A 112,310-nucleotide genomic window follows, 5' to 3' on the forward strand; every position below is an offset into this window, starting at 1 on the left:
GGAGTAGCTCATGATAAAACCTCCGTGTAAGGGTTGTGTGGTAACTTCATTTTACACGAAGTATCATGGGCTTTTTTGTGTTTATTTTTAGGTGTCGCACTTAATATTACAATTCGTCATATGATAAATGATTAAATATCAAAAAGGAAGATCTTATAGAACAACCTTGTAGCCCCTTTTCCACTTTCTCATTTAGAGCATCAATGCGAAGATAAAGCTAATGATCAGCATTAAGAGCGAGCCCACTAAAAGCGGACTTAGGGAAAGAAGCTTACTTCCACTTTTGGGCACGTGGTTTCCAAGTGTCTTCATAGCAAGATGTGCTTCTGTTGCGGTTCCGCCGGTTGAAATTAACAAAGAAATAGCTCCTATTATGAAAGCTATGTTTACCCACTTTATATTCATATACCATCCAATTCCATAACTAATAATACTAAGTACAATAACAATAAGGAATGTAGTCCCAAGGAAATGTTTAATCTTGCTCACCTCTCTCTAAGGACTTATTTTATTAACATTCCTTCCGTATGTAAAGTCTTATCATTGCTATATACTTAAAAACATTAGAAAAGTTTACGGATGGATTAATACTACGCTACCACTTAAATATCCGCTACAAAGAAAGCAAATTAACTCTTTCAGTTTTTATACAACAAAGAAGAGGTATCCACTTCTGTGATTGAACACCTCCTTCTAAACATGTGTTCTATCTACTCTACTACAAACTCAAAATTTGCACTTAATTTACCATCTTTACCGATTAAGACACCGCCTGTTTCCAATGCTGCATTCCATGTTAATCCATAATCTTCACGACTAATCTTACCTTCTACGTCAAATCCAGCAACCTTGCTGCCGTCCATTGGATTTTTTGAAATTCCGTTAAATTCGACTTGAAACGTTTCCGTATTCGTTACATCCTCAATCGTAACAAGCGCTGTTCATTCATCGTCTTCTTCAGAAACCTTTTTAATTGATTGACTTTGGATTTTAATGTTTGGACATTTTTCAAATCGAAGAAATCTGCTGAATGCAAGTGTCCATCACAGTCTTCATTGTTTTATGAATGGATGCGACATCAACTGTGAGATTCACCCCTTCAAGGATTAGCAATATCTCCTTGGATACCTGCATCAAAATTCTTAAATTCACCTTTACCTTTAGTTTGCTTCACTTGAAAGGCTACACCACTGTGTGCTTTGTCTAATTTAAATGTTGTCATAATAAGAAACTTCCACCATATTTAATAAATACATTACCATTGAGCTAGGTCCATTAACTTTCACTCGTTTATTTATTCACTTTATGTTATTAACTATATTTCGGTGTAATCATTTCATGAATAGTTATTTTCAAAAAAGTTAAAAACAAAAAGCTATGCGCAAGCCGAGCTTTTTCACAAAGTTTATTCTTTAATTTTTAATAACCTCAAACTATTAAGAGTTACAAGTAAAGTAGCTCCAATATCAGCAAAGATAGCTAACCAGAGTGTTAACCAACCTGGTATAATTAATAAGAGTGCAGCTACCTTTAACACGAGGGAAAAAGTAATATTTTGTTTAATAATATTTAATGTTGTTCTACTTAATTTGATTGTATAAGGGAGCTTATTTAATTGATCAGACATTAAAGCGATATCGGCTGTTTCAAGAGCTGTATCAGTCCCCGCTCCCCCCATTGCGACACCCACATTAGCAGCTGCAAGTGCCGGAGCATCATTCACCCCGTCCCCTACCATCGCTACATGTTGATACTGGTTTCGCAATTCCTTAATATAGACTAACTTTTCCTCTGGCATTAAGTTCGCTTTTGTTTCTGAAACTCCCATTTTTATTGCAATGCTATTAGCCGTTTTCTCATTATCTCCTGTTAACATAATGGTTTTTTGAATACCCAAATCCTGTAGTTTTTTCATCATATTTAATGAAGATTCTCTGATTTCATCCGCAACAGCAAATATAGCAAGAAGCTGTGTGTTCGTCCCTAGTAAGATAACGGTCTTTCCTTGTTCTTGAAGAACATTAATTTCAGACCTCGTTTTCTCTGTAAGAGGAATGTCCATTTCATCAAATAAAACTGGACTACCTGCAACATACAAGATGCCTTCAATATTTCCTTTTATCCCTTTGCCTGTTACTGAATGAAACTCTTCAATCTGAACATCCTCTATGAAAATTCTTTCTTCGTTAGCTTTTCTAAGGAAGGCAGATGCTAATGGATGTTGGGACCCTTTTTCAAGAGCAGCAATCATTTTCAAAGATTCGGAGTCTTTATTTTGTAGAGAGATCATATCAGTAACTACTGGTTTTCCTCTCGTTAACGTGCCTGTTTTATCAAAGGCGACCACTTTGAGTGAACCAGCCTCTTCTAGATGAATACCACCTTTAATTAAGACACCATTTCTAGCAGCATTACCAATAGCCGTGACAATCGCAACAGGAGTGGAAATGACTAACGCACATGGACAGCCTACTACCAATACTGCAAGACCTCTGTAAATCCACTCACTCCACACTCCTCCAAAGAAAAGCGGTGGAATTAATACTAATAACAAAGAGAATACAATAATTCCTGGAGTGTAGTACTTAGCAAACCGGTCAACAAATTGTTGAGATGGGGATTTTTCTGCTTGAGCCTCTTCAACCAAATGAATAATTTTTGATAAGGTCGTATCTTCTACTTTTTTCGTCACCTTAACTTCAAGTAACCCTTCCTCATTTAGCGTTCCGGCATATACTTCATCTTTTGGCTCTTTAAAAACAGGTAAAGACTCCCCAGTGATTGATGCTTGATTAAGCGTAGAGGAACCTTTTACAACGACTCCATCCATCGCTAATTTTTGTCCTGGTTTAACAATCATTATGTCATTTATCTTAATGTCGTCTACATGAACTAAGCTTTCTATCTGATTACGACGAATCCAAGCTTCTTTCGGAGCAAGATCCATTAATGAATGAATGGACTGACGGGCTTTATCCATCGAATAACGTTCTAATGCTTCGCTTACCGCAAACAAAATAACTACAGTTGCGCCTTCTCCCCATTCTCCTATAGCGGCTGCTCCAAAAATCGCGACGGTCATTAATGTAGCCATATCAAATCTCAAACGAATTAAATTTCTTAATCCGTTCATAAAAAGGGAATAGCCTCCAATCACAATCGTTAAAGCGTAGCCAATGGTTGGGATTATATGACCTTCACCAAACTGTAATCGAAGAAATAAACTTACCATTAGAATGATCGCTGCAACGTAGACTTTAAGGTTTTGCTTTTGTTTCCAGAAAGATTCTACGACTGCTCTTTGCTCACGCTCATCTCGTAGTTTCAAATTTTCAAAGGCCCCCGCTTTTTCAAGTTGATCAATCGTCACCTTTCCATTAACCATAATTTTAGAAGCACCGAAATTTACCTTCGCTTCTGTTACCCCATCAATTTCTTGCACATTTTTTTCGAATTTCGCAGCACAGTTCGCACATGTAAAGCCTTGTACACGATATGAGTTCATTTCTTGATTAGACATCTGTCTTCACCTCTTCACTATGTGACAAAGCAATTTTAATCAGCTGATAAATGTGACTATCATCTAATGAATAAAAAGCTAACTTACCTTCTTTTCTAAACTTCACAATTCCTTGCTTATGCAGTGTTCGTAAATGATGGGAGGCCGTCGCCACAGATGAACCAATAATTGTCGCAATATCACATACACACAACTCCGGATCTTCGGATAATGCATAGACAATTTTCGTTCTATTTTCATCCGCAAGTGCCTTAAACATTTTTGCAACACTGCCTAAGTCCTTGTTGGCCATTTTTTCATGTAAATGATGTACTTTTTTTTCGTCATAGCTATAAATATCGCATTGATCTTTTGAAGTCATCTTGTCACCTCTTTATTCAAATGTCCATTTGAATATATTATAATCCTATATCCTTTTATATTCAAATGTATATCTGAATGTGATTCGTGCAAAATTCAATTTATGAAAACTTACGCACCAACTCCCGACAAAAGCGCGAAAAAAGCTAATGATAATCATTAGCTTTAAAAACTACTTTTTTGTAAGTCTAATAGTAAAGTGAATCTACATAGAGTTAAAATTCATCACACTCTCGAAGAGTTCTACCTTTGATTTGACTTAGAATATTATTTTCGTATGCTTTATTGATTATCTCTCAAGATGAAGGAAAATAAATTTTAAGCTTCCTCCAACTTGATTTCCAATCTTTTTTTGTTACTCGGCTTTCATAGATTCGTCATCTCTTCTTTATTCAAGTATGGAGGTGTGGGCTTCACATCTAAATGAATGGCATCATGAAGTCCCCATGGAGTTGTTAGCTTCAATAAACCATCCTCCCCTAACTTGACACCTAGAGCTGTTGCCGTTTCTGGGAAGTGTGCTATCCCATCAGTTGAAGATGAATATGGTGGCAGCTTATTTATTACATGCATTCTAGCCTGATTTTTTACTGACCATGGAATAGTAGGCATGAGGGAATGAAGCTTTTTTTCAAATTCTTTTTCTGTCTTTTCTTTCTGATCGCTTAGGTCAAAATATATAACGTCGATATCTTTAATAGGTGTTCTTTTCCTATAGTCGTGTAGAACATCCCATATTTTTGAACGTACAAACCCTGCACATATCCACCAATCAGGTAAATCCAAGGTTTTTACCGCTCTCAAAATATTCATCATCCATTCATCTTCAGCAATGGTCTGCATGAGATCTTCTTCATTTTCAATCCGCATCTTTATCACAACTTTCTTTAGTAATTATTAGTAAATAGAAACATAGACCCACCGTTATAATTTCGATTACATTTAAGATTGATGTGATCACCTAATATCACATATTAAAACACAATTCCTAAATATCTGTATCGAATAATGGCCTAATTAAAATAGGACCAACATATTTATTACAACCAAACCTTTTTAATTAGGAGGCCATTATGACTGATTCTCAAAATCCGCTTTCTAAGCCACACTTAACAACACGTCGTGTGCATCCAGAAAATCAAGAAACTCCCATTCACTTTATAGAAACTGACGAAATCAGCCATCACTTATTTTTTAAACGAAATCATTTCTCTTATCCCACTCTACCTCATTCTGACTACCGTTTAGCTATACAGGGTTTTGTAGAAACACCCAGACTTCTTTCACTGCAAGACCTCGCCCGGTTACCACCTCAGACTGCTAAAGTAGTTCTTGAATGCGCTGGAGATAAACGTAGTTTATTTGAACCTAAAGTCTTTGGCGAACAATGGGATAAAGGCGCGATTAGCCAAGGGCATTGGAAAGGTGTTTCGTTACGAACAATCCTTGAATTCGCCGGAATAAGAAAAGGAGCAAAAGAAGTTGTAGTGGAAGGATATGATTATGGAGAAAGGCCTGATTCAGAACATTTCTATAGTTACATGAGGAGTTTACCAATTGAGAAAGCCCTTCATCCAGACACCCTTATTGCATATGAGTATAATAATCAACCCCTTCCATTTAAACACGGTTATCCACTAAGATTAATCGTTCCCCAGTGGTATGCGATGGCTTCCGTGAAATGGATTAAACAAATTACCGTAATAGATTCTACCTTTATAGGACCCTATCAATCGAATGACTATGTTTATTTTCCACATAAAGAACATAACGAAGGCGCTAAACCCGTCACAAATATAAATGTTAATTCCACCATACAAACACCCTTAAATTTAGATATATTAAGCACCGGAACTCATGTCATTAAAGGGATTGCATGGACAGGTAAAGGGCATATCACCAATATAGAAATCAGTACAGATCATGGGCAAACATGGTCAAAAGCGATATTTAAAAAACAAGAAAAACCTGATTATGGTTGGGTTTCTTGGTCATTTATATGGACTATATTAGAAGAAGGCGAATTTACCATTATGTCAAAAGCAACAGATTCATATTATCAAGTTCAGCCAGTAACGCCCTTTTGGAATAGAAAAGGGTATGGATATAATGCAGTAGATCAAATCAAGGTTAAGATCGAATAGATAAATATATCACTTTTAGGCAAACGGTTTTATTAATCGAAAAAAGAGAACAAACCCCTAACAAAAATGACAACCAGGCGTCAATGTTCTCTCATTATAGGTCAAAGAAACTGAGAATCTAATAAAAGGGGTCTTTACATTAGATTAAAAATTGTTAAGTCTACTTTTTATATGAAATATTGGACGCCTGTCAAAAAAATGTACGAAAAACCTTACATGTACACTTTGCCTAACACTCGCTATCAGCATATTAAAATGATTAAAGGTTAAGGTTATTTCGAATTAAAAAGGCAAAAATAATTCTCGTAAATACAGTGTATTTACGAGAATTATTTCTATTCCAGCATCGTATAATGACCCCATTTTATAAGTTCACGACGAAGAACCTGTACGACTAAAAGTTCATTTGAACATACTATCAAATACTTTTGTTAGCCTTCCACTGCTATTTCAACACCTTAACAAACACCAAACATATATCATCGTCATGATCAGTTTGCGCGTGAATAAGCTCTTAAAATAAGCAATCGTTGGCTGCATTCGATTTTGACTCTTATGATATTCTTCTATCAATGTTTCAATTGATTATTGTCAGTAAGCCCATCTGTATATAATAAAAATTCATTTAGCTCTTCAAAACGGATCACCCCTGACGTGTTTTTGAGTTTCTTAAAAATTCCTAATGGAATGAAACACTATACCAGGAGAATGTCCCGCGTTCATATAGTCGATTATTTTCGTTCAGGTCAATTAATGGATAAATTCTAGTTACAAACGCCCTTATTCAGATTTATCAATTGAATAAAATAGCATAAAAAACGTTTGCGTATCATACACAAACGTTTATCTATTATATAGTTTCATACTACTTATTAGATTTGTTCTTCAATAAGCTTACTACCCGTTTAGACATTTCCTCATCATTTTCCGATAGTTTATTGACCTCAAGTGGCGAAATATCTCTTACCTCATCATCAGATTGGACGGAAAGAATTTGCAGATAGAATGGCTTTGTTCTTCGATCTCCCCTAAGATACCCTTTAAGAATATTCATTTTACTTATCGTACCAGTAACTTTACCGTCATATTCCCACTTAATCTTATTCTCATAAATCAGGTCCATTTTTTCCTTCAATGCTAACATCTCTGATACGACTTCTTGAGGAGTGTTAAACCAATGGTCCGTTCTTTTTAACATTTTCTTTTTAAAGCCATCTCCTGCTTTTGCTTGATAAGATAATCCTGTCATTTGGTCATCCTTCCTAGGTTGGTCTCCCACCTTTTGCAAAAAATTCTGCAATATTAGACCAAGGGAATTGATACCCTTCTTTTAATAGTATACCCCTATTCACCAATAAATACCATCGACTAGACTTTTCATTTAACTATTAAAACCGTTTTTCCCTTAAAGTATTAAGGATTTCATGAAAGATTCAAAAAAAAAAGGATAACTTCCCCTCATGTATGAGATAATGAAAAATAGAATACACAAAGGTGGGGAAACACATGAAAAATAAAAACAAATTTGTTTCTAATCAGAAAGTACGTTTAAAATCGACTGGAGAAACAATTACCATTAATAAGTTTAGTTATGTACCCAATATGAAGAGATACTCCTATACATGTATTGAACATCCTAGTACATTTTATTTCGAAGAAGAAATCGAACATTTAGATTCTTAAAAATGTTTCCTTTTCAAACATTTTTTACTAAATCTCTTGCTATTATGTTCGCAGGCTGTTATCATTAAGTTAATTATTTTTGTTCGGTAAAACTGATAGAGTAAAGACTTTCTTAAACAAGTGGTTTTGTCTTGATGGATTACAAATCGACAAGGATAGTAATAATTTTGTGGATAATCCACGTTGGAGGCAATATCATGACTGAAGGTAAAGTAAAATGGTTTAATGCAGAAAAAGGTTTCGGTTTCATTGAAGTAGAAGGTAGCGACGATGTATTCGTTCACTTCTCTGCAATTCAAGGTGAAGGTTTCAAATCACTTGAAGAAGGACAAACTGTAACGTTCGAAATCGAACAAGGTGCTCGTGGACCACAAGCTGCTAACGTTCAAAAGTAATATTGAGAACTTGTTTCTCATGTGAAAAGGACTCCTCTAAGGAGTCCTTTTTTATTTGTTCTTCTTTTGTTTTTTCGTTGCGCGGTTATCCGATGCTTCCATCCGAGCCATCGCTTCTTTATCTTCTGCATCTGCTAGTTCTTCTGAGTATTCTACTTCGTCAAATTTCCCTTTTTGAACATTCTTCTTACCCATCAAGTACATCCCCCTAAAATACAGATCAATTACGATAAAGTAAGTGCCCTTATCTAAACGTAGTTTGATCTTTACACTAGCAAATATGTGTTGAAAAATTTGGGGCGACTTCTTTAATGAAAAAAGGAATAGGATCCTTGCCTTTGATTAAAATAAGACCATCCTCTTAAAAGGGACGAGATTACTTTATTGGCTATAATAGTCTGATCTTTCATTTAGCCATTCAGTAAGCACACTAGGTACCTTTCCTGTCATAGCTACAGACACATGACCACCCTTTATTCGTTCATACGTTTTATCATCTATTGATAACGCTGGCATAATTGGCTTAATTAAGGTTTCAGGCACAACTTGATCTTCACTTGTTGCGAGAACTAATACATTTGCTTGTATGTTACTTAAATGGACTTTTTCTCCATTGATCTTTAATTGGTCCTTAATTAATTTATTCTTTTTTCCTAACTCATTTACCAACTGTTTAAATATAGCACCTGAAAAAGAAATTTTTCATCATTGGCTTTCTGTAATAATGAAAAACAAGAACTATATGCAAGAGGCGAGATCGCGATCCTCAATGCTAATTAAACTACTTTTGCAGGGATCACACCATACTGATCAATGAGATCATCTGCAAATAATTCATTTCTCCGTAACGATTTTACCCAACTTTTTAATACAGGTGAATGTTCAAAGTCTATTGGAGCAGCTATTAAAACTAGATTTTTAACTTCTTTCGTTGCAACAGCTGTATAAATCGTTGCCAAAGTCCCTCCTAAACAAAATCCGATCATCGTTAAATTGCATACACCTGAATGATCAAGCGCTCTTACCACTTCCCTACGTATATATTTCATAATATAATCATCTAACGTTAAATCCTTATCTTCATAGCCTGGTTTTCCAAAATCAAGCAAGTAAACGTCATACCCCTCTTTTAAAAAGGCTTCGATCATGCTCATACCAGGATATAAATCAAGGATATATGCTTCATTAATTAGAGAGTAAACAAGAAATAAAGGGGTTTTATACTTTTTCTGAGTTGTTGGATAGTACCATAAGACTGCTTTTTTTTTTCTCCATACCAACTCTTTAGGTGTTTGTCCGACTTTTAGCTCCGTACGATGATCTAAAGAACAATTGCTTACTTCCTTTCCCTTTAGCGTATCTATTCTACGCACGTTATTTCCTCCGCTCTATTAAACGTTCAAGTAGCGTTTCCATTCCTAGAGAAGAATCTTCTAATTGATTTGCCATTATCCTTTCAATTAAAACCTTTCTAATTCTTTCTTTCTCCCTTTTTCATTACTCTTCTTCACTTGATTACAAATTGGCCACTTAGCCTTACGTGATAATAGTGATAATACTTTGTCTTCTAGACCATCTGGATCCAGACTTGTTTATCCCAGAACGATTTGAAGGTGATTTCTTTAAAAAAATCCCGACCTACGCATACTTTCCTTTTGGCGGTGGTCCCCGCGTTTGCATCGGAAACCACTTTGCCCATATGGAAGTAGTTCTTGTGTTAGCTTGTATTTGCCAGCGCTATCGCTTTCAACTGATTGAGAATCATCATGAAATTAGGCCTCAGCCGCTCATCACTCTCAGACCAAGGAGAGGAATACAAATGAAAGTTGTAGAAAGAAATGGACAGTAGAAAAAAGGATCATACTTGTGAGTGGAGTTGCTTACAATATGATCTTTTAATCATCTGTTACCGTTTAACCATCGCTCAGCAAAATCAACGGCCTGTTTCAAAGTAAATAACCTTGATTCGGCTGAGCCAATTTTTCCTTTTAATATAGCATGTTCTTTTTCAAAATCTTTTCCTATTCCCTCAAAACACTCTTCATTAAAATCTATTTCATCATATTCTTTCCAGACTTTCTCCCCATTTATCGAGATAGGAGCCCCTTTTTTAGTAAACGTCGGATTCTTTCTCCGGTATTCAGCAAGATGAAAACTGGTATTACTATCGTAGCCAACACCAATCATTAAGACAAAAGCTTCTGCTTGATACAATCTAGCTAACGGTGATTGTTCACCTAATCCAAAATCGATAAAGTGAGATTCAGTTAATTCTACTTTGTCTTTCCCCCATGCGACAAACGAATACGCTGGATGACCACTTCTTAATACATCTGGGGATGTTCTAAAAACCTCCACGATGTTCCCCATCCCCCTTGTTGGAGTCATATGGGGATCATAAGCAGGCATCGTCTCTCTAATCTCACTCCACCATTCTTTCGGAACGGGTGGATAAAGCCATTCCGATGGATCACTCAAGTCAGTTGATTGAGAAGGCATGACGATGGTTCCTTTTTCTGTGATTACGTCTTGAAGTGCTTGTATGACCGCAACAGCTCCTCCATTTACCCAACCGATCGATGATAAAGATGAATGAACAAGCACGGTCATTCCCTTACGAATTCCTAGTTGATATAGATCATTGCTAATCGACTGCCTTGTTCGCGGCAATACTGTTTGATGTATGATTTTTTCCATGTTTTTTCACCTATTCCGTTAAATCTTTTATAAACATAATCATATCTTGAGCTTTAATTCCGTTTTCGTAAATCTCATTTGGATATTGATGAAAGAAATCCTTTTTAATGTAATCCATTCTAAATCCTACTTTTTGGTAAAAGGCAATGTTGTCAATGCTAGAATTAGCTGTGCCCACTACCATTTTCTGATATTGCTTTTTTTTATAAAGATTTAGCCCTTCTTCAATTGTTGCTTTTCCTAAACCTCTTCCTCTATACGCTTTCTCTAGTGCGATGTTTTTCAATTCGACTGTTTCCTTAGATAAAAATGTAAACAAAACCGTTCCCACTAGCTTCTCTTTAAAAAAAATAGCAAACATATCCCCTTCGTTCATATAATCCTTGATGACTTCAGTACTGTCATCAGCTAGTAGTAAATAATGTATATATACTTCCCGCTCATCCTTATTCATTTCCTTAAGTTTAATTTCTCCTTGCAAGTCCCATCCCTCTTCTCTATGACAATTGCTCTCTCTACAGTGTTGTAATGTAATATATGACAACGCGGAACATTTAACAATAGAAACATTTATTGGTAGATCCGAATTAAATATTTCAAATAGTGGAATATCTTTACATGAACAACGGAGCATTCCCGAGGTTATGCGAGCATCTAACTGATAAATCAATAAACAACGTCTTCTTTTCAATGAAAACAAGCAAATACCTTTACATATCTACATATATTAGCATATTTGCAGATTGAATATTCATGCAAGATTCTATAGAGTGAATCTCGTTAAAAGTTTTGATACACAAGGAGGTAATTGAAGGTGGCCAAAAAATTAATGATTCTCGTCTTCGTACTTTCCATTATTTCTGCGATGTTCTTTGTTGAAAATAGAAAACTCACTCACACAATTGAAGAAACACAAAAGATAAATGAGATACAAAGAATCAATCAAGAAATGCAGGAAATGCGTATAAAGTTAGCTAGTAAGTCCCTTGCTTCTGATTTGGCATTAAATTATGAAACATGGTTAGTCTCAAATGTTATTGCAGAGGAATTATATGTAGATAGTGATGGGAAATTTAAAAAAGAATGGGGATTGTTTCTTGGAGAATTAGCCCAACAGCATAACATTGATCCTTATATTGTTTATGAATTGTTAAAAACAGAAACAGGTGGAACATTCGACCCTGATTTAGTAGGTCCAAAAACACAATATGGACATGCATATGGAATAGCGCAATTTATGAAAAATACAGCACCTTGGATTGCAGAGATGGCTGAACTGCCATATAGTGATGAATTGTTACATGATCCTCTTTACTCCATTGAACTCTCTGTACACTATTTAAATTTTCTTTATACTCGATATGAAGATTGGGATCATGCCTTAACAGCTTACCACCGAGGTATGGGCGGTCTTGAAGCATATATTACTCGGAATGGACATGCAATGAGTGAGTACGCTGTCGAGATTCAAGAGAGAGCAACTGAATTTGACAAGGTTGCGTATGTAGAATAAGAATACTTGTATGAATCATTGACTTTTCATAATCTGAGGAGTATGTTTTATAAATGTACACTTGTGCTGTTATTTAACCAAGGAAAGACAAATAACAAAAGTTATCCACATAAGAAAGAAATGATTATTTCTTTTTTTACAGGTGAACCTATAGAACGTAAATGGAGGAATTGTACAATGAGTGATCAAGTTAACCAAACAGGTACATCTAAAAAGAAAATTAGTTTGCAGGAAGCTATTAAGCAACAGCTAGCAAGAAAAAAGAATGAAGCATCTACTAGTAATAATAAACGCAATCCAATTCAACAAACAAAAATGCAAAGTCAACAAACGAAGAAAACGAACAACCAACGAAAAAGACAAGTTGGCGGACAATAACCTTCGATTTCAAGAGCTCGTTCAATCAATGAACGAGCTCTTATTTATAAGTCTTAGTTCCGCAATTTAAAACTTCTTAAATTTTTTAAAAAAACGACGAAAAAGTGTTTAACCAATACTTTCGTATTGGTTACTATTTTATAATCCTTCCCTCTGCATGACTCCAGGAAGAGGCACGGAAGGTCCACCATGAAGAAATAAGAGAATGGGATTTTGTAAGCTGTTAAGAGCCTCACGATCATCTATGCTAATAGCTTCTTCATAAAGTCTCCTTATCTCAATCTTTATTTAGTGTAATCGTAAAAACCGTCCCTTCTCCTAAACGACTTTTCACGCTAATCTCTCCATTGTGGAGCTCGATCAGTTGTCTAATAATCGATAGTCCAAGACCACTTCCGCCTGTTTTGGAAGAGCGTGATTTATCTACTCGGTAGAATCGATCCCAAATAAAAGGAAGGTCTTCTTCTGGAATTCCCTGACCGCTATCTTTTATTTGAAGGATGACTTTAGTTGAATTTTGTTTTAGAATGGCTTCTATATTTCCACCCGGTTTCGTTGATCTAAGAGAATTCGTTACCAGGTTTAATATAACTTGCTCCATTCTTTCTCCATCAACATTAGCTATTATTTTATCAGTAGCAATAAATATTAATTCGACCTTTTTTTCCTCCGCATTTACCTTAACCTTTTGGAGAGTGTTCGCTACTAGTGAGGAAAAATCGATTTCTTGCTTAACAATTGTGAAATTTCCTTCGTCCAATTTCATTAACTGAAATAAGTCATTAACTAATCGTTCCATTCTAATCGCTTCACTGTGAATAATAGTGGAGTGTTCTTTAATGTCTTTTTCAGTAGAACTCTTTTCTTCTTTTAATAGCGCCGCATAAGCTTTAATATACGTTAACGGGGTACGAAGGTCATGAGACACATTTGATAGAAATTGTTGACGAGAATCCCTATACTCTTTGAGCTGCTCAGCCATTGAGGAAATGTGATTCATTAAATCAGCTATTTCATCATTTCCCCTAGGTGATAAGTCAACATCAAATTCTCCTTTGGCTATTTTTCTAGTTGAATTTCTTACCTTTATTAATGGACTAGTTAATTTCTTTGATAAATAAACCGTTATAACGGCTGATAAAAGGAGCGTAAATACTCCCATGATGACTGATATTGCCAGTAATTTTGTTTTCGCTAATTCAAATTCACCAGTATCTTGATCAATAAATAAATAACCAACTACACGGCCATCTTCTTCTAGAGGAGTTAATGACCAAATATGAGGAAGATGATGAGCAATCGTTTCAACAAATTCCGTTCTCTCCGCTTTTGAATTTTTTTCTAACCACTCCTTATAGAGAGCTAATTGCTCTGTTGGAATAGGATAATTACTTTCAAGGAATTGAAAACCTGAATCAAAAATAATGAATGACGTATTAGGTCCTCTTTTTTCCATTAGTACGACATGGTGAAGAGTGTGTTCTGACATATCCTCTTCTATTACTTCTCGATGTGCTTTCATCCGGTATTCAATATCATTTTGCAGTTGAGTTTTATAAAAAGATTTCGACACCTGGTAAAACGAAACACTCATAAGGATAATTCCAATCATAGAAGAAATGAACACAAACAACGATAACTTAACAGCTAGCTTCATTTACTTAACCTCTGGATATGAAAGTTTATACCCTACTCCCCATACCGTTTCTATTAAAGGTACATTAATTCCAGCTTCTCTTAATTTCTCACGTATATTCTTTATATGAGTGTCAATATTTCTGTCATATCGTTCTTCTAAACCTGTCCACTCTAATTCTAATAATTGTTCCCTCGTGTAAACCTGTTCAGGATTTGAAAAAAGTCTAAGAAATATTTGATATTCTTTTTTAGTGAAATCAATTTTCTCATCTCTGAACGAAAACTGTCTGCTATTTTGTTCGAGTGTTATTCCGTACATATTTGTTATAGCTTTTTCAGTATTCGAATGATTGCTCCTTCTTAGCAAAGAATGTATCCTTGCAATTAATTCACTTGGTTCAAATGGTTTTGTTACATAATCGTCAGCTCCTAAATTTAATCCTCTGACAACTTCCTCTGTTTCACCAAGTGCCGTTAGTATAATGACAGGGACCTTAATCGAACAGTACCTAAGTCTTTTTAGTACTTCAAAACCATCTATGCCTGCCATCATGATATCGAGCAAAATTAAATCATATTTCTTCTCTTTCAGTATATGCAAAGCTTCCTCACCAGAAGAAACAGCCTCAACAGCAAATTCTTCAGACTGTAAACATAGCATTAGGAGCTTTTGCATTTGAATTTCATCATCTACTATTAAAATCCCCTTCAAATTTCTCACCACCTTAAGACAAACATTATATCGTAAACGGATTAGTGATGTGCCTGGTCATTTCCTTCACTTGAACGATCACTAGTTTTTCATCAATATTACCCTGTGTAATAAAGGAGATACTATCCATAGAAGCGATGACATACCCATGATTATAAGGTTCTTCTGTTGGGTCATTGACATAGGTTCGTTATAGTTTTGCCAAGTAGTCAAACAGCGAATCTGTTACCTCTCCATGGCTTTTTCATTAATTGAGCTTGGTCGATTTTGCGCTTCGCTTGTACTTTTTCTCTATTTTCGGAATCAGCTACCTGATCAGGTGAATAACCCCTTAATGAAGCCGCTCCTATTATTAATCCTCCTGCTAATACTATCACTTTTGTCACATTCATTTTTAACGACTCTTTTAAAAAAATAGTTCAAGTACAAACAGGATACTCAATAAATATGTGAAAAGAGTGAAGTTATTTAAGTGTAATAAAATGTTCACAAGTTATTTTCAAAGGACTGCATCTTTATTTTGCTTTAACTATCCTCTATTTCCATATTTCCTTGCTCGTTTATCTGCTTTTCGATCCGCAACAATAAAACAAGCATGTATTGCGCCTGGCAACCAAAAAAACATGGTCAAGATTAAATTCAGCAATGCTTGAAATGGTCTACCGACTAAAAGAACAGCTAATGGCGGCAATAAAACTGCAATTAAATACATCATCTACATGTACCTCGTTTCATTTTCTTATTTATTTTAACAAACCAGTTTTCTATTATCTCACTCTAAAGGATTAAATTCATCATTTTTGGTTACCTCATCCTCACTTTGGGAAAACTTTATCTATAATAAATAAAGGAGGACGAATTTCTTGACCGATGTACCTGTTTCTCTTTTGTTTTTATTGCTATTCTTACTCCTTTTATCCGCTTTTTTTCTTCTGCAGAAACTGCCTTTTCAAGTGTAAATAGAATAAGGTTAAAAAATTACAGTGACGAAGGACGAAAAGGAGCAAAAAAAGCACTTGAGATTTCTACCAATTTTGATGAAGCTTTATCAACCATATTAGTTGGAAATAACCTAGTAAACATTGCAGCGGCAACACTTTCGTCGCAAATTGCCATTCAAATCTTCGGGCCAAATATAGGAATATTTGTTAGTACCTTTGTTGTTACAATATTAGTTTTAATTTTCGGTGAGATTTTACCCAAATCTCTAGTTAAAGAGTTTGCAGATACTTATTCTTTAAAAATCTCTGGTATTTTAACATTCTTGATGAAAATATTCAGTCCATTCACCTGGGCTTTTATAAAAATACGAAAAGCCGTTTCAAAATTAATTAGTCCCAAAGTGAACTATCCGTCTATGACCGAAGAAGAACTTAAAGTCATGATTGATATTAGCGAGGAAGAAGGTGTAATTGAAAAGCATGAAAAGGAGCTTGTCCACCGTTCTCTCGAGTTCAACGATATTATTGTTGCTGAAATATTGAAGCCAAGAACTGATATCATTGCTATCAATATGAATAGTATAGTCGAGGAAGTAAAGAAAGTTTTTTTTACCGAACGATATTCCCGTATTCCTGTATATGAGGGAAATATCGATAATATTGTCGGAGTTTTATCCGAGAGGGATTTTCTAACATCCTTAATAAAAGAAGAACAATCTCATATAAAAACACTCGTTCGTGACCCTTTATATGTTGTAGAATCGATGAGGGTTTCAAAACTCTTACCCCAACTCCAGAAACAAAAAACACATATGGCTATTGTAATAGACGAATATGGTGGCACTGCTGGACTTATTACATTAGAAGATATTCTTGAAGAAATTGTCGGAGAAATTTGGGATGAACATGATGAAAAAATTAAGCTTTTAAAAGAAGTTGATTCTTCTACTTATATCGTTTCAGCTGATTATCCACTTGATGATTTTGCAAGATTAACAAATATTGAATTACCAGACTCCACGTATCACACATTAGGTGGTTGGTTAACCGAACTTTTTCAGAGGTTACCAATTAAAGGTGAACAAATAACTTATGAACATCTAACTATTTCAGTGGAAGAAACGGATGAAAAAAGATTGCGTCAAATTAAAGTATCAATTTAATATGTTCATTTGCAGCTAACTCTCCGTTAGCTGCGTTTATTATTGCACCATATCTAATTTGCCTAGCGCATACGAAAAAGGATTCTTAAATGAGTGAGAGCTTACTTTTAATTCCTTTCGTACATTTTTTATATTTCGTCATTAAATCTCACAAGGTTTTTTGTGAAAACGTTAACAATTTCAATTAAACCTGCAGACAATTCTTTACACTTAATGTAGGATAGAAGTGAGCTAAAAAACGACTGTACGTAAAACGTTTTTGATATATCTAATTGAATGAATAACTTGTATGATAGGAGTGAAAAATATGCATCTAACTAGTTATACGGATTATGCACTGAGAACTCTCGTTTATTTAGGAACACGAAAGGATCTTCCATTAGCAAGAATTAAAGACATATCAAACATTTATAATATTTCTAATAACCATATGAGTAAAGTAGTCTATGAATTAGGTCAACTCGGCTTAATTAAAACAGTTAGAGGGAAAAATGGCGGAATAAAACTAGCGCATGATCCTGAGGAAATTAATATTGGTACAGTTGTAAGAAAAACGGAGAACCTTAACATAGTTGAGTGTTTTGACCCTAGCAATAATATGTGTATTATTAGTTCAGCTTGCAAGTTAAAGTTTACACTAAATGAGGCTCTACAAGCCTATTTGTCCGTTCTTGATCAGTATACTCTAGCTGATGTTGTGTCTAATAGTGATGAACTTCTTGAAGTTTTCTCTTCGCATCAGCAAAAAGCATGACAACAAAAAGATGAGAGGTTGATTAAAAGGTTATAAGTCAGAAGCTCTGACACAACCTTTTAATCAACCTCCTAGGATTTCATTTTAGAGTCTATTTTACTTTGTTTCACTTTAAAAAAGTCTCCTCCTGTACTTTGAACTTTTTTACTTTTATCCTTTTTTTCTAGTAAGGGGATATGCTTTGAACAATGAATAAAAGCCTCTTCTACCTCGATCACAACCCACCGCTCTGCTCTCTTGCCTTCCTTGATCTCAATATCCAGAATGTCTTCTTTTGGAAGATTCAGCGTATCTAATTCTTTATTTTCACAAATATATGCTTTTCCATTAACGTGTAATCCTACTCTACTTTCGAAAAAATCAATAAACATAAGGCCGATATGTGGGTTTTCGGTTATATTCCCCATACTCGCCATCACACCGTTTCCACGGTATTCAGGATACATCACTGTGGAATTATTAACCACTCTAACAAAACCGGGTGAACCAGCACGAAAAGAAGAGTCGCAATGACCATGCCGATCGGAAGTAGAGATAAAAACCATTTCCTGATTGCTAATAAATTCTTTCATAGTTGGATTCAAGCAATCTAACATCTGATTGTTATAAAAGGCTGCTGCTCTTTTGGAAGTGTTATACTTTTCCTGAAGCATTTGTTCTCCTGAATGTTTAGGCATGGTATTCACCCCCTTTTCATTACCTAAATAACTGAAACAAATTAGTCCCCCTTATTTTAACTGAAAATTCGCTCTTATAATTGCTATCTGTTAGTTTTTCTCACATTGTATGTTTAATCATTCATTTCTTATCTTTAAAAGACATGTTTAATAAAGGAATTACTCCCTTCAGAGTAAATAACCTTTTAGGCTTATAATCATCAACGGTTAGCGTGGCATTTCCACTTAAAATAAACATGCAATTCTAAATGACCCTTCTGATTCATGCTCTCGTTACATACTGGACGAAAAGAGGCTACCACTTGTAGTGTTAGCCTCCTCCATTGATACAAAGCACTTAAACCGTTTGCTTCAATATTCGTTTGTGCAATTTATAATATAGATCTTCACTCGATTCACTTTTAACGACTTTTCCATCAACTAATGAAAAGGGACACGCTTTACATGTTTTACATTTCCCTAGGCATCCTTTACGCTTAATTTTTAAATCCGGATAAGATGATTTAAGGGATTTATATGCTTTTTTTGTTTTAAATTCGTTTTCTTTACAAAAATAAATCTTATCCATTTATTTGCACCTCATACCAATTGATAATTATAATCATTTTCATTACAATCATACCAAATTTATAGGTGCTCGTATACTAGAAAGTTCAATAATCTGAAAGTTCATGAGAATTACATTTACTTTTTCTCTTTTTTAGAACTTGACGGTATTGATTATAAAGTATTTTTCGATTTTTCTTAGCCTGTACATTTATTACAAAGAACGTCTGTCTTTTTTTCTGATCTAATAACCAAGCAGAGCCCTGAGAAGATGTTTTCTTTTCCTTAACATACTTATAATTAATTATTTTCACCCAATCACTTGAACGCATACCCATTTGGTATTTGGACATAGGTTTTTTGACTACAATACCTTCTAACCCATATTCTTTTACAATATCGAAATACATTTGCGAGTTGCCTTCAACCCACTGAGAAGTCACAACTGTAATGTCATCCGTTGGAATCGTTTGATCTAACAATGTCTTGCGCTTTAAGAGTGGTAATTGAGTAACTCGTTTACCCTTATAGTACAAAATATCAAAAGCTACATACTGAATAGCTACATCTGTTAGTACTTGTTTAGACTTTAATCTATTCATTAATAGATCGTAGTTCGGTTTACACTCTCGGTCTGGTGCAATTAATTCCCCGTCTAAAACAATCCCTTTAGGTAGCTGAACCTCTAATATTTCTGGGAATAAATGAGTTACATCTTGGTTGTGCTTCGTGAATAATTTAATTTCCCCATTAAGGTTGCTGTAGATTAATCGAATTCCGTCTAACTTCAATTCAGTAATCACATTCGCATAATCTTCTGGTGGGGAAATCACCTCTTTTACTAACATTGGGGAAATAAGCATGAAATCACCTCACCCCTCATCATACACGGGACTGCTAAAATGATCATTAGTGTTTTATTGGCAGTAAATCATTGATCGAACCTGTCATTTTGTTTAGCTCTTCTATTATCTTAATGAATAATCGTATGAATCTACATCCATCCTAATACTACTTAACTTAAGGGGGATACGCTTTTGAAATTTATAGACGATTTATATCATCTATATAAAGATCATTTAACGGGTGACGAAGAAGATGCACTCATTATTATTGATGGAATTGTTCGCGATTTCAGTGATGAGGATATTAAAAAATTAATATCTGAGCTTCCAACTAAAGAACAGTTTGAAATGCTCTCCCTTTATTTATACGAGAAATTCCGTCTAAAAATAGCCAATGAAGGAATTGGACAAACTCTTAATCGAGATGATCAAGATGATGGTAAACTCTTTCACTAGTAGTCCAGTTATCAAAAGACCACTAGTGGCTACACAACATAACACCGAAATGGCGATAGGGGCAATTGCCCCACCTCCTTAGTTTTGGAAGGTTAAATCCCCAAAGTAAATCTTTTACTGGTTCTCTAAAAACACATCTTCACAATCTATATACCTTACATCCATTAAAACAGTATACATATACACTGTTTATCTCTACTTTTTTGAGTTAATCTCTTTTTTATTTTATTTGTAAATTCTCCCCACTTGCATTGAACGTTACTTGATCTTTTGTTACTCTTACATTATTAACATACATAATTAAATAGGGTGGGAAAATATGGGCAGTCTTTTTCAATCGAAATTAAAGTTATTACTAGAAATTTTTCTCGTTTCAACGAGACTAGGATTCACTTCTTTTGGTGGCCCAGTTGCACATTTAGGGTATTTTCATGAGGAGTACATTCGTAAACGTAAATGGATGGACGAAAAAGGTTACGCTGATTTAGTGGCCTTATGTCAGTTCTTACCTGGTCCGGCAAGCAGTCAAGTTGGGATCGGTATCGGAGTTATGAGAGCGGGAGTTTTAGGAGGAATCATTTCATTTCTTGGTTTTACTTTTCCATCCGTCGTTGTCCTTATCATCTTTGCATTGCTCTTACAAACCTTTGGTTTCTCTGATGCCGGTTGGATACATGGATTAAAATTAGTAGCAGTCGCTGTTGTCGCTCATGCGATTTTAGGAATGGCTAAAAATTTAACGCCTGATGTTCAAAGGAAAACAATTGCCTTATTAGCTGTTGTGGTTACTTTACTTTGGCAGACAGCCTTTTCACAAGTCATTGTTATTTTAGTAGCTGGATTAGGGGGGTTTTTCCTTTATCGACAATTGACAACCAATGATCCAGTCGATACAACCACCTTTCCCCTATCACGACGCTTCGCTATTGTATGTTTATTCTTATTTTTTGGTTTACTTTTTGCTTTACCTTTAATAAGAGAAGCTACGACTTCAAACTGGGTAGCTCTGTTTGACAGTTTCTATCGTGCTGGTTCTCTCGTTTTTGGCGGCGGTCATGTTGTTTTACCTTTACTTGAACGAGAATTTGTTCCTACTGGCTTGTTAAGTGAAGAACAGTTCCTTGCTGGTTATGGAGCTACTCAAGCAGTACCGGGCCCTTTATTTACCTTTGCAGCTTACATTGGCGCTATCATGTACGGCTGGCAAGGTGGCCTTATCGCAACCATTTCCATCTTCTTACCTGCGTTTCTTCTCATACTAGGGACCTTGCCTTTTTGGAATTCCTTACGACAAAATGATCAAATTCGAGCAGCATTAATGGGTGTGAATGCTGCTGTAGTGGGAATTTTAATCTCGGCCCTTTATTACCCTATTTGGACTAGTGCTGTTTTAACAACTCTTGATTTTGCTTTTGTAGCTATTTTGTTTAGTTTACTAGTATTCTGGAAATTCCCCTCTTGGTTAATTGTATTATTTGGAGCTATCGGTGGACTTTTACTTTCATTTCTCTAATACCATATGTATAAGCACGAACACTACGGATTCTCCGTAGTGTTTTTTAACATTTTGAATCTTAATGATTTTTACGTTGTTACTTTTTTAAAAAAACCTGCGTTAAATAGAAAACAGATTAGGAGGGTTCACATGAAGGAAGAATTCATTCATTTCTTTGAAAAAGCTCTAAACAGAGAACTAAGTGAGCTTGAACTAAAAGTGATAATAAATATGGTGAACCAGCAAGAAGCATTGAATTCTCCTGTTTCTAATAGTACGTGACAACATTTGCTCTTAGTGATTAGATCACTAAGAGCTTTTATTAATACCACGCGCTTCACCTCTTATGCCACACGGTTAACCTAATAAATCTATTAACCTCCGTTCGTTAAGTAGAATTTAAAGCAGCTTCTGCCCCTTTCATTCACGCATGTTTGTCCCGTTACGTATGATGAGTCGAGAATGTTTTGAGGTGGTGAATAAATGAATAAGAAAAATCTATCATTATGGTTGCTTGGTTTTGTCTCCCTCCTGTTTATCTTCACTCTCACTTTCTGTAGTCAATCCAATACGTCAGAACCTTCTACAGCTTTAGCTGATTCTACTGAAGAAACTAGCAATGAAGACAGCACAAACGACAATCATGATTCGAGGAAAAATAAAAACAGTCTTATAAACAATAACATTGATAACACCATAAAAAGTTCCTCTGATGAAGCTGATATTCATAATAATATAGAGAATCACATTGAATCGAATCAAGCAGATGTCAATAATTCTGTTGATAATACTATGAATAGTCATGGTGGTCAAATCAATAATTCAATTGGCAATTTGATCGAAGTTGAAGATGGAAATGTAAAGAATTTCATAAACAATCATGTAAATAGTGGAGAAAATAATACCATTGATAATAGTGTTACAAATCACATTGACGTCAATATCGGGTTAAATGTGACTAATAATATTACCAATGATATTACAGCTACGAGCAATGGAACAGCCAATGAAGAGAATAACAATGGTGAAAATGGAAGCAGTGACGAAGAAACACCTGAAACCGTATGGGGAGTTGATTCTGCTAGCTTAACAACAAACGAACTGCTCGCTTGTGTTCGTGCCAATTTCGGAGACCCAGAAGTATGGGGACGATATCTAGGTACAAATGAAGGAGTTTCCTATGGTTTAACGGAAAACGAAACTGATTTACTACATTCAAACGATATTCAAATTCTTGTTATTTGGAATCACTTTACAGATGGAACAGGGTATGAAAATGGTGAAAATGAAGCTACGGCAGCTGTTGAGACGGCTAGAGAGTTAGGAATACCTGAAGGAGTCGCTTTGTTTGCCAATGTCGAACCAATTTACCCAATCGATTCTGCTTTTATTCAGGCATGGCACGATGTGATGTCTGAATCTGAGTTTAGTTCTGGTATCTATGGAATATTTGACCCTAGCGAAGAATTGTATGTAGCCTTTGAAGAGGCTGCAATTGAAGATCCAAGTATTTTGGATGAGATGTACGTTTGGACAGCAGCTCCTAATGAAGGAATTACAACAGAAGCAAACGCCCCAGAAAACAATCCTGAATACCCAGACGGAGCATTACTTGCTGGCTGGCAGTATGGAATAGATGCGGAGACTTGTAACTTTGATACAAATCTTTTTGATGGTCAAGTGCTTGACGTCCTGTGGTAAAACGTGAGGTGAAAGTAAGGATTCCTTTTCTTATTTTCACCTTTTCCACTTACTTGTAATGTATACTTATTTAAAGTTATTATAATTAAGTATTGATTTTTCTTTGATAAGTGTTATCATTATCCATAAGTAAAACAAGTTGGCGTGTTCGTTTGAAAGTTATTATACAGTCTATTTTCGTACATGCTGCTTTTTTTTACTACACCATCTTTTCTCATCTTGATTTTATTTTATTCTCAACTCTCAATTCTCAATGATTAGGTATCAGTTAATAATCTGATACCTAATACAAATTATTAAAAGAGGGTCTTTGTATGCAGGATCAAGCAATAGTAGAACTCACCCCTTATTTAAAGGAACGTGGATTAAGAATTACCCCACAACGAATTAGCATTTTAAAAGTAATCATTGCTTTAAAAACACATGTAACGGTGGATGAAATACATAAAAAACTACCAAATATGAGTTTAGCAACTATTTATAGTAACGTTAAACTTTTTGTTAATTTGCGTATCTTAAGTGAACTTCCATACGGAAATGGGCTAAGCAAGTATGAATTATTTCAGACTACTCATTACCATGTGATTTGTTCTAAGTGTGGAAAAATTAAAGATTTTAACTATCCCATACTTAAAGAAGTCGAGTATCTTGGCTCTAATCTCACACAATATAAAATTCATAGTCATCAATTAGAATTCTATGGATTATGCAAAATTTGTCAATAACAGCAGAGGTGAAGACAGACTTCAGTATAGAAGTATACAATCGACGTGCCCAAAAAGTTGCTGAAGAATTAGGTGGATTAGAGATTCATTCAATCCATGATTGGTATCAAGAAAAGGGATTTATTCAATATTGGTCAGACCAAATTTCTAAGATACTGCTTGAACTTAATAAAGAGGAACTAGAGAGTACTGTGGTGATTTGCTCAGCTCATAGTCTTCCTGAAAAAATCCTTGAGTATTCTGATCCCTATCCAGATCAATGTACCTTTAGGATTTGTTTCCGATCATTTAGAGGTGCTCTATGACAATGACTATGAATGTAAAATAGTTACAGATGAACTAAAGGCGAACTACTACCGCCCCTCTATGCCTAACATTGACTCTAAATTTATAAATACTCTTGCCAATGTGGTATTGCGAGAAGTTATGACTATTAAACATAAGAGGAGTTAATCAATTTGAAAAAACATTTAATTTGTTCTCAATGCCAATCAGAAATCAAACATTTAAAGCACAGTACCATTTGTAACTGTGGGATTAAATTTAAAACAATCAAATCACTTGCCAGTTAAACTTCAACAAATGAAAACTTATTCGTTTTCATTTGTTTTTTTGTCCGACATACCTTCCAACTGCCTTACAAGACCAATTGTTGCTCTCACTAACCAAAATGTTAAGGATACGGAAATGAACGTATACGCATCCTTCCATTTTCTATATTTAATTAATTTGGTGTATCTCTCTGCAAAATGCTCTAATAAGGTCATCGGAACACTGAAGAGAAACACCTTAAAGAAGATTCCAACTAGGGTCGAGCGATATGTAATCTGATTATAAAGAACACAAATCATTGGAAAAAGTAAGCAATCAAATAATATATGTGCTTTGAAATAGTTGGGCAACAACCGAATTGGGTAGTTAATTCTTTTTTTAGATACAACTATAGAATCAAGAAACAATGAGTAAAACGCTTTTAAAAAGAAAACTAGCACCCAATCCTTCACAGGTCTTTTATACATAAATGGCAACAAAAGAAAACCAACTACCGTTAACATTTTCAATATTAATCGTTCAGTCATAACAAACACCCCTCTTATATTTAAAGTGTTTGTTTTTTTTATTTTTTTATTAACACTCAATTTTATTTGTATGCCTTAGAAGACTTAATCCCTACTACATCTTAAGTTCTAGTTGATTTCCATTTGTAGCATGAAGATTATTCCAACGATTCATAATATCCTTTTACTATAAGAGTTTGGAGGCATTCAAATGACAATTCATTTTGTGTTTTTTACTATCACAGTAAAAAAAAGAATTTACAAAACTGAGCAACTACAGGCGATATTCACAGACGAACATAAAAGGAAGTATTGGTCTTAAAAATTCTTCTATTTAATAGAAGAGTTTTTTTATGTTCGTCTCACTTGTGCAGAGCCTATAACTATATTACACATCTGACGGGTCCAGTTGTTTGATAAGCTCCGTCTCGCTTTCCATAGACTTAAGCCACATATCAACAAGTTCTATTCCGCTTATTATCTCTACCCCTAACCCCTCGGCATATTGCATGGCTTTATCCGTAAAACCTGCTGTTGTAATCACAAGTCCCCCTACAGCTCCCCATTTTTCCATATTAGAATGGACAAGCGCGATCGACTCAAAGCTCAAATCATCTTTGACACATTTGACCTGCCCTAGGTATAACCCGTCTTCTCGACGATTTTCAAAATCCACACCAAAATCGCCACTTGCCTTACTTACAAACATCTCGCCACCATAAATCGACTTAATAATATCTGCGACAAAATGCTCAAATGCTAACGGATCTTCTTTTATAAAGGTTGCACTGTACGAAGTCTCATCTTTGTTTTCTTTCTTAAAACGTAAATATAACCCCATCGCTAATGTTTGGCGTAATTCAATATCACTCTCAACCTTATCAAGTAGTAAGTCTGAGTATTCTTCTCTTTTGTGCTTCAATCGGATTCCGTTAATAAGCGTTAGGATCGTGATAAAAATAGCTGCTATCGTTATGATCGTTTGTAATTCCACTCTTTAACACCTCCATTAGTAAGTGTGTACAAAAGGAGGCACTGTCAAACAAGACGGTGGTAAATCCATAGGCACTGATAAAGGTACGGTTTTCACCTTTTTCAATAGCCTTTAAGCAATGAGTGGCACCGTTGCTTTGTCCTAAGCCTAGGGATTTTAGATGCGTGGCTTCGTTGGTAAAATTAGGTGATTTAGGTGTTAGCAAAATTGATTCCACCACATGGTCGAAGGCAATTGAAGCGATTCATCACCGTGGTCCTGATTCAACAGGGCCATATGGCCACTCTTCCTTCTGTGACTTCATCAACCATCTTAATAAGATCATGATCAAATGAAGCACTAATATTCGGACTTCAAGGTTAAACTATTGAATTAACTTCCAAAACTTTCTAACTATTATTAGGATTAATTCTGTAGCATTTGTATCTTTTATTTCAATCACCATTTTCATACTGAAAAAGCGGAAAAAATTTCGTTAACTGTTAGAGTTCCCTTTGCCTTTAAAGGGACATTCTCCATTTAAGTCTTGAAAATAAAATCCTGCATCAAGTTGTTTCACTTCTTCAAGCAACAATTCATCAACTCTTCCTTCTCCTTCTGTTGTTCGGTCAACCATCGGATCATGAATAGCCAGTAAATACTCATCTTTTGTTATATGTATATTAAACTCCAATGCATCGACACCTAACTCTACCGCTTATTCGAAAGCAGCCAATGTGCTTGATGGAGCGAGATGCTCTCCACCTTGATAAGCTATAATCAAAGGGTCCTCTCCATGAGAAAATGGTTTTACTTCTCTTCTTAAAAAATTCAATGTTATCCAAATAACGAACAGAACTCCTAGCACGATCAGTACTGTTTTTTTCTTCGATTTCTTTCTCATAAGATTTCTTCCCTTCGATTTTCATCTCTAGTCGTATACGCTTCTTTTCAATCATTCGCCTGCTCGTTAAAAAACCACTGATCCCTTGCAAAAAGGATCAGCGGTACGAATATTACTCTTTATTTATGACCTTCTCAATTTCCTCTAAAATCTCCATTTTAATTTGATCTATTTTCGTAAAGTCCATTGCCTCAATATAAAAAGATTCCAGCTTATCGCGCAGTTGCTTGGCTTCTGCTAAATAAGACACTCCTTCTTTCATCTTATCCTTATAAGGTTTCGTTGTCCTTGCGATGTCTTCTGCAAATTTTTCATCTGTTTCTGGGGCGATACACCTTGTATACATATCCACAACTTCATCCGTTTCTCTTTCTGGAAAATACTCATGCGGTGCGGTACTATCAAAAATAGCAATCCCTTGTTCTCTGAGGATAACCATATCTAAACTGTGCGGATCAAAGCCACAATGATACACCTCAACATCAAACCCTTTGGCTTCTCCCGCTGCTGCAATTTTTTTAAGCATCGTTGATTTACCAGAGCCAGCTCTTCCTTTTATAAAATAACGTTTCTCTACATCCTCTGTTAGATTTTGAATAAAGTCAACAGCACCTTTCGGGGTTGCTGCACCTAAAAAACGATGCTTCACTGTAGATTTTTTGTTTGACGTATCGTCATCAAAAAACAGTGTAATTAATTCATTGGTTAATTGATTCGCTTCCTCAAAATCCATATTATTAATATATATTTCCTCAATATCATCATGAGCCTTCAAAGCGGCTGCGAATGTATCGTATGCGGTTTGAAATTTCCGAGAAATTTCTTTGTTCAATTTAAGTATTTCTTCCTTATGAACAGCCAGTTTCTCTGAATCCCACGCTACTCCTAAATTCACATATTCATCTATAATTCCAGGGGCTTTCGGTTCAATAACATGAGGTGCAGTTCCATCCACTATTCCAATTTTGAATTTAGGGATAATGACGCCATCAATCGAGTTATTGTCGGAAGAACAATGTAAATATTCGATATCCAACCCTTTACTGACCATTTGCTCGCCAACAGCCTTCATAAGTGAGGACTTTCCTGTTCCAGGACCTCCCTTTAAAATAAATAAACGGTTTAATTGATTTAATGCATCTTCATAAAGGCTATAAAATCCTTTTGCTGTGTTTCCCCCTGCATAATAGTTACGAATTTTACCACTCATCTAATCACCCTTTCTTTCCTTTTACCTCAACATATGTAGATATTCTCACAAGGGTGAATGCCTAACTTTGTTATATTTACTCTTTTTCATTATCAATGTTAGATTTGGATCTACAGCAAAAAAAGCCTAACATCTACATGTTGGGCTTTCTTCTGGCAATTTCCATCTAGCCAATTTTCTCTTCGTTAGCGCCATCATTCAATAACGCACGCTTATTAAGTGTTAACTCATTTCTATTTACTAAATAGTTCATGTGTTCCGAGGGCATTGAACCGTGACCTTTTCCATTTCCGAGAGTAAATTGAATGGTTTTTTCACTTTGCCGAATAATAGTTAGCAATTCAGCTGAGTTAAAATGTCCTTTCGCTGTTTGAGCAATTTTATATTCCGTTCCCTTTTCAAATGTCATCAAGGACCCCCCTTTTGAAGTTTTGCTGTTAGTATCTCTCATATGATTCGTTTCATACATAAATATTCCATTCCTTCCAAACCTATACTTGTATAAGAACAACTTACTTATGCTAATAAGTCACTGAAGTTGTTCTTGAAAAAGGGGAATATGACCTCGTTTTTTCAAAAAAACTTATTTTGAATTATATTGAGGTGAAATGGTGAGTATCCAAGTTACTTTACCTTTGTCTCTTTTTTAATGATTCTTGTATGCTGATTACCTACTATGTAGGAAAAAGAGTAGAAAACAGTTTTTTAAATATATTCCGTCATGTTAAGGAATGAGACAATAGAAGTAACCTCGCTTTATAAATCCCACATAAAAACCTGTAGAGCAGTTTTTTACAGGAATATTTTTAGTTTTACTGATTAGTTTCATTATACCTAGTGAAGAACGCCCTTACCTTTTAAAATACCTTATTACTTCTGTTGCCGCTCTCTCCCCTGATTGAACTGCGCCTTCCATATACATTCTCCACTCTGTAGCGGTTTCTGTTCCCGCCCAATGTAAGGGACCTATAGGAGGTAAGATCGTTTGGCCGAATTGGCTGATTATACCTGCTGAAAAATGGGTTCCATATCCTCCACGAGTCCACTCCTCAGCTGACCAATCTTTTTCATGAATTTCCCTTGTTTGTAGGGCCTCTTTTCCAAAAAAGCGGACGAGATTCTCTCTTTCTTCTTTCTTTCGCATTTCAGACGACTTTTCGCTCAATTTTCTGGCAGAGTCACCCGTAACGAGTGCAGTCAAAACACCGTTTTTGCTTTTTGGTGAAGAACTATCTATTGTTAGTTTTACTAGCCCTTGATTAGAATAAACCATACCGCTTAACCCTTGCTCTCTCCAAAAAGGTCGCTCATAAACAAAAATAATTTTGATGACGGATGGTAATCCTGCTCGCTCATTGAGTTGAGCTCGATTCGCCGGTAGTGGAGGATCAAAATGGATTCGTGTTAATAGGTTCGGAGGCATGGCTACAATCACTTTTTTCGCTTTCCACGTTTGTTGATCTGTAAAAACTACAGCTTGATTATCCTCATACGTTATAGTCTTTACTGGACTATCATATCGAATTTGTTCGTTTAATGACTCGGATATTTTTCTAACAAGGCATTCTGCTCCCTCTTCTATCCAAAGATCTTCAGCTGTTAGCAAGCGCTCAATTGACCCAGCTCCCCTTATACACCACAGCAAGTCTAGTGTCGATACTTCATATAATTTGCTGCATAAGGCTTCTTCTAGTAAAAGACGATAAAAGGATTTTGCTAAAGGGGTGTATGTATGTAATTCAAGGAATTCTTCTACCGTTTTTTTATCCAGCTCCCTAGCAAGTTGGGACTCCCAAGGTTGAGTAGAATTTATTTTCTTACTTCGTTTGTTTAACTCTCTCTTAAAATGACAGATATCTACTTGTTCGAAGAGTGACATCGATGGCCACGCCTTTTCCGTTTTTTCGATTACTCCATCGATATCATAAATCGTTTTCCCCTCTCGGTAAGTTGAAACTAGCCTAAGTCCATAATCACGTACTAACTTCTTCACTCTTTCATGGTAAGGACTTATCCATTGTGCACCTAAATCAACCGGTACACCCTCCCCTGATTCGATTGTATGAATTCGTCCACCCGCGCGACTACGCGCTTCTAATAGAACAAACGGAATTTTGTGTTTCTTTAATTCAAGCGCAGAGACCAAGCCGCTTAAACCAGCCCCTATTATCACAACATCTATTTCTTTGACTCCCACACATCATTCCTACTTTCATTAAATGAGCTTTTTTAGTTCAGTATTTGGTTGAATGGTGCGGTTTTATGCATGTCTATTACATACAAAAGAGAGTGACCTTCAGCCACTCTCTCTTGTATGTACGAGGATTGGATGTTGCAAACCTCATAAGCCTTATTATTTCGAGAATCCTTCTGTTAATTGTGGTACCACTTGCTTCTTACGTGATACAACACCCTCGAGCGTAGCTGTGTGGTTCTCTAATTTAACATTAAATCCTTTTTCAACAGCTTCCGTTTCTTTTCCTAAAGCCAATACAACAGAATCGTTATTTAAAATATCTGTTACAACTAATACAAACAAGCTTAATTCTTTCTCCGCAATCACTTGAGTAATTGCTTCTTCTAACTCAGCTTGTCGTGATAGAACATCATTTGTATCGACTGCATTTACTTGAGCAATTTCAACTTTGTTGCCCGCCATATCAAACTCTTTCGCGTCTAGAGTGATTAATTGGCTAATCGTTTTATCACTTAAATCCGCTCCAGCTTTTAGCATCTCTAAACCGTACGCCGCACTATCTACTTCAGCAATTTTTGCTAGTTCTGCTGCTGCATCAACATCTTCTTGCGTGCACGTTGGCGATTTAAATAAAAGAGAATCAGAGATAATCGCCGATAGCATTAACCCAGCGATTTCTTTAGTAATGGAAACATTTTTCTCTTTATATAATTTTAATAAAATTGTTGCTGTACAACCGACTGGCTCAGCACGGTAGTATAGCGGATCTGTTGTTTCGAAATTGGCAATGCGATGATGATCAATAACCTCTAATACACGAACGTCATTAATATCACTCGCACTTTGTTGACGCTCATTGTGATCCACCAAGATGACGTTATCCACTTCATTCGCAACTGTTTCAACTAAACGCGGTGCTTCTGCTTTAAAGTAATCCAACGCATATTGAGTCTCTCCATTAACTTCACCTAAACGAACAGGTTCTACATTTAAACCTAGCTTACTTTTTAAATCAGCATAGGCAATTGCTGAACAAATTGTATCAGTGTCTGGATTTTTATGACCAAAAATAAGTACTTTTTCCATTTGTTCCACTCCTTATGTATATGATTAGGGTTTTGATTCCTCAATTGCTAATTTTACCATTACCTCATGCGGACAACAATATTTAATAGAATCTTTTTCCTAGTTTTATGATCTGTTTTCCCTCTTTAATCTTCAATAATAGATCGCAATTGATTCATTTTTCCCTTTAGATACTTTAGGTCTTTCTGATGCAGAACGTTTTTATTAAAGCTTTCACTAATATATTGGCTAAAGTGCCAAATTTCTTTTTGAACGGATTTATCATTTTCTTCTGCAATTAGGATAAATGCATCATATGCAGCCAGTAAAACTGAAATATCTTCTCGACCATAATGACAGATTTGATAGAAAGTCGCATAAAGCACATCTTCAATTGGTTTTTGTGGAGCAATTACTTTTACACCACTTTCGTCTGAGTAGATCGTGTAACAGCCATCCTGTTTGCATACATCAGCTAAAAGTCTTCCTAAATGTAAAAGGCCATCAATCGCTGTATTCGGATCATTGATTCCCGGTGATATCGCTCGAAGTGTTACTTCTACCACTTTGCGAATGCCAAACTCTACATCTTGAAGAATGGTCCGCTCTACACCGACCTCTACAAATTTATGCATATTTACATGAGGGAATTTCTTTTGATAATAGACGGTAATTAGCGGTTTATTTTCTGTTATAAATGCGCCAATTAATTGATTGACCTCGATCACGAGATTATGCTTTCGCGCTAGGTTATATAAATGATGATATTCAATTAACTGAATATAGCCAAAGGATTCACTTTTGAACTCCTTCTTTGAATATAAATGAAGGGGAATCTCAGGTTTTGTCTTTGCAATCGTTATCCTTTCATTTCGCTTCTTTGTCTTTTTCCGGTCTTTTACCGTTTCCAACGTTTGCCTTGTTAAATCACTTATTAGCTTGTTCACTTGGATTGACGTTGCTACAAAGTGAATAAAGTAAGCAAAGAAAGCGAGGCATACAATTGAGAATAGGACAGCAATAGTAGCACCCAACACTTCATATTCTAAATCTTCCCTCATGAATAACAAGGATAGGATGCTATACATGAATCCTCCCATGTAAACCCCTAGAACCCTCATCGTGACTTTATTCGTAATGAAATCAGATAAAGTTCTCGGTGAAAACTGCGAAGAATATGTCGTTAGTACAACCATAATGGTTGAAAAAGTTATGGTGATCATCGTTAATAATGCAGCCGAAATGGTGGCGAATATCGTCTGTGCTAAACTTACACTAATCAATAAGTTAGCCGGAACTACGGCCTCCACTTTATCGCCATGAGCCGTATCAATCCAAATAATGAAACCCGCTAGAAAGGAAGAAACGATACAATAAGCACTCGGTATTAACCAAATATTTTTTCTGACTTTTAACACCCATTCGATCACACCGGACACCCTTTCCTCATTAGATGTCTATATGGTTTCCAAAGACAAGCAGATTATCAGAATCACCGAGGACCGCTAAAAAAGTTGGTTATATCTTTTGGATGGCCTCGAAGCCATTTAAATATTTTAAAAGCCAGCTATGAGTGGTACTCATTGCTGGCTTTTAACGTGCGGATTCATTGCTCCTTGTCAGTGGATTCACGTCTCTTTTAACGTTGAGAAATGACATCCTTTTTCTTTTAATTTTCTAATGAGTGTAGGCAAGATTTGGATGGTCTGTTCAAGCTCATGAAGTAAAAGAATAGATCCACTAGCGACTCTTGACTAATAAGTTCACCGCTTCTTGTATAAATACTTCCGTATCTTCGCCTTTATTAATTTGTTCCCTTACACATTGTTCTAGATTCGTGCTCACAACTAGACCGATCGTACGGTCAAGTGCATTTCTTGCAGCTGACATTTGTGCTACGAGGTCTTTACAATCTTTTTCCTCCTCCATCATTCTTAACAATGCCCGAACTTGTCCTTCTACTCGTTTCACTCTATTTTTCATTTGATCATTGTATTTCATTTGGTTCACCCCTTTATTCCATTTCTTTCTCTTATCATATTTTATACACGCTAGGGTATGTCGTCAAGCGTTGTTCCGTTAACTCAATTCCTTTGGTAGAAAATGTTTGTTGAATACCGAACGTATTTTCGCATATAATAAATTACAAACATCTGTTCTTATTCGGAGTGTGAGCTTTCATGAAAACAATCTTTCTTGTCGATATGCAATCTTTTTATGCTTCAGTCGAAAAAGCGAGATACCCTCACTTGCAGCATAGACCACTCGTCGTCTCTGGAGATCCCAAACGACGATCTGGTGTGATATTAGCCGCTTGTCCTCTAGCCAAAAAAAGCGGGATTAAAAATGGAGAGCGATTATGGGAAGCACAGCAAAAGTGCTTAGATTTAGTCGTTGTTCCCCCAAAAATGCAAGACTATATTACAACATCGGTTGAAATTACAGCTATTTTGGAAAAATACACAGACTTAGTCGAACCCTTTTCGATTGATGAGCAGTTCATGGATGTAACAGGAAGCGAGCAGTTATTTGGCACTCCTTTTGAAATTGCGGAAAAAATTCAAAAAGAAATATGGGAATCTACAAAAGTACGAGCCCGAATTGGCATTGGTGAAAACAAAATTCTCGCGAAGATGGCTTGTGACAACTTTTCTAAAAAAAATAAATCAGGCATCTTTTGGCTAAAGAAAGATGAACTCTCCAAGACACTATGGCCTTTACCGGTTGAAAAGATGTTTGGGGTGGGAGGAAGAATGGCTACTCATTTACGGAACATGGGTGTTCGAACGATCGGACAACTAGCCGCTGTCCCTCTCAAACGTCTAAAAGACCAATGGGGGATCAATGGTCAAGTTCTTTGGATGACCGCACACGGGGAAGATTACTCGCCTGTAACAACGGCATCACACGATGGTCAAAAAGCAATTGGACATGGAATGACGTTACCTCGTGATTACATAAGCCTTGCTGAAATTCGTGTCGTTTTGCTTGAGCTTTGTGAAGAAGTTTGTATGAGAGCACGGAAATCAGGTGTGATGGGACAAACCGTGACCATTAGCGTTAGCGGCGCTAGCTATGAAATTCGAACAGGCTTTCATCGACAAACAACCTTATATGAGCCGACTAATTACACGATGGATGTGTTCCAAGCAGTTGAAAGGCTCTTCTTGAAGTTTTGGGATCAGAATCCCGTAAGGCGTCTCGGTGTGAGTTTGACGAAGCTTTGCTCTGATCATGAATTACAACTAAATTTATTTGATACAGGTCGGGACAAAAAATTAGATATTGGCTACGTTATGGACGGAATTCGAGAGAAGTACGGCACAACCTCCCTTATTCGGGCTTCTTCTTTAACGAAGGCTGGGCAAGCATTTGAACGTGCCAAAAAGATAGGAGGACATTATAAATGAATGAGCAGCATCTACAACGTGGAAATTTACTTTGGGAAAGCAGTCGCATGTTTTTACCAGAGCACAAACAAGCATTGCTTCTTCGAAAGGAAGAACTAAAAAAAGTCGAAAAACCTAAGTTAGATGAACAGGAATTACAAGAGATTGGCCTCATTGTACTCGATTCACTTAAACACGAGCTCTATGTTAAAATCACGTACTGGAGCGAAGGCTTTTTTCGTGAACTGATTGGTATCATTGATAAAGTCGATTTACAGTTAAAACGAATTAAAATAAGAATGGATGAAGAAATGGATTTCATTGCGATTGATTGTTTAAAATCAGTCGATAGAATGGAATAAATTCCCGGTTCTTTTTTTGAATAGTAAACAAAGAATCCCACATACTAGAACTACATTAACGAAAGAGGTGATACATCATGGCAAGCAACAACAATAGTTCAAATCAATTACTAGTTCCTGGAGTACAACAAGCTTTAGATCAAATGAAGTATGAGATTGCACAAGAATTTGGAGTTCAACTTGGCGCTGATACAACCTCTCGTGCTAACGGTTCTGTTGGTGGCGAAATTACAAAACGTCTTGTTCAAATGGCCGAGCAGCAAATGGGCGGCTCTCAATTCTAAGATTCATTCATAGTTATTCTATAGTAGCAGTTTGAACCTACTTCTAGGTTCAAACTGCTTTTTACAAGCTATGATTATCCCTTTTGCTTCACCTCAAAAAAATGACAACATTCGCCAGTTTTTCAGATGTATCTTTACAGCATGACGATCCACCGTTACCCTTCAAGAAAATACTCAATCTCATATTCTTCAAATTTTTCATTCAACCAGGCCGTATATTCCACTTCTAACATTTGATCAAACAATGTGGATTCAATTTCATCTCTCACATCTTCCAAAGTGGCTGCCGGTTCTTCCAATCTTTCCTCAACTTTAATAAGATGATATCCAAACTCAGTTTGAACAGGATCACTAAATTGACCCAATTCAAGAGAAAAGGCAACCTCTTCGAATTCTTGAACCATTTGTCCTCTTCCAAAAAAACCAAGATCTCCCCCTAAGTCACTATTGGAGTCATCGATGGAATGCTCGATTGCTAAAGCACTGAAATCTTCTCCAGCTTCGAGCTTATCTTTGATTTCAATGGCTGTAGATTCATCCTCAACCAAGATATGGCTAGCATGAACTTGCTCTTCTTCGCCAAAATAGTCTTTATTTTCTTCAAAGTAGGAAATAATCTCTTCCTCTGTAATGGTAATTCGCGTTTGGAATAGTTTCTCCAAGGCTAGAAACGTTTCAATGTCTCCTTCAATCGTCGACACCTCAACCCCACTCGCTTCAAGTAATTGAGTAAACGATTCTTCTCCACCGTATGACTCCATATAAATGGTCATTTCTTCCTCAATTTCTTCTTGAGTAATCTGAATGTTTGCCTTTTTTAACTCTTGTTTAATAATCATGTCTGCTACTAATGAGTCCAACACTTCTGCTCCATATTGAGCGACAAGCACGTCGAATAATTCATCTTTGTGAATGGATTGACCATTAACGGTAGCAACTCGGTCTCCTTGAATGGTGAAAAGTGTGAACGCAATACCAATAACTAAAATGAACCCTAAAGATACATACAAAAGCATTTTTTTCTGTTTCATAATGACTCCTCTTATGATTGATTGCTTCCTAGTGTAATTTCAACTGACATTAACTCTCCATGACGGTAATATTCAATTTCCACTTCATCACCGATTGAAAATTCTGTATATAAATACTTCCTAAGATCACCAGAATTTGTGATGGCATGTCCTTCAACGCTAATAAGAATATCTTCTACCTCAAGTCCTACAATAGCAGCATCAGAATTCGGGTCAATCGTTGTCACAATTGCCCCTTCTGTAACGTCAACAGGAAGACTTTGCAAATAAAATTGCGGGATCTCATTAAGGCTAGCTAATCCAACACCAACATAAGGCCTTACCACTTGTCCACTTTCCATAATTTCATTAATTACGGGTATGATTTCATTACTTGGGATCGCAAACCCTAACCCCTCTATACCACTTTCAGAAATCTTCAAACTGTTAATACCAATCACTTCACCTAGCGTATTAATCAAAGCCCCACCACTATTTCCTGGATTAATCGCAGCGTCTGTTTGAATGACATCTAAGTCCCATTCCCCAGCAGATGTCGTAACAGCTATTGTTCGTTCCACCCCACTGACAATCCCTTGAGTGACAGTTCTTGATAAGTCGAGTCCTAAAGGATTTCCAATAGCTAAAACTTGATCACCTGCACGGAGCAATGAGGAATCCCCGAACTCTAAAAAAGCTGTGACATAGACTGGATTCATTTTCAAAACAGCGATATCTGTTAACGGATCTGTCCCAACTAATTCCGCTGTCACCTTTTGTCCGTCATGAAGAGACACTTCGAGCGCACTAGCTCCTTCGATGACATGATTATTTGTCACAATATAAGCAGCCTCTTCCGTTTTTTTGAAAATAACTCCAGATCCTGTACCACTCTCAACTGATTCCGTTAATTGTCTAAAAGGATTTTGTTGCTGTTGAATATTGACAATTCCAACAATCGCTTCTGATGCATGTTCAATCGTATCCGCGATAGAAGACGCTGCAGTAGATACGGGTTGGACGTTTAAAGAAGCATTAGTCACCTCTTGTGGGAATGCTGTATTCTCAGAAATGGCCGAAGTTGGTTGAGTATAGTAGTCAAGATATGGCGTAATCGAAAGGGTTAAAACCGATCCAATGACCCCAGCAGAGAGGGTCATTAGAAAGCCTTTCATCTTTGATTGTTTTATCTGTTTTCGTTCAAGTCGAACATCGCTATCATTATGTTCATCCATCATGGCTATTTCTCCTTCTTTTCATTAAAGACTGTTCTTGGCAATTTTAGTGGGAAATGAAAAACCTAGTGCAGGAACAGCGATACTAACAGATCCAATTGTGATAACCCCAGCCACTACATAACCAATTAATTTTTTTTGCATTGTGAATCCCTCCAAAAGTAATTTTGCTTGTCTTACACTTGTACTTTAACCTTTCAATGTGTCAGGAAAATGTCAAAACAAAAAGAGCATAAAAAAACTACTGAGAGTATCAGTAGCTTTCAAAATCGTCTTCTATTTTAGGTAAGGTTATTCTAAAGGTTGTACCAGAAGAAGAGCTTTCTACTAAGTACAAGTCCCCCCCAAGCGACTGCGCCATCATTTTACTAAAAGGCAATCCTAAACCAAGCCCTCTCACTTTTAATTTTTTATTTTCTCCTCTGAAAAAACGTTCAAAGACTAGTCCTTGTTCTTCTTTAGGTATCCCATGACCCCAGTCAACCACATCGATTTGGACTTGTTCTCCGGATACAGTTAAATCTAATTTAATCGTTCCACCATGTACCATGGATTGCTTCGCATTATTAAGAAGATTTGTAAAGATTTGCTGCAATCGAATCGAGTCCACATCCACAAGGCATTCTTCCTCTAAGAAAACCACATCAACTTCCACATTCTTTTCTTCTTGAACAAGTTGCCATTGCCGAGCAAAATCAGCCACGAGCTCATTCAAACTATGGACTTGATTCACAACCGGTATCGCATTCGTGGCAAAAGAATTAAAAGCTAGCAAGTCTTCAACCATCTTTTTCATTTTTGTCGTCTCGTTCAATGAGATGGCTATAAATTCTTTTGCCTCTGCTCCGGTGACCACATCATCATTAACGGCTTGTAATAACCCACTAATCGAAGTAACAGGTGTCTTTAATTCATGGGTTACACCAGCCAAAAGCTCAGTGCGAAGTGACTCTAATTGCTGAAGGCGATTGGACATTTCCTTAAAGGAGTGAACCAATTCATAAACTTCCTGCTCTTTAATATCATTTTCAGGAAGAATAATATTATAATCTCCATCTTGAACCTGCCTTGCTGCTCGCGCAACATTTGTAATGGGATTAGACAATCTTCTTGATAAAAAGTAGATGGCTGCCCAGCCAAGCAAAGCTAGGCCACTAATCATGATCGCCAGCTGACGATATTCTTGGTTCACTTGAACTAAATTTTCTTCGTATTCAAGCATGACCACCCACCCCAACAATACACCCTCAGATTCAATTGGAGTTTTTACAACGTAAAAGTTACTGTTCTCACTTTCTACCCTTATTTTTTGAACCGACTCTTCCTCATTTAGAATTTCTTGTGGGAATGTCCTTACGAAGAATCGTTCCCTTCGTCTGTTACTCGAAAGAATCAGGCCATTTGCATCAATAATATAAATAGATGGATCGCTTTCCATATTCATAAACCGACCACGATCTAACAGAAATCCAGGAACATCCCCTCTAGGAGTCGGTCTCCCTTCGCTGATGTCAACAAAACGATCTGCGATTTCCTCAGCCATTAGTTTAGTCATATTTAAGCGGTGCTCAAGGGTTGTATGGCGAATCCATAAAGCAGAAATAATGGCGATTACGACTAAACCGATACAAAGAGTGCTTAAATATCGGCTTGTCCAATAACGAAGCAATGAAATTCTTTTCTTATTTTTTATAGACACAAAGTTGATACCCCAATCCTCGAAGTGTTTTGATTTCTCCTTCTGATTCAGGCCAATTGGATAACGCCTTCCTCAACCTTTTAATAGCAAGATCCACCGCTCGATCACTTCCATCATACTCCCAACCCCAAACATGCTCAATCAATTGATCTCTAGTAAACGTCTGATTCGGGTGCCTTGCAAAAAACAGTAACAATGATAGATCTCGCGGTGTTAAAACGACCTTTACGTTATCAATCGTGACTCGATGAGATTTACAGTCAAATTCCAATTTCCCAAACCGTAAAACAGTCTCTTCCTTTTCTAAAGAATTCCTTGAACGTCTTAAAACAGCTTGAACACGAGCAACCACTTCATCTGCAATAAAAGGCTTAGAAATATAGTCATCGGCTCCACCATTCAACCCAGTCAGCCGATAATTAACATCACCAAGTGCCGTCAACATAATTACAGGACACGAACTACTCTGGCGAATGTCTTTTAAGATCTCCCAACCGTCTTTACCTGGTAACATCACATCTAATAGAACTAAATCAGGTTTTGAGCTTTCAAGCTTACCAAGCACTTCGCCCCCATCAAAAACCTGCTCGATTTTGAAATTAGCTTTTTGTAAATAAACCTTTAGTACCTGACTGATCGGAATCTCATCTTCTACAATTAAAATCGTCTGCACGATTGTCTCTCCTTATATGCAAATTCAACTATACTATTTATACCATTTTAGTTGGAAGGATTCTAACATATAAATGAGTCAGACAGATGTCAAAGCATTATCTTACTGAGTGAACTCCCATGGATAAAATGAACCCAATATTGATTCTTTTCCCTCCTTCTGTTTAACTGAATAAGGAATGTATTACTTACATAGGACGTGAAAGGAGCTTTTTACATTGAACCAAAACGAAGCAGAATATTGGATTACCCATTTAGGTCTTGAGCCTCATCCAGAAGGAGGGTTCTTTAAACGATCTTTTGAATCAAAGGAAGAAATCTCAGAGAAAGCTAGAAAACTTTATACGAGCATTTATTTTTTATTACGTGCAGGCGACGTTTCTCATTTCCACCGCTTACAATCAGATGAATTATGGTATTTCCACGCAGGGAGCTCGATGTCCGTTCATATTATTCATGAGAACGGACACTATGAAGAGGCTAAGCTCGGTTTGAATGCAGAAAAAGGAGAAGTACCGCAAGTATTAGTTCCAAAGCATTCGGTATTTGGATCCTCTCTCTCAGAAGATAAGTCCTTTTCATTAGTCGGTTGCATGGTAGCACCTGGTTTTGAATATGAGGATTTTGAGTTGTTTACACAGAAAGAATTACTTACAGATTATCCACAGCATGAGGCTGTCATAAAAAAAATAGCTTACGAGACCATTCCACACTTTAAATAAAAGGAACTTAAACAGGATTTTGAGGGAGTTTCTAGCCGACACATTAGTTGCTAAAAGTGATGGGATTTGACGCAAATAATTTGAATACAAAACATAAGTTCTCAAAAGTCGTGCTTAAATTGGAAGCTTGAGATTCATACTTGATAAAAGAGAGACAGGAATTCTATTCATAATTGCTTTTTTCATTTAAATGTAGAAACCTGTTTTACTTTTCAAAGAGCTATATTTAGAAACAGCACATCATTTTCAATTTTTTCATCAATTTACGTGCATTTACCGCAATCAGATAACTAGAAAGAGGAGATACAGATCTATACGACTTGTATCTCCTTCTTTTATATGCCTATTTATTCATCTAGATAATTCAGTGCTTCTGCTGCTCCAAATGAAAGCTCATCATCTAATTTCCCGCCAAAGACTTGCTGATTTAAATCACTCACAATATGATGAGCTTCCTCTATATGTAATGACTCAGGAGACTTTTCAGTTGGTATCTACATTCTTTTTAATGCTAACCCACGGACGTTTATCTTCCCACTTCACTGCAATAGGTAACTGAAACGTTTTTTCTAAATTCGATTCAGTAAGTATAGACTGTTTATCCCCTTGAGCTACAATTTTCCCATGATTAATTAACAGTGCATGACTAATAACTGGAACAACTTCTTCTATATGATGTGTCACATAAAGAAGCGTCGGTCCGCCTTCAACTCTTGCCAAACGTTCAATCGTCTCTAATAGCTGCTCTCTAGAGTATAGATCTAGCCCGTTACACGGTTCATCCAAAATCAAAATTTTAGGCTGCCCCATCAAAGCTCTAGCAATAATTACTCTTCGTTTTTCACCTTGCGAGAGTTTCATAAATGGTTGTTTTCCTAGATGTTCGATTCTTAATTCAGCTAACAAAGCATTCGCTCTGTTGACGTCTTCTTTCGTCACTTCTTCATACAGACCAATGGAAGCATGCTTTCCGCTAATCACGACTTCTAATGCATTGTCACTTCCGCGCCCAGCATAGCGTTCATCCACAGATACACTCACCCAACCAATTGACTTTCTGAGTTCTGGAATATTCGTTTGACCAAATGTCTCACCTAGCACATGGACCTCTCCTTTGGACGCCCATTGATATCCTGTAAGCAAGTTGAGGATCGATGTTTTTCCTGAACCATTTAAACCAAGAATTACCCAATGCTCTCCCGGTGCAACATTCCAGGAAATTTGATCTAATATGGTCTTCCCTTCTCGTTTCCACATCACATTTTGTAAAGACACTACTTTTCCTAATTGCATGGTTCCCCTCCTACTTTTCAATACACTACTCATAACATTCGACCTCATCCGTTCAATCTTCCTCTAATACCGGTAAAAAAACTAGTAGACAAAACCATAATTTACAAATTATAAACTTTCAATTATTCTAAAGTATAGACTTTAGAATAGGTGGGATTTTGTGATGTTACATAACATATGTGTATTTTGTGGATCAAGCTTCGGACGTAATACAAGCTATGTTGATGCGATACAGGCTTTTGGTCAATCTCTAGTTCAATATAATATTAACCTAGTCTATGGGGGCGGCAATGCAGGGTTAATGGGTGAGCTTGCTCGCTATGTGTTAGAAAGGCATGGGGAAGTGGTAGGGGTCATCCCTCAAAAGATTTATGAAAATGTGGAACACGTAACATTAACTGACCTTATTATCGTTGAAGACATGCATCAAAGAAAAGCCAAAATGTACGAATTAGCCGATGGTTTCGTAGCACTACCGGGAGGAATTGGCACCATTGAAGAACTAGCCGAGGCCCTCACTTGGCAACAAATTGGCTATCATCAAAAACCGATTGGAATCTTAAATACGAATCACTTTTATGATAAATTATTAACGCTGTTAGAGCACATGAAAACAGAAGGGTTTATTAAGCAAGAATTTTTAGATAACCTCATCATATCGGATAATCCGGATGATTTGTTAACCAAAATGAAAGCATTTAAGCCAGTCTATCTTAACAAATGGGCAAAGTAGCACTAAAGCAGAAGGGGAGCTATAAAAAATAGCTCCCCTTCTTTCGTCTCTATCCATTTATATCATCAAGCAAAGGTTGCTCTACTTTAGTAGGTCCCTTTCGACCTTCTTTCATTTCAAAATAACTATCGAGTGCTTTTTTAGAAATTTTCTGCGCAATACCCTGTGCCCCGCCGTTACGTTCTAATTTAACGTTTGGAACCACAACAGCAAATGCAATCTCCGGATTATTATATGGAGCATATCCAACTAACGTTTGCGTGTTTCCATCGACAATACGCCTGTTATCGCCTTGACCAACCGCTACTTTAACCTGAGCAGTACCTGTCTTACCCGCAGGTTGGTATGAAGCCCCAGCAAATCGCGATTGCGCAGTTCCTCTTGTCATAACACCACGAAGTCCTTCTTGAACTCTTCTAATATGTGAATCACTCATATCAATTCGATTTAAAATAGTAGGTTCAAATTTTTGAATGACCGCCCCTTGCTCCCCTTGATTAATGGCTGGTTCACGAATTTCTCGTACAAGACGAGGTTCCATTCGATACCCATCATTTGCAATAGTAGCGATATACTGAGCTAATTGCAAAGTCGTATACGTATCATATTGACCAATCATTAAGTCAAGTAGGTTACCACCGGTTGTGGCTCCACCTGTTAGTCCTGAAGAATAGGCTGGCAAATCAATACCTGTCTCTGATCCTAAACCAAATTGTTGGAAGCTATTTCGAACCTCATTGTACGCATTTCCGATTGAATCTGTAGTCCAACCACATCTCGTATTCGGGGCTGTATACGTACAATTAGCCATCCTCATTCCAATTTCAAACATATACACGTTTGATGACTGTTCAAGGGCACGACGATCATCAATCCAGCCAAAACCACTTGTATTCCAAGAACGCTTAGGTGGTGTACCTGGTAAATACAAAGGACGATCGTTAAAACGAGTCCCAGGTGCCGCAACACCTGTATGAAAGCCTGTTAAGACAGAAGCTGCCTTGACAGAGGATCCCATTTCAAACGCTTTATTCACATTCCCAATGTGATCCGCATAACTATCACGTTCTTGATTCGCAGGATCCCAAAAACCAGCCATCGCTAAAATATCCCCAGTCCTTGGATCCATCAACACCCCATAGGCAGTACGATCTAAAATAAACGAGTGTTTCCCTGCTGCCCGCATTTCTTCATCAATAATTTCTTCAAGACGTTGTTGAAGTTCCATATCTAGAGATAATACAAGGTCATTTCCTCTTTGACCCAGTTTTTCATTTACAGACCTATCAACGGTTTGACTTCCCTGCCTAGTCATAGTGCTTTCTACAACTGCCTTTTGCCCTCGTAGAACATTTTCATATTGAAGTTCGAGGAAGCTCGTTCCAACAATGTCAGAACGATCATAACCACGTGATAAATAATAATCGATCCTTTCGCTTGGAATCGCGCTTGTTGAACCGAATAAGCTCCTAAAAGAATCACCATAAGCATACGAGCGACTAGAATCTCGCAAGAAATCCACTCCTGGCAAGCGATCCAGATTCTCGCTAATGACATGCGCTTCCTCATCGGTTATTCTTTGCTTAATTCGCTGTGGCGAATTAGCGTATCCTCTCGCCATCTCTCGATAGATTGCTAGAATTTGTAAATCCTTATTAGACAATGCTTCAATTTGTTCATCCGTAATTCGCTCAATCTCCAAGCGATATTCATCCGAAACACTATCCAATCCTCTTCTCTCTTCTTTCGTAACAAGATCAAATCGCTCATCTTGAGTCATATTAATTAATATGTAATCGCGTCTGTCCCTAGGTGTAATACGAGGAATGGCCTCTTCCATGTCAAGCATTGTCTCAAGTTCGCGCGCAATTTCAAGCATTGTTTCAGGCCTTGTTGATTGTGCAGGATTCGTATAATAAACCGATAATTCAACCTGGTTATCAACAACGACATTCCCATATCTGTCATACATGATTCCTCTATGAGCTTCAACGCGCGAAGTTGAAAAAACTGTATTTTCTAGCTGATTTATAAATTCTTGCCCTTGAACAATTTGGACGAATCCCAAACGCAGAATTAAACCAGAAAATAAAAGAAAGACCATGAAAAATAATATATTTAAACGAAATGACAGATGATTTTTTTTCTTTTGTTTCTTTTTCATACCCCCACCCCTTTCATCCTTTATTAAGCGTATTAACTATTCTTTACAAGCTCTTTTACAGGTTTTGCCCATTCTAGTGATCTACCATCATTCATTTTAACATAATTACCCATATTAATTCAGGAATATTCACATCTATCCCCTAAAATTTCCAAAAAAACATTTGATTGACAATCAGTGTAGTGTGCGATCTCCTGAAACTCTAAATGGTTACGAGGTTATAAAACACGAAAAAAGTTGATGAGCCTACTTACTCAACAACTTTTCTTTCATAACTACGAAGATGAAGATTCATGTTGCAATATAGGTTTTCTCTCTTCGATACCTGATTTAATCTCTAGAGTTAATCGGTCTCTGCTCCTCAATGCATTGTTTAAAAATGGACAAAACATAAATGATCAAATATGGATGAACATCATCGTCAATTGATTCTTGTTAAGAATGTTTGTTTTTCTAGCCACAAAGTCTAAACTTAATGCGAACAAAAATACCTTAACTTTAGAACACCAATATTCGATAGGAGGTTAATAAATAAAGTACGATTATCTTTCTTCTTATTAAACGTCCAAACTATTAACCCTGTATGAATAAGACTTAATAAACCAAAAGCTACCCTGTTTCGTTTATTATTGTTCATAGATCACAACTATGGTTATGACTAATATGTGTGTCTCTAGAAAATATATGTTCTCTATCACTATTTAGAGTTCCACTCAAAATCTCGAATTCGCTTAAATATATACAAAGGCCTTAAAAACAATCGATATAATGGAGGTTTAAAATGAACAACAAAACAACTTGTAACGATAAAAGAAATGAGAAGGATGATACATTTTTTAAACGTAAACAAATAACTAAGAATGAACATCTTAATATAAATCAAAACTGAACAAAAAAGGTTCCACCCATTTTGAAAGGTAATGGTCCTAGTTTTATAAAACACATATTCTGTAAAGGAAGATACAATAACCCATTTACTAATATAGATGATTTTTTTAGTGTTTGTCTTTGGGATCCCACTTAAATATAGAAGAATTAATTGAGGCATAATAACTAGTACATAGAATAACCGTAACGTCGTCACCTTAAAGATTTTCGATTTCATTTCCCAAAGTGTTTTTTTACTAAATAACTCAACTTTCGCACCAATAAAAGTTCAATAAGCTCAACCAACAGTAGTTGCTGACGTCATTGAAATACTTTCATTGACACGAAAAATTTGCATAAAAAAACACCCATCCGTTTGGTATAGTTGATTTGTCGAGAATCAAACATTCCATACAGAAGAGGTGTCCTCTATATGATAGCGAATAATGACCAAACTAAGCAACTACCAAATGAAATAAAATCTACCTTTAAAGAACTAAAAGTATTAAAACATCTTAGAAAAGCTGGAATTACCAAGTCTTTTGGCTTTACCTGTGCTTATTTATTTCAGCTCATTTTCTGTTTGATCTTTGAAAACAGAAACTGGTTTCGAACACTCGAAAGTAAGAAATCTACGGATATTCCAGCTAAAGACGCGGTCTATCGTTTCTTAAACCGTTCCACTTATTCATGGAGAAGGTTTCTACTTTTATTAAGCACACACTCGATTGAAAAAGTAAGTAAGCTTACGAATCATGAGCGTATCAAAGTGCTGATTGTTGACGATTCTTCTTATGATAAAAATCGAAGTAAATCGGTTGAACTTCTTGCGCGTTGTTTTGACCACGCTTCTCAAAAAATGCGCTTTTACAAAGGCTTTCGTATGCTTACATTGGGTTGGTCTGACGGTACAACGTTTATGCCTGTAGACTTTTCTTTATTGAGCTCTAAAAACAGTGTCATCAATGGAATATCAGATAAAATTGATAAACGCAGTTCTGGTTATAAGCGACGTGTCGAAGCATTACAATCTGCACCTGAACAAATTCCATCGATGGTTCAGCGTGCCATGAACTCAGGAATTGAAGCCTCTTATGTGCTGATGGATACTTGGTTTACACATCAGCCGCTTATTAAAGAGATCAAGGATCAAGGTCTTGATGTCATTGGCATGGTGAAAAACTTAAAGCAACGTTATCTTATCCAAGAAAAGAAGTTCGGTCTAAAAGAACTGTATCACTTAGCCACTCCTATCCAGGGTAAGAAAGGAATTCTTCGTTCGATTCATACCACACAAGCGAATGGGGTTCCTGTCAAAATTGTCTTTGTCCGCAATCGTAATAAAAAGAGCGAATGGTTGGCTATTTTAAGTACAGATTGTTGTTTAAGTGAACAAGAAATCATTCGTATCTATGGAATTCGCTGGGACATTGAAGTCTTTTTCAAAACAACAAAGTCATTATTAAAGCTACAAAAGGAGTTTCAAGGTCGTTCGTATGACTCCTTGATTTGTCATACCACGATTGTGTTTACTAGATACATTGTACTCTCTTGGCAGAACCGTTGTAGCACAGACCAAAGAACATTAGGCGGTCTATTCTATGAATTATGTGATGAAATCAGTGATCTTGATTGGGCTGTTGCACTTGGGCAGCTAATCGAGCTTCTTCAAGATGTCCTAAAAGAAAGTAACAAAAAGATTCAAAAGTTAATTCAATGTCAACTACAACACTGGATTGCAGGCTTACCTAACTACATCAAGGTCTACCTGCCTATTTCAGTGTGCGAAAGTTGAGTAAATAAGAAATAATATAAACAATTAAAGACCATGACATAGATTATATTTGGATAAAATTCATCTAACTTTCGATATGTTTTATTTCTAAAGTTTAGATAAAACAAACCCAACGCTACCGCTATATGCATTTTCTAACCTCACTAATTAAGTTATTACCTGTAGGATTAGCGGGACCAAGTAAAAAAATGTAAAAAATATTCCTTTTGGTTTAAACTTAATTGTTTTATTCTAAAAAACGACTTCTGAAGTCAATTGAAGGTCGTTCACAAACTTCTTTTTTTCCAAACCATTTATAACGATTTTTCGCAAATACATCATAGAACCAGTCTCTACATGGTCTCGGAACAATCATAAAAATTTGAAGGAGTTTCCATCCGCCTCTTAGAAACATGCAAATACGCAGTGCAGCAGTTGATTTTACATAATAACGGTCACCCTCGATTAAAACTAAGCTTTCAACCTGAGGAGGAACATTCCTCTGCCTTAATATCTCTTTCCCTTTTTCTCCTTGTAAAGAAGCAAATACAAATAAACCGTCCGGATCTCTCTTAATAATAAATTGCACACTATCATTACAGAAGTTGCATATCCCATCAAATAATATAATTTTAGCCATAAGTCCTACTCCTTTTTAAAAAGAATACACTAGTTCTCATTTTACCAAAGGAATGTTACTTCGCCTATTGAATAAAAAAAGAAGATACCAGCCTTTATTTCAGTATGATCTATATTAACAAGATATGTACCAAGTCTTTTAGGTTTGCATCTTATAAAGAACTAGAGCACCAACTTCCATCACAACCTGAAAGACTGACCTGATTGCAAACCTATTAAATTTGCGAATAAATGTTATAGTAAAGGTATAATAACTTCGCTCAGAATAGGTGAATGTTCATGGCTAATATAAAAGATATCGCTAAAATGGCGAATGTTTCCGTTACAACGGTTTCGCGAGTGTTAAATAATCATCCATATGTAAGTCAAGAAAAACGAAACGCTGTCTTACAAGCTATTGAAAAAAGCAATTATCAAAAAAATTACAATGCCGTTCATTTAAGTACAGGAAAAACCTTCTTAATTGGTGTCGTTCTCCCTTATTCAAATCATCCTTATTTCGGTTTATTAGTAGAGGGTATCGCAAATGAGGCGTTAACGTTGAATTACAACATTGTATTAATTCAAACAAATTATGATAAGAACAGAGAATTAGAAGCGTTAGACATGTTAAAACATAAACAAATAGATGCTCTAATTATCTGTTCACGGATCTGTGATTGGGATACACTTAAGCACTATAGCTCATATGGCTCCATCACTCTGTGCGAGGATACAAGAGGAAGAAATTTATCTTCAACATTCATTGATCATTACGAGAGTTTTTTTACAGCATTAGAATTTTTGGCAAGTAAAGGACACTCCAAAATCGGCTATTGTATAGGTAGAACTTCTGGTACGAATAGCACTCAAAGGGAGTCTGCCTATCGTGATTTTTTACAAAAATACAACCACCCCTATGAAGTACACTATATTTTTAACAACTGTTTATTTTTAGAGGATGGAGAACAAGTCATTAAAGAAATTAAAAAAATGACAGACCCTCCAACAGCGATACTAGTGACAAGTGATCAAGTTGCTGCTGGGATGGTTACTTGCTGTCATAAAGAAAATATCTCAATTCCGAACAAGCTTGCTCTTATTGGATTTGACAACCAACCTATTGCGAAATTAATGGCCATTACGACTATGGAAATTCCTTTGGTACAGATGGGTAGAAATCTTGTAATTCAAGCAACTAACAGCAAAGACACAACTTACGACCAATTCAAAAGCCGCCTTATTGAAAGAGAGACGGTATAAATCAATGACATACAAGAGGTGCACCTGTATCAGAACATTTGATCCAGACTGCACTTCTCTTTATTTTTTCACTAGGGAAAATAGCTCGCTCTCATATTCTAACTTTCTTGAACCTTCCTTCCACTTGATAAACATTAACAATTCATCGTCATGATCGTAATACCCACAACCTTCACATTGATAAACATATTCCTCGTTACGAGTCGTCTCAGACAACCACCCTACTCCAAAATGAGGGTGAACATCAAAAATAAGATGATCTAACTCTTCATTCCCTTTAAAGAAAAAAAGGATTTCATAACTCCCTTCGGTTCCCGCTAATTTCGCATTTAATTCCACTCTCCCATTTTCTGTTTCACCATAATAAGTAACAAAAGGAAACCGTAGAAACAACATATATAAACATATAAGCATGGTCACCATGGCCATAATCAAATAGACATTTTTCCTCATGTTGTCCACCTCCTACTTCATTAAATGAACAACCTGATTGATTTATACATGATACTTTGAGAAGTGCTTGTTTTAGCTAAGTAACTTTATTGGTATCTAATAGGGTATGTGAAATTAATTTAGAACCACTCGTCTCTCCATGAGACGAGTGGTTCCAATCAAATAATTTAAGATAGTAGCCCGATTTTCTCTCTTATTTCTTTTAAGAAAGGGACACTAATGGCTCTTGCTTTTTCAGCCCCTTCTAACAAAATCTCATTGAGTTTTTTGGGAGCATTGATTAATTCTAAATAGGTTTCACGCGGTTCCTCTAATACGTCATTCATTACTTTCCCTAGCTCCTGCTTAGCTTCACCCCAACTAATCCCATTTTCATATCGCTCTCGCATTATTAATACTTCATTAGCACTTGCGAATTCTTGATACAAAGAAAAGATAATTGAAGTATAAGGGTCTTTACAAGCTCCTGGTGGAGATGAATCTGTTTTAATTTTATTAATTAGTTTCTGTCGTTTTTTCGATTCCTCAAATAACGGGATCGTATTTTTATAACTTTTACTCATCTTCCGACCATCTAACCCAAGTAAGACGGCCGTATTCTCTTCAACCTGATATTGAGGCAACGAGAATGTATCCCCATATGTTTTATTAAACGTGTCCGCTAAGTCTCGGGCAATTTCAATATGCTGTATTTGATCTTTCCCTACTGGTACAATATCCGTTTTTAACAATAAAATATCAGCAGCCATGAGAACCGGATACGTGAACAACCCCATGTTCACTCCAAAATCTCGGTCTCTCCCTCTGTCTAGATTGCTATCAGCTAAGGCTTTATAGGCATGGGCTCGGTTCATAAGTCCTTTAGAAGCAAGACAAGATAAGATCCATGTTAGCTCAAAAATTTCCGGAACATCTGATTGTCGATAAAAGATCGTTTTAGTTGGATCAAGACCGAGAGCTAACCATGTTGCTGCAACTTTACATGAATGATCTTTATATTCCTCACGACCAGGAACGTTCGTCAATGCATGATAATCAGCTACAAAATAAGCAGATTGATAATGTTCATTTTTGGATAAGGCGATTGCTGGTTTAATCGCGCCAATATAATTACCAAGATGGATATCTCCAGTCGGTTTGATCCCTGTTAATACATTCTTTTTCATTAATAATCCTCCTCGTTTTAACAACACAAAAAGGGCTTCTCCTCCTATAAAAAGGACGAGAAACCCGTGGTGCCACCTTCATTCGCTCATATTCATAAGCGCACTTGATCGTACGGAAACAGAAACCTTTAACTAAAAGTAATTTTACCTTTTAGTCGTTTCATTTCGATACGTTGTCTCTTTTATCGGTAAGACTCTCCGACAAAGCCTACTATCCTTTCAGCTCTGCAGCTCAGAAGTCCATTCAATGGGGTTTCTACACTGATTCACACCACCCATCAGCTCTCTGTTCGTATGAATCCCATCTACTTCTCTTCATCATAGCTCTACATTTTCATTTGTTTCATTCTAAAATATGGAAAACAAAACGTCAACCTTTTTTAAAAAGTCGACATCCACTCCATTCTTGATAACGGTATCATATTTTCTTTAGCCAATCTAATTTAGAATCCTTCTCTATAACAGACATACTCACTCCTCCTCGGGTAAATCGGATATTATAACATATTATAAAAACAGAAAAGTAGATCGTTTAACCATGTGAACCAAACGAGCCACAAGGTGAAATGTTTATAGAAGTGATTTTTTCCAAGCTACAGACAACTCATTTAAGTTGAGCAATACGTGCTTATCTCTTTCGTTGTTTTGATCTTGATAGGTAGTGTGATTAACTACTTTAATGCTTACATCTGATTTCCGCTCCGTAAGTACACATCGATCCTTCACTGATACGTAACCTTCTTTTAACACTCTTAGATAATAACCCGAATATCCTGTTTGCTGGATGAGTAAGGGAAGTTTTGGTTCTTGATGCCGTTTCGCCACTTTATAGCAAGGTCTTCGTGGTTGACTTACTTGGACGACCGCCTCTCCCCACTGCCAGATGTCTCCAATATGTGTATCCTTCTCCACCATACCAGCTAAGGTCATATTCTCTCCAAAAGAGCCAATAGGAAAGGTCTTTTCTAATTCTTTTTCCCAGTAGGCGTAATGTTCAATCGGATATATGCAAACGGCTTTATCTATTCCTCCATGATTCACAAGATCTGCTTGTTGGTCTCCCTCAAGTCCCGTTTTTGACAAAAATAAACTTTTTTCAGAAACTGAATTTTTATAGATTGCTGAAATGATCTTCTTATCACCATCCCCACCAATATTTTGACTTACACCAATATTGAGCGAGAGAATCGTTCCCATCTGCTGCATAAAATGACCTCCAGTAATGAACTATTCCTATTATTCGACACACTTTAATGATCTTCCTTTAAAATCTTTCTTATCTACGTAGGGTATAAATATTCCCTCAAAGGTAAATATTGTAATAAGTCTGAAAAGGAGGTTACCATATGGATGTCGATATGACAGCTGAACAAGTACTGATGACCATTCAACAATTAAATGCTGCAGGTGAGAGTTTAAACAAAAAGAAAGTAAAAAAATCACATCCGCAATTAATGAGAAGTGCGCTACACTATTTTCCTGATTGGGATCATGCCATCGAACGTAGCGTGATGTAACGGTTGTTAGTGGTAATTACAACCATATGAGTAACCAGCGAGTAGCAAGCAAATCCTTTTGCTTGCTTTTTGTTTTTCTTAATAAGCCTTTTACAAAAACAAACAGACTAGTCGGTCAGCTATTTTTCCTTTATAGTAAAGATATCTTTATTTATAGAAGGGAATTTTTGATATGACATACAAAATGATTGTGCTTGATTTAGATGACACACTTCTACGTGATGACCATACGATTTCTGACCGAACGAAAAATGCTTTAATGGCGGCACAAGAACAAGGAGTAAAAGTGGTATTAGCTTCGGGCAGACCTACTTTTGGAATGAATAATATTGCAGAAGAACTTAAGCTACATGAATATGGAAGTTATATTTTATCTTTTAACGGTGCAAAGATTATTGATGCAAAAACAAGTGAGGAACATTTCAGTAGTACTCTTTCTCCGGAAATGGTCCATCGTTTGTATGAACTTAGCCAGGCTGAGGGAGTTGGCATTCATACCTATGTTAATGATTGGATCATCACAGAAAATGAGCATCCTTTTACATTGAAGGAAGGAGAAATTACGGGACTTCCAATAAAAAAAGTAACAAGCTTTGTTGACTCTGTTATTGCTCCCGTTGTAAAAGTGCTGATGGTAGAAGACCCTGAAAAACTCATTAAAGTCGAAGAGAAACTAAAACAAGAATTTAAGGGCACCCTTAGTATCATGCGCTCAAAGCCTTATTTTTTAGAGTTTCTTGAAGAAGGTGTTACAAAAGGTTCTAGTTTAAATGCTCTTATCCAAACTCTTGGCATCAAGCGTGAGGAAGTCATTGCAATGGGCGATAGTTATAACGATCTAGCTATGATTGAGTTTGCTGGCCTTGGGGTCGCCATGGGGAATGCACCTGAGGACATTAAAGAAGCTGCTGATTATGTGACTGATTCAAATATGAATGACGGTGTCGCTATGGTAGTCGAGGAATTTATTTTAGCAAAAGTTGCTAAATAATGTGTATAGGGTCATCTATGATGGATGACCCTATTATTTTCAGTTTAAATAAAAATCCAAATAAGAGCTATTACAACCGCTACCAATGGAATTAATGCGATATAAATAAAAGATAATTTGGCAATGTTTTTATTTTTTTCGTAATCTGGATCCACTGCTTGAGTCAGCATTAATGTGACAACCAGAGCAACCATGCACACAACAATAGCTAAAACAATCATAAAATTCATAGAGTCACCCCTTAAAATCTCCTTACTCTTACATTGACAATTCTAAAGCAATCGGACAATGGTCACTACCTAAAACCGTAGAATGAATGTCTGCATTCACTAAGTTATCTCTTAATCGATTGGAAACAATAAAATAATCAATTCTCCACCCGATATTTCTTTCTCTTACTTTATTCATATAGGACCACCAAGTATAAGAAAGTTCTTGCGTCGGATAAAAATACCGAAATGTATCCACAAAACCTGATTCAAGTAATTTGGTCATTTTTTCTCTTTCTTCTTCTGTGAATCCTGAGTTTTTCTTATTTGATTTAGGATTTTTTAAATCGATCTCTGTGTGAGCCACGTTAAGGTCGCCACATAGAACAACTGGTTTAACTGCATCTAATTCAATAAGATACTGACGGAACCTATCTTCCCATTCCAAACGATAATCAAGCCTAGCTAAATCCCGTTTTGCATTAGGCGTATATACATTGACGAGATAGAAATCAGTATATTCTAACGTGATTACTCTACCTTCTTTTTCTTCAAATTCTTCACCTAGCCCGTATTGCACCTTAAGTGGCTTTATTTTTGAAAAAACAGCCGTTCCCGAATACCCTTTTTTCTCCGCGTCATTCCAAAATTGATGGTAGCCTTCTAACTCAAGAGTAATTTGTTCTTGCTGACACTTTGTTTCTTGTATGCAAATAATATCAGCATTCACATCCTTAAAGTAATCTAAAAAACCTTTCGTTATACAAGCACGAATACCATTTACATTCCAAGATATGAGTTTCATAGTTTGTCCCTACTCCTTATATAATACAGAAATTCAACATTATCCTTTATGTGAGAATTTATCAATATCTACTATTATAGTTTAATCGTTCAGCAAAACAAAATAATACGAACAAAAGGCTACTGAAAAAGGTTATTCAGTAGCCTTAAAACAAAAAGTGCAATGTGTGGAAACATTGCTCCACCTTCATTCCCTCCAAATTTAGTTCGTTCTTTTTTTCAATACATCATTTATGCTCCAACAATTGATTCATCTGCTCACTTGCCTCATTCTCATTATTAAAAAATTGTCCTAAATAAAAATCAGTTAAAAGAGGTATCATTTTCTCCTGCAGGAACTCTGAGCCTGTCTTTAACGAGTCAACTCCTGTTTCCGCAAGGTCCTCAGGGGCAATATTAAATAAAAAAACAGCTGCCATACTAACAACGATTAACACTACTGTAAATTTAAACAAGATTTTCAGAAGGGAAACAAGGAGGAATACAGCAATGATACTTCCAATAATTATAAGCCAATTTGATTGTGTATGAAATAATTCAGCTAAATGTTCCACAGCTCCTCCTTTAATGTTTATCCGAGCGAATTCTTAGTAACACAGTGTTCACAAGTTCATCTAGCCTTAAACATTAGATGATCAATCGTTCTTTTGCCTATTTTCATCATCATACCGACCTCCTCTAGAGATGTAAATCCTAAATGGTCAAATAGCCACCTACGAAAGAGAGTTAACCTTCTACACCTTCGCTATCTGAAACGCAAATATTTTCACGCATAAAAAATTGCCCAAATCCCTCTTATAAATCTTTCTTTATTAGGGACAATAAGAAAATATTGATCATAATAATGGAGGAATTACAAATGGCCTTTTTCACTAAATCACCTGAAAAACCGTTTGCCAGAAGTGAATATGACGTCTTACGTCAAGTTATCTTATGTAAGCCTGAATTTATGACGATTCGTGACGTAATTAACGAAACTCAAAAAAAATTCAAAGATGAAGGCATTCACATTGAATTGGCGATGGCACAACACAAAAAATTTGTACAAACATTAGAGGATCATGATGTAGATGTCATCATTTTGCCTTCTTTAAAAATGTTCCCTGAACAAGTGTTCACTCGTGACATCGGTTTTACATTTGGTCATATCCTTTTTGTTGCTGAAATGGCAAATAAATTGCGCCAAGGTGAAGAAGAGGTATTAAAGGGATGGTTAGAGAAAGAAGATATTTCTTATTTTAATTTAAGAGGAGATAAAATTGAGGGTGGCGATGTGATTGTTAATGGCGAAACCATTTATGTCGGCCTCAGTGACCGCACAAACCAACAAGCGATTGACCATCTTCAAAGCATTTTACCTCATTATGAAGTGGTAACTGTTCCGTTTACAGAGAAATACTTGCACTTAGATTGTGTATTCAACATTATTTCACCAACAGAGGCCCTTTATTACCCAGGTGCCTTCACACAAAAAGAAATCAAAATTTTATCAAGCCGTTTTGAATTAATTGAGGTATCAGAGGAAGAACAATTTACTTTAGGAACAAATGTGCTCTCCATAGGAAATAAGAAAATATTTAGTTTACCGGTCAATACGAATGTTAACCAAGAATTAAGAAACCGAGGCTTTGAAGTCATTGAAGTCGATATTACGGAAATCATAAAATCTGGTGGCTCTTTCAGATGTTGTACTCTTCCCATTTTACGAGACGGTGACAAATAATAATACAGGTGTAGTCACTACTACACCTGCTTGGTTGTAACTAAGAAGGGACGCCTATTAACCTTTAATCTTGTTCTAAGGAGCAGAAATTTTGAGAAGACGCTACCGAAACCTTGATCATATAGAAAATCGTGTTAACCCATTCAAACTCGTTTCTTATTTTTATAATCGGAATAAAGGAAAAGATCTAAAAGAAAGAATTGAAGTTAATCAAACTAAACGCTCCATCAAAGCTAGTAAGAGAATGCACTATACATGGATTGGTCACTCCACCTTTTTCATTCAGATGAATGGATTAAATATATTAACGGATCCTGTTTTCTCAAACAGGATGGGACTGGAAAAACGATTAGTTCCACCTGGTATTTCAGTACATGAACTACCAGATATAGATGCCGTCCTTATCTCACATGCTCACTATGATCATTTAGAATTTTCCTCATTGAAAAAATTAACAGGCAATCCATTCTTCTTTGTCCCTATTGGATTAAAAAACATGTTTAAGAAACGAGGTTATCTCCGTGTTTGGGAAGCGAACTGGTGGGAGCATCTACATTTTAAAGGTTTAGATTTTCATTTCGTTCCAGCTCAGCACTGGAGTAGACGGAGATTGTTTGATAAAAACAAGGCACATTGGGGCGGTTGGGTTATAAGAGATAGACAAAAAGAAATCGCCCATTACTTCGTAGGTGATTCAGCTTACTTCCGTGGATTTGAAGAGATTGGAAAAATGTTTGATATTGATGTAGTCTTCATGCCTATTGGTGATTACGAACCAGATTGGTTATCTGGTCTTACACATATTAGTCCTGAAAAAGCAGTACAAGCTTTTAAAGACTTAAATGCACAAAGGTTTGTCCCTATGCATTACGGCACTTATCGCCTTTCGATGGATACAGGACCGGAAGCATTAAGACAATTATATAAGGAATGGGAAAAACAACAGCTTTCTAAGGAGAAGTTAAATGTTCTTAAGATAGGAGAAATGAACACTTACTAGTAGCTAGAATGCTTGGATTTAAATTCTCTCCAAAAAGATAGACAGTTTATTTTAATAAAACCTCTTTGTCCAGTAATCAATATATGATATACCAAAATAAAAAGGAGAAGTTGATTGCTCAACTTCTCCTTTTTATATTAAATTTTCTGCCTTTTAACCCCACCACTATGACTATAAAAATAAATTCGAATCAATCGAGAATGTAAGGTTTTCGCGCTCACGTTTTAATGCTAACTAATAATCATTTGTTAAGACTGAAAATGATTTACCTGTTGGCTTCCATAAATAAAACGATAAAGACCCAGCATACTATAGCAAATCTTTTCTTGTATTCCTTTTTTATTGATGACATTCAGCCTAGAAATATTTATACATATCTTGCATAGAATATATAGGTTACCTAAAGAAGGGAGAGGCAAGATGGATTTAACGGAAAAACAATTCTCACGATTAAGTCGAAAATCACTTTATACTCTAGAAAAATTACAGCAACAATATACACAAGAATTTGGAGAATTTATTACAAAGGAAGAGTTAATGGCACTAATCGTTCGATATTCCCGTGAAAAAATGACTAATAATGAAAAAAATTGACCAAAAAAGGCTATTGAAAAGTCGTTTAACACCTTTTCAGTAGCCTTTTTTCTTGGTCCACTTGCCTTTTACGTAATAGTCTTCATTGATTTTTATTGGAATTCAATGTATTCAAATAAAAATGATTCGCCATTCCTATAAAAGCGTGGATCAAAAATCCCCAACTTTTGATCCGTTTCCACCACCACAACAAAAGGAGACCATTGTTTTAAAACTTCCGCTTTTGGATTTTCTTGAAAAAGTAATTCTAAATCCGCATCCTCATGAGAGTAAAGGGTCTCTCTTGAGTCTTTTCCCCGCCATATCGTTGCATCATAAATCGTAACCGTTTCATTCTCTTTCCCTATTAATGAAAATTGGCCTGGCGCAAATCCAGCAGAAAGGGCAACCTCCTGATATTGACCTTTAGCTTCATTGAGTAAAAGATACCCTTGGATACTTTGGAGACTGACATGAAAAACAATAACAAGCCAAACGATTTTCCAGATTCGATGCCTTGGAAAATTTTTTTTCATTCGTATGACTAAAAACCCGGCAAACATGACAAACCAGATAAAGAAATCCACAATCGATATAACGCCAAAGCTAACTCTAATGTCAGAAAAAGGTTCGAATGCCCCTGTCCCCCACGCATTTAACGAATCCGATGCATTATGTATGAACACATTTAATAGCGCTAAATAATAAATCATCCGGTCTTTGCGCTTCCAGATTAGATAAGAGACTACATAAATAAGCAAAGCCCATATAGGAGCTAAAAAGAAAGAATGAGTTAAGCCCCTATGCCACATCTGCTCCATAATTCTTCCCGTTTCTGTGACACTTGCTACTACATCTATATCTGGAATTTGACTTGCTGCAATCGCTGAGAATAACAAAGCTTTTTTCGTTTGACGATCCATTTCACCTTTGTTCACTGCTCCATATGATGTTAGCCCAAAAAGAGCGTGAGTAATTGTATCCATATCCATCTACCTTATCCATTATTTGATTCCCGTAATTTTGCTTTTACCTAAGCGCGTATGAACCTTTAGAATAGAGAAGCTTTTTAAAATAATCCTTACTACTTATCATATCTCTCCTACCCTTATTTTCCAAATGAAGGGCTCTAACTTCTTACATAAACGAATGTCTTTCATCGAACAATAATGTAAGAATGAGGAGTGATTATGATGAAAACAAAAGCTGGTGAACAATCAGAAAAAAAGTTGCGATGGTGGGAATTATCCTTATTAGGCGTAGCTGGGACGATCGGAACAGGTTTTTTTCTCGGTTCAAGTATTGCTATTGATATGGCCGGTCCCTCTGTTCTTTTAGCTTTTGCATTAGCCGCAGTTGGGACTTATTTCGTTTTTGAAGCATTGGCAAAAATGACAATAGCAGATCCTCAAAAAGGCTCTTTCCGATCATATGCTAAAAACGCTTATGGGCGCTGGGCTGGTTTTAGTAGCGGTTGGGTTTATTGGCTTTCTGAAATGCTCATTATGGGTAGTCAAATGACGGCTCTATCGATCTTTACTCGGTTTTGGTTCCCAAACATTCCGTTGTGGGTATTTGCGTGCGTATACGCCGCTCTGGGCATCCTTGTTATACTAGTTGGAACTAAGAGCTTTGACCGAGTAGAAAACCTTCTAGCAGTACTTAAAATTGCTGCTATTTTAATGTTTATCATTTTAGCTGCACTTGCTTTATTTGGTATATTGGGCGAAGGAACAGCTAATGTTACGACTCCTCGAACATATGGATCCATTTTTCCAAATGGGATAACTGGCTTATTACCTGCTTTCATATATGGGTTCTATGGATTTGCCGGAATTGAAATAATGGGGTTACTCGCCGTAAGACTAAAAAATATGAAAGACGCTCCCAAATCAGGGAAAGTCATGCTTTTTGTCTTAGCTATTATTTATATTGCTTCCGTGGGACTAGCCTTACTCATGGTATCATGGAATGATTTCACAATTGAGCAAAGTCCGTTTGTTACAGCACTTAATGCGTTCAACATTCCGTATGTAAATCACTTTTTCAATGGAGTATTCATCATAGCCGGTTTTTCAACAATGGTCGCTTCATTATTTGCGGTTATTCGTATACTTGTCACACTGGCTGAAGACCATGATGCGCCGACTGTGTTTTCTAAGAGAGTAGGTAAAAGCATTGCTCTACCTGCTATTGGGTTAACAGCCGCAGGAATGGTGGTATCCATTATTTTGGCTATTGTCATCCCTGGACGACTGTATGAATATGTCACAACCGCAGCAGGAATTATGTTGTTATACAACTGGTTATTTATACTCGGGTCATTTGGTCGCTTACTTGATCTGACAACAAAAGATAAGATCAAACAGATGTTAGGTTTCATTTTAGTACTTCTAGGTGTCATAGGAACAGTATTCCACACAACGAGCCGACCAGGTTTTTTTATCAGCTTAGCTTTTATCGTTGTTGTTGCCATCGTAACACTAATCATGCGTCATTTTTGGAAAAAATCTCAAGATGATCAGCCACCTGACCAACCATCTTTATTTTCTAAAGTAAAATAAGTAATGCTTGAATTCCAAAATAAACACCGAAGCCAATTAGAGAGAAGCCAGAAACAATTGAAATGACGGTTAAAAGACGATCGGTTAAAAACTTTCGTAATGTACTCGCTAGTGCAGCCATCGTAATGTCCCATACAGTTATCCCTATAAAAATGGCTGCACAATAAATGATTAACTGACTTGTTCCATATGTAGTAACGGTTTTTGCCAAAATCGATCCGAAAATGCCTAACCAAAAAAGAATCGTTAATGGATTAAATAAAGACATAAAGAAACCTGAAAAGAATGATTTCATTTTAGAATCATGAGAACTCCTAAGATTCTCTGTAGAAATTCGACCAGCGCCAGAAATACTTTCTATCCCCGTATATACCAAAACGAAAAAACCAAAGATCCACAAAAAGGTTTGAATGATTGGTACTTCAATAAATTGAACGACCCCTATGAAGACTAAGAGCATATAAATTCCATCTGCAACCGTTGCCCCGAGCCCTACTAGCCAGGCATGAAAAAAACCACTTTTAATTCCCCTATCAAGCTGTGCTGCATTAACAGGTCCAATAGGAGCTGCTAAACTCAAGCCTAGGAATATATATCCTAAAAACGCACTCATATAACCATCCTCCAAATAAAAGTAAGTAAATCGGACAACCAACCTGCTTGTACAGTCTATGAAGGATGGTAAGCTCTTACGACAGAAAATTCCATATAAAAACTCAAAAAGCTGACTCCAGTATAGGAGTCAGCTTTTTTCCACTTATATTTTAGTATCCGTATCCACCTGACCAGCTAGCACCGATAATTACTAGTAAAATAAATAGAACTACTAGTAAAGCAAAGCCGCCACCGTATCCTGTTGTTCCATGTGTCATGAAAAATCATCTCCTTTTGTTTTCTGTTGATCTTACATTTTTATCCTATGTCTTTTTTAAAAATTCGTTTGGGCTCTTAGCGTTTTTCTCAAAAAAATTTCTGCACTCAGACTAGCCCTAACATAAATAAATGTTCAGTAAATATAATGAAATAAGGACAAGTGTAAACGGACATGGATAAAATAATTTTAGGAGCTAAAATGACAAATTCCATTAGAACCTACATCTTAATTACTTGTGGCGGATTAATCCAAGGAATGGGGATGTCTCTTTTTTTATTCCCTCATTCTATTCCTTCTGGTGGCGCTGGAGGCTTAGCTGTTTTGCTGAACTACTGGGTGAATATCCCGTTAAGTTTTGCTCTTTGGATTGTAAACTTCTCATTATTAGTTGCGGCCATCAATTGGTTAGGTAATGCCAGTGCAATTGGAACGATGTATGGGATTACCATCACGTCTTTAAGTGTTCATTTATTTAATTTTTCGTTGTACAGGCCATATGACAGTGTATGGATTGACTTGTTAATCGGTTCTATTCTATTAGGAATCGGCGTTGGGATCTTGCTTAGTCAAGGAGTCTCAAACGGTGGAATGGGTGTTCTTGCTCTCATTATTTCCAAGGTGAAAGATATCTCTCCAGGAAAACCCCTTTTTCTTTTAAATGGTTCCATTTTCATCTTTACTGCATCCATTATTGCTTGGCCCATCGTTATCCAAGCTTTATTATCGCAGTGGATATCAACTCGAATGGTTGATCTCATCTTCCAACTAAAAGCGCAAGTTATTGATACTCCGCTACTTGCTTTGCGAAGAAGAAAAAAGTAATTCCCTTTTTAAGTAGACAACATTTTATTTAACCTCTGCTTGCATATTCTTCATAGTACGACATATTAGAGGGGTTGGGGTAAGATGATAAAAAAGTGGATGGTCTTTTTTCTTTGTTTTAGCTTTGTATCTTTAGTGAGTTGCTCGAATGAACCTTCTTCAGATGATTTTCCGGATAAGAGTATTCAACTTATTGTTGCGTTTTCCCCAGGAGCTGCTACAGACACACAAGCCAGAATCATCTCTAAATATGCAAATGACTATCTAGGACAAGAGCTAGTCATTGTCAACAAGCCAGGAGGCGGTGGTCAAGTAGGGTGGAATTCTTTTTCAACCGTTGAGCCTAATGGATATACGCTCGCGGCTTATAATCTCCCCCATATTATTACTCAACCCTTAGTTGGCCAGACGAGTTTTGAAGTTGATACATTTGAACCCCTTGTTAACTGGGGGGGAGATCCAACTGTTTTTGCGGTCCGGAGTGATAGTGAGATCCAATCACTTGAGGATTTAATTGCTCAGGCAAAAAAATCACCTGGCAGCATAACCGTAGGGAATGCAGGTTTGTATGTAGGACAGCATTTAGCAACGCTCTTATTAGAAGATGCAGCCGATATTGATTTGGAAGATGTACCGTTCCAAGGAGCTGCAGATGCCATTGCTTCTCTTCTTGGAGGTCATACCGATGTCGTTGCAGGAAATTTATCCGATATTTATCGCCTAGGCTCCGATGTTTTACCATTAGCAATTGCGACGGAGGAACGTCACTCTTTTTCCCCAGACATTCCTACATTCGTTGAACTTGGTTATCCAGAAGTGATCATGAGTACAGATCGGGGAATTGCTGCAAGGAAAGATACACCACCTGAAATCATTGATAAATTAGAAAAAGCGTTTATGCAAATACTAGAGGATGAAGATTTTTTAGCAGAAATGGAGCAAGCTGGGGCTGATATGCTCATTTTAAATCGTGCAGAAGTAATTGCCGATATGGAGTTAAGAACAGGTACGTATCAAGAATTGTTAAAGAACATTGGTGTAATTGACTAAAGGAACAACACTTCTAAACTGCCGAGGAATTGGGCAGTTTAGAAGTTTAAGCATATAGAGGGAGGGTCAAAAGAAGCACATTCCTAGAATGTGCTTCTTTCAGAATTTCAACTGGATCCATCAACTAGAACAAACTAGGTAATGGTACCCTTAATAAAACAGTAAAGACCAAATATAAAACGAATGTAAAAGAAAAACTTACGACTAGAATTTTCTTGATCGAAACTTCTTTTTTATTAGTAGTATACACATACAACGGAACAATGAGCATGAGTATCAGGACTTGACTATAAAAGCCAATAAATGTGGTTAACAAGCTAATCATAGAAACCAGTCCTATTAAGACTATGAACGAGAAATAAACAGTCGGTCTACTCTTAGTAGTCACTTTATGCATCAAACAAGTTTTTATAAACTCAATAATCGCTAAGATCAATAAGAACATAAATATAACTTGAGGAAAGAGTCTTTGTTGTAAAGGCATTTCCATCATCAAATAGATACATAGTGCAACAAATCCGCTAAATCCCAACCAACATAAAGATCTAAGCGATGTTACTTTCTCCCAAGTAGAAAAGCGATTTGTTTTTTTACTTCCATTTCTGTTTTTAACACTTTTTATGATGGCGATAAGAATGGTGATCACCACTAATCCATACAAAATGATATTCCATCCACCCGTAAAAAAGTACGTGAAAGCTGAACCTCTGGCTCCTCCAAGCTGTAAACCATGCATAAGCCCTTGTTCTGCTATCGTTCCTAGAATGAAACCTAATGCAATAGGCGCAGGAGAAAAATCAAATTTCTGGAGTAGATACATAAAAAGTCCAATGATCACGACCGTATAAATATCAAATACATTGTTCTGTGTTGTATATGCCACAATAATAGAAAAAGAGATTATAACCGGGGCCATAAAATAGGCAGGAATATGAGTTAGTCTCGTCATATACTTAATCATCGCCAGTCCAACTACTAACAATAGAATTTGTGCTGCAATCATACTGTATAAAAAGGTATATGCTACATCAGCATGGTCAACAAAGAGATTTTTCCCAGGCCATATTCCATGAATTAAAAGTCCCCCTAAAAAAATAGCTGCTGTCGGTGAACCAGGGATGCCAAGAGTAAGCAACGGTATCAGTGACCCACCAACCATGGCATTATTGGCACTCTCAGACGCAATCACACCATTTTTTTCACCTTTGCCAAAACGTTCCTTATTCTTCGAAAATCTTTTCGCTTCATTATAAGCTAACAAACTGGCGATATTCCCACCTGCTCCTGGTACCATGCCTATGAAAGCACCGATCCCACTTCCTAGAGTCACTGCCTTCGGACGTTTTAACACATCGCCAAAGGATTCTTTAATCGTTGATTTTGATGGTTTGTAGGGGACATTTGTTACATGATCCTTCTTTCGTAACGTTTCAAGTAATCGAAGAGCTTGAGGAAAAGCAAATAGTCCTATTAAAACCGCAACCATATGCAGTCCGCCAATTAAACTTTCGAATCCAAAGGTAAAGCGAGCCGTTCCTGTAATCGTGCTAATTCCGATAAAGGACAAGGCAATCCCTAAACACCCACCAATAAGATTTTTAGTAACAGACCCATCTGAGATAGCCGCTATTACCGTAATTCCAAAGATGGCGATCCAAAAACTTTCAGTCGGACCAAACCTCAATGAAAATTCCGTAAATAGCGGTGCAAAATAAAGTAACAAAATCATTCCAAACAGTCCGCCAACGACTGAAGATATCGTTGCTAGTTCTAATGCTTTTCGTGGCTTTCCTTGCTTTGTCATCTCATAACCGTCAAACGTCGTCGCTACATTGGCTGGTGCACCCGGGACATTGAATAAAATCGCTGGAATGGAACCGCCGAACACACTACCGCAATAAATACCACCTAGCAAGATCAACCCTTCTGTGGGTCCGAGTGAAAACGTAAATGGGATCATTAGAGCTACACCCATGGTCGGCGTTAATCCTGGTAGCGCACCGATCACAATGCCTAGGACTAATCCGATAACAAGTACGAGTATATGGTGTATTTCAAACATTTGCCAAAAAAAAATCCATATCCTAGCCCTCCTGATTTAGCTAGGATATGGTATTCAGCTAAATGCCTATTAGTGCGTGTTCCACCAAGGCATTGGTATCTCAATCAATTATAAATAATGTAAGTGAACATATAAAACAACGAGCAATGGTTTTAATTCACGGCTTTAAAATACCTCAAAATCCTAATACACTCTTTAGGTAACTCGAATTTTATTAAATCAAGATTTCAAGTACATAATACGCTCTTTACATACCTCAAATTTTATTAAATCAAGATTTCAGGTCCCTAATACGCTCTTTACGTACCTCAAATTTTATTACATCAGGATTTCAGGTCCCTAATACGCTCTTTACGTACCTCAAATTTTATTACATCAGGATTTCAGGCCCCTAATACGCTCTTTAGGTAACTCAAATTTCATAAAGAACAAAATTCAGAACCAAATTCGCTCATTAGGTAGCCCTTAACCAATCAAATTGAGGTTCTTTTATTTAAGAACGTCGAAGCGACATATAGATATGCTATTTCAACTCCCAATTATGGTACTACTCCCTATTCTTCTTTCTCGCTTTCTGATCCAACCTCTACTTTTTTCCCACCTACAGATAAATATGAATACACTTCTAAGTCTGGCTTTAATTTCGTTAGCCCATCTAAGTATGGTTTCACTAAATCTTTAAAATCTTCACAAACTCCTTCTTCCTGTAACATCCCATAGACGTACATCTTTTTCTTTTCTGGTTCCATAAGAAAAGCCAAATATCCTACAGGCTTATTATCATCTGTCACAATGTTTAAAACTTGGGCATCTTCTTTTATAAATTCGGGAGAAAAATAAATTTGCAAGTTGGTTCCTCCTAAGTTATTCTGTCGTTAATTGAAATTTTCTAAATAATGTATGAGCTTCACTATCTTCTTCCTTTGATCCCGTTTTATTTTTCACATGAATCAACAGCAAACAGAGAAGTCCTACTAAAAGAGTTAATCCTGCGGTTGCTAAAAACATCCCCGTTCTTGACCAATTCATAAGTGCCTCAAAAATGGGTGGTCCTGCTGCAACTCCTAAGAAACGAACTGAGCCATATAAGGATGTGACAAACCCCCTTCTTTCTGCCCCAACAGAGCCAGTAATCAAACTATTTAAACATGGCAGAACCATGCCTGTGCCGATACTAGAGACAACTAGAACTGCGATAAATGGCCACAGTTTTTCGAAAAAGATCAATGTTGCAAACGAAGCTGTCATTAATAAAAATCCAAATACAATTAGTTTTTTCATCCTTTGTAAATCTTTACCAATTTTACTCCCAGTTGTAAATGATGTGATCATCATGAACAACAATGGAATGGCTAAGATTAAACCTTTTCTGACTCCATCAATATTGTACTGTGTTTCTAACGTATCCGATAAATAAAACAAAATCCCAAAAATCGTAAATAAACATGTTGCCCCTGCTAAGTAAGCAGTAAACAACCACCTGCCTTCATGTTTAAATACTGATAATAACCCTTTCGCATATTTCCCAATTGGAGGAGCTTCTTTCTTTTTCTTTTTTTCTTTCACAAAGAAAACTGTGAGTAAAAGTGAAATAAGAACAAATACTGGAAATCCCCAAAACGGTCCATACCAAACCAATAATGCTAAAAGGGAACCGACAATTGGTGAGAGTACTTTCCCAAAGCCATTTGAGGCTTCTACAATCCCAAGCACCTTACTTTGTGTTCCTCCTTTAAACAAATCACCGGTAAGTGCCATCGCAATGGGTGTTGTTCCCGCTGCCCCAAGGCCTTGTAAAGCCCTTCCTACCATAATCCAGATATAAGGACTATTAAACCATGCAGCCGCAACACCTGCTAACAAACCACCTATGCCATACAGTGTAAGTGCTGGTACGATAATCGATTTTCGCGAGAAACGGTCAGACATATAACCCAAAATGGGAATGGCGATAGCAGCCGTTATCGAGAAGACCGTGATCGTTAAACTAGCTTGAAACGTTGTGATACCCAGTTCTGTTTCCATTCTTGGCAAGATTGGGATTAGCATTGAATTTCCCAAAGTCATAATTAGAGGAATCGACCCTATTGCTAAAATGACTAAACCTTTGGCCTTCTTCTCCGTCATATACAATCTCCTTCTACCACATTATTTTTCCTTAAATGTGATACAACTATCTATTAAGATGCGATTAGAACATAAAAAAATACATAAAAAAAGACCTACACATTTAATTGTAGGTCTCAATAAAGTTTTATAAAGATGAAAACTCATCAACTAAGTCGCCAAATATGGCAAGGGCATTCTGTATAGGTTCTGGCTTTGTTAAATCAACACCAGTAGCTTTAAGTAATTCTAATGGATAGTCTGAACTTCCACTCTTTAAGAAAGTTAAATAGTTCTCAAGTGTCTCCGGTTTTCCTTCAAGAAGTTGATCAGCAATATGAATAGCAGAAGCATATCCTGTTGCGTACTTGTATACGTAAAATGGACGATAAAAATGTGGGATACGAGACCAACCATATTTGACCTCTTCATCAAATACAATCTCATCGCCATTGTATTCTCTAAAGATATTTTCATAAATCTCATTAAAGACTTCAGCGTTTAATGGTTCTCCATTTTCAACTTTTTCATGTGTAACCTTTTCAAATTCAGAAAACATCACTTGAGTAAATAAGGTCCCTCTAAAACTGTCAATGAAATGGTTAAGTAAGTGCTTTTTCATTTTCTCATCTTGTGTATTTTTTAGTAAATAACGAATGAGTAACACTTCATTCACGGTTGAAGCAACCTCAGCAACAAAAATCGAATACCCTGCTGAGATCTGTGGTTGATGATTAGATGAATACCAAGAGTGCATGGCATGCCCACATTCATGAACAAGCGTAAATAAACTATCTAAATCATCCTGATGATTTAATAAAACAAATGGATGAACCCCATAAAGTCCCAGATTGTAAGCACCTGATCTTTTACCTGGCGTTTCTCTTACATCGTAATAGCGTTTTTCTTTAAAGCTTTGTAATGCTTCCACATATTCTTCCCCAAGCGGTGCTAAGCTTTTTAACATCGTATCATATGCTTCATCAAACGAGATTTCTTCTTTCACGTCTTGAACTAGTGGCACATTCAGATCATACTGGCGTAATTCTTCTAGCCCTAAGGTCTTTTTACGAATGTTCGTATAGCGATGCAACGGCTCAATATTCGCTTTTGTTGCATGGATCAAATTGTCATACACTTCTTTAGGGACCATATCAGAAAATAGCGATTTCTCTAATGCTGATGGATACTGACGCATTTTTGATAAGGTAACATTGTTTTTTATAGCAGCAGATAACGTCGAGGCGATTGTATTATTAAGCTGAACATAAGGCTTATAGTAAGCTTTGTACGCTTCTTTTCGAACCTCACGATTGTCATCCTCGATTAATTTAGAGTACATCCCTCTGGTCAGTTCTACTTTTTCGCCTTCTTTATTCGTTACCTCACCAAATTTAATATCGGCATTATTAATCATTCCAAACGTATTACTAGGAGCAGAGAGGGATTCTCCTAATTGAGAAAGGACTTCTTCTTTCTCTTTTGTTAATACATGTTTTTTGTAACGAAATGATTCAAATAGGTCTTCTTCGAAATATTTCAAACCTTCAACTTCTTGGATATAATCCTTTAACGTTTTTTCTTCGAGACTTAGTAAGAATGGCATGAAGAAAGAAGTGGCTGAACTAAGCTTTACTCCAAGAGCCTTTGCCCGGTCTTGTAGTGATTGCGCTTTCGTATCTCTCGTATCGATATCCACTTGAAACATCGTGTAAACAAAAAGCTTTTTATACGTGTAGCCAGTTTCTTCACTTAGTGTTAAATACTCATATAGAGACTTGGCATCTTGAATCTTCCCATCAAATTCTTTTAACTTGACCGTTCGTTCCTCAACAGATTTCAGGTCCTTCTCCCATTCGGATAGGTCTGGGTAAATATCCTCTAAATTCCACTTTTCACTTAACGGGACTTCTTCTCTTGATTTATAAGTCGTCATCTCATCAAACTCCCTTCAACACACTAGTATGTATTCCCCTTATATGGTATATGTTACTACATTCTAGATGAAGAACAAAGAAAAGAGGCTGACTGAAATAGCCGCCTCTACTATTCTAATTATAGATCCAACTAAATTCGTTGTAGATCACATTAACATTTCTGCCAAACCCTCCTGAGAACTCAATAAAATCAGAATCCGGTGCAAATAAACTTGTCTTAAAGAAGTAAACGTTTTCCCCATGCTCAGCTGGAATCACATGTGCGTAAATTCCATCTTTTTCAAATAGAAGTTCTTCAATTCCTTGTGCTGGTATATTAATACCCTTCATATAGTTCTCTGAAGAAGCCTCCCTATACCCCATCTCACTCATCATTGACTTATAAGCTTCAATTTGTTCCTTTTGATCACCAGGATTATTCAATTGGAAAATTTCAAGAACAACTGGCTCAACTCGGCCATTGTCATTATGAAAAAACCATTGAATCGCTCTGCCTTCATCATAAGCCACTTCCTCAACAACCAAACGTTCATCATACCTTGTCGTAAAACCAAAAATATCATCCTGAAAAGGTTTCACTTGAATGACCTCTTGCATACCTTCTTCATTGGTAATTTCAAGCGGTATCGAATCCTCGTCATCCGTAAGCTCTGCTGGAATTTGTCTAGTCTCGGCTTGTTCCGCATTAAACACCTCTACCTGGTCTTCTGCTTCCTCAACAGCCGCAATACTCATGCTCTCCTCTGGCAATCCTTTGTCTGCAGTTAGTTCAGTTTGGTGTGCCGTATCACGTTGACCAGATAGTTGACTGACCCCTAGTACATAGCCGATCCCAATCATGAGAACAATTAGTGCGGCGACTTGCCAACGCTGATAATGCCTTGCCCAATTTCGTTTCTTCTTTTTCTTAATATTAGCCATAATATTCGCAGAGGAAGATTGTGTTGGCATTTGATCATAGTATTGATTAAGTCGTTCCATTGTTTTGTCAAAATTATTATTCTGACTCATAGCTGCTCACCTACTTTTTCATACTCTGCTTTTAGCTTTTGTTTCGCTCTTAAAATTCTCGTTTTAATAGCTCCTTCAGTTACACCTAAAACATTAGCAATTTCTTGATAATTTTGTCCATGAAAGAAATGGAGCACAATCGGCACTTTATACTTCTCTTCTAATCGATGAATCATCTGATGTAACTCTCGTGCCTCTTCATCAAAATGGTCACTTATATACGTTTGTTGCGTCGCGTATTTTTGAAGTTCAACGGTTTTGCGTTTCATCTGTTTTTCTTTACGGTAAAAATCTCTGATCACATTCAACGTGATCGAATAAAGCCATGTTGTAAACTTACCACGATTATGTTTATGAATAAAACGATAGACTTTCAAGAAAACTTCTTGGGTCACGTCTTCGATATGACTTGGGGACACCCCAATTTGAAAAGCAAACTTTTCAACTGTTTTTAAATGCCCTTCAATTAATTGCTGAAAGGCATCATCATCTCCTTGCTTCGCCCGTTCAATTAGTTGTTCTTCCATCGTTGTTAACCTCCGAATTTAATCGATCTTACTTTCTTGCATATAAAACGACAAGTCTTCAAAAAAGGTTACAAAAAACCAAAAAAACTTATACGGCTAAGAAGAAAGACCACTAAAAAAGGTTCCCCTATTTTACAAGCGTTCTCTAAAATGCCTCGTTTTTGCTCTTAGGAAGCCTCTTCTTTTTCGTGTTCGTAAATGTTATATCTGTGATTCAAAACTAGGGTGACCAAACCATTTTAAATAAGGGTAGTACCTTTTCTACCTTTTGCTTAATACCAACCACCACGTGGATGAAGTAAACGAAAATACTTACTAAGTAAAAAGAACGACTAGATACATAGATTGCCATTACACTAGTTTAATCAAGTAAGAGATTAGCTACTAGTATTGGTATGATTCTCATTTCTTCCGCTCTTCTTAAATCGTTGATCATATAGGTCTACTTTCGTAAAGAACCATTGAAGAGCTATTCCATGAAGCAAGACACCTAAAACTGTTGTACTTACAAAGAAAATAAGGCTGACCACTTTTTCCCCTTCGGTTATTCGTTGGCCAAAAAAGAAAAGTTAAAAAAAGACATGATAGAACGCTTCTGATAACGTAGTAATATTTTCTTCTATAGACCAAATAATAACGGATTCTATTGATAAAAAAGCTAACAGCAACATTAAAAGGAGCCTCGATGGATAAGTCACCTTCAAAATCAGCGGATGTATGTAGAATTTCGTAATGGTTTTCAGCCGAAAGAAATACATAACACGAACAAAACGAGCAATTTGAAAGAATGGATCAAACGGAATAATCGCAATCAACAAAAACGGGTTCTGCTTTATGAAGGCCACTTACTAGAAGACTTGAACACACGATAACAAAAATCAACAAAAAAAATAAACCATACCACCCAATTGATGCAGGATTTAGAAGAGTGATCTAACCAAAGAGTCATAATAGGTGACCATGACAAGTAGAAGCATGATTGCTTCATATATGCGTTGGAAGATATTCATGAAATCCCTCTCCTTCCATGCAATAATAACAGATATTCTCTAGTAAAAGAGCGCATGATTAAAAATCCCTGAAAGAGGTAAATCGCTCTCCTTCAGAACTTCTATTAACCAAACTTCCCAGAGCGATCATCCAGGCTGGCTTTGCGAGATGTTTCCTCTGTATTTATAACAAACGGGGAAAAGTTATTCAGATAAATTGGAGAAAGCCTTAAAAAATATTGCAAACATAAGTACCTTTGTTCACCAGAACCTTCTTAATACTAAAGCTTTTTCTTTTGTTCAATACTCTCAATCGTTTGACCAATAGTCGTTTTATATAATCGACTTTTCGGTTCATACATTGTTTGAGAAGGCCACAATCCATGGTGACCTGAAAAAATATAACTTGTTAAGCACGCCAAAAAAAAAATATTCCATCCCTTCTCCCCCAAACATCTCAACCGCCAACAGAAAGGCTGCTATAGGAGTATTCGCACCGCCACAAAATACTGCGATCATACCTAAGCCGGCAAGAAAAGACATTGGGAAGTCAATAAAATGATCTAAAGTATTTCCTAACGTAGCACCAATAAAAAATAATGAGATAGCCTCTCCACCTACAAAACCAGTTCCTAAAGTAACCGCTGTGAAGACTAACTTAGCAAGAAAGGCATAGGGAGGAACGTCATGTTTAAATGATTCTTCTAGCATGTCTAAACCACGACCATTATAGTCATAGGAACCTACTATATACGTTAAGGCGACAATCATCATTCCTCCAACAAAAGCTCTAATCATATGATTTTGCTTTGTATATTTTTCAGAAACCTTATGAATTCCATGTCTTAATTGGCAATATAATACACTTACAAGACTAAACAGAATGGCTAACAGAATTACTTTTGCAAACGACATGATTGATAGTTCTGGGATGGACTGTATAATAAATGTTTCATGTTCAACTCCCCAAGCTTTTTCGGTCATAAAATGTCCTACAAAACTTGCTACAAGACATGGGATAAGAGCTTCATATTTCATCTTACCTAAAGCGACCATTTCCATTCCAAACACAGCACCGGTAATCGGTGTACCAAAGGCTGCGCTTATTCCACTCATCAGTAAAATCTTCGTGTCGATTATGTTTACTTTAAAAAATTTGTTTACAACTTCAGCGACACTTCCTCCCATTTGAATGGCGGAACCTTCTCTGCCTGTCGATCCACCAAATAAGACGTAATAAAGGTTCCCAAATAGACAAGTGGTCCCAACCTTCGCAGTATCTTGTTTTTTCCATGAACCCCTTCGATTACGAGGTTATTTCCTTTGTACAAGTTTTGTCCAGCACTCGTTCCATAATTCATATATATGTACCCTAAAACCATACCTCCTAGAGGGAGACAATAAATAAGCCAAGAATTTTGCTCTCGTACTTCTCCAAGATAATCGTTCATGTTTAAGAGGAAGGCTGTTGTTGAACCAATCATTAGACCGATAATTGCTCCAAAAAAAATCCATTTGGAAAGGGTAAAAAAAAATGCTTTATACATATAACTTCACTTCCTGTCTGTCTTTCTCATTTCAGGTGATTTTGAGGTTGTCTACATACATGTTATGTAATTCTTCATAAAATAGGTTACCTGATACTTAATTGGGTAATTGGTGTTTGTTGAGCTGCAAAATAAGAACCCCACCAAAGACAATGAACTTAAGCTTTCCATCTAAAATGACACTCAAGTCACAACTTCCTTCCCGAGCTTTCCTCGCCTTTTTCTTTGTATCAATATCATTAACTAAAATTAATTTATATTTAGTGATTGAAACAATATAAAACACGATTCTAAACTCAATAACTTAATATGGTATACATCAGTCGTTCAAGCATATGAAGCATCATCGACTACGTACCAGAGTACCTCATACCCCACCATCTCGTACCATGTTGGAATATTAATTCAATGTCTATAAACCTTACCAGGATAGAAAAAGTAAACTTACTTTATAGCATGGTCTTCTTCAATGGTTTCATTAGCGAAACAATCCCATAAGATCGTTTTGATGTGTTTTGAAAGGACTAATAGGGGGTAAAGTGTTTTCCGAAGAGACCGAAACATCGGTCTTTTTAATCATTTTTATATGGCATACAAATTTCGGCATAATGACCTATGCTTTTTATTGATTCTGTTCATAGGATGGCAAGGTACTAAAAAAGGAGGGTTTTACTTTGAAATTTAGACGTGTTGATTCCGAGAAAAGTTTACCGAATTTTAATGGCTAATTTCCTCTACCACGGAAACTATACACTTCAATGAAGTAGTTACCTGTTCTTCGAGGGACAAATGAAACATTTTCCTGTCTGTCCGTTGTATAGGAGTACCCTACTAAATTTCCATCTGGATCATAGATATATAGGTCAAAATCATTTCTCTCATTCTCTTGAATTATGGTTACAGAGATAGGGTAGGATAAATTGGTCACTGTGTATTCCCATACGTCTCGTGATCGATTTTGTAAAGAGCCACTTTGTGAAATGTGGGCAGGGCTTTCTGGCAGATCTCCCCTTTCATTAGCGGCTGTCATGACTGCTTGGTAGCCTTGCAATCGTCCGAAGCCGTAATCGATATCCTTAGCAGCTTTTCCCCAATCCTCTGCAGTTCCAAACAGAATATCTTTTATTTGGTTGGTCGTTAACTCTCCATCAGCATCTAACATTAGGGCGATGGTCCCTGCTACATAAGGGGTAGCCATACTCGTTCCACTAAACGTCGCATTATAACTTATTTCTTCACTCTTTTATTAACTACTCCCCCATATACTAGGGGTAATCAAAAATCGATAAAATTTTATCCTAGTTCTTCATCTAATCGTTCAACTGAGCTTAATTAAGCTCATATTGCTCGAGCAGACATTCCAATTCACGTTTCGCAAATTTATACCAACCTAAATCCCTCTACTCTTTTGTTGCTGTTTCTAGTAGCTTGTTGCACGTTTGATCCCTTTCCTCTTGACAAAAACCTTCCACTTCAACAAGAAATCTTCACGTGACATCTTCATTATAAAAAGCCGCTTTACCTTCCCACCTCTTAATACAACAAATAAATTTGGGGAGATATGTTTAAATGATATTTAGATGAAACCTTCAATGATCATAAGTTGTCTAGTGAACTGATCTCTGATTTGGCGCTTCCTCATAGTTTGGCATTTATCAGTTGTCCAATAACTTTGGATTCTTTATAGCATTGGGGAGAGTTATCATTGAGTTCCTTCCTGCTTTTTACGTGTATTGGATTAACGAATACAAGCTCATCCCCCTTGCCTTAAGCAAATCAGAAAATAGGCCAAAATAGAGGCAAATCTCGCCGAATTATCGGCACATTTTCCAATTAAACGGCCGAAAAGAAGAAAATAGACGAATGAATCCTATTATGTAAGGGTTTTCAATATTGGCACACTATTTGCACTGTAAATAATGAATACATGAAATGGGAGGTTTTAAAATGAAAGCAGCTGTTGTTAATCAGTATAACCAAAAATTAGAGATTAAAGAGATGGAAGTGCCTACAATCGAACGTGGTGAAGTTCTAGTAAAAATTGAAGCCTGTGGAGTTTGTCATACAGATCTACATGCAGCCCATGGTGATTGGCCAGTTAAGCCAAAACTTCCATTAATACCAGGTCACGAAGGTGTTGGAATTGTAACAGAAGTTGGTGAGGGTGTGACAAACATTAAAGTGGGCGATCGAGTTGGTATTCCATGGCTCTTTTCTGCATGTGGTGAATGTGAATATTGTTTAACTGGTAGAGAGACTCTTTGTCCTGACCAAGAAAACGGTGGCTATTCTGTTGATGGTGGGTATGCAGAATACTGCAAGGCCCCTGCCCATTATGTGGCGAAAATTCCTGATAACGTTGATCCAGTAGAAATAGCTCCTATTTTATGTGCAGGAGTAACGACTTATAAAGCATTAAAGGTGTCAGAGGCAAAACCTGGTGATTGGGTAGCCATCTATGGTATAGGAGGACTTGGACATGTCGCCCTCCAATATGCAAAAGCAATGGGATTTAATGTGATCGCCGTTGATATTCAAGATGATAAATTAGAGTTAGCAACTAAGTTAGGTGCTGATAAAACGATTAATGGGCTTAAGCTAGATCCAGTTCAAGCAATAACAGAGGAAGTCGGTGGCGTCCAAGCAGCCATTAGTGTTGCTGTAACAAAAAAAGCTTTTGAACAAGCCTACCAATCCGTTAAACGAGGTGGAACCCTTGTAGTAGTTGGTCTTCCTCATGAAGACTTACCGATCCCAATCTTTGATACAGTCCTTAACGGCGTAACAGTACGAGGATCGATCGTTGGTACTCGCAAAGACATGCAAGAAGCACTTGAGTTTGCTGCCCAAGGTAAAGTGAAAACCAATATTGAAACGGCTCCGCTTGATAGTATAAATGAAGTTTTCGAAAAGATGGAAAAAGGACAAATAAATGGAAGAATTGTTTTAACGATGTAATATTCTAGTAACCCCTGTAATAGAATGATGTGAGCGGTTCAATAGACTATTTTTAGGGGAGATAATTGCTCTTCTATTAACAAGGAGGAAATGTATATGATTTATGGTCAACCAGGAACAGAGAATGCAAAGGTTCAGTTTAAAAAGAGATATGAGAACTACATTAACGGGGAATGGACTGCACCGGTAAAAGGGCAATATTTTGAAAATGTGACTCCCGTTACAGGTGAAGTATTTTGCGAGGTTGCTCGCTCTACTGCCGAAGATATCGAATTAGCTCTTGATGCTGCACACCATGCAAAGGTAGCTTGGGGAAAAAAATCTCCTACTAGTCGTGCAAACATTCTAAATAAAATTGCGGATCGCTTAGAAGAGAAGCTAGAAATGTTAGCGGTTGCGGAAACTTGGGATAATGGAAAAGCTGTTCGTGAAACCCTAAATGCAGATATCCCACTGGCGGTCGATCACTTCCGTTATTTTGCTGGAGCAATCCGCGCACAGGAAGGCTCACTAAGTCAAATTGATGACGATACGGTAGCCTATCACTTTAATGAACCACTAGGTGTAGTCGGACAAATCATTCCATGGAATTTCCCGATTCTAATGGCCGTTTGGAAAATTGCTCCTGCTCTTGCTGCTGGTAACTGCATCGTATTGAAGCCCGCAGAGCAAACACCAGCTTCGATTATGGTATTGATGGAATTAATAGAGGATCTCCTCCCTCCTGGAGTACTAAATATAGTAAATGGATTTGGTCTTGAAGCTGGTAAGCCATTAGCTACAAGTTCTAGAGTTGCGAAAGTCGCTTTTACCGGCGAAACAACAACAGGCCGTTTAATTATGCAATATGCTTCACAAAATATTATTCCTGTAACACTTGAACTTGGTGGAAAATCACCAAACATCTTCTTTAAGGACGTAATGGATCAAGATGATGCGTTTTTAAATAAAGCAATTGAAGGTTTTGTATTATTTGCGTTGAATCAAGGTGAAGTTTGTACATGCCCTTCCCGAGCTCTAATTGACGAATCTATTTATGATGAGTTTATGTCAAGAGCACTTGCTAGAGTAAAGGAAATTAAAACAGGGAATCCGTTAGATGTTTCAACGATGATGGGCGCACAAGCATCAAATGAACAATTGGAAAAAATCCTATCTTACCTAGATATTGGGAAACAAGAAGGCGCTGAATGTTTAACTGGTGGTGCTAGAAATACAATTGAAAATTTTGAAAACGGTTACTATATTCAACCGACTGTTTTCAAAGGTCACAATAAGATGCGGATTTTCCAAGAAGAAATTTTTGGTCCGGTCGTATCTGTAACAACTTTTAAAACCGAAGAAGAAGCTCTATCGATCGCAAACGATACATTATATGGCCTTGGAGCCGGTGTCTGGACCCGCAACATCAATAACGCTTATCGTTTCGGCCGTAATATCGAAGCTGGACGCGTCTGGACAAACTGCTACCACGCCTACCCAGCCCACGCTGCATTCGGTGGTTACAAAGCTTCAGGAATCGGACGAGAAAATCACAAAATGATGCTTACTCACTACCAACAAACGAAAAACATGTTAGTTAGCTACAGCCCAGATGCATTAGGATTCTTTTAAGAGAAAACCCCAAAAGGTATGCTTTTCACCTTTTGGGGTTTTCTCGAAGCATTTTAAGCGTCCTATGAGCGGGGTTCTCATAGGACGCGCGTAACGGACGGAGCCAGTGACTCTCTTATTTTTGCAAAGGTAAATTTATCTTCGATCCAAACACAGGCAAAGGAGGCTCCTATGGTCAAACGGGTCACTGTCACAGAAGAAGCTATTGATTTTATTAGGTACTTAAAAAAGAAACACGGTCCCCTCATGTTCCATCAATCGGGAGGATGTTGTGACGGAAGTTCACCGATGTGTTATGCCGATAACGAATTTATCATTGGTGACAGCGATACATTACTAGGTGAAATAGCTGGATGCCCGTTTTACATCGGTTCAGCCCAATACGAATATTGGAAACATACTCAACTCATTATTGACGTAGTTGAAGGTCGTGGTGGAATGTTCTCACTTGAAGGACCTGAAGGAAAACGATTTATAACACGTTCAAGAATATTTACAGCAAAAGAACGTGACCAATTAAACGAGACATAAGAGCCTAGTGCTCCTATGTCTCGTTTTCCCTTTTTTATGAACTCCCTTTCTCATTTAATAAATAGCGTAGTTTTCGCATCGATATATTTAATCGTTCTGCTGCCACTTTACGGTCACCAATCGTCGACTTAAGCGTTCTTTGTACAAAGGCTTTCCCTACTTCTGTCTCGAGTTCTTTTACTTGAATTAAAACAGATGACAAATCTACCTCACCCTCTGTTTTCCATAATGAGAGGATTTTTTGATTCCACCTCTTCAAATAAACCTCAAAACTTTCTTCTCTATCAAGAAGTTGTTCGGGGGGAGAGTGTGTTTGACTACTTAATAACTTCTCAGGTAAATAGTCTGTACCTATAATATTCACTTCACCATCAGCTAGTACTACAGCTCGTTTGATTACATTGCTCAATTCCCTAATGTTTCCTGGCCAATCATATTCCATTAATACATTCATGGCTTCATTAGAAAAATGCAGGCTGGAATGGTGTTTTTCTAATAAGTAGGTAATAAGCGATGGGAGATCTTCCTTTCTTTCACGTAGTGGAGGAATCGTTAGTTTGACAACATCCAATCGATATAATAAATCCTCTCTAAACCTCTTTTCTTGAACAGCATTTACTAGATTAACGTGAGAGGCTGCAATAATTCGTGTGTTTGTTTTCCGAATCGATTCGTCTCCTACTCTCATAAATTCTCCCGTTTCCAAAACCCGCAGGAGTTTTACTTGTGTAGATAATGAAGCCTCACCAATTTCATCTAAAAATAATGTTCCACTACTCGCAATTTCAAAGACACCTTTTCTCTCTTTAAAAGCACCTGTAAATGATCCTTTCTCATGTCCAAACAATTCGCTTTCTAATAAAGCTTCTGAGATAGCCCCACAATTAATTCCGATTAAAGGATGTTCCATTCGTTTACTTGCTAAATGGATATAATGGGCAAGCACTTCCTTCCCAGTACCCGTCTCTCCTTCGATTAACACATTGACATTTTTTTTGGAGATTTTATAAGCCATGGTTACAAGCTGCTTCATCGTTTGACTCTCACCAATCATAAATCCTGAATCTTTGGCTAGTTTATCCATCGTGCTTTGTTCTGATGTTACGGTCCCATCGAGCAATTCATCAATTAATGTTTCTAATTGATCAATGTCATCAAATGGTTTTTCAATATAATCATTTGCCCCTAGTTTTATCGCTTCAACCGCCGTTTTAACAGTACTATAGCCAGTCATAATAATGGTTTTACAAAGTGGAAATTTAGCTTTAACTTTCGCTAATAAAGATAAACCACTTGTATCAGGTAATTTCACATCAAGCATCGCTAAATGGTAATGTTCCCTTTCCAATAACTGATTACAGTCGGTACCACTATAGCCCACTGATACATCATATCCTTTGCTAGAAAGCAGATGGTTCAAAAAGTTGCCGACTTCTACTTCATCATCAATGATTAATATGTTCGGTGTTTTGCTCAATTTTCTTCCTCTTTCATGTTTTTTTCGGAATACATAATGTAAACGTACTTCCCTCACTAGGAATACTCTCGACTTCAATCGTACCACCATGTGACTTAGCAATACCTAGACTGACAGAGAGACCTAGTCCAGATCCTTTAATGGCTTCTTTCGTCGTAAAAAACGGGTTGAATATCTCCTGAATAATACGATCGTCTATTCCTGATCCATTATCTGATATTTTTATACAGACCAACGCACCATATTTCTCATCCATATTCTCAAACGTTTCAATTGTAATTATTTTACTATTACTATCCATCTCTTCAAGCGCTTGTTTCGCATTCAGCAAGAGGTTAATGACAATTTGTTCTAATTGCTGCAAACTTCCATTAATACTCGCTAGATTGGGATCCAACTGCAAATCAATCATTATATTTTGTTGTTCGATTTGATAACGTATTAAATTCAATACTTGTTCAATAACCTGATTCAATGAGCATTCTTGAAATAAATATTCGTCTTGACGTGAAAATGTAAGTAAGCTTCTAATAATATGCTTACACCGTATACCGCATTGGTGAATGTCTTGCAACAATTTAAATTCACTTGTTTCTCTTTCGGTCGTTCTTAATAATAGTTGGGAATTTCCTAAGACAGCCGTTAGTGGATTATTGAGTTCGTGGGCTACTCCAGCAGCCATCTCTCCTATTGCGGCTAATTTACCTGAGTGAATAAGTTGAGCTTCGATTTGAAGTTTCTCTGTTACATCATTCATGTATACCAGAACTTCAGTGAGTTCATTTTCCTCACTTAGCGAAGGATAACACTCTAACTCGCAAATTCTATTTTGGATGGTCAGTTGCCGAGATGTCATTTGTTTCGTTTGATAGGTTTCTGTTAAAGGACTATCTAGTTTTTGAATATCAAGCAATTGATGAAAGGTTTGTTGGAAGATAAAACGGTCATCAACCGAAAAGAACTTTCTTACCGCATCGTTAAATAAAGTAATTTTTTCATTTACATCAACAATAAAGATCATACTTGGGACGGAGCGAAACGTTTCTTCCCACTCCTTTTGGCTTTTTAAAACTGCATTATAAAGCCGTGCATTCTCAATACAAGCAGCTAGCTGATCGGAAAGCTGTTGAAAAAACAAGTAATCGCTTTGTTCATATTCAACTTGTCCCTTGCTCTCAAAACAAAATACACCTATCACTTTTCCTTTACATACGAGCGGATATAAAAAAATACATTGTGTACCTACTTCGATCAATGTAAGAGCTTCAAAAAACGCATCCTTTTTTTCTTCAAACACTAAATTCTTCATAAGTGGTTTTTTCGATTCTAACACTGACCGAAAAAGAGAATTCTCCCGTGGAAAACACGTAAAAGGCTGCAGCGTCAATTTATTTGTAGGATACACGTTTGTTAAAATCAACTCTTCTTTATCAATAACAGAAATATACAACCGCTCAACAGGGAAAATTTGGTTAAGTTTTTCTAAAATATTATGTAACAATGTATCAATGGACGTATCTACATTAAAGCTTTTCGTTACTTCATTAATAATTTCTAATTGCATATTCTTTTTCTCAAGCTCGAAAACCGTCTTCTTTAACTCAGCGTAATAGCTTCTCTTTGAAGACTTTACACCCGTTAAAAGATCGATCATTTCCACCCTATTTTTCATTTTCTCCACCTACAGTGCCTGTCTAAATAATGCTTCTACATCTTGTAATGTGATTTCGCGAGGGTTTGTAATCATGCAGGCATCTTCCAATGCAACTAAACTCATATCCTTAATGTATTCTTCTACTAAACCCATTTCTGACAACCTCCTCGGAACTCCAATATCAATTAATAAATTCTTAACATGTTCAATGCCTTTTTTACCTGCTTGCATGGAAGATAGTCCTATAATATCTTCACCAAGTAATTGAGCAACTGTAGCAAATTTCTCGGGACAAGCAATTAAGTTAAATTCCATTATATACGGAAGTAACACCGCATTCACTTCACCATGAGCAAATGGAAATCTTCCGCCAACAGCATGTGACATGGCATGAACCGCTCCAAGTATCGCATTTGAAAATGCTAAGCCTGCTTGTAAGCTCGCAATTGCCATTTGCGATTTCGCTTCAATATTTAATCTAGATGCCACAGAAGGTCGCAAATACTTAGCTACTAGTGAAATAGCATTCTTCGCTTGAACATCTGTTAAAGGAGTAGCAGCCACACTAACATAGGCTTCAATTGCATGGGTCAATACGTCGACTCCTGTCGATGCTGTTAGCTGCGGTTCCTTGGAAGAAAGCGTTTGCGGATCTATGATCGCAATATCTGGGATAAGCGATTTAGAGACAATTGTCATCTTTTTTTTCTTAATCGAATCAATGATAATCGAAAATTGCGATACTTCTGATCCTGAACCAGCTGTAGTTGGTATCATTATTTGCGGAGGCAACGGAATATTAATTTTATCAATGCCTTCATATAAATGAATTTCTCCCTTATTCGTTGCTATAAGCGCAATGGCCTTAGCTACATCTATCGCACTTCCTCCCCCAAGACCAATGACAGAATCACATTCATGATAAAGATACTGCTTTTTTCCTTCTTCAACCTCGTAGTCTTTTGGGTTCACCGTGAGTTCACTAAATACAAAATAGTCTATTTTGACATCAGTACAACTTTTAAGAATAATGTCTAGCCACTCTTCATTTACGATTGCAGGATCACAGACGATCAGCACCTTTTTAGCTCCAAGTCTTACACAACATTCTCCAACTTGGCTAATTGAACCATTGCCAAAGATCACTTCAGGCATAACAAATTTATTAATCATCTAGCACCTCAAAAGTAAATTCTCCACTGATCATACAATCATTCGACAAATAAATAGAAGTTTCCTGCTGTCGAGTTTAAAAAAAGGACTCATGCCAATTGCGCTACTAGTCATTTTCCACTACTACTAATGACATCGTTAATTGGCATGAGTACCATTTAGTTTAATAATATAACGCTTCTGTCTTTTGACATTTCAAGCACCTTTTATAAAATAGTTCTTTGTGAAAGTCATGCTTACAAATGTTTTGTATGTCTTTTAAATGACGTTCCCAGTAGATAAGTTGATTTTTTAATTGATCAATTTTTTCTTGAATATCATGGACTTGCATCGGTAAAACCTCCTTTTAGGATGTTCACTGATATATCTTTCCACCCGACTCTTTAAATTGTTCCGCTTTTTCTTTCATCCCTTTTTCAATTGCTTCATTCGTTTCGAGTCTATTTTCTCTTGCGTACTGACGAATGTCATGAGAAATTCTCATGCTACAAAACTTTGGCCCACACATGGAACAAAAATGAGCCGTTTTTGCACCTTCAGCCGGCAGTGTTTCATCATGATATTCCAAGGCACGCTCGGGATCTAAGGCCAAATTAAATTGATCTCTCCAACGGAATTCAAAACGGGCCTTCGATAAGGCATCATCGCGGACTCTCGCTCCTGGATGTCCTTTCGCTAAATCTGCTGCATGTGCTGCAATCTTATACGTAATGACTCCTTCTCGAACATCCTCTCGGTTCGGTAAACCTAAATGCTCTTTCGGCGTCACATAACAGAGCATCGCCGTTCCAAACCAACCAATCATTGCCGCACCAATCGCTGAGGTAATATGGTCGTAACCTGGGGCAATATCTGTTGTTAACGGGCCTAATGTATAAAAGGGTGCTTCATGACACATTTCTAATTGTTTATCCATATTTTCCTTTATTAAATGCATCGGCACGTGCCCAGGGCCCTCGACCATTACTTGTACATCGTGTTCCCATGCGAGTTTCGTCAATTCTCCAAGTGTTTCTAATTCAGCAAATTGAGCTTCATCGTTTGCATCTGCGATCGAGCCTGGACGAAGACCATCTCCCAAGGAGAACGCAATATCATAAGCCTTCATAATTTCACAAATTTCTTCAAAATGAGTATATAAGAAATTTTCTTTGTGATGATGTAAACACCATTGAGCCATGATCGAACCACCTCTTGAAACGATCCCTGTTAATCGATTGACCGTTAACGGAACGTATCGTAAGAGAACTCCAGCATGAATCGTGAAGTAGTCTACCCCTTGTTCTGCTTGCTCAATTAATGTATCTCTGTACACTTCCCAAGTTAAATCTTCAGCAATTCCTTTTACTTTTTCCAATGCTTGATATAGAGGAACGGTTCCAACCGGAACAGCTGCGTTGCGAATAATCCATTCCCTTGTTGTATGAATATTTTTACCAGTAGATAAATCCATCATCGTATCAGCACCCCAACGAGTTGCCCAGGTCATCTTTTCAACTTCTTCTTCAATAGAGGAAGAAACCGCAGAATTTCCAATATTCGCATTAATCTTCACATGAAACTGACGACCAATAATCATTGGTTCTGTTTCAGGATGATTCACATTGGCTGGAATAATCGCCCTTCCTTTTGCCACTTCTTCACGTACAAATTCAGGGTCTAAGTTTTCTCTCAGTGCGATAAACTCCATTTCAGGTGTAACTATTCCTTTTTTAGCATAATGAAGTTGAGTCACATTTTTCCCGGGCTTCGCACGCAAAGGTTTTCGTTTCAGACCAGGGAACACCTGATCGTTTGCACGGGGATCATCTTCATTGACATAACCATTGTCTTCCGGCTTGATGTCACGCCCATTGTATTCTTCTACATCATTTCTTTCCTTAATCCAATTGCTTCTAATAGCAGGTAAGCCTTTTGTAATATCAACAGAATAGTTGTGGTCAGTGTAAGGACCAGAAGTATCATAGACACGAACAGGAGGGTTTTCTTCTTCTCCGACCGTTCCTGTTGTCGGACTCAATTCGATCTCACGCATTGGGACCTTAATATCTGGTCTTGAACCTTCAAGATACACTTTTTTACTTCCAGAAAAACTAGACATAATGGAAATGTTCTTCTCGTTTAATGAGGATGTTGACATATAAATTTCTCCTTTTTTTAGATCAAAAGGACGAGATCTAGAACATAATACAGGAAGAAGTAAGGGTGCTTAACCATAAAAAAGCCGGGAACCAACAACATAATTGGTTGGACCCGGCTAATTGATAGAAGTAGTATCAAATCGATAATGTAACATCAAAATGATGAGTTCTTAAACTTCCCCACGCTGGTATGAGCCAGATCAGGTCCAAAGGGTCGACAAGCTTTCACGCGCTCGTCTCTCAGCCCAACTCATTGGACACCCCTAGTTAATCTATTATATTAATTACTTTCCCAGTATATAACAAAACGCTAAAAAGTCAAACACTTTTCTAAATATTAGATCTATATGACTAGATGGGCTGATTCTGTTTTTGAACTTACTTCAAGACATACTCGGCTAATACACTTTGCACTTCATAGATATTTAAACTCTTATTAAATTGCTTTTGGATCGCTGTTGAACTTCCAGATACCCAAATCTTCAATTCGGCATCTAAGTCAAAATTCCCAGCTGTTTCAATACTAAAATGAGTGATATTTTTGTAAGGAATGGAGTGAATTTCTACTTTCTTGCCAGTTACCCCTTGTTTATCAACAAGAATTAAACGCTGATCTGTAAAAATAAACAAATCGCGAATAAGTTTGTATGCTTTTTCTATCCGCTCACTATTTGTTAGAACTCTCGAAAATTCTTTTTCCACTTCACTTATGCTCACTTCTGAAGCATTTCCCATTAATCCATCAAAAAATCCCATAATCTGACCTCCACTCTACTCTAATATGTATACGTTGAGATTATACCATTTATCGTCCAAAAGCATATACCTTCCACTTCATTATTGGTTACATGACAGATTATATGATAATGTTTTACTATAATATAACTGCCTCTTGGAAGGAGCTTGTCATGAAACCGAAAATATTAGTTTATATGAGAGTGGACGACCGTGTCATTAAAGAATTGGCAAAAGATTTTGAAGTTACACACTTTAAAAATCATGAATATATAGGGGATCCTGCCTTTGATCAGGCAATAAGAGAGGCCGATGGAATTATCGGGTTAGCGTTAAAAGTAAATAAGGAATTGTTAGATGTTGCACCTAATCTTAAGATTGTCTGTAATGTTTCTGTCGGCTATGACAATTTAGATTTAGAAGAGCTTACGAGACGAAAAATTATGGCTACGAATACCCCTGGAATTTTAGATGATACAACTGCTGATGCCATTTTGGGGCTTCTTATTGCTACTGCAAGAAGAATTCCTGAACTAGATTCTTTTGTTAAATCTGGGCAATGGGACATCTCTTTGCAACCTGATCAGTACGGAGTTGATGTTCATCATAAAACTTTAGGAATTATTGGAATGGGGAATATCGGAAGTGCAATTGCACGCCGAGCTCACTTCGGGTTCAATATGAAAATCCTCTATCATAACCGCTCTCAAAATAAAGAAGCAGGAGAAAAATATCAAGCAACTTATTGTGAATTAGACGAGCTTTTAGAGAAATCTGACTTTGTTTGTTTAATGATTCCATCAACAAAGGAAACGGAAAAAATAATGGGATATGAGCAATTTAAGAGAATGAAGAATACGGCCATTTTTATTAATGGTTCACGAGGAAATAATGTCGATGAAGATGCGCTATACAACGCTTTAAAAAATGGAGACATTCTTTCAGCTGGTATAGACGTTTTCACACAAGAACCGACACCTAAAGATAACCCTTTGCTACAACTAAAAAATATCGTTACATTGCCACATATAGGCTCATCTACTATGGAGTGTGAGTATAATATGTCTAAATTGGCAGCTGAAAATTTAATGAAAGGGTTACATGGGAAAAAACCACCTTGTTTATTAAATGTAACATCGTTTTGGGAGCAATCTTGAAAATAAAACCATTTTGGATTTTGAATTAAGAAACGAACGTATCCAATAAGCACGATCATTTTAGATTTATCTCCCTACCCCTCCCTATTCGAAAAACAAACGAGAAGTCCGACATCTCACTTTAAACGGAGCATTAAATGAATGAGTAGTTATGAATGAAAATGGAGCATTAAAGATCCAAACCACTCTCCAAATGAAGCCTTTACAATATATAGAGACTCGAATCCGGGTTAAAGCAACAAAACAGAGGGTAACCATTATCGTCACCCTCTTTTTGAATCTGGATAATCACTTCTCAATTATTGAAGGAATTTCTTTTTAAAAATTAAAGGATGAGTTAGTACTTAAATACGAATAATAATGAGTACATCCTATCCTATTTTCCACAAACTCATTTGGGGTGAATACCTCCTAAAGGCCTGTTAACCAGCGACATCGATAATCGTTGGATCGCACAAAAACAGTGAAAATCAACCTCTACACAAAAATCAGTTTCCTCTAAACGAAAAATTTCACAAATAGAGTTTGCTAAGCAACCATTTTCATCGATGGGGCGAAGCAATGATAACTTCCCGCAACAAGAATTTTTGCAAATGTCTTCTACTTTAAATACACTCGTTTCAAAACATCCGTGGCAATCATCCTCAACATCTCCAACATTTCCGAAAGCTATAAATGGTGTAAAGTCTTTACTAAATAACATGATTGGTGTGATAATTCGATCTGAAGTACATTCAAGCTTTTTTTGAACCCTATCAATCTTCATGATCGTCCTACATATACAATTTGCTAAGTTTACACATTCTCTTGTGATCACAGTTTTATTACTCCCTTCTGAAGAATCATCTATTTTCAGCTAAATATCGAGCGTAACGGATCATTTGTTTGGCAACATCTAACTCAAGCGAAAAAGTAGGCGGACTACCAGGCCTCCAATTCACTTCAAAAATCCAAATTTTATGGTTCTTATCTAAACCGACGTCAATACCCAATTCATCTAGTATATTATGATATAAACGGTCAAAGTGCTTCGTAAAGTGAATGGCAAACTGTTCTAGATACCTTTTTATATTGTAATATTCATCATCAAACTCTTGTTTTAAAAAATTTTCAAATAGCATTGTATATCCACCACTGCTTATATTTGCTACAATCCCTTGTTGAGCCATACAGGGATAGATGGTTGTTAAATTCCATTCTCCTTCTCCACCCTTTTGCGTATGCAAGCGAAAATGAGTAGACAAACCATTTTTAGTTTTAGACTCTACAAAGACTTGCGCGAGATAAGTGTTATTTATTATTTGAGAACTGATAAAATCCTCAAATTCTTTTTCATTCAAAGCAACAGTAGTAGTCTTATTTAGTTGGACATTATATGTTTCTTTGTTTCTCTCAACAAAATAAATATTTTGTCCTTTATGACCAATAAGTGGCTTCATAACAATGCTCTCGTATTGCCTAAGAAACTCAAACACATCTTGAGATCTTGTTAGTTCAATAGATGGAATCAAATATTGAGCAAATACTTTAGCGTCTTTTATCTTATAGTAGACGTCTAATTTGTCCCCAATTGAATGGCTTGTGAATGGAATCATTTCACTTAGCCTTGCGACAACATCCTCCTGCTTATCAGTCTGAGGAGGACTAGCGTTATAAATGACATCAGGAAATGGCATGCTCTTTTGAATCCATTGGCCGTTTTCATAAATCCAACCATCGATGCTTCGATCAGTAAACTTGACACGGCCAGGTGAGAAAAAATAAAAGCCGACTCCTTCCATTTTGGCGGCTGCCGCGTATGCATAGGATTTAAATACGGTTCTTGGGTCTTTGCGATGTGACAACATCCCTACCGTTACCAATATTCAAGAACCTCCCTTCACTCTAGAGTGGGTACAAGTGAAATTGAATTTCTTTTGCTGCCTTTTGAGCTATCGTTTTTGCTTCCGCTAGTGTATAGGCTGAAGCCAAAACGTAACCATATCTATGTCCCATTGACAATGGAGGAGTCATAAATGCCCCTTTACGAGGTTTAATATAGACCTCTTCTACTCCTTCATGACGTAATGCTCGCTGTTTCCCCGTTACTTTTTTTAATCTGCCCTTTGAGCTCACTGTCATATAGTGAGCATAAACAAATTTTGAGTGCTGTTTAAGCAAGGAAGCTTTTTTTCCTGTAAACAAACGAACCGTTTCTTCAACAAGATTAATCCCAAATCCTACTTCAATAAGGCGGTTCATCACTCCACCCGAAATCCTAGGATTGATTTCTATTACTTTCCATTGGCCATTTACATTCTTCAATTCTACGTGAAACGATCCATTTTTCAGATCAATTGCTTTTACAATCGACTTCACAACCTGCTCAAGACTTTTTTTTATCTTTTTTTCAACCACAGCTAGTAACCCATAGCCAGTAACAATAAAACGATCTTGCTTGGAAATTTCCTGCTCAATCACTGCTACTATATGAGGATTTCCTTGTTGTACGAACACTTCCAATAAGTACTGAGGTCCATCCATGTATTCTTCAATTAGAATAGATTGATTACGGTATTTATCCATAATCGATTGAACGGATCCTTGCAGTTGTTGAAGATCTTCTACTAACAAGACATCTTTAGAACCTGTTGACACTGGTGCTTTTACAATTAGAGGTAAATAAGGTGTATAGCTTGTAAGTTGGTCTAATTGATCATTTTCCTGATCAATAACTTGATAAAAAGGAGAAATTGAAAGACCTTCTAAAGCTTGACGTGTTTGAATCTTATCCTCCATCTTTGAAATGGCACAAGTGTTAAAAAGCGAATGACAAAAATCTTCTGATAATTGAGCAGCGAGCTGAACAAACGGATCAACAAAGCTAAGGACAGCAACAATCTGTTTGCCTTGCCGCTTAAGAAAATGGATCTTTTTTCTAATTTGCTTAATTTCGATCCGGCTTACATAATACATTTGATGTACATCTGGAAACTCCGTTCGTTGTGCCAAAAACTTCTTCCTTCTTGTAAATAACACCGTCAAATATCCGAGTCGTTCAGCTGCTTTGATCGCTTCCCTGCTCGATCCAGATTTATTTGTTTCAATGAATACAATTGTCTGCATCGTTCTTCCAACTCCTATACCCCAAATAGTAAGCAGAGAACATTTTGATTTCGTTTGATACTTTTGGAGTAACATCTAAATTTCAAATAAATTATTAGGTTATCTCCCTTCATATATTTTATTAATTCAAAATAAACTATGGAAAGGACATAGAAATGGAGCAAGTACTTGTAGATTTTATTTTCAAAAAAATAAGTTAGTAAGCCATCAAACATATCGGTAATTGTGCTAAATAAGGATATGAATAAAGGAGAGTATAATGAAAATTCTTTATATTCCTTCAGGGTATGGACAAATTTATCAATCATTTGACCTTTCAATACTCCAGTCTATAAATCAATTAAATCACCAGGTTAGAAGCATTCCATTTTCTGAAGAAGAAACTCTAAAAAATGTAGTTCATTCCTTTCAACCAGATATCGCATTGACACTGACTGGATTTAACATGCCTTATACTATGATCGAATGGATTAAAAAACAAGGAGTTAAGCTTGTTGTTTGGATGACAGAGGATCCATATTATATTGACCGCAGCTTAAAGCTCATCCATGATTATGATTATGTGTTTACAATTGATACGGCTGCTTTAAAAGTGTATAAAGAAGCTGGTCATAAAGAAGTGTATTATTTGCCGCTGGGAACAGATCCTGACATCTATCATCCAACCGCCTTACAAAAGCAATATCAATCAGATATCTGCCTAGTTGGGTCCCCTTATCCAGATCGAATGAAAATCATTCAGTATCTCTTAGAGAAAACAAATTATTCCATACAAGTTGTAGGTAGACAATGGGAAAAAAAGCTAATTAAAGCAAAGCGATCTTCTAGATTATCCATTCACTCTCATTGGATTCCGCCGTCGATCGCGAAGCATTATTTTAATAGTGCCGCAATCAACCTCAACACACATCGTCCTTTTCATTTAAAGCAAAATAAAAATATTCGAGCGATCATTAACCAAAGCATTAATAATCGTACCTTTGATATAGCAAGCAGTGGAGCTTTTCAGTTAATTGAGTATAAACCAGATTTACATCTACATTTTACCGAGGGAGAGGAAATGGTATCCTTTAAAAGCTCCGAGGATTTACTTAAAAAGGTCAAATACTATATGAGTCATCTAGAAGAGCGTAAGAAAATATCTGAAAGAGCCCGTAAAAAAGTTCTGTCTAACGACACGTTTATCCATCGTATAAATAAAATGATGAATATTATTAATTAGGTTTAAAGACGGAGGAAGGAACGAAAATCATTATGTAGCCAGTGCGCTCTTCATTTTCAATTTGTGCACACCGGTTATTCTCATCTTTTATTCTTTAGAGTTTTTATAACACAAATTACTCAATTCCATCTCTTAGCTGTTGAATTCGCTCCATAACAGATTGGTTACGAGTTTCACAATGATCTCGCCTATCATTTAAAGCAACTTGCTGGACTTGTAACAGTTTTAAAAACAGGAGCAGTTCCATTTTCTCTGTTATTTTATTAAAGTGTCCTCTCTTATCATATTTCTTTAATATATCTACTTCGTTGATAAATGTTGCAAGCAATTTACATTCAATCGGCTCGTTAAAAACTTCAAAATTAACTTGCGAATATTGGCATTGATCGGCGCTGTGCTTACTTTGAGCAAGTTCCCTTCTTTCAAGCACTGTATTTTTTAAACTTGTCAATGCAGGATCACGCAGGTTCGCTAATTCGATTGTTTGATTACAACTAAAAGGAACATCTACTTCATAATCACGAATATAGCCGCTTCCATCTGCGTATTGAATATTTTTATGAATGAAACCAGTAATAAATAAGCTTACGAAATTGGTACCACTAAGTGACGGCACTGCTTTACATTGTGTTAGGAAAACATTCTTACGGATATTTTTAATTTCCTTAGCTGGGGTAGGAAGAGTTATCTTAGCCTCTAAATTAGCCGTTAATTCAATTTCCGCTAAAGGTACTGCTGCATGGATAACAGGAACATGTAAAACATTTCCTTCTACTTCTAAAGGAAAAGCCCCAAAGTCAGCTTGCGTTACGTCTGCTTGATCACCTTGTTTTAATGGAGGACATTTCCCCTGTACCACCGCTTGCTTTTTAGCTCCCACATCCTTTTTTTCCGGTTTTGAACAGCTTTCAAAACCGGTACGAGTTTTCTTGAAATATTTTTTATAGTTATTCACTTTTTTCACTCCTTATTTTTCATAAATAAATCTAAAAAGTGACATTGACCCTTTTAGACTTACTTTCTTTATATGTCTCAAAACTAAATCGGGATAGACAAACGTTTATAGACTTTAACCTATTTTAACAATTAGCATTTCATAGTCTATATTGAACTGATCAATCTAAATGATCTTACGTAAAGAGAGAACTTTTTGATCGTATGTAAAAGAATACTAACTCGAACTAAGAAAAATAGGATATTTCAATAAATGAAATATCCTATCAATCCTATTATTCAATACTATTTCTTAGCTGTTGACATCTTGCCTTAGCAGTTAAACCAGCCACTTCACCATTATCATCTAAAGCCACTTGTTGAGTTTGTAATAACTTTATTAGTAGGACGACTTCCATTTTCTCTGTTATTTTATTGAAACGTCCACACTTATCAAAATTCTTTAATAAGTCTACTTCGTTAATAGATGCTGCTAGCAACTTACACTTGATTGGCTCGCTAAAGAATTCCATATTAACTTGTGAATGTACACAACGATCTGCACCGTGTTTGTTTTTCGCAAGCTCTCTTCTTTCATAAACAGTATTTTTGATACTAAAATCTACTTCATCAATTGGATTAACTAATGCTACTGTTTGATTACAGCTAAAAGGAACATCTACTTCGTAGTCACGAATAAAGCCACTTCCATCAGAATATTGAATATTCTTATGAACGAAACCTGTAATAAATAAACTTACGAAACCTGGTCCTCTAAGGGATGGAACTGCTTTACACTGTGTTAAAAAAACATTCTTACGAATATTTTTAATTTCTTTTGCAGGCGTAGGAAGTTTAATATGAGCCTCTACGTTAGCTGCTACTTCAATTTCTGCTAATGCAACATTTGCATCAATAACAGGAACATTCAAGTTATTACCAACTACTTCCAAATCAAAAGACTCGCAATCAACATGCGATACCTCTGCTTGATCAGCCGGTTTATGAGGCGGGCACTTTTCATGGAAATCTGTGTGTTTTTTAGTCGCCGGACACTTCTGATCATTTGTCGGCTGACTTTTAAAACCAAAATGACTTTTTACGAAATTATTCTTATAATTCATATACATCTCTCCTTATTTTTTTTATCAAAAAGGAATCTAAAAGTAGATTTGATCTTTTTGACTTACTTACTATATATGTACTAAAAAGAAATAGTGGTTGGACAAACGTAATAGACTATAACACATTTATAATAATAATCTTTAAACCTAAATCACAAAACCAAGAGATACTAGCACACTTTATTACGTCGTTTTGAATTAATAGGTTTTACTCCCTTTAGTAACACCTACCTTGTAAACGACATAAAAAAATGAACCGTTTCATTATAAAACAGTTCATTGTCTCTTATTTATTTACTATTACATTATTCATATAAGCAAACCTACTACTCCATTCCAAATCGACCTAATTGATGGCTCTCACTATGAAAATCAGAACCACCTGTCATTAATAATTCAAACTCCTCTGCCATTGCTTTATATTTCTTATTATGAATTTTATTTTGACTTCGATGCCAAACTTCAATACCATCGAATCCAATAGATAATAGTTCTCGGACGATATTGTCATCTCCAATATAAACAGGATGAGCTAAAACTGCTTCTCCCCCTGCTTCGTGTATAAGACGTATACCTTCCTTTGGCGACAAAATTATTTTATCTATCGCACAAGGCTTATCATCAGCTAAATAGTCATCAAACACCGTTTGATAATCAGAAATATAGCCTTTTTTTACAACAGCTTTTGCGATATGTGGCCTAGCAATTACCCCGTCTTCACTGAATGCCTTGACATCCTCTAAGGTAAGTATAAAACCTAAATCATTAAACTTTTCAATAATTCTTTTTGCTCTTTCCTCTCTCCCTTCACGCATACGTAACAGAGTACTTTTTAGTTCTTCGCCTACAGTAATGTTATAACCCAATATATCAACACTTTTTCCTTTATATTTCGTACTTAGCTCTATAGCTGGAATTATTTGAATTCCGAAATGCTTGCCTGCTTTTTGAGCTTCTGCTATACCCTCAAGTGTATCGTGATCAGTAATTGCGATCGTTTTCAATCCAGCTTTTTTTGCTTTTTTAACCACATCCGTTGGGGAATAGTCTCCATCAGATGCTTTCGTATGGACATGTAAGTCAAAATGACCAGCCTCAATAATATCCTTTAAGTTCATTTAGATTCCTCACTTTTAACATTATATTATTTAGTCTATTACAAATGAAGCAATGCGTGTTCCAAAAATAGGCAAAATCTTTTTCTAATAAGTCGAACGAATCCTTTAACTTATTCATACTAAAATATATAACTTAATACGTATGGAGTGTTCTTATGTCGATTGAGGCAATAACTATTAGTATTGTATTACTTTTAATGTTTTTTAGTTTAGTAAAGGAATATTTCCCACCTGAAATTACGGTTTTTACCGCATTATCTACCCTTGTTCTTTTAGGTGTTATTCCAATTAACGAAGCATTAGAGGGATTTTCAAACCCTGCCGTCCACACCATTGCCTTACTAATGGTTATTGCATATGCTGCTCAAAAAAGTGGAGTAGTTCCAAAGATCATCACAAAATTATTAGGAAGAAATAAAAATATTTCGGTGGTTTTACTGAAAATCATGTTACCAGTGTCATTCTTATCTGCTTTTATGAACAATACACCTATCGTTGCGATGCTTACTCCCATCGTCCATAAATGGGGAATTCAGCATAACATTTCACCATCAAAACTTTTAATTCCTTTATCATACGCGGCCATCGTTGGAGGAACGGTTACATTAATAGGGACATCGACAAACTTGCTTGTTCATGGATTATTACAACAGGCAGGTCATCCAGGGTTTTCGATGTTTCAATTTTCGTTAATTGGAGTTCCGCTCTTTGTTTTCAGTCTTGTTTACATGATTTATTATGGTCATAAACAATTACCAAATAATAAAGATTTAATCGAAACCTATCAGTCGACAAGTAAGGAATATACAATTGAAGTAAGAGTGACTCCTGCATCAACTTGGATCGGAAAAACCGTAAGACAAGTAAATCTTAGAGCCTTACATGATGTGTTTTTAATTCAAATTAATCGTGATAATAATGTGATTACTCCTGCTTCTCATTATGAGGTGATCCAGGCAAATGATGTCCTTATTTTTTCAGGAAATATAGATAGCATTATGAACTTAAATCAAGTAAAAGGACTAATATTAACCACACCAAATGAAGATCTTAACTTAGTTGATAAACGATTTGACAAAAAATTAGTTGAAGTTGTTATTTCTCATTCCTCTCCTTTAGTTAATCAAAAGATTAAAGAGACAAACTTTAGAGCACAGTACAATTCTGTCATTGTTGCTGTTAGAAAAAAAAACCAACAAATTTCATCTGGAATTGGAAATATTATTATAAAGCCAGGAGATACCTTACTTCTTTTAACAGGAAAAGACTTTATTAAATCTTGGTCCAATTCTCGTCATTTTTATTTAGTCTCAGGAGTAGAAACAAGCGAAAGTTCACAACCAGAAAAAGCTAAAATTATTATTCCTACTCTATTAGGTGTTATTGTTTTAGCTTCATTGCAACTATTACCTATTCTGAAGGCTGCACTAGTTGGAATTATTATTCTCGCTGTAACAAAATCTATTACAGCATCAGAAGCTAAAAAAACAATTGATTGGGGAATTCTGATCCTTATTGCTTCAGCAATAGGAATTGCAAATGCTGTAGAACAAGTTGGTTTACCAATGCTCATTACAAACCTTTTAGACTTTGAAAAACCAGTAAATATTATCCTTCTATGTTTCTTTATCTACCTGGCAACACTTATCATGACAGAAATGATTAGTAATATCGCCGCAGCTGCGCTTATGTTTCCAATTGCCATCCCTATTGCCACTCAATTCGGATACAATCCTGAGTTATTCGCCATCATCATTGCAATTGCATCCTCATGCAGCTTTATCACTCCGATCGGTTACCAAACGAATTTACTAGTATATGGGCCAGGAGGTTATAAATTCACTGACTTTTTCAAAGTTGGCCTGCCTCTAAGTCTTTTATGTATGTTTATTACTGTTTACCTTGCTGTATTTATTTGGGGATAATAAAGGTGGTGAAATCATGAATAAGAATATTAAATGGCATCAAACTGCCGTTACCAAACATGACCGAGAGCAATTAAATAAACACAAAGGTATCGTTCTATGGTTTACAGGATTATCTGGTTCAGGTAAATCAACCATAGCGAATGCACTAGAAAAAAATTTATATGATATGTTAATCCACACGTATTTACTTGATGGTGATAACATTCGTTACGGTGTTAATAAAAATTTAGGCTTTAGTTCAAAAGACCGCAAAGAAAACATTAGGAGAATTGCTGAAATCAGAAAACTGTTTGTTGATGCGGGCATTGTTGTACTTGTTGCAGCAATTTCCCCTTTTAAAGAAGATCGTGATGCAGCTAGACATATATTTGATAAAGAAGAATTTATTGAAATTTACGTGAAATGTTCTTTGGAAGAATGTGAAAAACGCGATCCAAAAGGTCTTTATAAAAAAGCACGGACGGGAGAAATCAAAGAATTTACGGGAGTAACACAGCCTTATGAAGAACCAGCTAATCCTGATATTATCGTTGATACAACGAAACAAAATATTAACCAATCGGTTAACTTAATTATGTCATTTATTGAAAAGCGAATAAAATTGTAAAAGGTTGCTAATTTATCATACAGAAAGGAGCAAAGTCATGTCATTGAGTATTCCTCATGGTGGTCTTTTAATTAACCGTATTGACCCAAACTATGATTATTCCACTATTAAAAAGGAAGTTGAATTAGACAATATATCACTATCTGACTTAGAATTGATTGCCACAGGAGCATACAGCCCCTTAACTGGATTTATGAATAGAACAGACTATCTCTCTGTTGTGCAGGATATGAGGTTAGAGAATGGCTTAATATGGAGTATTCCTATTACACTACCAGTAGATGAAAACCAGTCAAAATCTTTAAAAGTTGGTGAGAAAATAAAACTCACCCAAAACAATAGTATATATGGAATTCTTGAATTAGAAGATAAATACAAACCAGATAAAGAAGTTGAAGCTAAGCATGTGTTTCAAACAACAGATCTTGCTCATCCAGGTGTAAAGAAACTATTCGAACGACCAGACGTCTATCTGGCTGGCACTATAACACTAGTAAAAAGTCCGCAGAAACAAAATTTCCAACAATTCTATCTAAGTCCAGTACAAACTAGACAAGAGTTTCAAAAACGTAATTGGAAAACAGTTGTAGGCTTTCAAACTCGAAACCCTGTTCACAGAGCACATGAATACATCCAAAAATCGGCACTAGAGATAGTTGATGGATTATTCCTCAATCCACTTGTTGGGGAAACAAAATCAGATGACATTCCGGCCGACGTTCGCATGGAAAGTTACCAAGTGCTTTTAAAACACTATTATCCAACAGATCATGTATTTTTAGCTGTTTTCCCTGCAGCAATGCGATATGCAGGACCAAGAGAAGCCATTTTTCATGCAATGGTCCGTAAAAACTTTGGCTGCACACACTTTATTGTCGGGCGTGATCATGCTGGGGTTGGTGATTATTATGGCACGTATGACGCTCAGAAAATTTTTGAGCACTTTAGTGATGACGAGCTTGGTATTACTCCACTATTTTTTGAACATAGTTTCTATTGTAAGAAATGTGGAAACATAGCTTCAACTAAAACCTGTCCACACGGAAAAGAAGAGAGATTGATTTTATCGGGGACTAAAGTTCGAGAGATGTTAAGAAATGGGGAGACACCTCCACCAGAGTTTAGTCGGACTGAGGTGATTGAGGTATTAATTCGAGGTATGAAAAGGTAAGTTTAATAAAAAACGTACTCCTAATTTGAACTGTAACCTTTAAAATGGACAGTTTTAAGAGTTACAATTATGCAGCTAACAAGTGACTCTGCTATTGTAAGGCGGGGGGCATTATCAATACTTATCCTGTCACGAAAATTAATTCACTAAAAGTATGAATATTTTTATGAATTCAAGTTTATGTCCCACAATTATAAAATCATTCACTTAAAATAATTATGATTATCTAGCTAAAAATAGTAAAGAAAAGAGGTATCGAACATTATACAAAAATCGTTTTATGAAGAAGGGAAATTACCAGATTACCTTATTATTGACGCCCAAAATGTGGCACTACATCACTTTATAATTATCTCAACTTCTGCATCCTGAAAAGGCACTGTAACTATTGAATTATCAAGGTTCAATGGACTTCAAGTACTACGCTACTTGACTAATTTTCATTGTTTTTTTCAAATAACTAGATAGTTGTTCAAAGAAAGCATCTAGAATCATTTGTATTTGCTCATCTGTAATGAGCAGTTCCTCTGATAATGTTTCAGATAGGTTTTCGATCAGTAAAAGGAGCGATTCAATGAAACGAATGTCTTCCAATTTATCGCAGCACAAATAGAAGTGTTGCCCAATTGTTTTTGGATCTTCCTCTTCTCTAGAACTTATCGAAGCATGATATAGCGTCTGAACACAATGGTTGTATGGGCAACTAATGCGTCATAGCTTCTTGGTCAGGTACTACTAGGTCTGTGGAAAGGAGAGCTAACCATTGCTTAGAACGGTTGCGGTCACGAACAAAAATGATTCGTGCCTGGATGTCGTTATTCTGTTCATCTGAACCAAGACTTACAACGACAGAAGCTAGTATCTTTGCACGACCGCGCTTTTTGCGAATGACTTTGTATAGTTGACTAAGGGTGAACTTTTCCCCTTCACATGTGTAATATACACGGTGCATACTCTTCAGCATACAAATCACATGGAGAGGATAGTTTGATACGACACGTTTTATGACTCTAGGAAAAGCAAACCAGCTATCAAAGAGCAGAGTCTTTGAACAAAGTTTGAGAGGATGGACTTCATCTAATAAGTGAAACAGGGTTCAGTCGACTTTTTTACAGCTTCCTTACGGCGTTGGTATCCAACTGTTCGTTTGTCGATTTTTTCATTGGCACCTTGGTAGCGATTGCTTTTCTTTTCAGAACTCATCAAAGAAAGGGTAGTGGCATAAACGTATTGCCATCCGACCATCCAAGTGTAAGCTTCCGAAAACCCTTTATGAACGTTCTGGTTGTATGATCGTGAACACGTGAAAGTAACTCTACCGCTTTACTGCGATTACGGTCATATGTAGAATCATCGAGGATCAAGATTCGTTCACGATCCTTTGATGTAACAGAATTATGAATAAAAATATCAAATGGCACCAGCCTGCGGTTACAAAACATAATCGTGAACAGTTAAAAAACCACAGAGGAACATTCTATGGTTTACAGGATTATCCGGCTTAGAAAAATCAACAATAGCAAACGCATTAGAAAAAAAGTTATATGAAAAGATGATCCACACATATTTACTCGATGGTGATAACATTCAGCTTTATCTTCGGGCCTTGAATTTCCACTTTCTACAAAGGCAACTGTTTTATCTTGATTGTATCTATTTACCCAGTTATGCAGGGTTTGCTCTGCTAAATCTAATTCATAAGCTACTTCTGCAATTCTTTTCCCTTCCTCCTTTCCATACGCACTGCTTGTAATTTAAATTCTTTGTCCTATGATTTTTCTTTAAAATACCGTTTGTATAATTTTTCCACTTAAAGCAGATAGGAAACGGTAACTGCCACTACTTCCTTAAAGTTTCATCGTATAAATTGATTCGTTTTAATTACGGACATTTCTTAAGATTCTAGGAAACTTTACTATCTAATTTAATTGATAAAATATTAGGTTCTTGACATACGTAAACTTCTAGACTAATTTCTCTTTTTCTCATTCTAGTTTCCCTTTCAGTTGAGATTTTTTAATGTATTTTGACATGAAAAATATCCCTCCTATGCAACAAGATCGGTTGTTTTTCAATGTCTACACACAAGAGAGAATATACCATGTAAATTAAAATATTATAACTTAAAAACCATTAAAATAAATCCCAACTAACTGGTGTTCCTTTGCTTACTGCTTTTTTGGCTTTTTTACCTAATATTTTATCAAAATATTTCGGCGGTAATCCAAAACCAGGACGAATACTTTTTATACTATCTTTAGTAAATGTTTCTCCTAAATTCATGTCTTTAGCTACATATAATGACCTTCTATACTGTAAAGATCCCTTTTCCTCATTACTCACACCATATTGAACATTCCCTAATGCCTGCCATGCTCGCTCTGTTTCTTTAACGAGTGATTTCATTTCATTTGGTTCCAGAGAAAAACTTGAATCAACTCCACCATCTTGACGTGATAAAGTAAAATGTTTTTCGATAACAGTTGCCCCCAGTGCAACACTTGCTACTGCTACACCAGTCCCCATAGTATGATCGGATAATCCTACTTGACAATTAAATAATTCTTTCATATGAGGGATTGTATTAATATTTGTATTTTTAGGTGTTGCCGGGTACGTACTTGTACATTTTAGTAATACTAAATCCTTACATCCTGCTTCCCTAGCGGTTCTCACTGTTTCGTCTAATTCTGCAACAGTCGCCATTCCTGTGGAGATAATCATCGGTTTACCTTTTGAAGCTACTTTTCGAATTAAAGGGATATCTGTATTTTCAAATGAAGCAATTTTGTAACAAGGGACATTTAACGACTCAAGAAATTCAAGTGCCGTTTCATCAAAAGGGGAACTAAAACCAATAATACCTAAATCTTTACAGCGTTCAAATATTGGCTTATGCCACTCCCAAGGTGTGTAAGCTTTTTGATAGAGTTTATACAATGAATGATCTTTCCACAGACTACTAGAGTCATTAATATAAAAATCTCCATGCGAAAGGTTTAAAGTCATAGTATCAGCTGTATAAGTTTGAAGTTTCAAAGCATGAGCTCCTGCTTTTGCTGCTGTTTCAACAATCTCTAACGCGCGGTCTAATGATTGGTTATGATTTCCTGACATTTCAGCGATGACAAATGGTGGATGATTTGTACCGATTTTTCTCCCTTGTATTTCAATTATTGTCATTTTCATTCACCTAATATTCGTTAAAATTTTTTTCTTTACATCTTTCCATTGATGAGAAAAAATAGCCATCGGAATTACATCAATATATTGATTATTTTTAATAACATGTTGTATAAACCTTCCTTCTTCTTTAAATCCTAATTTTTTATGATATCTTATACTAGAACTGTTAAATTCTAATACTTCTGCACATACTTTCCTAAGTCCCATTTTTTCAAAGACTAGGTCTAAAGCTAACATCCCCATAATCGTTCCGGAACCACGTGGAGCTTCTAAATCCCCTATATAAAATCCCCAATAACATTTATTGTTCATCTTATCAATATTTGAAAAGTTAACTAACCCTAATCGTCTATTTCCATATAATAGCAGTTTAAATAAGTTACTATCATCTTTTGTTATTCTTTGAAACCATCTTTCGTGTTCGGTCATAGTTATTTCATGATCTGTGTACATAAGATTACGAATCCTTTTAGAATTACGCCAATTGAGGATTAATTTCAAATCGCTTTCTTCTAATTCCTTTAAAGCATATTTACTAAGATCAACCATACTCATTCTCCTCTAAAATGTAATGAGAAACTAAACATTTAGATATTTCCGACATTGTATTTAGAGAATGCTTAGATAGTTTCTTTATTAATGAAGGATTTTCAATAATTTCTTCTAGTTTTTTTGCTATATCTTTCGATTGTATTTCTGCTGCATTTCCTAAATTACAAACAATCCCTTTTGTATCTGCAGCTGTAATTACTTCAACTTGATTCTGAGCTGTTATTATTGTTATTGTAGGTATACCTAAAAAGCACCTTTCCCAAGTTGTACTTCCTCCAGCACCAACTGCTAAATCTGCTTTAGCCATGATTTCTGCTATATTATCAATTTGGCAATGATATAGGACATTCGGTATTCCTTGAGCACTTAGTTTTATTTGTTCGTTATTTGGGTTCGAACTTCCAACAACAACATCTACGATAATATCATCTCTATTTAATAATTTTATTGCTTCTAACGCTTTAATTGTCTCATTTGTTGGATCAGTTCCACCAAAGAAAATAAAAATCCTCCGAACCTCTCCACCTTTTGTATTTAAATTTTTTCTAATTTGTTTGAATTCAGGACGTAACAATGCATATTTAGGACCTAGTAATTTCACACAGGATTTTGGTACTAAATCTTGATAGCGCCTTTCTGTGTTAGTATACAGATTTTGATCTAATAATAAATCACAATCATGAGGTCGATCTGCTAAATCATCAATAACCATGATTTTTTTTACATAGGGACGAACTTTTTCTTCCCACTTTTTATCAATGGCATAATGGTCGATCACTAACCAATGAACTTCTTTTTTAGCTATAACCTCTATTGTTTGATTAACATCTATACTCCAATCTACTCCGAGCCAATGTGAATGTTTAACTTTATGATCTACTTCATACTTTTTCTCTTTTGAGGTTGGTAAAGTAAAAACTAAAAAACCCTTTTGTCTTATATAGCCGTAAAGGTTACCTGGAAATAGACGACAAATAAAAAAAACTTTTGCTCCCTTACACTTTAATTCGTTAGCAAGTGTTAGGCAACGCATTACATGACCCGTTCCGATCTCAATAGAAGCGTCTGTTCGAATAAATATATTCACACGGACTCACACTTTCAATTTTTTTTTGTTCTATGTGCTGATTAATTAATGCCCACTGAGGAAACTTCTTCAATAATTTCAAAGCATCTTCGCAAGTAAACTGAGGATTTTCAGGATAAAGATTATCAATTATCCGTTTCAGGGATATAAAATCTTCAATTGTATCCACTGTCCATCGATGTTTACTCTGATTTTCCTTATAGGTCACATTTGCGAGAAGATACCTTTCTGGATGATTTCGAATAAATGAAGTTACATGCTCTCTTTCATTTTTTTCCACTGCTTCGTTGTATGCTTCATCTAAAACTTTATAAGAAAAGACCTCCGTATCCATTCCTCTAGGATAAGATCGTTGTAATGTTTTCGATACATAATCAATATTATGATGATCAAGGTAATATTTAATAACTTTATCAATTACGTTCGGGTCAATTATTGGACAATCAGAAGTTAGACGGACAATTAAATCAGCCTGATAAACTTTTGAGACTCAAAATATCGTGTTAATACATCTTCTTCGGGACCTCGAAAATATCCTAAGTTTAATTTATGACAAAGTTGAATAATTGGATCATCAGTCTCGTTATTTGTTGTTGCAACAACTAGATTATCAAATCAGTTAATTCAAGATCATTTTTCATAAAAAATAGAAATTCATCATACATATCAGTGCATCCAACGACTGAAAAATAGTTATTAATATTTTCCTTAGCCTTTCCTAAATTTAAAGGATCTCCTACTGATATATAGCGGGTAGCAAGATTCACTGTTCTAAAGCGTATACTACGTAAGTCCTTCTTTGGATATGGTTTATTTCCTAAATCTTCTTTATTCATATAAGATACAAATTCTTTGAGGCTCATCTTTTTAACTTGACTGTGGAGCGGGTCACGCTCATATCTTCGTATATAATAATAAGTAGATATCACCCTATCAACAGGGTCCCTTAACATTGTAAAATAGGTACATGGTTTATTAAGCTGTTTGAAAAATTTTCCGTGCCATACAAGGAAAGTATCTTTTTGCCTATCTAATAATCTCCATAATGTTTTCCCACCAGTTTTCGGTATATGCAAGAAGCATATTAATTCTTCTTGATCTAAGTCCTCTTTATTAAATTGAATCATGTGTATCCTCCCACCTTACTCTTTTATATCGTCTTTTATCCAAACTTCTGTCCTGTTTATTCCTTCTTCTAAGCTCACCTTTGGCTCCCAACCAAGGAGTAGCTTCGCTTTTTTATAGTTACATAATAATTTTTGCACTTCACTTTGCGGATGAATATGGGGAACATGTTGAATTCTTGATTTATCTTTAATAATCATTTTCGCCAGATCATTAATGGATATATCACGTCCTAAACCAGCATGGATGACCTCTCCATTCACTTTATCTGAATAGCCCGCTTCAACAACAAATCGTGCACAATCTTCCACATAAAGAAGATCTCGTGTTTGTGTCCCATCACCATAAATATACACTTTTCTACCTGCTAGTTTATTTTTATGAAAATTGCGAAAACTCCACCTTCACCACTTGTTTTTTGAAATGGTCCATACGTATTAAATGGACGAATAACAACAGTAGGAAGGTCATATGCATAGTATAATAAGACAAGACCATACTTTCTGCAGCTATTTTTGCACCTGCATACGGAGAAGCAGGTTTAACTGGATCGGTTTCTTTTATACCTTCGAGATTTAATGCCCGATCATAAACCATACACGTGCTCATAAATACAATTTTCACATTATGTTTTTTACACTCTTCTAATACATGAAACGTTCCAATCGTATCATTATTAAAAGTTGTGGCTGGATCATCAATACTATCTTGAACATTTATACTAGCTCCTAAGTGGTAACAAAGGTCAAATTCATTTAAAAACAATGTGTGTAAAAGGGAAACGTCTTTAATGTCGCCCTCAATAAATTCAATAAAATTTTTGTGATTTAAAAATTCATCAATGTTTACTTTTCTACCATTTGAAAGGTCATCCAAAACCCAAACACAATGCCCACTGTCAAGTAATTGTTTAACAACCCATCTTCCAATAAAACCAGCCCCTCCAGTAACTAGAACATTCAATCCTATTTCCCCTCTCTAAAACAGTTTTTCATTTAGAATTATCTCACGTACTTCTTCGATCGTAATCGGCTTCTGCTTTTCAGAGCTATATGTTCCATATTTCGTCTTTTTTACATTTGAATACATTCCCTGATCCCCATACATCCCAGGAATAATAAACATATCTGATAACTCCCAGGCCATTGTAGATTCATCAAAAGTCATTAATTCTTCATACATTTTTTCACCTTGTCTTAATCCAATTTCTTCAATCTTAATTTCATTACTTTTAAAACCATATGATTTACATGTTTCTTCTATTACTACTCTTACTAAATCCTCTAAAGAAATAACTGGCATCTTTAGAACAAATACTTCTCCACCTTTTAATTCTTGAAGTGCTTTGATTGTAAGTGTTGTTGCTTGGGTTAACGTCATCATAAACCGTGTCATTTTAAGATTAGTAATTGTTACTTTCCTATTTTCTAAGATTTGTTTAACAAATAAAGGAATAACTGACCCCCTTGAACCTATAACATTTCCAAATCTCACACTGGCAAAAGTTGTCTTTCCCTTTCCTTTGCTGTATTGAGCAGCTGATAATAGTCTTTCAGCAGTTAGTTTTGTAGCACCATACGTATTTGTAGGAGAAATTGCTTTATCTGAACTCGTAAATACAACCTTTGCTACATCTTGAGCAATCGCTGCTTTAATGACGTTATTGGTTCCATATATATTCGTTAGGACAGCTTCATACGGATTGTATTCACAGGCTGGTACATGCTTCATTGCGGCCACATGAAAAACATAATCAATATCTTGCATAGCACTAAGTACTCGATCATAATCTCGTACATCTCCAATTAGAAATCGGATATCACTTCTTTTTCCTAATTCATTTTGTAAGGTGAATTGTTTATATTCATCCCTGCTTAAGATTCGGATGACATTAGGTTGCTCTTTAAGAATTTGTTTCACTAGACTTTGCCCAATTGTGCCGGTTCCGCCAATAATTAAGATTTTCTTATCTTTAAAATACATCATCTTCCCCCTCCCATTTAATTTTATAAATTGTTAATAATGGTGCCATAACAATTATATTTAGATAAAAGTTAGTAGCAACATTCAATTCTCATTAATTAATTTATCCATTAGTTTTAATAAACGATTAACTGAATACTTTTGTGGATAGGCATACGATATAAACTCTTTTCTTCTCTTTTCATAACGTTTTTTTATAGAAACTTCATTCAATACTCTTTTGATTTTTTTCGCTAGTATACTTGGGTCAGACTGAACAAAATCACCTAAACTATTATAATAATTTGTAGCAGTACCTTTTAAAACTGCTACTGGTTTTCCAAATAACATTCCTTCAAGACCAACCGTTGAAGCACTTACTACTACAACATTCACGTTTGAAAGAACATCATATAAATGTAGCTTTTTATTCAAGATTAATTTAACTCTTCTATACTTTGAACTTAACATTTTGTAATATAAATAATCTTTATTATTTATTTCCAACGGATGTGGTTTAATAATAACTTCGATTGAGGGATCCTTAATAAGATGATTTATTAATTTCCCCCACTTTGATCTATCACTTGGCTGTGTTGCTAGGAGTACCCTTTTTTTTTCAATATTTAAATTGAGTTCTCTTTGAAGAGAACCACTAAATTGTTTTGTGAAAATTTCATCAAAACGAGGATGACCAACGATTTCAATTTGACTTTCCGATACGCCTTTACTTAAATACCATTTTTTTTCAAATTCTCCGTATACAGCCTGCTTTGTGGAAATAACGGGTAAATACCCATCCTCTCTTATAATTAATCCGTGTTGCATACATATACTAGGAATACCTTTCGTTGATGCTACTGCAACAATGCTCCTGCTTTGTGGATCCTCCGTAGTGCCAACCACAACACATGAAATAGGGACTTTATTAAAAAAGTTACCAATTGTTACTAGATCATTTAACAAAGGGGGCATCGCTTTATTAAATCTTTCTTGAAAGTCAATGTTTTTAAAAACTGGATGACAACTTGAAGATGAAAAGATATCTTTTGCTTGAACTTGCATTTTTTTTATCAATGCAGAAATATTACTTTTATTTTCGTCTAAGAAGTAGGTCGGAAGTAGTTTACTAGTTCCCATTTTTCGTTCTTTTCTTAATATTATTGTATTTTTTGGGTTGAAATTATTTTTTAATGTGTGATAAGGAAAGCGTAAAACGTACTCATAAAGTAGCACTTTGCCCATTTTTTGAGCAGGTACATTAGAATTTCTTCGAAAAGGTTTATATTGGTCAAAGTAAGGTTGAATCTGTTTTTCTAAATAAATTTTGTTTTTTAGATTATCTAAAAAATATGCTTTTTTCATTTCCTCTTGTATAGCAACATTTTCTTTTATTAACTCGGAAAAGTTCAAAAGTATAGGAAGTAGAATTCCTTTATAATTTAGCTCTTTAAACACTTCGATAAATTCCAAATACAAGGACCAATAATATTTAAGATGAAAATCCATCACATTCACTCCCCTAACTTATGAACTTTGAAGAACTAGTGAATACACATTGATAAATTACTTTAGATATCCTATGAAATTGATTTGAATTTGAATAATGTAAATGCCTAAAATAGCCAATAAAATTCCTGTCTGGTTATATAACGCTTCGACCTAATGATAATCACAGTGTTAATAAGTGAATACAAAGACCTCCTAAATTGTTAAAATGATTTAATTCTTGAAGAATGATCTATCTTAATAGATCGAAATTTTCTCACCTGGAAGCCTTACAAATTATAATGGACCCATAAATCCTAGACACGAAACAAGGAGATGTTAAAGTTGATTTATGGGAAGAAGAAAACGTTATACATCAGAATTTAAATCGAAAATCGTGTTAGAGATACTAAAAGAAGAAAATTCATATCAGAGCTCTCTTCCAAACATGGAATTCATGTAAACCAGATTCGCCAATGGTGGAAAGCAGCGCTTGAACAAATAACACAAATCTTCGAAAAAAACAATAAGAAAGTCGACCCAATGAGGAGGAATACGAAGACCAAATTGAACAGCTATATACCGAAGTAGGCCGACTAACCACGCAATTATCGTGGTTCAAAAAAATCTGCCCTTAAAGATTAGAGCTGATCGTATCGACATGATTGAGTGGGATCAACCAGAATTGCTAATTAAAACTTAAGCAGAACAGTTGAGTCTCAACCGTACAAGTTTGTACTATAAGCAAGTCGAACCTTCACCTGAAGAGCTATTGATCAAAAACAAAATTGATGAGATCTACACCCAACACCCTTTTTGGGGTTCAAGGCGGATCTCAGAAACCCCGAAACAAGAAGGACTTATTGTTAATCGAAAAGCCGTTCAACGTCATATGAGAGAAATGGGGATCCTAGGTATATCACCTGGTCGGAACCTTAGTAAAAGGAATCAACAGCATCGTGTCTATCCTTATTTATTACGAGGGCTGAATATCCAACACCCCAACCACGTCTGGGGATCGATATTACTTACATTCGTCTTCAACGTAAGCGTCAACTAATCCCCACCTGTTACTCAGATGGGGATTACCTTAGTATTTAGTTATCTTTCATAACGTGGCACTGATTTGGAAGACTCTCTGACTAAGGGAGTAGCTTGTCTAGTGCGTTCTTTTGTGTTGATATAGGGAGTTTCTTAAAAAGATACGTTAGATATTTAAATGGATTTAACCCATTTTTCTTGACGGTTTCCACTATACTGTAGATCCTGGCACTTGCCCGAGCACCTTTCGGTGTATTGGCAAACATCCAGTTTTTCGGCCAATGACAAACGGTTTGATGGAACGCTCTCTTCGATTATTGTCTATTTCTAAACGACCATCCTCTGAAAAGGCCTCTAACTTCTCCCATTGATTACAACAGTACTTGATCGCTTGGCCAAGTGTACTTTTAGGTAAGACTTTTGGTGTTTGTGCACGAAGCCATATTGAAAAAGAATCCAGCGCTGGCCGACTGCGTTCTAATCGAACATTATAGCGTTCTTCATAGGAGAGATCCTTGATCTCCCCTTCGATGGCAAAAAGTTGGTTACAGAAATAAGATCCTCTTTCGCTGTGACATCTGCTAAACGTTTTGATTCCGGTAAAGCTTTTAATGCTTCATCGATTTTACGTCGAGCATGTGCCCAGAAGCCAACAAGTTTTACATTCGGTAACCCGTTGTACCCAGCATAGCCATCGACAAGGAGATATCCTTTAAAATCAGACAGAAGCTGCGAGGGTTCTTACTCGCACGAGTTTGTTGGTAGTCATAAAGGATGATTGCTGGTCCTTCTTGTCCAGAGCGATAAAGCCAGAGATAAGAAGATGATGTTGCCGATCGAACTGGTTCACGAAGGACTTATAGGGTTGTTTCATCTACATGTCGAATATCTCTTTTTACTAGATATTGATACATATGATCGTAGAGTAGACTCAACCACGTATTTGCTCCATAGACCATCCAATTCGTAAGTGTTTGGCGTGATAATGAGACCCCAAGAGTGCAAATTACTGCTCTTGGCGATAGTGAGGCATGCTCTCAACATATTTTTGATTCATAATATAGGCCATTGCTGACGGTGATGCCAAACTCTTAGGAAAAACAGAGGCAGGCATTTATGCCGTGACAATAGGCGTATAAATTTCTTCACGCTCACAGCGGCGACATGAGTAGACATATTGAATGTGCTCAACCACTTTCACTTCTGCCGGCATAACTTTTAATTCTCTGCGTGCTTCCATACTCATTTATGTAGACTGCCATTGCAATACGAACAGACCTGCTCTTCTTCGAATAACCGAAACTCGATCGTTTCCGTAGGCAGGTTTCCAGCTTCATTTCATGTTGACCTTCTGTCTTTTTACGATTGTACGTAATCGTTTCAATAGCAAGGTCTGCTGAGATTTCCACTTCATTAAAGAGCAGATGCTCTAGTTGATTAGAATCTATTTTCTCACTGGAGGCTTCAAATTGATGTTGCTTACTGAGACGGATGATGGAAGAATAACTTATCGTCTGACTCAGTTGCTCCAGTGATTTCTGTATATGAACTATCTGGATCTTGTAAATCAGCTAAAATTTCTCCTGACTCATTAATGGCTATGTCATGAGAATATCCATTATCTTTAGGCAACAGAAAGTCAGGTAAGCGCAACGCTATAGAACGAAGCCATGGTTTGTTTGCACTATAGTCTAAAAAGTCATTTCGAGGAAAAATTAATCCGATCCAGTATCTCCCATCTTCCCCTTGCACTATATTATCACGTAGGCCTGGTAAATTATCAATGACGATCTGTGCAGATTTATTCTGTTTGATTGCACTGATGTTTTCTGCAGTTACGTCTAGTTTCCATATACGATATTTTCCTGTTTCGTTTATGAATTAATACTGTTCATCTTCACTTAAACGGCGATAATAGAGCCAAAATCCATTATGTTCCCAGTGAAGGATTTTGATCTTATCTTGTTGTCTATTGCAGAAAACAAATAGACATGGGGAGAAGGGATCTAATTGAAAGCTTTCTTGTACGATAGCCGCAAGGCCATCAATGGATTTTCGTAAATCTGCACTTCCTTTTGCAAGGTAGACTTTATCAATGGAGCGTTGATTGATCATCCATTTTTCAACACGCGTAGTACACGAGACAAATGTTCTTCACTCACATTTTCAGGAATATAGACAGACAGATCATCTAGTCTCACTTCAATGGAGGTGGTGGTGAAGGTAGGGACATCAAAAGGTGTCCAAGTATGATTTACCTCGTCACTTGAATCTGAGTTTACTTCTGCTTTCATCTTCTTTCGCCAATAATGGAATTGATATTCTGTAATGTCATCTTGTTTAAATACCCATTCTTGTATCGTCTCTCCGCTAGCTTCGTATGCCTCCATGCGTTTTTTCCACAAATCGTGTTTTTCTTTACGTTTCATAGCGACACCCCTTCATCATTATTGATTAGAGTATCGCATGGGACTAGGATTACTGGAATGTGTGTATTATTTGACGCTTACCTTCAAATCGCGCATTAGCTGTGACACTCATCCAAGAAGCGAATCAAACTGGCTCGCGATTAGCGAAGGCTTGCGACGAACTTCAATATCAGCGTTCGAACATACGAGCGCTGGGTGGCAGAGGGTGATGTAAAGGTGGATCAACGTCCACTTGTGAAAAGACCCGTGCCGAAAAATAAGTTGTCTGCGGAAGAAAAAAAGAAATACTGATGGTTGTCAAACAAGAAGAATACGCCGATTTACCGCCTACGCAAATTGTACCACAGCTTGCGGACAATGGGACTTATATTGCCTCAGAATCAACGTTTTATCGTGTATTACGTGAGGAGAATATGCAACATCACCGTGGGCGTAGCCAAAAACCAGAGCGAAGAATTCCTGAAAGTCATCTGGCTAGATCGCCCAACCAAGTATGGACATGGGATATTACTTGGCTTGGTGGACCTGTGAAAGGTTTGTATAATCGACTCTATTTAATTCTCGATTTATTTATTAGAAAAGCAGTTGGCTGGGAAGTTTGGGAAACAGAAGAGGCAAAACACGCCGAAACACTTGTGAAAAAAGCCGTCATCAGTGAAAACATCCAAGGTGCACCACTCGTATTGCATTCAGATAATGGGAGCCCGATGAAAGTCGAGACATTCCTAAGTTTACTAGAGAAATTGGGTATTCAAAGCTCCTTTTCAAGACCGCGTGTGAGCAATGACAACCCATACTCTGAAGCGATGTTTCGAACCCTCAAATATCGACCAGATTTCCCACACAAAGGTTTTGCTTCACTCGCCGAAGCAAGGCAATAGGCACAGCAATTTGTCCATCGGTACAACGAGATTCACCTGCATAGCGGGCTAAATTTTGTGACACCTGTACAGTGTGTAAATGTCAAGCTAACGATGTACATTTTTGATCATTTAAGAATGTACAAAATTAATCATCATCTTTTTCTAAGTG

Annotated in this window: 112 protein-coding genes, 8 pseudogenes, 1 riboswitch and 1 other annotated feature; of the genes and pseudogenes, 40 read left to right on the plus strand and 80 right to left on the minus strand. The window is 36.4% G+C overall.

The annotated features are described in order from the left end of the window. Nucleotides 1-192: 192 nt before the first annotated feature. The 5 genes and pseudogenes from PQ474_RS14550 to PQ474_RS14575 form a co-directional block, all read right to left on the minus strand. Nucleotides 193-357: a hypothetical protein gene (locus PQ474_RS14550; RefSeq protein ID WP_273844641.1), complete on the minus strand. Its 165-nt coding sequence runs from the start codon at nt 355-357 to the stop codon at nt 193-195. A 353-nt stretch (nt 358-710) separates the two neighbouring features. Beyond that, nucleotides 711-1,222: pseudogene (locus PQ474_RS26625) on the minus strand (YceI family protein). Nucleotides 1,223-1,405: 183 nt separating this feature from the next. Continuing rightward, nucleotides 1,406-3,520 (minus strand): heavy metal translocating P-type ATPase, encoded by a 2,115-nt coding sequence (locus tag PQ474_RS14565; protein WP_273844645.1) that lies wholly within the window; start codon nt 3,518-3,520, stop codon nt 1,406-1,408. Next, nucleotides 3,513-3,881 (minus strand): ArsR/SmtB family transcription factor, encoded by a 369-nt coding sequence (locus PQ474_RS14570; RefSeq protein ID WP_273844648.1) that lies wholly within the window; start codon nt 3,879-3,881, stop codon nt 3,513-3,515. Before PQ474_RS14570 ends, PQ474_RS14565 begins: the two co-directional genes overlap by 8 nt. 365 nt (nt 3,882-4,246) lie before the next feature. Beyond that, on the minus strand, nt 4,247-4,750 hold the full coding sequence (locus PQ474_RS14575; RefSeq protein ID WP_337956364.1) for a nucleotidyltransferase family protein: 504 nt from the start codon (nt 4,748-4,750) through the stop codon (nt 4,247-4,249). Between the two features lie 203 nt (nt 4,751-4,953). Between PQ474_RS14575 and PQ474_RS14580 the strand changes: the two genes are divergently transcribed. Next, entirely contained in the window at nt 4,954-6,024 is a 1,071-nt protein-coding gene (locus PQ474_RS14580; protein ID WP_273844650.1) for a sulfite oxidase, read from the plus strand. Nucleotides 6,025-6,889: 865 nt separating this feature from the next. On the opposite strand, the gene PQ474_RS14585 is transcribed toward PQ474_RS14580, so the two are convergent. Next, nucleotides 6,890-7,273, minus strand: coding sequence for a hypothetical protein (locus PQ474_RS14585; RefSeq protein WP_273844653.1), 384 nt, complete (start codon nt 7,271-7,273; stop codon nt 6,890-6,892). A 631-nt stretch (nt 7,274-7,904) separates the two neighbouring features. On the opposite strand from PQ474_RS14585, the gene PQ474_RS14590 reads away from it, so the two are divergent. Next, nucleotides 7,905-8,102 (plus strand): cold-shock protein, encoded by a 198-nt coding sequence (locus PQ474_RS14590; protein ID WP_035668410.1) that lies wholly within the window; start codon nt 7,905-7,907, stop codon nt 8,100-8,102. Between the two features lie 51 nt (nt 8,103-8,153). Here the strand turns inward: PQ474_RS14590 and PQ474_RS14595 are convergent, their stop codons facing one another. From PQ474_RS14595 to PQ474_RS14605, 3 genes are all read right to left on the minus strand, one after another. Continuing rightward, nucleotides 8,154-8,297, minus strand: a complete 144-nt coding sequence (locus PQ474_RS14595; protein WP_273844663.1) for a YfhD family protein — start codon at nt 8,295-8,297, stop codon at nt 8,154-8,156. A 186-nt stretch (nt 8,298-8,483) separates the two neighbouring features. After that, on the minus strand, nt 8,484-8,771 hold the full coding sequence (locus PQ474_RS14600; protein ID WP_273844666.1) for a hypothetical protein: 288 nt from the start codon (nt 8,769-8,771) through the stop codon (nt 8,484-8,486). A gap of 107 nt (nt 8,772-8,878) precedes the next feature. After that, nucleotides 8,879-9,475, minus strand: coding sequence for an alpha/beta fold hydrolase (locus tag PQ474_RS14605; protein WP_273844668.1), 597 nt, complete (start codon nt 9,473-9,475; stop codon nt 8,879-8,881). A gap of 176 nt (nt 9,476-9,651) precedes the next feature. Here PQ474_RS14605 and PQ474_RS14610 point away from each other — a divergent pair, with 176 nt between their 5' ends. Then, on the plus strand, nt 9,652-9,951 hold the full coding sequence (locus tag PQ474_RS14610; RefSeq protein WP_273844670.1) for a cytochrome P450: 300 nt from the start codon (nt 9,652-9,654) through the stop codon (nt 9,949-9,951). A gap of 50 nt (nt 9,952-10,001) precedes the next feature. On the opposite strand, the gene PQ474_RS14615 is transcribed toward PQ474_RS14610, so the two are convergent. Further along, nucleotides 10,002-10,799 carry an AAC(3) family N-acetyltransferase gene (locus PQ474_RS14615; protein WP_273844673.1) on the minus strand — a complete coding sequence of 266 codons (798 nt, stop codon included), beginning with the start codon at nt 10,797-10,799 and terminating at the stop codon, nt 10,002-10,004. Nucleotides 10,800-10,809: 10 nt separating this feature from the next. Next, a complete protein-coding gene (locus tag PQ474_RS14620; protein WP_273844675.1) occupies nt 10,810-11,280 on the minus strand; it encodes a GNAT family N-acetyltransferase in 471 nt (156 codons plus the stop codon). Nucleotides 11,281-11,613: 333 nt separating this feature from the next. On the opposite strand from PQ474_RS14620, the gene PQ474_RS14625 reads away from it, so the two are divergent. Further along, nucleotides 11,614-12,312, plus strand: a complete 699-nt coding sequence (locus tag PQ474_RS14625) for a lytic transglycosylase domain-containing protein (protein WP_273844677.1) — start codon at nt 11,614-11,616, stop codon at nt 12,310-12,312. Between the two features lie 177 nt (nt 12,313-12,489). Further along, nucleotides 12,490-12,690: a hypothetical protein gene (locus PQ474_RS14630; protein ID WP_273844679.1), complete on the plus strand. Its 201-nt coding sequence runs from the start codon at nt 12,490-12,492 to the stop codon at nt 12,688-12,690. A gap of 277 nt (nt 12,691-12,967) precedes the next feature. On the opposite strand, the gene PQ474_RS14635 is transcribed toward PQ474_RS14630, so the two are convergent. The 4 genes from PQ474_RS14635 to PQ474_RS14650 form a co-directional block, all read right to left on the minus strand. After that, the gene (locus tag PQ474_RS14635; RefSeq protein WP_273844682.1) at nt 12,968-14,347 is read right to left on the minus strand and encodes a sensor histidine kinase; all 1,380 of its coding nucleotides are present in this window, start codon (nt 14,345-14,347) and stop codon (nt 12,968-12,970) included. Further along, nucleotides 14,348-15,040: a response regulator transcription factor gene (locus tag PQ474_RS14640; protein ID WP_390187815.1), complete on the minus strand. Its 693-nt coding sequence runs from the start codon at nt 15,038-15,040 to the stop codon at nt 14,348-14,350. 209 nt (nt 15,041-15,249) lie between these two features. Then, complete coding sequence (locus PQ474_RS14645; protein WP_273844687.1) at nt 15,250-15,432, minus strand: hypothetical protein; 183 nt, start codon at nt 15,430-15,432, stop codon at nt 15,250-15,252. Nucleotides 15,433-15,569: 137 nt separating this feature from the next. Next, a complete protein-coding gene (locus PQ474_RS14650) occupies nt 15,570-15,755 on the minus strand; it encodes a YqaE/Pmp3 family membrane protein (RefSeq protein ID WP_273844689.1) in 186 nt (61 codons plus the stop codon). 148 nt (nt 15,756-15,903) lie between these two features. On the opposite strand from PQ474_RS14650, the pseudogene PQ474_RS14655 reads away from it, so the two are divergent. Together PQ474_RS14655 and PQ474_RS14660 are read left to right on the plus strand one after the other, a co-directional pair. Continuing rightward, nucleotides 15,904-17,144, plus strand: a pseudogene (locus PQ474_RS14655) (hemolysin family protein). Between the two features lie 307 nt (nt 17,145-17,451). Beyond that, nucleotides 17,452-17,898 carry an Rrf2 family transcriptional regulator gene (locus PQ474_RS14660; RefSeq protein WP_273844691.1) on the plus strand — a complete coding sequence of 149 codons (447 nt, stop codon included), beginning with the start codon at nt 17,452-17,454 and terminating at the stop codon, nt 17,896-17,898. 71 nt (nt 17,899-17,969) lie between these two features. Here PQ474_RS14660 and PQ474_RS14665 read toward each other — a convergent pair whose 3' ends face one another. The 3 genes from PQ474_RS14665 to PQ474_RS14675 all read right to left on the minus strand — a co-directional run bounded on the left by PQ474_RS14665 (nt 17,970) and on the right by PQ474_RS14675 (nt 19,984). Continuing rightward, a complete protein-coding gene (locus tag PQ474_RS14665) occupies nt 17,970-18,575 on the minus strand; it encodes a pyridoxamine 5'-phosphate oxidase family protein (protein WP_273844694.1) in 606 nt (201 codons plus the stop codon). Between the two features lie 337 nt (nt 18,576-18,912). After that, nucleotides 18,913-19,143, minus strand: coding sequence for a DUF1450 domain-containing protein (locus PQ474_RS14670; protein WP_273844697.1), 231 nt, complete (start codon nt 19,141-19,143; stop codon nt 18,913-18,915). Nucleotides 19,144-19,228: 85 nt separating this feature from the next. After that, a complete protein-coding gene (locus PQ474_RS14675) occupies nt 19,229-19,984 on the minus strand; it encodes an ATP-dependent DNA ligase (RefSeq protein ID WP_273844700.1) in 756 nt (251 codons plus the stop codon). Between the two features lie 174 nt (nt 19,985-20,158). Here PQ474_RS14675 and PQ474_RS14680 point away from each other — a divergent pair, with 174 nt between their 5' ends. The 7 genes from PQ474_RS14680 (at nt 20,159) to PQ474_RS14710 (ending at nt 24,796) form a co-directional block, all read left to right on the plus strand. After that, complete coding sequence (locus tag PQ474_RS14680) at nt 20,159-20,422, plus strand: DUF6154 family protein (RefSeq protein ID WP_273844702.1); 264 nt, start codon at nt 20,159-20,161, stop codon at nt 20,420-20,422. A gap of 319 nt (nt 20,423-20,741) precedes the next feature. Then, nucleotides 20,742-21,935, plus strand: coding sequence for a chromate transporter (locus PQ474_RS14685; RefSeq protein ID WP_273844706.1), 1,194 nt, complete (start codon nt 20,742-20,744; stop codon nt 21,933-21,935). A gap of 132 nt (nt 21,936-22,067) precedes the next feature. Beyond that, a complete protein-coding gene (locus PQ474_RS14690; RefSeq protein WP_273844708.1) occupies nt 22,068-22,199 on the plus strand; it encodes a hypothetical protein in 132 nt (43 codons plus the stop codon). Nucleotides 22,200-22,400: 201 nt separating this feature from the next. Then, nucleotides 22,401-23,618, plus strand: a complete 1,218-nt coding sequence (locus PQ474_RS14695) for a glycoside hydrolase domain-containing protein (RefSeq protein WP_273844710.1) — start codon at nt 22,401-22,403, stop codon at nt 23,616-23,618. Nucleotides 23,619-23,932: 314 nt separating this feature from the next. Continuing rightward, nucleotides 23,933-24,343, plus strand: coding sequence for a Fur family transcriptional regulator (locus tag PQ474_RS14700; RefSeq protein ID WP_273844712.1), 411 nt, complete (start codon nt 23,933-23,935; stop codon nt 24,341-24,343). Further along, nucleotides 24,334-24,648 carry a ferrochelatase gene (locus tag PQ474_RS14705; RefSeq protein ID WP_273844714.1) on the plus strand — a complete coding sequence of 105 codons (315 nt, stop codon included), beginning with the start codon at nt 24,334-24,336 and terminating at the stop codon, nt 24,646-24,648. The genes PQ474_RS14700 and PQ474_RS14705 overlap by 10 nt, the downstream gene beginning before the upstream one ends. Next, a complete protein-coding gene (locus tag PQ474_RS14710) occupies nt 24,638-24,796 on the plus strand; it encodes a hypothetical protein (RefSeq protein ID WP_273844717.1) in 159 nt (52 codons plus the stop codon). The genes PQ474_RS14705 and PQ474_RS14710 overlap by 11 nt, the downstream gene beginning before the upstream one ends. 137 nt (nt 24,797-24,933) lie before the next feature. On the opposite strand, the gene PQ474_RS14715 is transcribed toward PQ474_RS14710, so the two are convergent. Next, on the minus strand, nt 24,934-25,422 hold the full coding sequence (locus PQ474_RS14715) for a CBO0543 family protein (protein ID WP_273844719.1): 489 nt from the start codon (nt 25,420-25,422) through the stop codon (nt 24,934-24,936). Between the two features lie 367 nt (nt 25,423-25,789). After that, complete coding sequence (locus PQ474_RS14720) at nt 25,790-26,395, minus strand: restriction endonuclease (protein ID WP_273844721.1); 606 nt, start codon at nt 26,393-26,395, stop codon at nt 25,790-25,792. A 164-nt stretch (nt 26,396-26,559) separates the two neighbouring features. On the opposite strand from PQ474_RS14720, the gene PQ474_RS14725 reads away from it, so the two are divergent. Then, entirely contained in the window at nt 26,560-26,730 is a 171-nt protein-coding gene (locus tag PQ474_RS14725) for a hypothetical protein (RefSeq protein WP_273844723.1), read from the plus strand. 140 nt (nt 26,731-26,870) lie between these two features. On the opposite strand, the pseudogene PQ474_RS14730 reads toward PQ474_RS14725, so the two are convergent. From PQ474_RS14730 to PQ474_RS14765, 8 genes and pseudogenes are all read right to left on the minus strand, one after another. Then, nucleotides 26,871-27,080 (minus strand): annotated as a pseudogene (locus PQ474_RS14730) (glycerophosphodiester phosphodiesterase family protein); the annotation flags it as partial. Nucleotides 27,081-27,092: 12 nt separating this feature from the next. Continuing rightward, nucleotides 27,093-27,278 carry a hypothetical protein gene (locus tag PQ474_RS14735; protein WP_273844725.1) on the minus strand — a complete coding sequence of 62 codons (186 nt, stop codon included), beginning with the start codon at nt 27,276-27,278 and terminating at the stop codon, nt 27,093-27,095. Between the two features lie 112 nt (nt 27,279-27,390). After that, complete coding sequence (locus PQ474_RS14740) at nt 27,391-28,488, minus strand: PRK06851 family protein (RefSeq protein WP_273844728.1); 1,098 nt, start codon at nt 28,486-28,488, stop codon at nt 27,391-27,393. A gap of 166 nt (nt 28,489-28,654) precedes the next feature. After that, on the minus strand, nt 28,655-28,897 hold the full coding sequence (locus PQ474_RS14745) for a hypothetical protein (protein ID WP_273844730.1): 243 nt from the start codon (nt 28,895-28,897) through the stop codon (nt 28,655-28,657). A gap of 441 nt (nt 28,898-29,338) precedes the next feature. Then, complete coding sequence (locus PQ474_RS14750; RefSeq protein ID WP_273844732.1) at nt 29,339-30,685, minus strand: flavin monoamine oxidase family protein; 1,347 nt, start codon at nt 30,683-30,685, stop codon at nt 29,339-29,341. A 156-nt stretch (nt 30,686-30,841) separates the two neighbouring features. Then, entirely contained in the window at nt 30,842-31,771 is a 930-nt protein-coding gene (locus PQ474_RS14755; RefSeq protein ID WP_273844734.1) for a manganese-dependent inorganic pyrophosphatase, read from the minus strand. A gap of 125 nt (nt 31,772-31,896) precedes the next feature. Further along, a complete protein-coding gene (locus PQ474_RS14760) occupies nt 31,897-33,180 on the minus strand; it encodes a DUF2254 domain-containing protein (protein ID WP_273844736.1) in 1,284 nt (427 codons plus the stop codon). 310 nt (nt 33,181-33,490) lie between these two features. Then, nucleotides 33,491-33,751 (minus strand): metal-sensitive transcriptional regulator, encoded by a 261-nt coding sequence (locus tag PQ474_RS14765; RefSeq protein ID WP_273844738.1) that lies wholly within the window; start codon nt 33,749-33,751, stop codon nt 33,491-33,493. 179 nt (nt 33,752-33,930) lie between these two features. Between PQ474_RS14765 and PQ474_RS14770 the strand changes: the two genes are divergently transcribed. The 3 genes from PQ474_RS14770 to PQ474_RS14780 all read left to right on the plus strand — a co-directional run bounded on the left by PQ474_RS14770 (nt 33,931) and on the right by PQ474_RS14780 (nt 35,785). After that, nucleotides 33,931-35,160, plus strand: a complete 1,230-nt coding sequence (locus tag PQ474_RS14770) for a DNA polymerase IV (RefSeq protein WP_273844740.1) — start codon at nt 33,931-33,933, stop codon at nt 35,158-35,160. Beyond that, on the plus strand, nt 35,157-35,501 hold the full coding sequence (locus PQ474_RS14775) for a YolD-like family protein (RefSeq protein WP_273844744.1): 345 nt from the start codon (nt 35,157-35,159) through the stop codon (nt 35,499-35,501). The genes PQ474_RS14770 and PQ474_RS14775 overlap by 4 nt, the downstream gene beginning before the upstream one ends. A 77-nt stretch (nt 35,502-35,578) precedes the next feature. Beyond that, nucleotides 35,579-35,785, plus strand: coding sequence for an alpha/beta-type small acid-soluble spore protein (locus PQ474_RS14780; RefSeq protein ID WP_273844747.1), 207 nt, complete (start codon nt 35,579-35,581; stop codon nt 35,783-35,785). 155 nt (nt 35,786-35,940) lie between these two features. Here the strand turns inward: PQ474_RS14780 and PQ474_RS14785 are convergent, their stop codons facing one another. The 4 genes from PQ474_RS14785 to PQ474_RS14800 all read right to left on the minus strand — a co-directional run bounded on the left by PQ474_RS14785 (nt 35,941) and on the right by PQ474_RS14800 (nt 40,402). Then, on the minus strand, nt 35,941-36,816 hold the full coding sequence (locus tag PQ474_RS14785) for a foldase protein PrsA (protein ID WP_273844749.1): 876 nt from the start codon (nt 36,814-36,816) through the stop codon (nt 35,941-35,943). 11 nt (nt 36,817-36,827) lie between these two features. Beyond that, complete coding sequence (locus tag PQ474_RS14790; RefSeq protein ID WP_337956365.1) at nt 36,828-38,033, minus strand: S1C family serine protease; 1,206 nt, start codon at nt 38,031-38,033, stop codon at nt 36,828-36,830. Nucleotides 38,034-38,283: 250 nt separating this feature from the next. Next, entirely contained in the window at nt 38,284-39,729 is a 1,446-nt protein-coding gene (locus tag PQ474_RS14795; protein ID WP_273844751.1) for a HAMP domain-containing sensor histidine kinase, read from the minus strand. Further along, complete coding sequence (locus tag PQ474_RS14800) at nt 39,713-40,402, minus strand: response regulator transcription factor (protein WP_273844753.1); 690 nt, start codon at nt 40,400-40,402, stop codon at nt 39,713-39,715. The genes PQ474_RS14795 and PQ474_RS14800 overlap by 17 nt, the downstream gene beginning before the upstream one ends. Before the next feature lie 217 nt (nt 40,403-40,619). On the opposite strand from PQ474_RS14800, the gene PQ474_RS14805 reads away from it, so the two are divergent. Beyond that, the gene (locus PQ474_RS14805; RefSeq protein ID WP_273844756.1) at nt 40,620-41,123 is read left to right on the plus strand and encodes a cupin domain-containing protein; all 504 of its coding nucleotides are present in this window, start codon (nt 40,620-40,622) and stop codon (nt 41,121-41,123) included. Nucleotides 41,124-41,606: 483 nt separating this feature from the next. On the opposite strand, the gene PQ474_RS14810 is transcribed toward PQ474_RS14805, so the two are convergent. Beyond that, nucleotides 41,607-42,416 (minus strand): ABC transporter ATP-binding protein, encoded by an 810-nt coding sequence (locus tag PQ474_RS14810; RefSeq protein WP_273844759.1) that lies wholly within the window; start codon nt 42,414-42,416, stop codon nt 41,607-41,609. Between the two features lie 163 nt (nt 42,417-42,579). Here PQ474_RS14810 and PQ474_RS14815 point away from each other — a divergent pair, with 163 nt between their 5' ends. After that, complete coding sequence (locus PQ474_RS14815; RefSeq protein ID WP_273844761.1) at nt 42,580-43,149, plus strand: LOG family protein; 570 nt, start codon at nt 42,580-42,582, stop codon at nt 43,147-43,149. Between the two features lie 49 nt (nt 43,150-43,198). On the opposite strand, the gene PQ474_RS14820 is transcribed toward PQ474_RS14815, so the two are convergent. Beyond that, the gene (locus tag PQ474_RS14820; RefSeq protein WP_273844763.1) at nt 43,199-45,313 is read right to left on the minus strand and encodes a peptidoglycan D,D-transpeptidase FtsI family protein; all 2,115 of its coding nucleotides are present in this window, start codon (nt 45,311-45,313) and stop codon (nt 43,199-43,201) included. Nucleotides 45,314-46,613: 1,300 nt separating this feature from the next. On the opposite strand from PQ474_RS14820, the gene PQ474_RS14825 reads away from it, so the two are divergent. Beyond that, complete coding sequence (locus PQ474_RS14825) at nt 46,614-47,975, plus strand: IS4 family transposase (RefSeq protein WP_273844765.1); 1,362 nt, start codon at nt 46,614-46,616, stop codon at nt 47,973-47,975. 226 nt (nt 47,976-48,201) lie between these two features. On the opposite strand, the gene PQ474_RS14830 is transcribed toward PQ474_RS14825, so the two are convergent. Continuing rightward, nucleotides 48,202-48,594: a thiol-disulfide oxidoreductase DCC family protein gene (locus PQ474_RS14830; RefSeq protein ID WP_273844767.1), complete on the minus strand. Its 393-nt coding sequence runs from the start codon at nt 48,592-48,594 to the stop codon at nt 48,202-48,204. 278 nt (nt 48,595-48,872) lie between these two features. Here PQ474_RS14830 and PQ474_RS14835 point away from each other — a divergent pair, with 278 nt between their 5' ends. Then, entirely contained in the window at nt 48,873-49,835 is a 963-nt protein-coding gene (locus PQ474_RS14835) for a LacI family DNA-binding transcriptional regulator (RefSeq protein ID WP_273844769.1), read from the plus strand. Between the two features lie 60 nt (nt 49,836-49,895). On the opposite strand, the gene PQ474_RS14840 is transcribed toward PQ474_RS14835, so the two are convergent. The 3 genes from PQ474_RS14840 to PQ474_RS14850 all read right to left on the minus strand — a co-directional run bounded on the left by PQ474_RS14840 (nt 49,896) and on the right by PQ474_RS14850 (nt 52,660). Then, entirely contained in the window at nt 49,896-50,288 is a 393-nt protein-coding gene (locus PQ474_RS14840; RefSeq protein ID WP_273844771.1) for a hypothetical protein, read from the minus strand. A 167-nt stretch (nt 50,289-50,455) separates the two neighbouring features. Beyond that, the gene (locus PQ474_RS14845; RefSeq protein ID WP_273844773.1) at nt 50,456-51,454 is read right to left on the minus strand and encodes a tryptophan--tRNA ligase; all 999 of its coding nucleotides are present in this window, start codon (nt 51,452-51,454) and stop codon (nt 50,456-50,458) included. Nucleotides 51,455-51,502: 48 nt separating this feature from the next. Continuing rightward, nucleotides 51,503-51,785, minus strand: a binding site (T-box leader). Between the two features lie 239 nt (nt 51,786-52,024). Continuing rightward, complete coding sequence (locus PQ474_RS14850) at nt 52,025-52,660, minus strand: MOSC domain-containing protein (protein ID WP_273844775.1); 636 nt, start codon at nt 52,658-52,660, stop codon at nt 52,025-52,027. A 140-nt stretch (nt 52,661-52,800) separates the two neighbouring features. On the opposite strand from PQ474_RS14850, the gene PQ474_RS14855 reads away from it, so the two are divergent. Both PQ474_RS14855 and PQ474_RS14860 read left to right on the plus strand, forming a co-directional pair. Further along, nucleotides 52,801-52,971, plus strand: a complete 171-nt coding sequence (locus PQ474_RS14855; protein ID WP_273844778.1) for a hypothetical protein — start codon at nt 52,801-52,803, stop codon at nt 52,969-52,971. A 172-nt stretch (nt 52,972-53,143) separates the two neighbouring features. Continuing rightward, entirely contained in the window at nt 53,144-53,962 is an 819-nt protein-coding gene (locus tag PQ474_RS14860) for a Cof-type HAD-IIB family hydrolase (RefSeq protein ID WP_273844779.1), read from the plus strand. A 44-nt stretch (nt 53,963-54,006) separates the two neighbouring features. Here PQ474_RS14860 and PQ474_RS14865 read toward each other — a convergent pair whose 3' ends face one another. From PQ474_RS14865 to PQ474_RS14875, 3 genes are all read right to left on the minus strand, one after another. After that, a complete protein-coding gene (locus tag PQ474_RS14865) occupies nt 54,007-54,192 on the minus strand; it encodes a BshB3 potential contributor to bacillithiol synthesis (protein WP_273844781.1) in 186 nt (61 codons plus the stop codon). A 28-nt stretch (nt 54,193-54,220) separates the two neighbouring features. After that, nucleotides 54,221-54,976 (minus strand): exodeoxyribonuclease III, encoded by a 756-nt coding sequence (locus tag PQ474_RS14870; RefSeq protein ID WP_273844784.1) that lies wholly within the window; start codon nt 54,974-54,976, stop codon nt 54,221-54,223. Nucleotides 54,977-55,202: 226 nt separating this feature from the next. Further along, the gene (locus PQ474_RS14875) at nt 55,203-55,529 is read right to left on the minus strand and encodes a hypothetical protein (RefSeq protein WP_273844786.1); all 327 of its coding nucleotides are present in this window, start codon (nt 55,527-55,529) and stop codon (nt 55,203-55,205) included. Nucleotides 55,530-55,834: 305 nt separating this feature from the next. Here PQ474_RS14875 and PQ474_RS14880 point away from each other — a divergent pair, with 305 nt between their 5' ends. From PQ474_RS14880 to PQ474_RS14890, 3 genes are all read left to right on the plus strand, one after another. Continuing rightward, entirely contained in the window at nt 55,835-56,698 is an 864-nt protein-coding gene (locus tag PQ474_RS14880; RefSeq protein WP_273844788.1) for a dimethylarginine dimethylaminohydrolase family protein, read from the plus strand. Nucleotides 56,699-56,789: 91 nt separating this feature from the next. Further along, entirely contained in the window at nt 56,790-57,698 is a 909-nt protein-coding gene (locus PQ474_RS14885; protein WP_337956366.1) for an MBL fold metallo-hydrolase, read from the plus strand. 420 nt (nt 57,699-58,118) lie between these two features. Beyond that, nucleotides 58,119-58,292, plus strand: coding sequence for a hypothetical protein (locus tag PQ474_RS14890; protein WP_273844789.1), 174 nt, complete (start codon nt 58,119-58,121; stop codon nt 58,290-58,292). A 92-nt stretch (nt 58,293-58,384) separates the two neighbouring features. On the opposite strand, the gene PQ474_RS14895 is transcribed toward PQ474_RS14890, so the two are convergent. Further along, nucleotides 58,385-59,257 carry a metal-dependent hydrolase gene (locus PQ474_RS14895; protein ID WP_273844791.1) on the minus strand — a complete coding sequence of 291 codons (873 nt, stop codon included), beginning with the start codon at nt 59,255-59,257 and terminating at the stop codon, nt 58,385-58,387. Nucleotides 59,258-59,461: 204 nt separating this feature from the next. Here PQ474_RS14895 and PQ474_RS14900 point away from each other — a divergent pair, with 204 nt between their 5' ends. After that, nucleotides 59,462-60,835, plus strand: coding sequence for an amino acid permease (locus PQ474_RS14900; RefSeq protein ID WP_390187798.1), 1,374 nt, complete (start codon nt 59,462-59,464; stop codon nt 60,833-60,835). Here the strand turns inward: PQ474_RS14900 and PQ474_RS14905 are convergent. Then, nucleotides 60,822-61,448, minus strand: a complete 627-nt coding sequence (locus tag PQ474_RS14905) for a LysE family transporter (RefSeq protein ID WP_273844792.1) — start codon at nt 61,446-61,448, stop codon at nt 60,822-60,824. The genes PQ474_RS14900 and PQ474_RS14905 overlap by 14 nt on opposite strands. A 151-nt stretch (nt 61,449-61,599) precedes the next feature. Further along, the gene (locus tag PQ474_RS14910; RefSeq protein WP_153618760.1) at nt 61,600-61,707 is read right to left on the minus strand and encodes a YjcZ family sporulation protein; all 108 of its coding nucleotides are present in this window, start codon (nt 61,705-61,707) and stop codon (nt 61,600-61,602) included. A gap of 173 nt (nt 61,708-61,880) precedes the next feature. Here PQ474_RS14910 and PQ474_RS14915 point away from each other — a divergent pair, with 173 nt between their 5' ends. Both PQ474_RS14915 and PQ474_RS14920 read left to right on the plus strand, forming a co-directional pair. Then, entirely contained in the window at nt 61,881-62,531 is a 651-nt protein-coding gene (locus tag PQ474_RS14915) for a YitT family protein (RefSeq protein ID WP_337956367.1), read from the plus strand. An 84-nt stretch (nt 62,532-62,615) separates the two neighbouring features. After that, nucleotides 62,616-63,581, plus strand: coding sequence for a tripartite tricarboxylate transporter substrate binding protein (locus PQ474_RS14920; RefSeq protein WP_273844802.1), 966 nt, complete (start codon nt 62,616-62,618; stop codon nt 63,579-63,581). Nucleotides 63,582-63,705: 124 nt separating this feature from the next. Here PQ474_RS14920 and PQ474_RS14925 read toward each other — a convergent pair whose 3' ends face one another. The 10 genes and pseudogenes from PQ474_RS14925 to PQ474_RS14970 all read right to left on the minus strand — a co-directional run bounded on the left by PQ474_RS14925 (nt 63,706) and on the right by PQ474_RS14970 (nt 74,991). Next, a complete protein-coding gene (locus PQ474_RS14925) occupies nt 63,706-65,643 on the minus strand; it encodes a tripartite tricarboxylate transporter permease (protein ID WP_273844805.1) in 1,938 nt (645 codons plus the stop codon). Nucleotides 65,644-66,197: 554 nt separating this feature from the next. After that, nucleotides 66,198-66,491, minus strand: a complete 294-nt coding sequence (locus tag PQ474_RS14930) for a hypothetical protein (RefSeq protein ID WP_273844806.1) — start codon at nt 66,489-66,491, stop codon at nt 66,198-66,200. A gap of 16 nt (nt 66,492-66,507) precedes the next feature. Then, nucleotides 66,508-67,770, minus strand: coding sequence for an MFS transporter (locus PQ474_RS14935; RefSeq protein WP_273844808.1), 1,263 nt, complete (start codon nt 67,768-67,770; stop codon nt 66,508-66,510). 127 nt (nt 67,771-67,897) lie between these two features. Then, nucleotides 67,898-69,685, minus strand: a complete 1,788-nt coding sequence (gene pepF / locus PQ474_RS14940) for an oligoendopeptidase F (RefSeq protein WP_273844810.1) — start codon at nt 69,683-69,685, stop codon at nt 67,898-67,900. A 115-nt stretch (nt 69,686-69,800) separates the two neighbouring features. After that, complete coding sequence (locus PQ474_RS14945) at nt 69,801-70,697, minus strand: hypothetical protein (RefSeq protein WP_273844812.1); 897 nt, start codon at nt 70,695-70,697, stop codon at nt 69,801-69,803. Continuing rightward, a complete protein-coding gene (locus tag PQ474_RS14950; protein WP_273844815.1) occupies nt 70,694-71,224 on the minus strand; it encodes an RNA polymerase sigma factor in 531 nt (176 codons plus the stop codon). The genes PQ474_RS14945 and PQ474_RS14950 overlap by 4 nt, the downstream gene beginning before the upstream one ends. A gap of 569 nt (nt 71,225-71,793) precedes the next feature. Next, nucleotides 71,794-72,042, minus strand: a complete 249-nt coding sequence (locus PQ474_RS14955) for a hypothetical protein (RefSeq protein ID WP_273844817.1) — start codon at nt 72,040-72,042, stop codon at nt 71,794-71,796. Between the two features lie 525 nt (nt 72,043-72,567). After that, a pseudogene (locus PQ474_RS14960) lies at nt 72,568-73,422 on the minus strand (chloride channel protein); the annotation flags it as partial. Beyond that, entirely contained in the window at nt 73,374-73,760 is a 387-nt protein-coding gene (locus PQ474_RS14965) for a voltage-gated chloride channel family protein (protein ID WP_273844820.1), read from the minus strand. The pseudogene PQ474_RS14960 and the gene PQ474_RS14965, both read right to left, overlap by 49 nt. A gap of 724 nt (nt 73,761-74,484) precedes the next feature. Then, on the minus strand, nt 74,485-74,991 hold the full coding sequence (locus tag PQ474_RS14970) for a S8 family serine peptidase (protein ID WP_273844909.1): 507 nt from the start codon (nt 74,989-74,991) through the stop codon (nt 74,485-74,487). Nucleotides 74,992-75,707: 716 nt separating this feature from the next. Here PQ474_RS14970 and adhP point away from each other — a divergent pair. The 3 genes from adhP (at nt 75,708) to PQ474_RS14985 (ending at nt 78,863) form a co-directional block, all read left to right on the plus strand. Next, on the plus strand, nt 75,708-76,718 hold the full coding sequence (gene adhP / locus PQ474_RS14975; RefSeq protein WP_273844822.1) for an alcohol dehydrogenase AdhP: 1,011 nt from the start codon (nt 75,708-75,710) through the stop codon (nt 76,716-76,718). A 96-nt stretch (nt 76,719-76,814) separates the two neighbouring features. Further along, entirely contained in the window at nt 76,815-78,332 is a 1,518-nt protein-coding gene (gene adh / locus PQ474_RS14980; protein WP_273844824.1) for an aldehyde dehydrogenase, read from the plus strand. A gap of 171 nt (nt 78,333-78,503) precedes the next feature. Continuing rightward, the gene (locus PQ474_RS14985) at nt 78,504-78,863 is read left to right on the plus strand and encodes a DUF779 domain-containing protein (RefSeq protein ID WP_273844827.1); all 360 of its coding nucleotides are present in this window, start codon (nt 78,504-78,506) and stop codon (nt 78,861-78,863) included. 34 nt (nt 78,864-78,897) lie between these two features. On the opposite strand, the gene PQ474_RS14990 is transcribed toward PQ474_RS14985, so the two are convergent. The 6 genes from PQ474_RS14990 to PQ474_RS15015 all read right to left on the minus strand — a co-directional run bounded on the left by PQ474_RS14990 (nt 78,898) and on the right by PQ474_RS15015 (nt 86,064). Beyond that, nucleotides 78,898-80,340, minus strand: coding sequence for a sigma-54-dependent transcriptional regulator (locus PQ474_RS14990; protein ID WP_273844829.1), 1,443 nt, complete (start codon nt 80,338-80,340; stop codon nt 78,898-78,900). A gap of 13 nt (nt 80,341-80,353) precedes the next feature. Beyond that, nucleotides 80,354-82,012, minus strand: coding sequence for a GAF domain-containing sensor histidine kinase (locus PQ474_RS14995; RefSeq protein ID WP_273844832.1), 1,659 nt, complete (start codon nt 82,010-82,012; stop codon nt 80,354-80,356). A 9-nt stretch (nt 82,013-82,021) separates the two neighbouring features. Next, on the minus strand, nt 82,022-83,167 hold the full coding sequence (locus PQ474_RS15000; RefSeq protein ID WP_273844835.1) for an iron-containing alcohol dehydrogenase: 1,146 nt from the start codon (nt 83,165-83,167) through the stop codon (nt 82,022-82,024). A gap of 163 nt (nt 83,168-83,330) precedes the next feature. Continuing rightward, the gene (locus PQ474_RS15005; protein WP_273844837.1) at nt 83,331-83,498 is read right to left on the minus strand and encodes a serine protease; all 168 of its coding nucleotides are present in this window, start codon (nt 83,496-83,498) and stop codon (nt 83,331-83,333) included. Nucleotides 83,499-83,522: 24 nt separating this feature from the next. After that, a complete protein-coding gene (gene thiC / locus PQ474_RS15010; protein WP_273844839.1) occupies nt 83,523-85,307 on the minus strand; it encodes a phosphomethylpyrimidine synthase ThiC in 1,785 nt (594 codons plus the stop codon). A gap of 161 nt (nt 85,308-85,468) precedes the next feature. After that, a riboswitch (TPP riboswitch) is annotated at nt 85,469-85,583 on the minus strand. A 103-nt stretch (nt 85,584-85,686) separates the two neighbouring features. Continuing rightward, the gene (locus PQ474_RS15015; RefSeq protein ID WP_273844841.1) at nt 85,687-86,064 is read right to left on the minus strand and encodes a PH domain-containing protein; all 378 of its coding nucleotides are present in this window, start codon (nt 86,062-86,064) and stop codon (nt 85,687-85,689) included. Between the two features lie 152 nt (nt 86,065-86,216). On the opposite strand from PQ474_RS15015, the gene PQ474_RS15020 reads away from it, so the two are divergent. Next, nucleotides 86,217-87,200: a 2-hydroxyacid dehydrogenase gene (locus PQ474_RS15020; protein ID WP_273844844.1), complete on the plus strand. Its 984-nt coding sequence runs from the start codon at nt 86,217-86,219 to the stop codon at nt 87,198-87,200. Between the two features lie 391 nt (nt 87,201-87,591). Here the strand turns inward: PQ474_RS15020 and PQ474_RS15025 are convergent, their stop codons facing one another. The 3 genes from PQ474_RS15025 to PQ474_RS15035 are packed head-to-tail and all read right to left on the minus strand — an operon-like array spanning nt 87,592 to nt 90,305. Further along, the gene (locus PQ474_RS15025) at nt 87,592-88,017 is read right to left on the minus strand and encodes a CotY/CotZ family spore coat protein (protein ID WP_273844846.1); all 426 of its coding nucleotides are present in this window, start codon (nt 88,015-88,017) and stop codon (nt 87,592-87,594) included. A 25-nt stretch (nt 88,018-88,042) separates the two neighbouring features. Continuing rightward, nucleotides 88,043-89,062: a YheC/YheD family endospore coat-associated protein gene (locus PQ474_RS15030; protein ID WP_273844848.1), complete on the minus strand. Its 1,020-nt coding sequence runs from the start codon at nt 89,060-89,062 to the stop codon at nt 88,043-88,045. Nucleotides 89,063-89,084: 22 nt separating this feature from the next. Beyond that, on the minus strand, nt 89,085-90,305 hold the full coding sequence (locus PQ474_RS15035) for an ATP-grasp domain-containing protein (RefSeq protein WP_273844850.1): 1,221 nt from the start codon (nt 90,303-90,305) through the stop codon (nt 89,085-89,087). A 259-nt stretch (nt 90,306-90,564) separates the two neighbouring features. On the opposite strand from PQ474_RS15035, the gene PQ474_RS15040 reads away from it, so the two are divergent. Then, the gene (locus PQ474_RS15040) at nt 90,565-91,527 is read left to right on the plus strand and encodes a CgeB family protein (protein WP_273844852.1); all 963 of its coding nucleotides are present in this window, start codon (nt 90,565-90,567) and stop codon (nt 91,525-91,527) included. Between the two features lie 115 nt (nt 91,528-91,642). Here PQ474_RS15040 and PQ474_RS15045 read toward each other — a convergent pair whose 3' ends face one another. From PQ474_RS15045 to PQ474_RS15055, 3 genes are all read right to left on the minus strand, one after another. Next, on the minus strand, nt 91,643-92,482 hold the full coding sequence (locus PQ474_RS15045) for a CsxC family protein (RefSeq protein WP_273844855.1): 840 nt from the start codon (nt 92,480-92,482) through the stop codon (nt 91,643-91,645). A 274-nt stretch (nt 92,483-92,756) separates the two neighbouring features. After that, on the minus strand, nt 92,757-93,584 hold the full coding sequence (locus tag PQ474_RS15050) for a CsxC family protein (RefSeq protein WP_273844857.1): 828 nt from the start codon (nt 93,582-93,584) through the stop codon (nt 92,757-92,759). Nucleotides 93,585-93,910: 326 nt separating this feature from the next. Further along, nucleotides 93,911-94,702, minus strand: a complete 792-nt coding sequence (locus tag PQ474_RS15055; RefSeq protein ID WP_273844859.1) for a PHP domain-containing protein — start codon at nt 94,700-94,702, stop codon at nt 93,911-93,913. 155 nt (nt 94,703-94,857) lie between these two features. Here PQ474_RS15055 and PQ474_RS15060 point away from each other — a divergent pair, with 155 nt between their 5' ends. The 3 genes from PQ474_RS15060 to sat are packed head-to-tail and all read left to right on the plus strand — an operon-like array spanning nt 94,858 to nt 98,408. Further along, entirely contained in the window at nt 94,858-96,627 is a 1,770-nt protein-coding gene (locus tag PQ474_RS15060; RefSeq protein WP_273844861.1) for an SLC13 family permease, read from the plus strand. A gap of 16 nt (nt 96,628-96,643) precedes the next feature. Continuing rightward, on the plus strand, nt 96,644-97,237 hold the full coding sequence (cysC, locus tag PQ474_RS15065) for an adenylyl-sulfate kinase (RefSeq protein WP_273844864.1): 594 nt from the start codon (nt 96,644-96,646) through the stop codon (nt 97,235-97,237). 37 nt (nt 97,238-97,274) lie between these two features. Then, the gene (gene sat, locus PQ474_RS15070) at nt 97,275-98,408 is read left to right on the plus strand and encodes a sulfate adenylyltransferase (protein WP_273844866.1); all 1,134 of its coding nucleotides are present in this window, start codon (nt 97,275-97,277) and stop codon (nt 98,406-98,408) included. Nucleotides 98,409-98,828: 420 nt separating this feature from the next. Here sat and PQ474_RS26630 read toward each other — a convergent pair. The 10 genes and pseudogenes from PQ474_RS26630 to PQ474_RS15120 form a co-directional block, all read right to left on the minus strand. After that, a pseudogene (locus tag PQ474_RS26630) lies at nt 98,829-99,799 on the minus strand (IS4 family transposase); the annotation flags it as partial. 198 nt (nt 99,800-99,997) lie between these two features. Further along, nucleotides 99,998-100,146: pseudogene (locus tag PQ474_RS26635) on the minus strand (terminase gpP N-terminus-related DNA-binding protein); the annotation flags it as partial. 395 nt (nt 100,147-100,541) lie between these two features. After that, nucleotides 100,542-101,591 carry a pseudaminic acid synthase gene (pseI, locus tag PQ474_RS15090; protein WP_273844875.1) on the minus strand — a complete coding sequence of 350 codons (1,050 nt, stop codon included), beginning with the start codon at nt 101,589-101,591 and terminating at the stop codon, nt 100,542-100,544. Between the two features lie 6 nt (nt 101,592-101,597). Further along, on the minus strand, nt 101,598-102,143 hold the full coding sequence (gene pseH / locus PQ474_RS15095) for a UDP-4-amino-4,6-dideoxy-N-acetyl-beta-L-altrosamine N-acetyltransferase (protein ID WP_273844877.1): 546 nt from the start codon (nt 102,141-102,143) through the stop codon (nt 101,598-101,600). Next, a complete protein-coding gene (gene pseG / locus PQ474_RS15100) occupies nt 102,136-103,233 on the minus strand; it encodes a UDP-2,4-diacetamido-2,4,6-trideoxy-beta-L-altropyranose hydrolase (protein WP_273844879.1) in 1,098 nt (365 codons plus the stop codon). The genes pseH and pseG overlap by 8 nt, the downstream gene beginning before the upstream one ends. Further along, complete coding sequence (locus tag PQ474_RS26640; protein ID WP_390187823.1) at nt 103,199-103,696, minus strand: hypothetical protein; 498 nt, start codon at nt 103,694-103,696, stop codon at nt 103,199-103,201. Before PQ474_RS26640 ends, pseG begins: the two co-directional genes overlap by 35 nt. 139 nt (nt 103,697-103,835) lie before the next feature. Then, entirely contained in the window at nt 103,836-104,360 is a 525-nt protein-coding gene (locus tag PQ474_RS15105) for a sulfotransferase family 2 domain-containing protein (RefSeq protein ID WP_273844881.1), read from the minus strand. Nucleotides 104,361-104,375: 15 nt separating this feature from the next. After that, nucleotides 104,376-105,321: pseudogene (locus PQ474_RS15110) on the minus strand (NAD-dependent epimerase/dehydratase family protein). Nucleotides 105,322-105,336: 15 nt separating this feature from the next. Continuing rightward, on the minus strand, nt 105,337-106,341 hold the full coding sequence (locus PQ474_RS15115) for an SDR family NAD(P)-dependent oxidoreductase (RefSeq protein ID WP_273844911.1): 1,005 nt from the start codon (nt 106,339-106,341) through the stop codon (nt 105,337-105,339). An 84-nt stretch (nt 106,342-106,425) separates the two neighbouring features. Continuing rightward, nucleotides 106,426-107,829, minus strand: a complete 1,404-nt coding sequence (locus PQ474_RS15120; protein WP_273844884.1) for a capsular polysaccharide export protein, LipB/KpsS family — start codon at nt 107,827-107,829, stop codon at nt 106,426-106,428. A gap of 691 nt (nt 107,830-108,520) precedes the next feature. Here PQ474_RS15120 and PQ474_RS15125 point away from each other — a divergent pair. Next, entirely contained in the window at nt 108,521-108,868 is a 348-nt protein-coding gene (locus tag PQ474_RS15125) for an IS3 family transposase (RefSeq protein WP_273844886.1), read from the plus strand. An 82-nt stretch (nt 108,869-108,950) separates the two neighbouring features. Here the strand turns inward: PQ474_RS15125 and tnpC are convergent. From tnpC to tnpA, 4 genes and pseudogenes are all read right to left on the minus strand, one after another. Then, nucleotides 108,951-110,420 (minus strand): annotated as a pseudogene (tnpC, locus tag PQ474_RS15130) (IS66 family transposase). After that, nucleotides 110,329-110,601: a hypothetical protein gene (locus PQ474_RS15135; protein WP_273844890.1), complete on the minus strand. Its 273-nt coding sequence runs from the start codon at nt 110,599-110,601 to the stop codon at nt 110,329-110,331. The pseudogene tnpC and the gene PQ474_RS15135 overlap by 92 nt, the downstream one beginning before the upstream one ends. Nucleotides 110,602-110,730: 129 nt before the next feature. Then, nucleotides 110,731-110,964, minus strand: coding sequence for an IS66 family insertion sequence element accessory protein TnpB (gene tnpB, locus PQ474_RS15140; RefSeq protein ID WP_273844892.1), 234 nt, complete (start codon nt 110,962-110,964; stop codon nt 110,731-110,733). After that, nucleotides 110,961-111,278 (minus strand): IS66 family insertion sequence element accessory protein TnpA, encoded by a 318-nt coding sequence (gene tnpA, locus PQ474_RS15145; RefSeq protein ID WP_273844894.1) that lies wholly within the window; start codon nt 111,276-111,278, stop codon nt 110,961-110,963. Before tnpA ends, tnpB begins: the two co-directional genes overlap by 4 nt. A gap of 290 nt (nt 111,279-111,568) precedes the next feature. Between tnpA and PQ474_RS15150 the strand changes: the two genes are divergently transcribed. Then, entirely contained in the window at nt 111,569-112,159 is a 591-nt protein-coding gene (locus PQ474_RS15150; RefSeq protein ID WP_273844896.1) for a DDE-type integrase/transposase/recombinase, read from the plus strand. Nucleotides 112,160-112,310 lie beyond the last annotated feature (151 nt).

Source organism: Halalkalibacter alkalisediminis, assembly GCF_028610705.1.
GTDB lineage: Bacteria > Bacillota > Bacilli > Bacillales > Bacillaceae_D > Halalkalibacter > Halalkalibacter alkalisediminis.

Bases quoted from the DNA above. Each gene is read 5' to 3' on its own strand.
- PQ474_RS14590 (WP_035668410.1), top strand. From the start codon at position 7,905: ATGACTGAAGGTAAAGTAAAATGGTTTAATGCAGAAAAAGGTTTCGGT.
- PQ474_RS14845 (WP_273844773.1), bottom strand. From the start codon at position 51,454: ATGAAAAAGAATGTATTAACAGGGATCAAACCGACTGGAGATATCCAT.
- PQ474_RS14770 (WP_273844740.1), top strand. From the start codon at position 33,931: ATGAAAACAATCTTTCTTGTCGATATGCAATCTTTTTATGCTTCAGTC.
- sat (WP_273844866.1), top strand. From the start codon at position 97,275: ATGTCATTGAGTATTCCTCATGGTGGTCTTTTAATTAACCGTATTGAC.
- PQ474_RS14565 (WP_273844645.1), bottom strand. From the start codon at position 3,520: ATGTCTAATCAAGAAATGAACTCATATCGTGTACAAGGCTTTACATGT.
- PQ474_RS14715 (WP_273844719.1), bottom strand. From the start codon at position 25,422: ATGACTGAACGATTAATATTGAAAATGTTAACGGTAGTTGGTTTTCTT.
- PQ474_RS14870 (WP_273844784.1), bottom strand. From the start codon at position 54,976: ATGAAACTCATATCTTGGAATGTAAATGGTATTCGTGCTTGTATAACG.
- PQ474_RS14895 (WP_273844791.1), bottom strand. From the start codon at position 59,257: ATGGATACAATTACTCACGCTCTTTTTGGGCTAACATCATATGGAGCA.
- PQ474_RS15015 (WP_273844841.1), bottom strand. From the start codon at position 86,064: ATGGGATTTTTTGATGGATTAATGGGAAATGCTTCAGAAGTGAGCATA.
- PQ474_RS14920 (WP_273844802.1), top strand. From the start codon at position 62,616: ATGATAAAAAAGTGGATGGTCTTTTTTCTTTGTTTTAGCTTTGTATCT.
- PQ474_RS14700 (WP_273844712.1), top strand. From the start codon at position 23,933: ATGCAGGATCAAGCAATAGTAGAACTCACCCCTTATTTAAAGGAACGT.
- PQ474_RS14825 (WP_273844765.1), top strand. From the start codon at position 46,614: ATGATAGCGAATAATGACCAAACTAAGCAACTACCAAATGAAATAAAA.
- PQ474_RS15115 (WP_273844911.1), bottom strand. From the start codon at position 106,341: ATGTATTTTAAAGATAAGAAAATCTTAATTATTGGCGGAACCGGCACA.
- PQ474_RS15000 (WP_273844835.1), bottom strand. From the start codon at position 83,167: ATGATTAATAAATTTGTTATGCCTGAAGTGATCTTTGGCAATGGTTCA.
- PQ474_RS14840 (WP_273844771.1), bottom strand. From the start codon at position 50,288: ATGAGGAAAAATGTCTATTTGATTATGGCCATGGTGACCATGCTTATA.
- PQ474_RS14855 (WP_273844778.1), top strand. From the start codon at position 52,801: ATGGATGTCGATATGACAGCTGAACAAGTACTGATGACCATTCAACAA.
- PQ474_RS14745 (WP_273844730.1), bottom strand. From the start codon at position 28,897: ATGACATTTGAAAAGGGAACGGAATATAAAATTGCTCAAACAGCGAAA.
- thiC (WP_273844839.1), bottom strand. From the start codon at position 85,307: ATGTCAACATCCTCATTAAACGAGAAGAACATTTCCATTATGTCTAGT.
- PQ474_RS15020 (WP_273844844.1), top strand. From the start codon at position 86,217: ATGAAACCGAAAATATTAGTTTATATGAGAGTGGACGACCGTGTCATT.
- PQ474_RS14615 (WP_273844673.1), bottom strand. From the start codon at position 10,799: ATGGAAAAAATCATACATCAAACAGTATTGCCGCGAACAAGGCAGTCG.
- PQ474_RS15005 (WP_273844837.1), bottom strand. From the start codon at position 83,498: ATGCAAGTCCATGATATTCAAGAAAAAATTGATCAATTAAAAAATCAA.
- PQ474_RS14915 (WP_337956367.1), top strand. From the start codon at position 61,881: ATGGATAAAATAATTTTAGGAGCTAAAATGACAAATTCCATTAGAACC.
- PQ474_RS14575 (WP_337956364.1), bottom strand. From the start codon at position 4,750: ATGCGGATTGAAAATGAAGAAGATCTCATGCAGACCATTGCTGAAGAT.
- PQ474_RS14675 (WP_273844700.1), bottom strand. From the start codon at position 19,984: ATGCTTATTTCCCCAATGTTAGTAAAAGAGGTGATTTCCCCACCAGAA.
- PQ474_RS15060 (WP_273844861.1), top strand. From the start codon at position 94,858: ATGTCGATTGAGGCAATAACTATTAGTATTGTATTACTTTTAATGTTT.
- PQ474_RS14935 (WP_273844808.1), bottom strand. From the start codon at position 67,770: ATGACGGAGAAGAAGGCCAAAGGTTTAGTCATTTTAGCAATAGGGTCG.
- PQ474_RS15150 (WP_273844896.1), top strand. From the start codon at position 111,569: ATGGTTGTCAAACAAGAAGAATACGCCGATTTACCGCCTACGCAAATT.
- tnpB (WP_273844892.1), bottom strand. From the start codon at position 110,964: ATGATCAATCAACGCTCCATTGATAAAGTCTACCTTGCAAAAGGAAGT.
- PQ474_RS14900 (WP_390187798.1), top strand. From the start codon at position 59,462: ATGATGAAAACAAAAGCTGGTGAACAATCAGAAAAAAAGTTGCGATGG.
- pseI (WP_273844875.1), bottom strand. From the start codon at position 101,591: ATGACAATAATTGAAATACAAGGGAGAAAAATCGGTACAAATCATCCA.
- PQ474_RS15035 (WP_273844850.1), bottom strand. From the start codon at position 90,305: ATGCAGACAATTGTATTCATTGAAACAAATAAATCTGGATCGAGCAGG.
- adh (WP_273844824.1), top strand. From the start codon at position 76,815: ATGATTTATGGTCAACCAGGAACAGAGAATGCAAAGGTTCAGTTTAAA.
- PQ474_RS14775 (WP_273844744.1), top strand. From the start codon at position 35,157: ATGAATGAGCAGCATCTACAACGTGGAAATTTACTTTGGGAAAGCAGT.
- PQ474_RS14865 (WP_273844781.1), bottom strand. From the start codon at position 54,192: ATGAATTTTATGATTGTTTTAGCTATTGTTGTGTGCATGGTTGCTCTG.
- PQ474_RS14985 (WP_273844827.1), top strand. From the start codon at position 78,504: ATGGTCAAACGGGTCACTGTCACAGAAGAAGCTATTGATTTTATTAGG.
- PQ474_RS14850 (WP_273844775.1), bottom strand. From the start codon at position 52,660: ATGCAGCAGATGGGAACGATTCTCTCGCTCAATATTGGTGTAAGTCAA.
- PQ474_RS14860 (WP_273844779.1), top strand. From the start codon at position 53,144: ATGACATACAAAATGATTGTGCTTGATTTAGATGACACACTTCTACGT.
- PQ474_RS15050 (WP_273844857.1), bottom strand. From the start codon at position 93,584: ATGAATTATAAGAATAATTTCGTAAAAAGTCATTTTGGTTTTAAAAGT.
- PQ474_RS14755 (WP_273844734.1), bottom strand. From the start codon at position 31,771: ATGGAAAAAGTACTTATTTTTGGTCATAAAAATCCAGACACTGATACA.
- PQ474_RS14815 (WP_273844761.1), top strand. From the start codon at position 42,580: ATGTTACATAACATATGTGTATTTTGTGGATCAAGCTTCGGACGTAAT.
- PQ474_RS14965 (WP_273844820.1), bottom strand. From the start codon at position 73,760: ATGTATAAAGCATTTTTTTTTACCCTTTCCAAATGGATTTTTTTTGGA.
- PQ474_RS14665 (WP_273844694.1), bottom strand. From the start codon at position 18,575: ATGCCTAAACATTCAGGAGAACAAATGCTTCAGGAAAAGTATAACACT.
- PQ474_RS14635 (WP_273844682.1), bottom strand. From the start codon at position 14,347: ATGAAGCTAGCTGTTAAGTTATCGTTGTTTGTGTTCATTTCTTCTATG.
- PQ474_RS14810 (WP_273844759.1), bottom strand. From the start codon at position 42,416: ATGCAATTAGGAAAAGTAGTGTCTTTACAAAATGTGATGTGGAAACGA.
- PQ474_RS14945 (WP_273844812.1), bottom strand. From the start codon at position 70,697: ATGAGTCAGAATAATAATTTTGACAAAACAATGGAACGACTTAATCAA.
- PQ474_RS15055 (WP_273844859.1), bottom strand. From the start codon at position 94,702: ATGAACTTAAAGGATATTATTGAGGCTGGTCATTTTGACTTACATGTC.
- PQ474_RS14690 (WP_273844708.1), top strand. From the start codon at position 22,068: ATGAAGGAAGAATTCATTCATTTCTTTGAAAAAGCTCTAAACAGAGAA.
- PQ474_RS14630 (WP_273844679.1), top strand. From the start codon at position 12,490: ATGAGTGATCAAGTTAACCAAACAGGTACATCTAAAAAGAAAATTAGT.
- PQ474_RS14995 (WP_273844832.1), bottom strand. From the start codon at position 82,012: ATGAAAAATAGGGTGGAAATGATCGATCTTTTAACGGGTGTAAAGTCT.
- pepF (WP_273844810.1), bottom strand. From the start codon at position 69,685: ATGACGACTTATAAATCAAGAGAAGAAGTCCCGTTAAGTGAAAAGTGG.
- PQ474_RS15120 (WP_273844884.1), bottom strand. From the start codon at position 107,829: ATGGATTTTCATCTTAAATATTATTGGTCCTTGTATTTGGAATTTATC.
- PQ474_RS14570 (WP_273844648.1), bottom strand. From the start codon at position 3,881: ATGACTTCAAAAGATCAATGCGATATTTATAGCTATGACGAAAAAAAA.
- PQ474_RS14880 (WP_273844788.1), top strand. From the start codon at position 55,835: ATGGCCTTTTTCACTAAATCACCTGAAAAACCGTTTGCCAGAAGTGAA.
- PQ474_RS14670 (WP_273844697.1), bottom strand. From the start codon at position 19,143: ATGGATAAGATTTATTTTTGTAAAGAAAACGAATTTAAAACAAAAAAA.
- PQ474_RS14645 (WP_273844687.1), bottom strand. From the start codon at position 15,432: ATGAATGTGACAAAAGTGATAGTATTAGCAGGAGGATTAATAATAGGA.
- PQ474_RS14950 (WP_273844815.1), bottom strand. From the start codon at position 71,224: ATGGAAGAACAACTAATTGAACGGGCGAAGCAAGGAGATGATGATGCC.
- PQ474_RS14835 (WP_273844769.1), top strand. From the start codon at position 48,873: ATGGCTAATATAAAAGATATCGCTAAAATGGCGAATGTTTCCGTTACA.
- cysC (WP_273844864.1), top strand. From the start codon at position 96,644: ATGAATAAGAATATTAAATGGCATCAAACTGCCGTTACCAAACATGAC.
- PQ474_RS14735 (WP_273844725.1), bottom strand. From the start codon at position 27,278: ATGAGAAAGAAATCGAAGAAAAAAACAGTACTGATCGTGCTAGGAGTT.
- PQ474_RS14790 (WP_337956365.1), bottom strand. From the start codon at position 38,033: ATGATGGATGAACATAATGATAGCGATGTTCGACTTGAACGAAAACAG.
- PQ474_RS14925 (WP_273844805.1), bottom strand. From the start codon at position 65,643: ATGTTTGAAATACACCATATACTCGTACTTGTTATCGGATTAGTCCTA.
- PQ474_RS14785 (WP_273844749.1), bottom strand. From the start codon at position 36,816: ATGAAACAGAAAAAAATGCTTTTGTATGTATCTTTAGGGTTCATTTTA.
- PQ474_RS14580 (WP_273844650.1), top strand. From the start codon at position 4,954: ATGACTGATTCTCAAAATCCGCTTTCTAAGCCACACTTAACAACACGT.
- PQ474_RS14910 (WP_153618760.1), bottom strand. From the start codon at position 61,707: ATGACACATGGAACAACAGGATACGGTGGCGGCTTTGCTTTACTAGTA.
- pseH (WP_273844877.1), bottom strand. From the start codon at position 102,143: ATGGTTGATCTTAGTAAATATGCTTTAAAGGAATTAGAAGAAAGCGAT.
- PQ474_RS14695 (WP_273844710.1), top strand. From the start codon at position 22,401: ATGAATAAGAAAAATCTATCATTATGGTTGCTTGGTTTTGTCTCCCTC.
- tnpA (WP_273844894.1), bottom strand. From the start codon at position 111,278: ATGAAACGTAAAGAAAAACACGATTTGTGGAAAAAACGCATGGAGGCA.
- PQ474_RS14595 (WP_273844663.1), bottom strand. From the start codon at position 8,297: ATGGGTAAGAAGAATGTTCAAAAAGGGAAATTTGACGAAGTAGAATAC.
- PQ474_RS14905 (WP_273844792.1), bottom strand. From the start codon at position 61,448: ATGAGTGCGTTTTTAGGATATATATTCCTAGGCTTGAGTTTAGCAGCT.
- PQ474_RS14830 (WP_273844767.1), bottom strand. From the start codon at position 48,594: ATGGCTAAAATTATATTATTTGATGGGATATGCAACTTCTGTAATGAT.
- adhP (WP_273844822.1), top strand. From the start codon at position 75,708: ATGAAAGCAGCTGTTGTTAATCAGTATAACCAAAAATTAGAGATTAAA.
- PQ474_RS14780 (WP_273844747.1), top strand. From the start codon at position 35,579: ATGGCAAGCAACAACAATAGTTCAAATCAATTACTAGTTCCTGGAGTA.
- PQ474_RS14660 (WP_273844691.1), top strand. From the start codon at position 17,452: ATGCATCTAACTAGTTATACGGATTATGCACTGAGAACTCTCGTTTAT.
- PQ474_RS14820 (WP_273844763.1), bottom strand. From the start codon at position 45,313: ATGAAAAAGAAACAAAAGAAAAAAAATCATCTGTCATTTCGTTTAAAT.
- PQ474_RS14740 (WP_273844728.1), bottom strand. From the start codon at position 28,488: ATGAGTGGTAAAATTCGTAACTATTATGCAGGGGGAAACACAGCAAAA.
- PQ474_RS14890 (WP_273844789.1), top strand. From the start codon at position 58,119: ATGGATTTAACGGAAAAACAATTCTCACGATTAAGTCGAAAATCACTT.
- PQ474_RS15105 (WP_273844881.1), bottom strand. From the start codon at position 104,360: ATGATTCAATTTAATAAAGAGGACTTAGATCAAGAAGAATTAATATGC.
- PQ474_RS14650 (WP_273844689.1), bottom strand. From the start codon at position 15,755: ATGATGTATTTAATTGCAGTTTTATTGCCGCCATTAGCTGTTCTTTTA.
- PQ474_RS14765 (WP_273844738.1), bottom strand. From the start codon at position 33,751: ATGAAATACAATGATCAAATGAAAAATAGAGTGAAACGAGTAGAAGGA.
- PQ474_RS14685 (WP_273844706.1), top strand. From the start codon at position 20,742: ATGGGCAGTCTTTTTCAATCGAAATTAAAGTTATTACTAGAAATTTTT.
- PQ474_RS15040 (WP_273844852.1), top strand. From the start codon at position 90,565: ATGAAAATTCTTTATATTCCTTCAGGGTATGGACAAATTTATCAATCA.
- PQ474_RS14585 (WP_273844653.1), bottom strand. From the start codon at position 7,273: ATGACAGGATTATCTTATCAAGCAAAAGCAGGAGATGGCTTTAAAAAG.